This window comes from Desertimonas flava (assembly GCF_003426815.1).
Classification (GTDB): domain Bacteria; phylum Actinomycetota; class Acidimicrobiia; order Acidimicrobiales; family Ilumatobacteraceae; genus Desertimonas; species Desertimonas flava.
In genome coordinates this window covers 1-95,961 of sequence record NZ_QKYK01000022.1, presented here as the reverse complement: position 1 = coordinate 95,961, position 95,961 = coordinate 1, and the positions used below count along the sequence as shown (strand labels likewise).

At 70.2% G+C, this 95,961-nt stretch carries 87 protein-coding genes and 1 pseudogene; 39 read left to right on the top strand and 49 right to left on the bottom strand.

Annotated elements, in window-relative coordinates; all coding sequences use genetic code 11:
* Positions 1-65: 65 nt before the first annotated feature.
* The gene (locus DN771_RS21005; protein ID WP_116999516.1) at positions 66-860 is read right to left on the bottom strand and encodes an ATP-binding protein; all 795 of its coding nucleotides are present in this window, start codon (positions 858-860) and stop codon (positions 66-68) included.
* Positions 857-2,401 carry an IS21 family transposase gene (gene istA, locus DN771_RS21000; protein WP_205528692.1) on the bottom strand — a complete coding sequence of 515 codons (1,545 nt, stop codon included), beginning with the start codon at positions 2,399-2,401 and terminating at the stop codon, positions 857-859. The genes DN771_RS21005 and istA overlap by 4 nt, the downstream gene beginning before the upstream one ends.
* Positions 2,402-2,742: 341 nt before the next feature.
* Between istA and DN771_RS20995 the strand changes: the two genes are divergently transcribed.
* A complete protein-coding gene (locus DN771_RS20995) occupies positions 2,743-3,489 on the top strand; it encodes a DUF899 domain-containing protein (RefSeq protein ID WP_116999514.1) in 747 nt (248 codons plus the stop codon).
* A gap of 253 nt (positions 3,490-3,742) precedes the next feature.
* On the opposite strand, the gene DN771_RS20990 is transcribed toward DN771_RS20995, so the two are convergent.
* From DN771_RS20990 to DN771_RS20955, 8 genes are all read right to left on the bottom strand, one after another.
* Positions 3,743-4,249 carry a P-loop nucleotide/nucleoside kinase family protein gene (locus DN771_RS20990; protein ID WP_162942213.1) on the bottom strand — a complete coding sequence of 169 codons (507 nt, stop codon included), beginning with the start codon at positions 4,247-4,249 and terminating at the stop codon, positions 3,743-3,745.
* A gap of 207 nt (positions 4,250-4,456) precedes the next feature.
* Positions 4,457-5,077 (bottom strand): LysE family translocator, encoded by a 621-nt coding sequence (locus tag DN771_RS20985; RefSeq protein ID WP_116999512.1) that lies wholly within the window; start codon positions 5,075-5,077, stop codon positions 4,457-4,459.
* 218 nt (positions 5,078-5,295) lie between these two features.
* Entirely contained in the window at positions 5,296-7,008 is a 1,713-nt protein-coding gene (locus tag DN771_RS20980) for a DUF885 domain-containing protein (RefSeq protein WP_162942212.1), read from the bottom strand.
* A complete protein-coding gene (locus DN771_RS20975; protein WP_116999510.1) occupies positions 7,005-7,955 on the bottom strand; it encodes an oligopeptide/dipeptide ABC transporter ATP-binding protein in 951 nt (316 codons plus the stop codon). Before DN771_RS20975 ends, DN771_RS20980 begins: the two co-directional genes overlap by 4 nt.
* Positions 7,952-8,935, bottom strand: a complete 984-nt coding sequence (locus DN771_RS20970; RefSeq protein WP_116999528.1) for an ABC transporter ATP-binding protein — start codon at positions 8,933-8,935, stop codon at positions 7,952-7,954. The genes DN771_RS20975 and DN771_RS20970 overlap by 4 nt, the downstream gene beginning before the upstream one ends.
* Positions 8,932-9,822: a nickel transporter permease gene (gene nikC / locus DN771_RS20965; RefSeq protein WP_205528691.1), complete on the bottom strand. Its 891-nt coding sequence runs from the start codon at positions 9,820-9,822 to the stop codon at positions 8,932-8,934. Before nikC ends, DN771_RS20970 begins: the two co-directional genes overlap by 4 nt.
* Positions 9,819-10,826, bottom strand: coding sequence for an ABC transporter permease (locus tag DN771_RS20960; protein WP_205528690.1), 1,008 nt, complete (start codon positions 10,824-10,826; stop codon positions 9,819-9,821). Before DN771_RS20960 ends, nikC begins: the two co-directional genes overlap by 4 nt.
* A gap of 83 nt (positions 10,827-10,909) precedes the next feature.
* Positions 10,910-12,511, bottom strand: a complete 1,602-nt coding sequence (locus DN771_RS20955) for an ABC transporter substrate-binding protein (RefSeq protein ID WP_162942211.1) — start codon at positions 12,509-12,511, stop codon at positions 10,910-10,912.
* A 166-nt stretch (positions 12,512-12,677) separates the two neighbouring features.
* Between DN771_RS20955 and DN771_RS20950 the strand changes: the two genes are divergently transcribed.
* Positions 12,678-14,342, top strand: a complete 1,665-nt coding sequence (locus DN771_RS20950; protein ID WP_116999508.1) for a DUF885 family protein — start codon at positions 12,678-12,680, stop codon at positions 14,340-14,342.
* On the opposite strand, the gene DN771_RS20945 is transcribed toward DN771_RS20950, so the two are convergent.
* Positions 14,310-16,325 carry an alpha/beta hydrolase family protein gene (locus DN771_RS20945; protein WP_116999507.1) on the bottom strand — a complete coding sequence of 672 codons (2,016 nt, stop codon included), beginning with the start codon at positions 16,323-16,325 and terminating at the stop codon, positions 14,310-14,312. The two genes, DN771_RS20950 and DN771_RS20945, sit on opposite strands and share 33 nt — an antisense overlap.
* Before the next feature lie 154 nt (positions 16,326-16,479).
* Here DN771_RS20945 and DN771_RS20940 point away from each other — a divergent pair, with 154 nt between their 5' ends.
* Positions 16,480-16,899: a Rid family hydrolase gene (locus DN771_RS20940; RefSeq protein WP_116999506.1), complete on the top strand. Its 420-nt coding sequence runs from the start codon at positions 16,480-16,482 to the stop codon at positions 16,897-16,899.
* The gene (locus DN771_RS20935) at positions 16,896-17,879 is read left to right on the top strand and encodes an LLM class flavin-dependent oxidoreductase (RefSeq protein WP_205528689.1); all 984 of its coding nucleotides are present in this window, start codon (positions 16,896-16,898) and stop codon (positions 17,877-17,879) included. The genes DN771_RS20940 and DN771_RS20935 overlap by 4 nt, the downstream gene beginning before the upstream one ends.
* Positions 17,880-17,971: 92 nt before the next feature.
* Here the strand turns inward: DN771_RS20935 and DN771_RS20930 are convergent, their stop codons facing one another.
* Positions 17,972-19,483 (bottom strand): PucR family transcriptional regulator, encoded by a 1,512-nt coding sequence (locus tag DN771_RS20930; RefSeq protein ID WP_162942210.1) that lies wholly within the window; start codon positions 19,481-19,483, stop codon positions 17,972-17,974.
* A gap of 202 nt (positions 19,484-19,685) precedes the next feature.
* Here DN771_RS20930 and DN771_RS20925 point away from each other — a divergent pair, with 202 nt between their 5' ends.
* From DN771_RS20925 to DN771_RS20850, 16 genes are all read left to right on the top strand, one after another.
* Positions 19,686-20,609 carry an FAD binding domain-containing protein gene (locus DN771_RS20925; protein ID WP_162942209.1) on the top strand — a complete coding sequence of 308 codons (924 nt, stop codon included), beginning with the start codon at positions 19,686-19,688 and terminating at the stop codon, positions 20,607-20,609.
* Entirely contained in the window at positions 20,606-21,073 is a 468-nt protein-coding gene (locus DN771_RS20920; RefSeq protein ID WP_116999503.1) for a (2Fe-2S)-binding protein, read from the top strand. Before DN771_RS20925 ends, DN771_RS20920 begins: the two co-directional genes overlap by 4 nt.
* Positions 21,070-23,382, top strand: coding sequence for a xanthine dehydrogenase family protein molybdopterin-binding subunit (locus DN771_RS20915; protein WP_116999502.1), 2,313 nt, complete (start codon positions 21,070-21,072; stop codon positions 23,380-23,382). The genes DN771_RS20920 and DN771_RS20915 overlap by 4 nt, the downstream gene beginning before the upstream one ends.
* A gap of 76 nt (positions 23,383-23,458) precedes the next feature.
* Entirely contained in the window at positions 23,459-24,550 is a 1,092-nt protein-coding gene (locus DN771_RS20910) for a DUF917 domain-containing protein (protein ID WP_116999524.1), read from the top strand.
* Positions 24,534-26,093 (top strand): hydantoinase/oxoprolinase N-terminal domain-containing protein, encoded by a 1,560-nt coding sequence (locus DN771_RS20905; RefSeq protein ID WP_116999501.1) that lies wholly within the window; start codon positions 24,534-24,536, stop codon positions 26,091-26,093. The genes DN771_RS20910 and DN771_RS20905 overlap by 17 nt, the downstream gene beginning before the upstream one ends.
* 84 nt (positions 26,094-26,177) lie before the next feature.
* Complete coding sequence (locus DN771_RS20900) at positions 26,178-27,401, top strand: ABC transporter substrate-binding protein (protein WP_116999500.1); 1,224 nt, start codon at positions 26,178-26,180, stop codon at positions 27,399-27,401.
* Positions 27,402-27,446: 45 nt separating this feature from the next.
* Positions 27,447-28,220 carry an ABC transporter ATP-binding protein gene (locus DN771_RS20895; RefSeq protein WP_116999523.1) on the top strand — a complete coding sequence of 258 codons (774 nt, stop codon included), beginning with the start codon at positions 27,447-27,449 and terminating at the stop codon, positions 28,218-28,220.
* Positions 28,213-28,977, top strand: coding sequence for an ABC transporter ATP-binding protein (locus DN771_RS20890; protein ID WP_116999499.1), 765 nt, complete (start codon positions 28,213-28,215; stop codon positions 28,975-28,977). The genes DN771_RS20895 and DN771_RS20890 overlap by 8 nt, the downstream gene beginning before the upstream one ends.
* Positions 28,974-29,855 (top strand): branched-chain amino acid ABC transporter permease, encoded by an 882-nt coding sequence (locus DN771_RS20885; RefSeq protein WP_116999498.1) that lies wholly within the window; start codon positions 28,974-28,976, stop codon positions 29,853-29,855. Before DN771_RS20890 ends, DN771_RS20885 begins: the two co-directional genes overlap by 4 nt.
* Entirely contained in the window at positions 29,852-30,955 is a 1,104-nt protein-coding gene (locus DN771_RS20880) for a branched-chain amino acid ABC transporter permease (protein ID WP_116999497.1), read from the top strand. The genes DN771_RS20885 and DN771_RS20880 overlap by 4 nt, the downstream gene beginning before the upstream one ends.
* Positions 30,955-31,941: an LLM class flavin-dependent oxidoreductase gene (locus DN771_RS20875; RefSeq protein WP_116999496.1), complete on the top strand. Its 987-nt coding sequence runs from the start codon at positions 30,955-30,957 to the stop codon at positions 31,939-31,941. Before DN771_RS20880 ends, DN771_RS20875 begins: the two co-directional genes overlap by 1 nt.
* 27 nt (positions 31,942-31,968) lie before the next feature.
* On the top strand, positions 31,969-32,292 hold the full coding sequence (locus DN771_RS20870) for a hypothetical protein (RefSeq protein ID WP_116999495.1): 324 nt from the start codon (positions 31,969-31,971) through the stop codon (positions 32,290-32,292).
* Between the two features lie 25 nt (positions 32,293-32,317).
* Positions 32,318-33,145, top strand: coding sequence for an alpha/beta fold hydrolase (locus DN771_RS20865; protein WP_116999494.1), 828 nt, complete (start codon positions 32,318-32,320; stop codon positions 33,143-33,145).
* Positions 33,142-34,071, top strand: coding sequence for a DUF1028 domain-containing protein (locus DN771_RS20860; RefSeq protein ID WP_116999493.1), 930 nt, complete (start codon positions 33,142-33,144; stop codon positions 34,069-34,071). Before DN771_RS20865 ends, DN771_RS20860 begins: the two co-directional genes overlap by 4 nt.
* A gap of 54 nt (positions 34,072-34,125) precedes the next feature.
* Entirely contained in the window at positions 34,126-34,677 is a 552-nt protein-coding gene (locus DN771_RS20855; protein WP_116999492.1) for a YybH family protein, read from the top strand.
* Between the two features lie 139 nt (positions 34,678-34,816).
* A complete protein-coding gene (locus tag DN771_RS20850) occupies positions 34,817-36,310 on the top strand; it encodes a geranylgeranyl reductase family protein (RefSeq protein ID WP_116999491.1) in 1,494 nt (497 codons plus the stop codon).
* On the opposite strand, the gene DN771_RS20845 is transcribed toward DN771_RS20850, so the two are convergent.
* From DN771_RS20845 to DN771_RS20820, 7 genes are all read right to left on the bottom strand, one after another.
* The gene (locus tag DN771_RS20845) at positions 36,311-37,381 is read right to left on the bottom strand and encodes a polyprenyl synthetase family protein (protein ID WP_116999490.1); all 1,071 of its coding nucleotides are present in this window, start codon (positions 37,379-37,381) and stop codon (positions 36,311-36,313) included.
* The gene (locus DN771_RS20840; protein WP_116999489.1) at positions 37,378-38,115 is read right to left on the bottom strand and encodes a COG1470 family protein; all 738 of its coding nucleotides are present in this window, start codon (positions 38,113-38,115) and stop codon (positions 37,378-37,380) included. Before DN771_RS20840 ends, DN771_RS20845 begins: the two co-directional genes overlap by 4 nt.
* Before the next feature lie 31 nt (positions 38,116-38,146).
* The gene (locus DN771_RS20835) at positions 38,147-38,815 is read right to left on the bottom strand and encodes a hypothetical protein (protein ID WP_116999488.1); all 669 of its coding nucleotides are present in this window, start codon (positions 38,813-38,815) and stop codon (positions 38,147-38,149) included.
* 3 nt (positions 38,816-38,818) lie between these two features.
* Positions 38,819-42,442, bottom strand: a complete 3,624-nt coding sequence (locus tag DN771_RS20830; protein ID WP_116999487.1) for a PKD domain-containing protein — start codon at positions 42,440-42,442, stop codon at positions 38,819-38,821.
* The gene (locus DN771_RS20825) at positions 42,442-43,308 is read right to left on the bottom strand and encodes a hypothetical protein (protein WP_116999486.1); all 867 of its coding nucleotides are present in this window, start codon (positions 43,306-43,308) and stop codon (positions 42,442-42,444) included. Before DN771_RS20825 ends, DN771_RS20830 begins: the two co-directional genes overlap by 1 nt.
* Complete coding sequence (locus tag DN771_RS30730; protein WP_276113929.1) at positions 43,305-43,427, bottom strand: hypothetical protein; 123 nt, start codon at positions 43,425-43,427, stop codon at positions 43,305-43,307. The genes DN771_RS20825 and DN771_RS30730 overlap by 4 nt, the downstream gene beginning before the upstream one ends.
* A 177-nt stretch (positions 43,428-43,604) precedes the next feature.
* The gene (locus tag DN771_RS20820) at positions 43,605-45,023 is read right to left on the bottom strand and encodes an NAD(P)/FAD-dependent oxidoreductase (RefSeq protein ID WP_162942208.1); all 1,419 of its coding nucleotides are present in this window, start codon (positions 45,021-45,023) and stop codon (positions 43,605-43,607) included.
* A gap of 329 nt (positions 45,024-45,352) precedes the next feature.
* Between DN771_RS20820 and DN771_RS20815 the strand changes: the two genes are divergently transcribed.
* From DN771_RS20815 to DN771_RS20805, 3 genes are read left to right on the top strand one after another with little or no spacing between them, the layout of a single operon-like run.
* A complete protein-coding gene (locus DN771_RS20815; protein ID WP_162942207.1) occupies positions 45,353-46,420 on the top strand; it encodes an iron ABC transporter substrate-binding protein in 1,068 nt (355 codons plus the stop codon).
* A 41-nt stretch (positions 46,421-46,461) separates the two neighbouring features.
* A complete protein-coding gene (locus tag DN771_RS20810; protein ID WP_205528688.1) occupies positions 46,462-47,994 on the top strand; it encodes an ABC transporter permease in 1,533 nt (510 codons plus the stop codon).
* Positions 47,991-49,175: an ABC transporter ATP-binding protein gene (locus DN771_RS20805; protein ID WP_116999521.1), complete on the top strand. Its 1,185-nt coding sequence runs from the start codon at positions 47,991-47,993 to the stop codon at positions 49,173-49,175. The genes DN771_RS20810 and DN771_RS20805 overlap by 4 nt, the downstream gene beginning before the upstream one ends.
* Here DN771_RS20805 and DN771_RS20800 read toward each other — a convergent pair.
* Entirely contained in the window at positions 49,079-49,474 is a 396-nt protein-coding gene (locus DN771_RS20800; protein ID WP_116999483.1) for a VOC family protein, read from the bottom strand. The genes DN771_RS20805 and DN771_RS20800 overlap by 97 nt on opposite strands.
* Before the next feature lie 96 nt (positions 49,475-49,570).
* Positions 49,571-50,521 (bottom strand): alpha/beta hydrolase, encoded by a 951-nt coding sequence (locus DN771_RS20795; RefSeq protein WP_116999482.1) that lies wholly within the window; start codon positions 50,519-50,521, stop codon positions 49,571-49,573.
* A 106-nt stretch (positions 50,522-50,627) separates the two neighbouring features.
* On the opposite strand from DN771_RS20795, the gene DN771_RS20790 reads away from it, so the two are divergent.
* Positions 50,628-51,146: a GNAT family N-acetyltransferase gene (locus DN771_RS20790; protein ID WP_205528687.1), complete on the top strand. Its 519-nt coding sequence runs from the start codon at positions 50,628-50,630 to the stop codon at positions 51,144-51,146.
* On the opposite strand, the gene DN771_RS20785 is transcribed toward DN771_RS20790, so the two are convergent.
* Positions 51,121-51,471, bottom strand: a complete 351-nt coding sequence (locus DN771_RS20785; protein ID WP_116999520.1) for an HNH endonuclease — start codon at positions 51,469-51,471, stop codon at positions 51,121-51,123. The genes DN771_RS20790 and DN771_RS20785 overlap by 26 nt on opposite strands.
* A gap of 185 nt (positions 51,472-51,656) precedes the next feature.
* Between DN771_RS20785 and DN771_RS20780 the strand changes: the two genes are divergently transcribed.
* Positions 51,657-52,184: a hypothetical protein gene (locus tag DN771_RS20780; protein WP_116999480.1), complete on the top strand. Its 528-nt coding sequence runs from the start codon at positions 51,657-51,659 to the stop codon at positions 52,182-52,184.
* A gap of 52 nt (positions 52,185-52,236) precedes the next feature.
* Here the strand turns inward: DN771_RS20780 and DN771_RS20775 are convergent, their stop codons facing one another.
* On the bottom strand, positions 52,237-53,085 hold the full coding sequence (locus DN771_RS20775) for an alpha/beta fold hydrolase (protein WP_116999479.1): 849 nt from the start codon (positions 53,083-53,085) through the stop codon (positions 52,237-52,239).
* A gap of 206 nt (positions 53,086-53,291) precedes the next feature.
* Here DN771_RS20775 and DN771_RS20770 point away from each other — a divergent pair, with 206 nt between their 5' ends.
* Together DN771_RS20770 and DN771_RS20765 are read left to right on the top strand one after the other, a co-directional pair.
* Complete coding sequence (locus DN771_RS20770; RefSeq protein WP_205528686.1) at positions 53,292-54,569, top strand: FAD-binding protein; 1,278 nt, start codon at positions 53,292-53,294, stop codon at positions 54,567-54,569.
* 631 nt (positions 54,570-55,200) lie between these two features.
* Positions 55,201-55,713 (top strand): phage tail protein, encoded by a 513-nt coding sequence (locus DN771_RS20765; RefSeq protein ID WP_116999477.1) that lies wholly within the window; start codon positions 55,201-55,203, stop codon positions 55,711-55,713.
* 148 nt (positions 55,714-55,861) lie between these two features.
* Here DN771_RS20765 and DN771_RS20760 read toward each other — a convergent pair whose 3' ends face one another.
* The 12 genes and pseudogenes from DN771_RS20760 to DN771_RS20705 form a co-directional block, all read right to left on the bottom strand.
* Positions 55,862-57,061 (bottom strand): cytochrome P450, encoded by a 1,200-nt coding sequence (locus DN771_RS20760; RefSeq protein ID WP_205528685.1) that lies wholly within the window; start codon positions 57,059-57,061, stop codon positions 55,862-55,864.
* 297 nt (positions 57,062-57,358) lie between these two features.
* Positions 57,359-57,829 carry a group II truncated hemoglobin gene (locus DN771_RS20755; RefSeq protein WP_193615395.1) on the bottom strand — a complete coding sequence of 157 codons (471 nt, stop codon included), beginning with the start codon at positions 57,827-57,829 and terminating at the stop codon, positions 57,359-57,361.
* Positions 57,830-57,839: 10 nt separating this feature from the next.
* Positions 57,840-58,367 (bottom strand): hypothetical protein, encoded by a 528-nt coding sequence (locus DN771_RS20750; RefSeq protein ID WP_116999474.1) that lies wholly within the window; start codon positions 58,365-58,367, stop codon positions 57,840-57,842.
* A 92-nt stretch (positions 58,368-58,459) separates the two neighbouring features.
* A complete protein-coding gene (locus DN771_RS20745; RefSeq protein ID WP_116999473.1) occupies positions 58,460-59,410 on the bottom strand; it encodes a TIGR03619 family F420-dependent LLM class oxidoreductase in 951 nt (316 codons plus the stop codon).
* Positions 59,411-59,419: 9 nt separating this feature from the next.
* Positions 59,420-60,265, bottom strand: a complete 846-nt coding sequence (locus DN771_RS20740; RefSeq protein WP_116999472.1) for an oxygen-binding di-iron domain-containing protein — start codon at positions 60,263-60,265, stop codon at positions 59,420-59,422.
* Between the two features lie 150 nt (positions 60,266-60,415).
* Positions 60,416-62,695 (bottom strand): ATP-binding protein, encoded by a 2,280-nt coding sequence (locus DN771_RS20735; protein WP_162942205.1) that lies wholly within the window; start codon positions 62,693-62,695, stop codon positions 60,416-60,418.
* Positions 62,696-62,811: 116 nt separating this feature from the next.
* Positions 62,812-63,588, bottom strand: a complete 777-nt coding sequence (locus tag DN771_RS20730) for a MerR family transcriptional regulator (protein WP_116999519.1) — start codon at positions 63,586-63,588, stop codon at positions 62,812-62,814.
* 34 nt (positions 63,589-63,622) lie between these two features.
* Positions 63,623-64,384, bottom strand: a complete 762-nt coding sequence (locus DN771_RS20725; RefSeq protein ID WP_116999470.1) for an ABC transporter permease — start codon at positions 64,382-64,384, stop codon at positions 63,623-63,625.
* A pseudogene (locus tag DN771_RS20720) lies at positions 64,381-65,220 on the bottom strand (ABC transporter ATP-binding protein). Before DN771_RS20720 ends, DN771_RS20725 begins: the two are co-directional and overlap by 4 nt.
* Before the next feature lie 297 nt (positions 65,221-65,517).
* Positions 65,518-66,429, bottom strand: a complete 912-nt coding sequence (locus DN771_RS20715; RefSeq protein WP_116999469.1) for a universal stress protein — start codon at positions 66,427-66,429, stop codon at positions 65,518-65,520.
* Between the two features lie 128 nt (positions 66,430-66,557).
* A complete protein-coding gene (locus DN771_RS20710; protein WP_162942204.1) occupies positions 66,558-67,382 on the bottom strand; it encodes a universal stress protein in 825 nt (274 codons plus the stop codon).
* Between the two features lie 34 nt (positions 67,383-67,416).
* Positions 67,417-68,463 carry a zinc-dependent alcohol dehydrogenase family protein gene (locus DN771_RS20705; RefSeq protein ID WP_116999467.1) on the bottom strand — a complete coding sequence of 349 codons (1,047 nt, stop codon included), beginning with the start codon at positions 68,461-68,463 and terminating at the stop codon, positions 67,417-67,419.
* 156 nt (positions 68,464-68,619) lie between these two features.
* Here DN771_RS20705 and DN771_RS20700 point away from each other — a divergent pair, with 156 nt between their 5' ends.
* Positions 68,620-69,936 carry a hypothetical protein gene (locus tag DN771_RS20700; protein ID WP_116999466.1) on the top strand — a complete coding sequence of 439 codons (1,317 nt, stop codon included), beginning with the start codon at positions 68,620-68,622 and terminating at the stop codon, positions 69,934-69,936.
* On the top strand, positions 69,933-70,562 hold the full coding sequence (locus DN771_RS20695; protein ID WP_116999465.1) for a hypothetical protein: 630 nt from the start codon (positions 69,933-69,935) through the stop codon (positions 70,560-70,562). The genes DN771_RS20700 and DN771_RS20695 overlap by 4 nt, the downstream gene beginning before the upstream one ends.
* A gap of 37 nt (positions 70,563-70,599) precedes the next feature.
* On the opposite strand, the gene DN771_RS20690 is transcribed toward DN771_RS20695, so the two are convergent.
* A complete protein-coding gene (locus DN771_RS20690) occupies positions 70,600-71,313 on the bottom strand; it encodes a hypothetical protein (RefSeq protein ID WP_116999464.1) in 714 nt (237 codons plus the stop codon).
* Between the two features lie 77 nt (positions 71,314-71,390).
* Between DN771_RS20690 and DN771_RS20685 the strand changes: the two genes are divergently transcribed.
* The 3 genes from DN771_RS20685 (at position 71,391) to DN771_RS20675 (ending at position 74,959) form a co-directional block, all read left to right on the top strand.
* Positions 71,391-72,002, top strand: coding sequence for a TetR/AcrR family transcriptional regulator (locus tag DN771_RS20685; protein ID WP_162942203.1), 612 nt, complete (start codon positions 71,391-71,393; stop codon positions 72,000-72,002).
* Complete coding sequence (locus tag DN771_RS20680) at positions 71,999-73,618, top strand: PEP-utilizing enzyme (protein ID WP_116999462.1); 1,620 nt, start codon at positions 71,999-72,001, stop codon at positions 73,616-73,618. Before DN771_RS20685 ends, DN771_RS20680 begins: the two co-directional genes overlap by 4 nt.
* A gap of 66 nt (positions 73,619-73,684) precedes the next feature.
* Positions 73,685-74,959 (top strand): ArgE/DapE family deacylase, encoded by a 1,275-nt coding sequence (locus DN771_RS20675; RefSeq protein WP_116999461.1) that lies wholly within the window; start codon positions 73,685-73,687, stop codon positions 74,957-74,959.
* 48 nt (positions 74,960-75,007) lie between these two features.
* Here the strand turns inward: DN771_RS20675 and DN771_RS20670 are convergent, their stop codons facing one another.
* From DN771_RS20670 to ligD, 3 genes are read right to left on the bottom strand one after another with little or no spacing between them, the layout of a single operon-like run.
* Complete coding sequence (locus DN771_RS20670) at positions 75,008-75,550, bottom strand: SRPBCC family protein (RefSeq protein ID WP_116999460.1); 543 nt, start codon at positions 75,548-75,550, stop codon at positions 75,008-75,010.
* Positions 75,547-75,918, bottom strand: a complete 372-nt coding sequence (locus DN771_RS20665; RefSeq protein ID WP_116999459.1) for an ArsR/SmtB family transcription factor — start codon at positions 75,916-75,918, stop codon at positions 75,547-75,549. Before DN771_RS20665 ends, DN771_RS20670 begins: the two co-directional genes overlap by 4 nt.
* A gap of 48 nt (positions 75,919-75,966) precedes the next feature.
* Positions 75,967-76,935, bottom strand: coding sequence for a non-homologous end-joining DNA ligase (gene ligD / locus DN771_RS20660; protein ID WP_116999458.1), 969 nt, complete (start codon positions 76,933-76,935; stop codon positions 75,967-75,969).
* Between the two features lie 50 nt (positions 76,936-76,985).
* Between ligD and DN771_RS20655 the strand changes: the two genes are divergently transcribed.
* Positions 76,986-78,335, top strand: a complete 1,350-nt coding sequence (locus DN771_RS20655; protein ID WP_116999518.1) for a transaminase — start codon at positions 76,986-76,988, stop codon at positions 78,333-78,335.
* A 51-nt stretch (positions 78,336-78,386) separates the two neighbouring features.
* On the opposite strand, the gene DN771_RS20650 is transcribed toward DN771_RS20655, so the two are convergent.
* The gene (locus DN771_RS20650; protein WP_116999457.1) at positions 78,387-78,827 is read right to left on the bottom strand and encodes an anthrone oxygenase family protein; all 441 of its coding nucleotides are present in this window, start codon (positions 78,825-78,827) and stop codon (positions 78,387-78,389) included.
* Positions 78,828-78,905: 78 nt separating this feature from the next.
* Between DN771_RS20650 and DN771_RS20645 the strand changes: the two genes are divergently transcribed.
* Entirely contained in the window at positions 78,906-79,487 is a 582-nt protein-coding gene (locus DN771_RS20645; protein WP_116999456.1) for a TetR/AcrR family transcriptional regulator, read from the top strand.
* A 35-nt stretch (positions 79,488-79,522) separates the two neighbouring features.
* On the opposite strand, the gene DN771_RS20640 is transcribed toward DN771_RS20645, so the two are convergent.
* A complete protein-coding gene (locus DN771_RS20640; protein WP_116999455.1) occupies positions 79,523-80,179 on the bottom strand; it encodes an alpha-ketoglutarate-dependent dioxygenase AlkB in 657 nt (218 codons plus the stop codon).
* A 144-nt stretch (positions 80,180-80,323) separates the two neighbouring features.
* Between DN771_RS20640 and DN771_RS20635 the strand changes: the two genes are divergently transcribed.
* A complete protein-coding gene (locus DN771_RS20635; protein WP_205528684.1) occupies positions 80,324-81,256 on the top strand; it encodes an ABC transporter substrate-binding protein in 933 nt (310 codons plus the stop codon).
* A 71-nt stretch (positions 81,257-81,327) separates the two neighbouring features.
* On the opposite strand, the gene DN771_RS20630 is transcribed toward DN771_RS20635, so the two are convergent.
* Positions 81,328-82,182: an ABC transporter permease gene (locus tag DN771_RS20630; RefSeq protein WP_116999453.1), complete on the bottom strand. Its 855-nt coding sequence runs from the start codon at positions 82,180-82,182 to the stop codon at positions 81,328-81,330.
* Positions 82,179-83,126 carry an ATP-binding cassette domain-containing protein gene (locus DN771_RS20625; protein ID WP_116999452.1) on the bottom strand — a complete coding sequence of 316 codons (948 nt, stop codon included), beginning with the start codon at positions 83,124-83,126 and terminating at the stop codon, positions 82,179-82,181. The genes DN771_RS20630 and DN771_RS20625 overlap by 4 nt, the downstream gene beginning before the upstream one ends.
* Positions 83,127-83,347: 221 nt before the next feature.
* Here DN771_RS20625 and DN771_RS20620 point away from each other — a divergent pair, with 221 nt between their 5' ends.
* The 3 genes from DN771_RS20620 (at position 83,348) to DN771_RS20610 (ending at position 86,255) form a co-directional block, all read left to right on the top strand.
* On the top strand, positions 83,348-84,157 hold the full coding sequence (locus DN771_RS20620) for a TetR/AcrR family transcriptional regulator (RefSeq protein ID WP_162942201.1): 810 nt from the start codon (positions 83,348-83,350) through the stop codon (positions 84,155-84,157).
* Positions 84,157-84,444, top strand: a complete 288-nt coding sequence (locus tag DN771_RS20615) for a DUF1905 domain-containing protein (protein WP_116999450.1) — start codon at positions 84,157-84,159, stop codon at positions 84,442-84,444. The genes DN771_RS20620 and DN771_RS20615 overlap by 1 nt, the downstream gene beginning before the upstream one ends.
* Positions 84,445-84,551: 107 nt before the next feature.
* Positions 84,552-86,255, top strand: a complete 1,704-nt coding sequence (locus DN771_RS20610) for a LysM peptidoglycan-binding domain-containing protein (RefSeq protein WP_116999449.1) — start codon at positions 84,552-84,554, stop codon at positions 86,253-86,255.
* Here DN771_RS20610 and DN771_RS20605 read toward each other — a convergent pair whose 3' ends face one another.
* The 6 genes from DN771_RS20605 to DN771_RS20580 form a co-directional block, all read right to left on the bottom strand.
* Complete coding sequence (locus DN771_RS20605) at positions 86,256-87,134, bottom strand: LLM class F420-dependent oxidoreductase (RefSeq protein ID WP_116999448.1); 879 nt, start codon at positions 87,132-87,134, stop codon at positions 86,256-86,258. It lies immediately after the preceding gene.
* A gap of 82 nt (positions 87,135-87,216) precedes the next feature.
* Positions 87,217-88,095: a DNA-formamidopyrimidine glycosylase family protein gene (locus DN771_RS20600; protein ID WP_116999447.1), complete on the bottom strand. Its 879-nt coding sequence runs from the start codon at positions 88,093-88,095 to the stop codon at positions 87,217-87,219.
* 77 nt (positions 88,096-88,172) lie between these two features.
* Entirely contained in the window at positions 88,173-90,743 is a 2,571-nt protein-coding gene (locus DN771_RS20595; protein ID WP_116999446.1) for an ABC transporter permease, read from the bottom strand.
* A 1-nt stretch (position 90,744) separates the two neighbouring features.
* Positions 90,745-91,551: an ABC transporter ATP-binding protein gene (locus DN771_RS20590; protein WP_116999445.1), complete on the bottom strand. Its 807-nt coding sequence runs from the start codon at positions 91,549-91,551 to the stop codon at positions 90,745-90,747.
* Between the two features lie 73 nt (positions 91,552-91,624).
* Positions 91,625-92,302 carry a response regulator gene (locus DN771_RS20585; protein ID WP_227462422.1) on the bottom strand — a complete coding sequence of 226 codons (678 nt, stop codon included), beginning with the start codon at positions 92,300-92,302 and terminating at the stop codon, positions 91,625-91,627.
* Between the two features lie 31 nt (positions 92,303-92,333).
* Positions 92,334-93,632 carry a sensor histidine kinase gene (locus DN771_RS20580; RefSeq protein WP_116999444.1) on the bottom strand — a complete coding sequence of 433 codons (1,299 nt, stop codon included), beginning with the start codon at positions 93,630-93,632 and terminating at the stop codon, positions 92,334-92,336.
* A 118-nt stretch (positions 93,633-93,750) separates the two neighbouring features.
* On the opposite strand from DN771_RS20580, the gene DN771_RS20575 reads away from it, so the two are divergent.
* On the top strand, positions 93,751-95,811 hold the full coding sequence (locus DN771_RS20575; protein ID WP_162942200.1) for an acyltransferase family protein: 2,061 nt from the start codon (positions 93,751-93,753) through the stop codon (positions 95,809-95,811).
* The last annotated feature ends 150 nt before the right edge of the window (positions 95,812-95,961 follow it).

Genomic DNA, 95,961 nt, shown 5'->3' with positions numbered 1-95,961 from the left:
ACTGTCGCCCGCCAGCGGGATGGGACCACCCTTGCGCCAGTGTGATGGGACCGGGTCGGGGGTTGTCAGGCTCGGCGTGAGGATGATGCGTCGCCGGCGGGGTCTGGGTCAATGCCGGGGCGTTGGCGGCGTCGGTAGGACTCGCCGTCGATGACGAGTTCGTGGGCGTTGGAGTGGAGCCGGTCGATGGCTGATTGGGCGAGGAGTGGGTCGGCCATCTGGGCGAGCATCTCGCCGGGGTCCCGGTTCGAGGTGAGGATCGTCGATGCCCGCCGGTGGCGTTCGACGACGAGTTCGTAGACCTCGGCGGTGTCGATGGTGTCCATTGCCCGCAGGGCGAAGTCGTCGATGATCAACAGGTCGACGCGGAGCAGTCGGCGGACCTCAGTGTCGTGGCTGTTGTCGAGCCGGCTGGCCTTCAGGCGCTTCAGGAGGGTGTCGGCGCGTTCGAAGTGGACGCTGCGCCCGCGGCGGACGGCGATGTGCCCGAGGGCGGTGGCGAGGAACGTCTTGCCGACGCCGACGGGGCCCAAGATGACGGCGTCGTTGGCTGCGTCGACGAACCGCAGCGAGCACAACTCGTTCCACACGGCTCGGTCGTAGGTGACCTTGGCGGTGTCGTCCCAACGGTCCAACGTCATCGACGCGTCGAGGCCTGCCGTCTTGGCGCGCAGCTGCGCGGATTGGATGTCGCGGCGGGTGACCTCGTCGGCCAGCAGCAGCTCGAGGAACTCGTGATGGGTGAGTTGCTGCTGCTGGGCGAGCGTCAGCCGCTCGGGGAGCGTGTCGAGACAACGGCCGAGCTTGACCCGCCGCAGCAACGCCTTCAGCTCCGCGGTGACGGTCAACTGCGGGCTCATGCCGACCTGCGGTTCTTGGTCGTGAACTCGGCGGGGTCGCGGGCGAACCGGGCCGTTGTCGGCGGCGGCGCTGGTGGGTCGGGTTGGTCGGCTTCGGTGGCTCGGTCGAGCATCCGGCCGATCAACGCCACGCTGACGGCTTCGGCTTCGAGGGCCCGTTGGCAGGCGGTGTTGACCTTGTCGGGTCCCCACTTCTTGACGAGCCCCAACAGGGCGTAGACCTGGCGCATCTTGGTCCACGGCAACGGCGTGTCGAGCACCGCCGCCGCGTACTCGCCGATCGCTTCGCCGTGGCTGGCGGCGAGACGTTGGAGGTGGGCGATGTCACGCAACGCGTACGTGGTCCGCTCCGCGGGCAAGTCCGCCGGGTCGGTCGAGCGATGCCCTGGCTGTTGGCGGGGGTGGACCTTGATCAACTGGCCGCGATGCGTGATCCGCACCAGCTTGCGGTCGGCGCGGACCTGCACACGGGCGCCGAGCAGGTTCCCCGGCACCGAGTAGAGCGCCTTGGCGATCTCGATGTGATGATCCCGATGCACCCGACACGCCGCATAGACAGGCACGTCATAGACGTCCGTCGGCGCTGGCAACAACACCGACAGCTCGAGCGTCCGGAAGTGCTCGACCGGGCGGCACTGCGTCGTGCCATGCACTCGCATCCCGGCCCGGCCGGCGCACCACGCCTCCACCTTCGTCTGGGCGTCGGTGAGGTCGATGAACGTCTCACCAGCCCAGAACGACGACCGCACGAACTGCACCATCCGCTCCACGCGTGGCTTGTCCGTCGGGGTTCGCACGCGGGCCGGGTCGATGACGAACCCACGTGCCTGGGCGTACTCGACGAACGCCTCGTTGAACCTCGGCTCCAACCCGTCGGCCTTCGTGACGACCGGCGTCAAGTTGTCCGGGATCAGGACCTTGAACACGCCGCCGAAGAACCGCCACGCCGCCTCGCACCCGGCGATCACCGCGTCAGTGGTCTGCGTGAACGACAACCACACGAACATGTGCCGCGACACCACCGCCGTGAAGATCAACGCGTGACACACCCGCCGGCGACCGGACTCCGAGTCGTGGACCAGGCCGAGGCGGGCGAAGTCAACCTGCAACTCCTGGCCTGGTTCGCCATCAGCGACTCGCACCGTCGAGCCCTGCCCCCGGCGGGGACCGAACTCGGTCGCGACGAACCGCTGCACCGTGCGCTCCGGCACGATCACCCCGTCCCGAGCGAGCAACTCGCAGACCTTCACCCCCGGCACATCGGCCTTGACCCACTTGGCGATCTGCTCCCGGCGGGCGGCCAGCATCATCCACGCCTCACCGTGATGGCCGTCGGTCCGGTGCGGGCGAACGATCTCGACCACCTCGCCCAACACCTCATCAGTGAGCTGACCGACGCCGCCATCGACCATGACACCAGCAGCGATCGCAGCATCGACGTAGCGACGCACCGTCTTGCGGTCGACCCGGCTCAGCCGGGCCACCGCCCGCAGCGCCTCACCTCCCAGCCACAGCCGCAGCACTTCTCGAACCTCGAACATCGGAACCTCCCGGAACGCCATCGCCGCCTCTCGGACTGCCAACAGGAAGCGGCGATGATCACCCGCAGACAGCACCGAACTGACGGACCCCCCAGGTGGTCCCATCACTGGCGGATAGGTGGTCCCATCACACTGGCGGAACTCGCATCAAGTGGTCCCATGCCACTGGCGGGCGACAGAACAACGTCCCGTGCAGCGTCTCCAACGCTGGCTCCCGTCGCAGTGATCTGGTCGGCCGCTGGCGCGCCGATGTGCCTGCACGAGCGGCCGATGAGTCGACGTGTGCCGAGGAGTCTGAATGAGATGGAGGGGTATCGGCCCCGGACAACAAGGAGGTACTGATGAGTCTGCCGAAGATCGTCTCGACGGAGGAGTGGACGGTGGCCAGGCGTGAGCTACTCGACAAGGAGAAGGAGTTCACTCGGCAACGTGACCGACTCAACACCGAACGTCGTGAGCTGCCGATGGTCGAGGTGACGAAGCCCTACGGTTTCGAGGGCCCGGACGGCACGAGGTCGCTGCTCGACCTGTTCGAGGGTCGCCCGCAGTTGATCGTGTACCACTTCATGTTCCACCCAGACTGGGAGGACGGCTGCCCCAGTTGTAGCGCCGGCACCGACGAGTTGTCGCCGGGCTTCATCGAGCATCTCAACATCCGCGACACCACCTACGCCCTCGTGTCCCGGGCGCCCTTGGCCAAGCTCGATCGATGGAAGGCCAAGAAGGGTTGGACGATCCCGTGGTACTCCACCAACGACGGCGACTTCAGCTACGACTTCGGCGCCACCATCGACGCGTCGCGAGGCTACGACGAGTACAACTACCGCACGCTCGACGAGTACGCCGCCATGGGTCACGAGAGCATGAAGACGGCTGAGCAGCCCTACGACATGCCGGGCCGCACCTGCTTCCTCCAAGTCGACGGCACCGTGTTCCGCACCTACTCGGTGTACGCCCGCGGGCTGGAGAGCACTGGTGGCTCGTACTACTTCCTCGACCTCACCGCGCTGGGACGCCAAGAGGACTGGGAGCAGCCCGCCGGCCGCAGCATTAACGCTCGGGGCAACCAGCCCGACTTCGCCTCCTGACGCTTCGCACGAGCAATCGAGATCCCTTCAACGAACCCACAGCGCAACGAGACGTCGCCACAGCGTCGTCTCGCGACGGCAACACCCCGGCAACCGCACCGCACCTGTGGTTCGGCACCGTCCGAACAGCACGGTCGAATCTTCCGCACCGGCGCGTCCGAGATCGCCGGGCTGTGGCAGCTCGAAACGTCCCGCTGGTGCTCCTGCGGGTTCTCCACTCGCCGCCGGCGTCGCTGAGCGCCCAGCGATCGGACTACGGCACCAGGTACCTCAGTGCTCGCTCCACGTTGCGGTCGAGCGGGTCAATGCTGTCGAGCGTCAGGTGGTCGACCGTCCAAGGCTGCCACTCCTCACGACGCGCACTCACTTGGCCCCAGGTCGGTTCTGGGAATCCATCGATGCCGCGGATCCGACCCTCGAGTCGTCGCCGGTGCTCGTCGACGTCGCTGCAAACGACCTCGATGACCCGCATCGCCGCATCCGTACGCTCGCACACCCGCCGCCACATGTCGCGGGCTACCTCGAGGGCGTTCACTGCATCGGCGATCACCGACAAACCGATCCGGAGCTGATGCTCCGCGAGCGTCGCCGCGACCTCGTACGCGGCAACGCCGGTCTCGAACGACGCGGTGATTCCACAACGCCAGATCGCGGCCTCAACTGGGTCGACCGACAGCACGGGCCAGGTGCGCCGCCGACCCAGCTCATCGGCGATCGCGCTCTTGCCCGTTCCTGGCAACCCGCTCATGACGATCAACACCCCGAACACGCTGGCCCATTGGACCCTACGACGCAACCCGTCGCCGGACGTCCGAGAACAACGCCGAATCGCCGCAACCTGCGTCCGCAGGTTGCCGCCGCATCCGCTCGCGCGGCCGCACTGCACACGTGGGCAGTCGCAACGACGGTGGAGGCTGGGTGCAGATCGGCACTTCTGCTCGGGTCGATCGGCGGCGAGATGCCGCAGTCAGTGGCTTGGTTCGGTCGCCAAGCGGACGCCGAAGACCATGAGAAACGCTCCGGACAGACGGAGCAAGGCATCGCCGAGCCGGCTTCGCAGCCCTGCCAGTCCAATGCTGCTGAACACGAAGCCGTACACCATGAGCGTCATGAAGCCGATGATGGCGAAGGTGGCGCCGAGTAGAGCTGCTTGCATGGGGCTTCCCCCGTCGCTCGGCAGGAACTGTGGGATGACGCTCGTGAACACGAGCAACGTCTTCGGATTGGAGAGATCACACAGCGCGCCTTCGGAAAACGCCCCGAGGCGCAGCCGCCGTCGTGCCTCTGGAGCGTCCATCGCTCCCGCGATCTTGCGGCCACGTCGCAGGAGCGTCAGACCCAGCCAGCACAGGTATGCCGCGCCGACCAAACGAATCGCTTGGAACACTGGTTGTGACGCGACGACGATTGCCGTGAGTCCCAGGATCGATGCCAGCGCCCAGAAGCAGTCGGCCACGAGCACCCCAAGCGCCGTCTTCGTCGCCTCAGCGCGTCCGCTGACGAGCGAGCGTTTCATCACAAGTGTCACTGCCGGACCCGGAATCCAGACCAACACGAGCGTCAGCACGAAGAAGCCCCAGAAGTTCAAGTTCGCCTCCTCGCGTCGTCCAGTGCCACGAATCTATCGGCGCGATGGGTAGCGCCGAATGCCCCTCCGGAGCGGCGCGTCGAACCTCCGGCGAACCCCGGTCGGCACGGCGACGTGCGGGTGGGTTCGCCTCGGTGCGTGCAGCAGCAGGCCCCACTGCGGATACGGAGGTACCGATCTGGCATCCGACCACCACCAGACTCGTCGGGACACACTCGTCAGGTGCCTGGTTCCTCGGCGGGCGGCATGGCCTCCGATTTCCTCTTGACGCTGACCGCTCGGCGTCGGCGGATCTCGGGCGGGTCATCCATCGCTCGGCCGAGAAGGCGGAGGGTGAGGGGTCCGTTGGCGAGCAGGGACGTATGGAAGACGCGCTGCTGCGGGCGGCTCGAGAAGTCGCTGACTCGGGTGGCCTTGAGGCGTTCGATGGCGAGTCGACCGGTGAGGTAGCCGAGCGCCGAGCCAGGGTGGGCGATGTAGCGGTCGACTTCGTTGTCGATGTTGGCGGCCGTGAGCATCGTGTTGTCGCGGAGGTAGGAGACCGCCCGATCGCGAGACCATCCCTCGGCGTGCAGACCGGTGTCGACGACAAGTCGGCAGGCGCGCCAGAGGCCGAACGACAGCATGCCGAGACGGGCGATGTCGTCGGAGTACAGGCCGAGCTCGTCGGCGAGCACCTCGCAGTAGAGCGCCCAGCCCTCGGTGTAGGGGAGGATCTCGGCGATCTGGCGGAAGCTGCTCGGCGACGGGCGCTCCTGGCTGGTGGCGATCTCGATGTGGTGGCCCGGGACCGACTCGTGGAACGCCAGCGCCTCGGCCTCGTAGCGCAGCCTGCTCGTCGGGTCGTGGACGTTGACCCAGTATCGCGCCGGCCGGTGGCGGTCGAGCGGTGCCGTCTCGTAGTGGCCGAGCACGCCGTGGCGCGACTCGACGGGGTCCATCGGCAGCACTTCGCAGGTCGCCGCGGGCAGGTCGGTGATCCACTCCGGCACGACCGCAATCGCCCGCTGCATCGCCTCCGACGCATTGCTGAGGATCTCGTCGGCGTTGGTGAACCGCAGCGCAGGATCGTTCAGCATCCACGAGCGGACGGCGTCGAAGCCGCCGCTCACGCCGAGGCGCTGGCCGATCGTATCGACCTCGGCGCGCAGACGCTCGACCTCGGCCAGGCCGGTGTCGGCGCACTCGGCCGGCGTCAGCGGGAGTGTCGTGTAGCCGCGCACGGCGGCCGGGTAGATCTCGTCGCCGCCGGGCAGGTGGGCGAGCCCGGGGCGTTCGTCGGGACGAGCCGTCGCATGGACGACCTCGACCAGATCGTCCCGGTACCGGGCGAGGGCGGGACGCAGTCGCTCGCGCACGATGTCGTCGACGTCCGCAAACGTGGCGACGAAGCGGTCGTCGGCGATGGGTGTGGCGAGGTAGGCGTCGATCTGGGCGATCGATCGTTCGACCAGGCGGCGTACCGGCAGGCGGCCGGCGGCCCGACCCTTCCGCAGTTCGTCGGACGAGGCGTCGAGCGCGGCCGCCGCGGCGGCGCACGCTTCGACGTAGCGGGCTCGGTCATCGGCCGACGCGACGCCGGCATACGGGAGGAACGTGAGGATTGCCGAGGCGATGCCGGCCTCGGGGAGGGGCGACACCGTGAACTCGGGCCAGCCCGCCTGCAGTGAGTCGATCTCGTAGTCGGCGATCTCTTCGATGAGCGCCGCCGTCAGCCAGTCGTCATGTGAGTCGGACGCGGCAGTCGACCGGATCGCCTTGAACTCGTCGGCAAGGCTGCTGCGCTGCTCGCCGGTGATCGGTGGCATCGGAGCGCGGGCGGCGATGCCGAGCTGGCCGGCCTGGAACGGCCGTCGAGCGAGGTACGCGTCGACCATTCGCGAGTCGAGAGCGAGGTCGCGATCGAGGGCGGCGCCGTCGGCAGACGTCATCCGACGCGCTGCAGCCAGCACGCCTGCGTGCGACCGGGTTCGATGCTCACGAGCGGCGGTGCCTCCACCAGGCAGCGTTCGAAGGCGTGGGGGCAGCGCGTGTGGAACCGGCATCCCGGCGGGGGAGCAGCGGGATTGGGCACCTCGCCGGCGAGGACGACGGGCGTCGACTTGTTGCCGTCGGCGCGGGGGATCGACCCGATCAACGCCTCGGTGTAGGGATGGCGCGGTGACGACCACAGCTCGCGGGTCGGCGCCTGCTCGACGACGAGCCCGAGGTACATCACCGCCACCTCGTCGGCGATCTGGTTGACGAGGGCGAGGTCGTGGGAGATGAGCAGCATCCCGATGTCGAGCGTGCGGCACAACGTGACGAGGAGGTTGGCCACCTGCGCCTGCGCCGACGCGTCTAGCGCCGACAGCGGTTCGTCGAGCACGATCACCGACGGCTCGGCGGCCAGCGCCCGGGCGATGGCGATGCGCTGGCGCTGCCCGCCGCTCAGCTGGTGAGGGTGCCGCCCGGCCGTGCTGGCAGGCAGGCCGACCTGGCGGAGCAACTCCTCGACGCGGGCTTGCTGGTCCCGCTTCGACACCAGCTCGAGGTCACTGAGGGCGTCGGCGATCTGGGCGCCGACCTTGCGGCGAGGATTGAGCGACGACTGCGGATCCTGGAACACCATCTGCAGCCGGGCGAGCGGGCGGCTGCGAGCCCGCCGATCGAGGGGCGTCACCGGCGAGCCGTCGAACGTCACCGAGCCGCCGGTGGTCCGCACCAGCCCGACGGCCGCACGGGCGAGGGTGGACTTGCCGCAGCCGCTCTCACCCACGAGACCAACGATGCGCCCGCGCTCGACGGAAATGCTGGCGCCGACGACGGCCCGCACCGGCGACTGGTGACGGCGCTCGTAGGCGACCTCGACGTCGACCAACTCCAGGGCCGCGGTCATTGCCCCGCCTTCACGGCAGCCGGGGCGACGGCGACCGGGCAGGCGGCGCGGCCGTCGGAGAGGGTGACGAGCGCCGGACGCTCGACGCGGCACGAGTCGACGGCCAGACCGCACCGGGGATTGAACGCGCAGCCCGACGGCAGCTCGTGTGCCGCCGGAGGGCTGCCCGGGATCGGCACGAGCGGCTGGTCGGTGCGCTCGGGATGGGGCAGGGCGCCGAGGAGGCCGCTCGTGTACGGGTGGCGGGGCTCCTGCAGGACGCGCCGCGTCGTGCCCGACTCGACGATCCGGCCGGCGTACATCACGGTCAGCTCGTCGGCGGTCGACGACATCACGCCGAGGTCGTGGGTGATGAGGATGACCGACATCCCGGTGTCCTCGCGCAGCTGGTCGAGCAGAGCGATCACCCCGGCCTGCACCGTCACGTCGAGCGCCGTGGTCGGCTCGTCGGCGATCAGGAGCTCGGGGCCGCAGATCAGCGCGGCGGCGATGGCGATGCGCTGGCGCATGCCGCCGGAGAACTGATGCGGGAAGCTGTCGAGCGCGCTCTGCGGGTCGGGGATCCGCACGGCCTCGAGCATCTCGACGGCGCGCTGGCGGGCGTCACGCTTGCCGGCGCCGGAATGCGTGCGATACACGTCGGTGAGGATCCGCCCGATCGACAGCATGGGATGCAGCGACGTCATCGGGTCTTGGAAGACCATCGAGATCTGCTGTCCCCGGACCTCGCGCAGCGCGCCGCTGCCGAGCGGCACGAGGTCGCGACCCTTGAACACGATCCGGCCCGTCAGCTGGGCACGCGGCGGGAGCAGCCGCAGCAGGGCCAGCGCCGTCATCGTCTTGCCGCTGCCGCTCTCGCCGGCGATGCCGAACACCTGGCCTTCCTGCACGGCGAAGTCGACGTCCTCGACGATCGTCACCGGACCCTGCGGGCCGGGCAGCCGGATCGTCAGGCCCTCGACCTCGAGCAGTGCCGTCACGCCCGCTCCCCGCTGCCCCACGTGGTGCGGGGGTCGATGGCGTCGCGGAGGCTGTCGCCGAGGAAGTTGAAGGCGAGCACGAGCGAGAAGATCGCCAGGCCGGGGAACACGCCGAGCCACCACTGCTGGAAGTAGGTGGTGCCGATCGACACCATCGACCCCCACTCGGGGTCGGGCGGCTGGGCGCCGAGGCCGAGGAACGACAGGCCGGCGAGCAGCAGGACGGCGTTGCCGATGTCCAAGGTGGCGAGCACGAGCACGGGCCCGATCACGTTGGGCGTGATCTCGCGCGTCAGCGTGCGCCGCGTCGAGGCGCCGAGGAGGCGGGCCGACTGGACGTAGTCGGAGCGTCCGGCCGACAGCACGAGGCCGCGCACAACGCGGGCGTACGTGGGCCAGGTGACGAGGGCCAGGGCGAGCACGGCGTTCTGCAGGCCGGGGCCGAGCACGGCGGTGACGACCATCGCCAGGATGATCGCCGGGAAGGCGAAGACCATGTCGACGATGCGCATCAGCACGGCGTCGACGCGCCCGCCGAAGAACCCCGAGATCGCCCCGATCACCGCGCCGACGACCACGGCGATGACGACGAGGAGGAAGGCGAGCGGCAGCGACACCCTGCCGCCGTATATGACACGCGTGAACAGGTCGCGGCCGAGCTCGTCGGTGCCGAACCAGTGGTCGGCCGACGGCGACATCAGCGGCGCCATGCTCGGCACGTTCGGGTCGTGGCTGGTGAGCAACGGCGCGAACACGATGATGACGGCCCACGCCAGCACGATCAGCGCGCCGGTCACGGCGAGCGGTCGGCGCATCGACGCCGGGATGCTGTAGTTGCGCCGCAGCCGCAGCGGGATGCGAGTCGTCGTGGTGGTCGCCGCGGTCACGTGACGCGGATCCTCGGGTCGAGCACGCCGTAGAGCAGGTCGACGACGAAGTTGATCACGAGGTAGACGAGGGCGACGAACATGCTCACGCCCATGATCGCCGGCAGGTCGAGCGTGGTCGCCGAGCGGTAGCCGTAGCGGCCGATGCCAGGCCAGGCGAAGATGTTCTCCACCAGCACGGCGCCGGTGAGGATGTTGGCGAACAGCAGGCCGATGACGGTGATCACCGCCGGCATCGCGGCGCGCAGGACGTAGCCGAACATCACCCGGCGCGACGTCAGGCCGTGGGCTCGTGCCGCCCTGACGTAGTCCTGGTCGATCACGTCGAGCACGGCCGAGCGGGTGTAGCGGGTGAGCAGGCCGATGCTCGACGCGGCGAGCACAGAAGCCGGGAGGATGACGTGGCTGAGGGCGTTGCGGAACACATCCCACTGGCCGCGCAGCAAGGCGTCCACCGTGTACATCCCGGTGATCTTCTCCGGGGGCACCAACACCGAGTCGAGACGGTTGCCGCCGGGGAGGATCCCCCACTTGAAGAAGAACAGGTACAGCGCGATGAGGGCGAGCCAGAACACCGGCACCGAGATGCCCGACAGCGACACGATCCGCAGCACGAGGTCGGGCCAGCGGTCGCGGTACACGGCGGCGAGCACACCGAAGCCGATGCCGAGGACCCCGGCGATGACGATCGCCAGCAACGCCAACTCGGCGGTGGCCGGCACGAACGAGCCGAGATCGGTCATGACCGGGTTGTCGGTCTGCTGCGACACGCCGAGATCGCCGCGGAGCAGGTTGGACAGGTAGCGCCAGTACTGCACCCAGATCGGCTGGTCGAGCCCGTGGACACGATGGAACGTGTCGATCTGCTCCTGGGTGGCGTTGCGGCCGAGGTTGGCCAGCGCCGGGTCGCCCGGCACCGACTGGGTGAGGAGGAACGAGATGACGGTGATGCCGGCGAGGACGAGCAGGGCGCCGACGAGCCGGGAGAACGTGAAGCGGGCCAACGGGCGCCGGAACCACGGGGTCCGCGGTTCCGGCGCCTCCGGCGCGATCAGCGCCTCAGTGGTCGTGGTGGCGTTCGTGGCCCTCAGGCGGCCTCGACGGCCGCCACGTCGAGGGTCCAGCTCGGGTCGAGCACGACGTTGGTGAGGTCGTTCGTGCTGACGATCGCCTGGGCCGTCTGGAGCAGCGGCATGTACGGGCCCGCCTCGTTGAGCCGGCGCTGGATGTCCTGGGCCAGGCTGGCCCGCTCGGCGTCGTCGACCGTGGCCGACATCTCGGCGCCGAGCGCCTCGAGCTCGGGGTCGGCACCTTCCTGCCAGCCGGCCCGGACGGCGTCAGAGCCACCGGGCAGGTAGCCGGCGAAGCTCGTCGGGTCCATGAAGTCCGGGTAGCTGTAGGTGAGGGTCATCTCCATCAGACCGGTGCGCCACTCGTCGAGGTAGGTCGTCACGGGGAGGGCCTCGAGTTCGACGCTGATGCCCACCTCTTCGAGGTCGGCGGCCACGCGCTGGGCGAACGTGGCGAACTGGATGCCGTTGACGTTGATGTCGCTCGGGTACGACATCGTGAGCGACGGATCCTCGATGCCCGACGCCTCGACCGCGGCCTGGGCCCGCTCGACGTCCTGCTGGGTCGCCTCCTCGATCGGCAGGGAACCGGCGACCACCGTCGGCAGCAGACCGGCGGCCTGCACCGAGCCGACGCCGCCGAGCTGCACCATCGCCTCGTAGTTGATGGCGTAGCGCACGGCCTCCTGGATGTGTGGGTTCGACGAGGTGGCCGACGCCGCCTCGTCCATGTTCATCTGCACCCGGAACAGGTTGGGCGACTCGTTGGCCCGCACCGTGACGTCCGAGTTGCCCTCGAGCGACTGCGCCTGCGTGGCCGACAGGTCGATGGCGATCTCGAACTGGCCCCGCTGCACGTTCAACAGCTGCGTGGCCGCCGGCATGTTGCGGATGACGACACGGTCCCAGTCGGGCAGCGTCTCGCCCCACCAGTTCGGGTTGCGGGCGAGGATGACGGTGTCGTCGGTCTGGTACGACTCGAGCACGTACGGTCCCGACCCGGCCGAGTTCGAGTTGAACCATGTCTCGGAGGAGTCCGCCTCGGGGGCATCGCTGGCGTCGGTGCCGCCGTTCTCGGTGACCAGCGCCGAGTTCAAGATGGCGAACGCCGGCGTCGCCACGATCACCGGGATCGCCGGGTTCGGCGTCTCCGACGTGAGCACGACGGTGTGGTCGTCGGGGGCCGACGGCGTGATACCAGTGATCAGGTACGAGCCGCCGAGCTGGAGGTTGGCGAGACGGTTGAACGACCAGACGACGTCGGCGCTGGTGAGCGGCGTGCCGTCGGCGAACACCACGTCGTCGCGCAGGTGGAACGTGTACACCGTGGCGTCCTCGGACGCCTCGAACGACTCGGCGACCGACGGCTGCGGCGTCGTGTCCTCGCCGCTCGCCCGGAGCAGCGTGTCGTACATCGCCCGGGTGGCGATCGTCATCGTCGGCGTCACCGTGCGCGCCGGGTCGAGGCTCTGGAGGATGAAGCTGGTGTCGACCGTCAGCGTGCCACCGGCCGGTTCCGGCGCGCTGGCCGACACGCTGGTGGCGGCTACGGTCGCACCGAGCGTGAGTGCCGCCGCCACCGCGAGCACACCGCGGCGCGAGCGCCGCCACTGGCCCATGGGTCGATTCCCTTGCATCTGTCGCATGCCGATCCCTTCGCTGTAGGTCGTGTCTGTGGAGCGAATCCGCTGATGGGGGTCCACGGGCGCGAGCGCGGAGGCTAGTGGAAGTCAGGCGGTCGGGGCGAAGTCCCCGATCGGCGCGGAGCGGTGCGATGCTGGCCCGGTGTCCACATCGCTTGACGACCTGTGCGCCGACTTCTGGACGTGGAGGGCGGGCCAGCAGCCCCGCAGTCACGACGACATCCCCCGCCTCGAGCGCCCGGCGGGGTGGATCCCCGACTTCTCGGCGCCGGCCCGCGCCGACCACGCCGCGGCGTTGCTCGAGTTCGAGCAACGGCTCGAGATCCTCGATCCCGGCCCTGACGGCGCCGTCGCCGACCGCGTCGACCACCTGCTGCTGCGGTCGGCCATGGCCCGCGTCCGGTGGGAATCCGACGTGTTGCGGATGTGGGCGCGGCACCCGGGGTTCTACGTGCACCAGTCGCTGGGGTGCGTGTACGACCTGCTGACGCCGGTCGAGGTCGACGCCGGGCGGATTCGTGACATCACACGGCACCTGGCGTCGACACCGAAGATCCTCGACGACGGGCGGGCCAACGTCGCCGGCACGGCCGTCTCCGAGTTCGCCGCGCTCGCCGCCGGCGAGCTGGCCACCGTCGAGGACGACGTCGCCCGGATGGTCGACGCGCTGTGCCGGCTCGACACCCCGGGGCTCACGCCGGCCGACATCGACAGCCTGCGCGCGGCCGGCGCCGCGGCGGCGGTGGCCCTCGGCGGCTACCGCGACTGGATCACGGCGAGCGCCGAGGGCTTCGTGCGTTGGACCCCGGTCGGCGACGACGACTTCCAGTGGTTCCTCACCGACGTCGCGCTTTTGCCGTTCACCACCGACGAACTGCTGGCCATCGGGCGGCACGAGGCCGACCGGGCGGCGGCCTTCGAGCTGCTCGAACGGCGCCGCAACGGCACACCCGGACGGTCCAAGCCTCCGCCCGTGTTCTCCACCGGCGCCGAGCAGGCGGCCGCTCAGGCCGAGATGGAGCTCGGCATCCGGCGCTTCTACGAGGAGCGCGGCCTTCTGTCGCAGCCCGACTGGATGCGCCACTACAACACCCACCCGCTGCCCGACCACGTCGCGCCGATCACCTGGCTCGGCGTCGCCGACGACCTCACCGGTCCCAGCCGGCTGGACCAGAACGGCTCGGCATTCTTCCCGCCTCCCGGCCCCGACCTGCCCTACTTCTACGCCGCCAACGCCCACGACCCGCGCCTCGGGATCGTCCACGAAGGCGTCCACTACCAGCAGCTCGTGCTGTCGTGGGCCCACCCCCGCCCCGTTCGGCGTCACTACTACGACTCGACGGCCAACGAGGGGGTCGCCTTCTACAACGAGGAGATGATGCTCGCCTCGGGCCTGTTCGACGACAACCCCCGCAGCCGCGAGGTCATCTACAACTTCATGCGCCTGCGAGCACTTCGCGTGGTGGTCGACGTCCATCTCGCCCGCGGCTCGATGACGATCGCCGAGGCGGGTGCCTTCCTCGAACGCGAGGTGCCGATGGACGCCGCAACGGCCCGCGAAGAGGCGGCGTTCTTCGCCTCGACGCCCGGACTGGCGATGTCGTACCAGATCGGCAAGACCCAACTGCTGGGCCTGCTGAACGACGCCGCCCGGGCCGACGGGTTCGACCTCCAGGCGTTCCACGACCGCGTGTGGCTCGACGGCAACGTGCCGTTCTCGCTGCAGCGCTGGGAGCTGCTCGACGACCCGAGCGACCTCGAGCGGATCGGGGAGCTACGACGCAGCGGCGTCGCTCGTCACGGGTGACAGCCACCGCCCGAACCACTCGAGGAGCAGCTCGAGGCGCTGGGCCCGGTGCACCGGGCTGCCGTTGCGGGTGAGGCCGTGGCCTTCGCCGGGGAAGCGGATCATCTCCACGGTGCGGTCACGGAGCTTGAGCGCCATGAACAGCTCCTCGGCCTGGCCGATCGGGCAGCGGTAGTCCTGCTCGGAATGGACGATGGCCAGCGGCGCGGTGATCCCCTCGACGAGCCGCAGCGGTGACGCCAGCCAGTACGACTCGGGGTCGGTGAGGTGGTCGCCGCCGAGGTAGGCCTCGAAGAACCACGGCGACTCGTCCATCGTCCCGGCGTCGCTGTACAGGTTGTACGGGCCTCGCTCGGCCCATCCGGCGGCGAACAGGTCGGTCTGGGCGAGCAGGTGGGTGGTGACGAGGCCGCCGTACGAGCCGCCCATCACGCCGACGCGGGCCGCGTCGAGCTGGGGGTTGCGATCGAGGGTGGCGCGCACCACTGCGGCGACGTCGGCGATGTCGTCGACGCCCCAGCCCGACCCCGGCTGTTCGGCGCGCCGGCCCGACACCGCCCGCATCCACGCCGTGCCGTAGCCGGCCGAGCCGCGCGGGTTGAGGAACACCACGGCGTACCCGGCGCTGAGCAGCAGCTGCAGCTCGTGCGACCACTGCCCGCCGAACTGCGTGCCGCCGCCCTGCAGCCACACGACGAGCGGGTGCGGCCCGGCCCATCGGTCGCCATCGGGGAGGGCGAGCCACGAGTCGATCTCGACGCCGGGCGCCGTGGCGACCGCAGCATGCGTGGGCACCCGCAGATCGCGCGACTCGGCCAACCCGGCGTTGGGAGTCACGGCGTCGACCGCGCCGATGCCGGCGGGTTCGGCGTCACTCGTGAGCACGCGCAGCGCCGGCGGATCGGCGACGCCGGAGACGACGAAGGCGGTGGTCACTCCGGAGGCGCCGACGACGGTGTCGAAGGCGGTGATCCGGCGCTGGTCGACGGCGAGGACGTCTCGGTATTGGCCGGGTGCGGTGACGTCGAAGCGGACGATGCCGCTGAAGCCCTCGGAGTCGACGATCACGTCGATCGCCTCGTCGCCGCGCCAGACGGCGGTCTCGCCGTGGCAGTCGCGGTCGAGGACGTGCGACAGGTCGGTCACGGATCCGCTGGCCGGGTCGAGCACGGCGAGGTGCGTCGTGGCGGGGTAGTGGGCGATGTCGGTCACCGTGACGGCGATCAGGTTGCCCGAGGGTGACGGCAGCGGTTGGCCGTAGGCGACGGCTGCGTCGGTGACGGCCGTCGGTTCGCCGCCGTCGATGGCCTGCGTGTAGACCGCGTTGGTCGGCGCCCGGTGACGGCCCTCGTGCCGTCGCGACACGAAGTACACGCGGGTGCCGTCGGGGTGCCACGAGAACTCGGCGTCGTCGAAGCCGCCGATGCTCAGCTTCCGTGGCTCGGCGCCCGGCTCGACGAGGTAGGCCTGGCGGGGGCGGTCGACGAGCCAGCCGATCCCGTCCTCGCGGTAGCCCAGTTCGGTGAGGCGACGAGGGGGCCGGCGGTCCTCGGGGATCTCGTAGAACCCGCGGTCGACCGGCTCGCGCACGACGAAGAGCAGCCGCTGTCCGTCGGGAGACCACACGAGCTCCTCGATCGGGTCGGGCCATCCGGCGACGACCGTGATCGCGCTCGCGCTCGAATCGTCGGCATCCCAGACCCGGACCTCTCCACCGTTGGGGCTGTCGACCACCATCGCCAAGCGAGTTCCGACCGGCGACCAGCGCGGCGTCCGCGTGCGACCGGGTTCGGCCGGCGGCACGGCGACGGGGGAGTGATCACCGGTCGCCGGCACGACGACGAGGTCGCGGCGGTAGCGGTTGGTGATGCCGTCCGGGGTGGCCGTGACGGCGGCGACCAGCCGTCCGTCGGCGCTGATGGCGACCTCTGGGATCTCAGCGAATCGATCGAGGTCTGAGATCTCCACGGGGGTCTTGGCCATCGGCGCTCCGTTCGTCGCCGGCCTGACGGGTCGTGTGGTGCGGCCCGCGGACGGCTCGGCGATCCCGGTCCGGAGCGAGCGTGATGTTACCGTGACGCCCGTTTCCGACCCAGGGCTGCCGGTGGCTGTGCCCGTTGATGGAGGCGACCCGACGATGAGCTCCGAGCGATACCTCGACGCCACCGAGTGGCAGGCCCTGGCGGGATACGCCCGCGCCGCCCGCACCGGCTGTCACATCGCGGTGAGCGGCACGACGGCATCGGCCCCCGACGGTTCGCCGCTGCATCCCGGCGACGTCTACGGCCAGACCCGCGAGGCGTTGACCCGCTCGCTGGCGGCGGTCGAGGCGCTCGGCGGTGCCGTCGGCGACGTGATCCGGACGCGGGTGTACCTGGTGCCCGGAGCCGACTGGAAGGCCGCCGCGCGGGCGCATCAGGAGATGCTCGGCGACGTGCAGCCGGCGAACACCACGCTGTTCGTCGCCGCCCTCGTCGGTGTGGGCCTGCTCGTCGAGGTCGAGGTCGAGGCCGTGGTGGGGTCGGCCGACAACGACGAGACCGCAGGGCAGTCGTGACCGGGTCCGCCCGGCCGCTGCGCACCAGCCTTCGGCTCAACAACGACCTCACCGTCGCCGAGTTCGTCGCCCTGGCCCGCCGGGCCGAGGCGGCCGGCTTCGACCAGATCTGGGTGTCCAACGACCTGTACCTGCGATCGGCCCCGGTACTCCTGACCGCCGCGGCGTCGGCGACCGAGCGCATCGGGCTCGGCGTGGGGATCATGAACCCCTACTCCGTGCATCCCGTGGAGATCGCCATGATGGCGGCCACCCTCGACGAGGCATCCGCCGGCCGGTTCCTGCTCGGCCTGGGCGCCGGCGCCGAGGAGTTCCTCGGCTGGGCCGGCCTCGATCGTCCGCAGCCGGTCGCCCGCACCCGCGATGCGGTGACCCGCATCCGGGCGCTGCTCGCCGGCGAGCGGGAGGGCACGTCACTCGACTACCTGCGCTTCGACGCGTCTCCGGTGCCGATCTACCTGGGCGCGATGAGCCCGCGGATGCTCGCCGTCGCCGGCGAGGTCGCCGACGGCGCCTTGCCGCTGCTGTTCCCGCCGGAACACTTCCCCACGGCTCGTGCTCAGATCGTCGCCGGCGCCGAGGCCGCTGGGCGCGACCCGGCCGGCATCGACGTGGCCGCGTGTATCTGGGTCTCGGTCGACGACGATCGCGACGCCGCCCGCGCCGCCCTGGCCGAGAAGATCGCCTACTACGGCGCCTCGTTCGCGCCCTACCTCCTCGAACGCGCCGGACTGAGCCTGGACGACTTCGTGCCGATCCAGCTCGCCCTCCAGGAGCACGGCATCGACGCGGCGCGCCGTCTGGTCACGCCGCAGATGCTGCGACTCGGCATCGCCGGCACGCCCACCGACGTGATCGAGCGCTGCGAATCGCTGATGGCAACCGGTGTCGAGCACCTGTCGTTCGGGCCGCCGCTCGGCGCCGACCTCCTCGCCGCCGTCGACACCCTGGGCCGCTCCGTCCTCCCGGCGATCACCTGATCGAGTTCCTGTACTGATTCCTTCTCACAGACGAGCAATTTTCAGTACAGGAAGTCTGTGGCGGGCGCGGTGAGAGAATGCGGGGGACCATCTCACCGGCCGCGTTCGGCGCGGAGGGCGAGGTGGAGGAAGAGGCGTTGGTCGGGGTCGTCGGGGTCGACATCCAGCAGTTCGAACGCCTGGCGGACGCGATATCGGACGGCGTTGCGGTGCAGATGCAGGCGAGTGGCGGTGTTGGCCACCGATCCCTGCTCGTCGAGGTAGGTGCACAGGGTTTCGGTCAACGCCGCGCTCTTCTGTCCCGTGAGGTCGCGCAATGGAGCCAACAGTGAATCGGCGGATTCACGTACGGTCGGCGACCCGTACCACTCCACCAAGGTCTGTTGGAGGCCGAGAGCGTCGAAGCTGGTCGGGTAATTGACGCGACGGCGGCTGCGGGCCGCCGACGCCGCGAGGCGGGCCTCGGTCGCGCTCATCGCCAGGCCGGAGAGTTCGGCTCGCATCGTGCCGACGCCGGCGAAGTAGCGGAGACCGGGCACGGCGTCGGCCATGGCGCTCGACAGTTCGACCATCGAGCGATGCAGGGCGAGGCCGTCCTCTGCCGCGGGAGCGTGGTCGTCGGTCCACAGCACCACGAGCATCTTCGGGTCGTGGGCCACGTGGCACGACGAGACCCGGCCGAGCATGGTGTCGAGGGCCAGCGTCGCCAGCCGCTCACGCGTGCTGTACGACTCGGCCTCGTCGGCGACGAGGGTGTGGAGGTTGTCGAACTCGAAACGGGCGATGGCGTGCCATCCCTCGGGCTGGATGCCGACCCGCCGCGCCGGCGCGACGAGATCGACCCGTGTCGCCCGGTCGGCGTCGAGCAGCTGCAGCAGCACTTCCGCCGAGGACTGACGCTTGGCGCTCCGGCTGTGCCCGGCCTCGAACGTGACGCGGCTCACCTCAGCGGCGAGGCGCCACAGCACCAGCTCGAGCAGATCGGCGTCGTCCTGGCCGATCGGCATCACCGTGAGCCAGTCGCCACCGGCATCGGTCACGACGGCCGGAACGGCGATGGCCCCGATGTTGAGGGCCTCGCCGCGACGCCGGAGCTCGATCGATCGCCCGAGAAACACGGAGGTCAGCTCGATCAGGTCGTCGACCGTGCGGGCCTGTCGGTCGAGCTGGCCGATCGCCCGAGCTGCCTCCCTGGCTCGGTCGACGGTGAGATGGAGTTCATCGGTCGCGCGACGCGCCATCGCCTGCACGAGCGAGCTCACGTCGGTGCTGGCGTCGAGCCGGATCAGAGCCGTGTTCGTCTTACGGGCGATGGCGACTGCGGTCTGCGAGATCTTCGAGCGGTCCGAGACGAACACGACGACGCCCGCCACGTTTCGGCTGACGGCCCGTCGTACGGCGATGTCGAATCGATAGGTGCCGCAGATCTGGGAGAGATCGCGGTCGAACACGAGCAGCGACCGCGTTCGCGCCTCGTCGACGTCGGAGAACTGTGCGGCGAGTTGAACTTCCGCCACGTCGACGCCCGCGTGCCCCGCGAGAAACTCCGCCGTGGCCCGGTCGCCGTGGTTGGTGACGTCGAGGATGCGATCGAGGCCGGTCATGTGCAGAGCGGATACTACGGGGTCGGTATTTGTGCACTTCGACCCGGACGGCACACGTAACACCCAAGAAACAACTGTGCGTGACGCACCGCATTTCGGCCATTTTCGGCAGTTCGTCCATTGGCTGCCCAGTCGGCCTTCCGTACCTTCGGCGCATGCCGACCGGCCGACCGATGTTGCCCACCACCCCACAGCCGAGCGCATGACGTCTGCAACGGTGCTCAGGCCTGCCGCAGCGTTCGTCACCGCGACGTCGCTCGACGAAGCCCTTGCGGTCCTCACCGAGCACGGCGACGTGGCTCGGGCGATCGCCGGCGGGACGGATCTCATGCTCCAGCTGCGACGAGGCGAGCTGGCGCCCGGAGTCCTGGTGTCGCTGGGTCGGCTGGCCGAACTCGCCGGCATCGCCGAGCACGAGACCTCCACCGGGCCGTCGGTGCGGCTGGGCACCACGACGACCCATCGGATGATCACCGGGTCGGCGCGGCTGGCCGATGCCCTTCCGGCGCTCGTCCGGGCGGCCGGGCTCGTCGGCGGACGCCAGACCCAGACCGTCGGCACCATCGGCGGCAACATCGCCAACGCCTCGCCCGCCGCAGACCTCGTGCCGCCGCTGGCCGTCTACGACGCGCAGGTGGTCGTGAGGTCCGGTGACGCCGAGCGTTCGATGCCGGTCCTCGAGTTCATCACCGGGCGGCGAGCAACGGCGCTCCTGCCCGGTGAGCTCATCACGGCGGTCGACGTCCCGATCCCGGCCGGGCGCACCGCCAGCACGTTCCTGAAGGTGGGCCGCCGAGCGGCGATGGAGATCTCGATCGCGTCGATGGCTGTGCGGGTCGTGGTCGGTGACGACGACATCATCACCGACGCCCGCATCGCAATCGGTGCCTGCGGCCCGAAGCCGTTCCGCGCCGTCGACGCCGAAGTGGCGCTCGTGGGCAATGCCCCGACGCGGGAGGTGCTGAGCACCGCCGGACACGCCGCGGTGGCCGCGGCAAGTCCCATCGACGACCGCCGCGGCACCGCCCGGTACCGCACCCAACTGATCCCGCGCCTGCTCGCCCGCGCCGTCGCCGACGCCGTGGCGCAGGCCGCCACCGTGACCGACAAGGGGCAGACTCTGTGAACACCATCAGCCTGACCGTCAACGGCGTGGCGCAGGTGCTCGACGTCGAGCCCACCGAGACGCTGCTCGAGTCGATCCGCGAGCGACTCCTCCTCCGCGGCACGAAGGAAGGGTGTGCCGAAGGAGAGTGCGGGTCGTGCACCGTGCTCGTCGACGGCGAACCGGTCGACTCGTGCATCTATCCGGCGGCGGGCTGCGACGGCCGATCCATCACGACGATCGAGGGGCTTGCCGTCGACGGCGCCCTGGCCCCGATTCAGCAGGCCTTCGTCGAGGCCGGCGGCGTGCAGTGCGGGTTCTGCACACCCGGGTTCGTGCTCACGCTGCACGCCCTGTTGGAGGAGGCGCCGGCACCGACCGACGACGACATCAAGACCGCCCTCGCCGGCAACATCTGCCGCTGCACCGGCTACGCCCAAATCGTCGAAGCGGCCGTGCGAGTCCGTGACGGGAGGGCGTCATGACGATCGCTGCCGTGAGCCCGCCGCCGAGCCTGATCGGCCAGCCGCTGCACCGCTCGGATGCGGTGAGCAAGGTGGTGGGCGACGCCGTCTACGCCGTCGATCACCTCGAGACGGGAATGCTGCACGCCGTCGTGCGGCGCTCGCCGGTCCCCGCCGGCCGACTGCTGGGCGTCGACATCGATGCCGCGACGAAACTGCCCGGGGTTCGCGGCGTGTACACGGCCGCCGACCAGCCCGACACCCGAGCCGGGTGGGTGGTGCGCGATCAGCAGCTGTTCGCCGCCGAAGAGGTGCGCTTCGAAGGGGAGGCCATCGCCCTCGTGGTCGCCGACACGCTGGCGATCGCCCGAGCGGCCGCCGACCTGATCGAGATGGACATCGAGCCGCTCGAAGGGGTCGATCTCGCCGCGGCCGCCACCGGGACGGCTCGGGTCATCCACCCCGACTGGGCCGACTACGCGCCGACCGGCGGCACGGACTTCCCCCGCGGCGGCAACCTCGCCGCCGAGATGGTGGCCGACCCGCCCGGCGTGGACGAGGCCTTCGCCGGCGCCGCGCTCGTCGTGGAGGACTCCTTCAGCACCGACCGTCAGTACCAGGCCTACCTCGAGCCCAAGGCCGCCGTCGCGACGTACGCCGACGGCCGTTACACGATCCACACGTCCGTCCAGTTCCCGTTCAACGTGCGTGACCGTGTCGCGCAATACCTCGGCGTGCGCCCGTCCGACGTTCGCATCATCGGCCGCACGATCGGTGGCGGCTTCGGGGCCAAGCTCGATGCCGGCCCCGAACCCCTCGCAGCGTTCGCCGCCCGGCGTTGCGGCCGCCCCGTGAAGCTCGTGTACACCCGGGAGGAGGACCTCCTGCTGTGCCCCTGCCGCGAGAACGCGGTGGTGACGATGCGGACGGCTCTCGACGCCGACGGCCGGATGACCGCCCGTGAGATGCGCGTCGACATGGACAACGGCTCCTACAGCACGGAGATGCCGTGGCTCGCCTCGCTGCCGTTGCATCTCGCCGCGGCGTCTTACACCGTCGATGGCCCCGTTCGCGTCATCTCGCGCCTGTGGTACACGAACACCGCCCCGACCGGTGCGTTCCGCGGTGTCGGTGGCACCTACCTCTACCACGCGCTCGAACGGCACACGGACTCGATCGCCACGGCGCTCGGCGAGGATCGGCGTGAGTTCCGGCTGCAGCGACTGATCCGCAGCGGCGTGGCGAGTCGGTCGGGTCAGATCCTCGAAGAGGCCGACATCCTCGGCGAGGCCTACGCCAAGCTGGAGGAGGTCGCGCCGTGGGAACAGCTCGTCGGCGAGCTCGGCCCGTGGCAGGGCGTCGGCATCGCATCGGGCGTCTGGATGACGAACCCGATGCCGGGCCAGGCCACCGTCCGGTTGTGCGAGGACGGCACCGCGCAGGTGATCACCGGAGCGACGGAGAACGGGTCGGGCGCGATGGCGCTCGGCGTTCGTCAGATCGTCGCCGCCGAACTCGGCATCTCGCCCGATGACGTGACCACGAGCATGCCCGACACCGACATCAACGGGTTCGACGCCGGCTCGCAGGGCAGCCGCACCACACACATCGTGGGCCGCGCCGCACGCGACGCCGCCATCGAGGCCAAGCGGCAGCTGCTCGACGCCGCGGCCAACGCGATGGAGTCGAATCCGGCCGACCTCGAGATCGTCGACGGCGAGATCCGTGTCATCGGCACCCCGTCCCGGTCGATCTCGGTGGCCGATGCCGCGGCCTCGGCGTTGTGGACGGTGGGACAGATCACGGCGACCAGCTCGTACACCTCGCCGCCGATCGCCTACGACCCCGGTTGCGGGTCGGGCGTCATGTTCACCGCCATGGCCACACCGACGTACCACGTGCATCTCGCCGTGGTCGAGATCGACCCGGTCACCGGTGGCGTCCGGGTCCTGCGCTACATCGTCGTGCAGGAGGTCGGTCGGGTCATCAGCCCCAACGGCATCCGCGGCCAGGTGCAGGGCGGCGTCACCCAGGGCATCGGCCTGGCCCTCTACGAGAACCTCCGGATCGGCGATGACTGCCGCTACGTGGAGCGCACGCTCGAGAACTACCGCCTGCCGCTCGCCGTGGACATCCCCGAGGTCGAGTTCCACCTGCTCGAGCACCCCGCTGCCGAGGGCCCGTTCGGAGCCCGCGGCGCGGCCGAGCCGCCCGCCGTGTTCGTCGCCGCGGCCATCGCCAACGCCGTGACCGACGCCGTCGGCCACAAGTTCAACCACCTTCCCATCACCCCCGACCACGTCCTCGATGTCATCGACGGCCTGGCCTGACTCCCCAAGGACACATGAGATTCATCGATTTCCGGTTCTCCAGCCCCGGGCAGTGCCCGTGGACCGAGGTACCGACATGAGCCGACACCTGACGGAAATCGGTGAGCAGGAGCTCATCGACCTCGCCGTCGGCTGCACCGTGCTCGCCGGCGGCGGGGGCGGAGACCCACGCGTCGGCCTGCTGATGGCCCTCAACGCCATCCGCAACAACGGTCCGGTCCGGCTCATCGAGCTCGACGATCTCGACGACGAGGAGCTGATCGTTCCCGCCGGGATGATCGGCGCGCCGACCGTGATGATCGAGAAGATCCCGAGCGGGTTGGAGAGCGCGGTCATCTGCGACACGATCGCCACGCGCCTCGGCAAACCGGTCTCGGCGTTGATGCCGTTGGAGATGGGCGGGCTCAACGGCGTGCTCCCGGTGGCCTGGTCGGCGACGACGGGCCTGCCGATGGTGGACGGCGACCTGATGGGCCGGGCGTTCCCCGAGCTGCAGATGTGCACGCCGCACCTGTACGGCATCCCGGCGTGGCCGGGTGTGGTCGTCGACGAGCGGTCGCAGGCGATCCTCTTCGAGCCGGCCGACAACGTGTGGTTCGAACGGCTCGCCCGCACGGCGGTGTCGACGCTCGGTGGATGCGCCTGCTCGGGGATCTACCCGATGACGGCGGCCGTCGCCCGCACGCCACTCATCCCGCGCACCGTCTCGGACGCCATTCACATCGGTTCGGTCATCCGCAACGCCGGCGACGAGCCGCTGCGCGAGCTCGACCGGGCCGTGGCGCTGTACCCGCTGATGACCGGCAAGGTGGTCGACGTCGAGCGGCACACGGCCGGTGGCTTCGTCCGCGGCTCGGCGATCGTGGAAGGCATCGAGGGCGACCGCGGCCGGCTCGCTCGCATCGAGTTCCAGAACGAGAACCTCATCGTGCTCGAGGACGGCGAGGCGCTGGCCACCGTCCCCGACATCATCACGCTGCTCGACCGTTATACGGCGCACGGCATCGTGACCGAACAGATCCGCTACGGCCAGCGCGTGGTGATCGCGGCGTTCCGGGCACCGGAGCAGTGGCGCACGCCGGCCGGCCTCGACGTCGTCGGCCCTCGCGCCTTCGGCTACGACGTCGATTACATCCCCGTCGAGGTGGCTCATGCCCGCATCGGTTGACCTCAGGGTCGGGATCGACGTCGGCGGCACGAACACCGACGCCGCCGTGCTCGACAACGACAACCACCTGCTCGCCCGGTTCAAGACGCCGACCACCGCCGACCTCACGTCGGGCATCGCCACGGCGCTGGAAACGGTCATCGGCCAACTCGCCCAGCCGGCCAGCCGCATCACCCACGTGATGCTCGGCACGACGCACGCCACCAACGCCATCCTCGAGCGTCGCGACCTCTACCGCGTCGGCGTGATCCGTGTCGGGGCCCCGGCCACACGCTCGATCCCGCCGCTCAGCGACTGGCCCGCCGACCTCCGCAAGGTGGTGTCGGTCGGCGAGATCGTCATCCCCGGCGGCAGCGAGCTGACCGGCCAGCCCCTCGTCGCCCTCGACACGACGGACCTCGGGCCGTTCCTCGACAAGCTGGCGGGCTCCGTCGACGCCATCGCCGTCAGCGGCGTGTTCTCGCCGGTCGATCCCACGCACGAGCTCGAGGTCGCCGACTTCGTCCGCACGCGGCTCGGCGACGTGCCGATCTCGCTGTCGCACGAGATCGGTGCCCTCGGCCTCCTCGAACGGGAGAACGCGTGCGTGCTCAACGCCGCGCTCGTCGGCGTCGCCCGCAAGGTGGTCGGTGGTCTCAACCGGGCGCTGGAGCGCAACGGCCTCGACGCCGTGGCGTTCCTCACCCAGAACGACGGCACGTTGATGGGGCTCGACTACGTGCTGCGCCACCCGGTGCTCACCATCGGCAGCGGGCCTGCCAACAGCATGCGCGGCGCCGGCTACCTCACCGACGTGTCCGACGCGATCGTCGTCGACGTCGGTGGGACGTCGAGCGACGTCGGCGTGCTGATGAACGGGTTCCCCCGAGAGTCGACGACGCCCGTCGACATCGGCGGCGTGCGCACCAACTTCCGGATGCCCGACCTCGTGAGCATCGCGGTCGGCGGCGGAACCGTGGTGCACCGTGACCGCGACGACGTGCGGATCGGCCCCGACAGCGTGGGCTACCGCTTGACCCGCGAGGGGCTGTCGTTCGGTGGGACGACACCGACTCTGACCGACGCCGCGGTGGTGGCCGGGCGCCTGGAGCTCGAGAGCACGGCGGCCCACGCCGAGCGCGAGCTGCTCACCAAGGGTCTGGCGATCGCCGACGAACTGGTCGCCCTGGCGACCGATGCGATCAAGACGTCCCGCGGCGAAGTGCCCCTCATCGCCGTGGGAGGAGGCAGCATCCTGCTACCCGACCGCATCGCCGGTACTTCCGAGGTGGTGCGTCCCGACCACTACGACGTCGCCAACGCCATCGGTGCGGCCATCGCGTCGGTGTCGGGTCAGGTCGACAAGGTCTTCAAGCTCGCCGGCCGGACGCGGGCCGAGGTGGTGGACGAGGCGACGAAGGCGGCGTGCGACGAGGCGATCAGCGCCGGGGCCGACCCCGCCCGGGTCGAGATCGTCGAGCTCGACGAGGTGCCGATGGCCTACCTCACCGAGCCGGTCATCCGCATCCGGGCCAAGGCCGCCGGCCCCCTCGGCATGGTCTGAATCGGCATGGTCTGACTCGGCCCGTTCTGAATCCGTTCCACCCACCAACCGCCACCCAATCCATCACCACACAGGAGTAGCGCAGTGCTCAAAATCCCACACGTTCGCCGGCTTGCCGTAGCCGGCATCGCCCTGACGACGATCACGGCAGCAGCGACCACGGCGGCGGCCAGCACGGACGCCCCCGAGGAAGAAGCCGCGGCCCCCGAGGGTGAGCCGATCATCTTCGGCCACTCGGCGGGTTACACGGGCTTCATGTCGGTGTTCGACCTCGCCGTGCTGCAGGGCATGGAGATGGCGGTCGCCGACATCAACGCGAGCGGTGGTCTGCTCGGCCGCCCGGTCGAGATCGTCACGTCCAACAACGAGACCGACTTCGCCAAGATCCAGACGTCGGCCCTCGAGGTGCTCGAGGCCGGCGCCAATTTCCTCGTTCCGTCGTGCGACTTCGACGTCGGCGGTCCGGCCGCCCGGGTCGCCAACGAGAACAACATCATCGCCATCGGCTGCGCCGGGGGCCCGCTCTTCGGCTTCGAGGGCATCGGCCCGCTGACGTACAACACGTACCACAGCTCGCCCGTCGAGGGTTCGATCATCGCCGAGCTCGCGGCTGACCACGGCATCGAGGCGCCGTACGTGCTCATCGACCAGACGCTCGAGTACACCCAGTCGGTCGGCGAGACCTTCATCGCCCGCTGGGAAGAGCTCGGGTTCGAGCTCGCCGGTCAGGACGTGTTCTCCAGCGACGACGAGTCGATCGCCGCCCAGATCGCCGGCATCCAGTCGAGTGGCGCCGACGCCATCATCCTCGCCAGCCTCCCGCCCCAGGGCCCGACGGCACTGGTGCAGCTGCGCACCGCCGGCCTCGACGTCCCGATCTACGGCGCGCAGGCCTTCGACGGCGTGTACTGGGTGGAGGCCATCCCGGACGTCTCCGACTTCTTCATCCCGGCGACGGCGTCGATCTACGGCGACGACCCCGTGGAGGAGCGCAACGAGTTCTTCCGCCGGCTGGAGGAGCTGACCGGCGAGCCGGCCACCAACTCGAACTACCCGCTGTCGGGATACGCCAGCGTCGAGGCGATCGCCCTCGCCGTGGAGCGGGCCGGCACGATCGAGACCGAGGCCGTGGCCGCCGAGCTCGACCAGTTCACCGACGAGGAGCTGCTGATCGGGCCCACCACCTACACGGCGGAGTGCCACATCCCGAGCGGTCGCCCGCTGCTCATCCTCGAGTACGTCGACGGACAGCCCCAGGTGGCCGAGGAGCGCTCGGTCGAAGCTGTCGCCGGCGGCGATCCCTGCTGACCCCGGCCTGACCGTTCACCAAGTTCGACCGCACGGAGCCCCATGATGACCGACACCACTGACCGATCGACGCGCGAGCTGCGCGCGACCGCGCTCAGCGTCGCCTTCGCCGGGCTCCGTGCGGTCGACGACGTGGATCTCGTCGTACGCGACGACGAGATCCTCGGCCTGATCGGTCCCAACGGGGCCGGCAAGACCACGCTCGTCAACTCGCTCACCGGATTCCAGGCGTGCGGCGGCCGGCTCGAGTTCGACGGCGTCGACGCCACCGGTTGGATCCCCCGGCGACGGGCCCGCGCCGGGCTGCGCCGCACGTTCCAGAACGTCCGCCTCTTCAAGGACATGACGGTGGCCGAGAACGTGGAGGTGACGGGACTGGGGCTCGGCCTGCGCCGATCCGCCGCCCGGGCCGAAGCCCGCCACGTGCTCCAGTGCTTCGACCTGGCGGCCGAGGCCGACCGTCCGGCTGGCTCGCTGCCCTACGGGCTCGAGCGCCGGCTCGGCATCGCCCGCGTTCTCGTCGCGTCACCGCGCTACGTGCTGCTCGACGAGCCGGCCGCCGGCCTCGACGAGAACGAGAGCGACGAGCTGCTCGAACAGCTGAGGTCGATCCCGTCCGCGTTCGGTTGCGGGCTCATGGTGATCGAGCACGACATGCGCTTGATCATGCGTCTGTGCGACCGGCTGCACGTCATCAACTACGGAACGACCCTCGCCGTCGGTTCGGTCCACGACGTACGTACCGACCCGGCCGTGATCGAGGCCTATCTGGGCTCGGCGACGCACGAGTCGACCGCCTCACGAGTCGCCCATGGCTGACCTCGACCCCGCCCTCACCGTGCGCGGCCTCCGCGTCGCCTACGGACCGATCCACGCCGTGCGCGGCATCGACCTCGACGTCGCTTCCGGCGAACTCGTCGCCCTGGTCGGCCCGAACGGCGCCGGCAAGACGTCGACGCTGGCCGCCATTGCCGGGCTGACCCGGGCCCAGGGCGGCACGATCGAGTTCGGCGGCCGTTCGGTCGCCGGCGTCGCCCCTGAAGACATCATCCGCGCCGGTATCGCACTCGTCCCCGAGAGCCGCAACATCTTCGCCTCGCTGAGCGTCGAGGAGAACCTGCGGCTCGGCATCACGATCCGCCGCGATCGAGCCGCCGCGGCGAGCGACGTCGAGGCCCAGCTCGACCGCATGCCGATCCTCCGCCAGCGACTCCGCCAAGCGGCCGGGCTGCTCTCGGGCGGTGAGCAGCAGCAGCTCGCCATCGCCAGGGCCCTCGTGAGCCGGCCCAAGCTCCTGCTGCTCGACGAGCCGTCGCTCGGCCTGGCCCCCCGGATGGTCGACCTCGTCTTCGAGATCGTCGCCGAACTCCGCGAGCAGGGCACGACCGTGCTTCTCGTCGAGCAGAACGCATCACGCGCCGTCGCCCTGGCCGACCGGGCCTACGTGCTGCGCACGGGGCGCGTGGTCCGCAGCGGGTCCAGCGCCGACGTGTTGGCGAGCGGCGCGCTGACCGACGACTATCTCGGCGCCGACTCCGACGACCCCGCCTTCGCGACGGAAGCGAGTCGCCCGTGACCTCCATCGTGCAAGACCTCGTCAACGCACTGAACCTCGGCAGCATGTACGCCCTCTACGCGCTCGGCATCTCCGTCGTGTTCGGGATCATGCGGCTGATCAACTTCGCTCACTACAGCCTCATCCTCGCCGGCGGCTACACGATGGTGCTGACCGGATCATGGCCCCTCGTCCTGCGCGTGATCGCCACGGTCGCCGTGTGCGTGGCGCTCGCCGTGCTGCTCGAGCTCGTGGCGTTCCGCGGGGCCCGCGGGGCCAGCCCGACCACGCTGCTGATCACCTCGTTCGCCGTCAGCTTCGTGATCGCCGCCGTCGCCGAGTTCGCGTTCGGCTCGCTGCCCCGCTCCACCACGGTGTCGCCGTGGCTGCGCAACAGCCTCACGATCGGTGACGTCTACATCCCGCGCATCAACCTCGTCACGCTCGTCGTCACGCTGGTGCTGCTGACCGCCCTCTCCCTCTTGCTGGCGAAGACGACCATCGGCCTGCAGATGCGGGCGGCCGCCGAGGACTTCACCACTTCGCGGCTGCTCGGCGTGCGGGCGAACAAGGTGATCAGCCTGGCCTTCGCCATCAGCGGCGTCCTTGCCGCCGCCGTGGCCGTCCTGCTGCTCGGCACGAGTGGTCAGGTGACCCCGACGTTCGGTCTCAGCGCCGTGCTGTTCGGATTGATCGCAGCGGTGGCCGGTGGCCTCGACTCGCTCAAGGGGGCGGTCATCGGGGGATTCGCCCTCGGCATCGCCAGCCAGCTGCTGCAGCGGTTCCTGCCGTTGCCCCTCCGGCCCTATCGGGATGCCTTCTTGTTCCTGGCGGTGTTCGTCCTGCTGGTGGTGCGCCCTCAGGGCATCGTGAGCCGCGGATCGGGGGCCAGGGTATGAGCGACCATCCCGCCTCCAACCGGTGGGCACGCTTCACGTCGTGGGTGTCGGTGCCGACCGGCCTCGTCGCCATCGTGGTGGTCGTCGCCCTCCTGGCCTCGCTCGGCCCAGCGTCGACCGACCGCATCGTGATCGTCGGCCTGATCAACCTCGTGCTGGTCGTGGCCCTGTACATCTTCTCCGGCAACTCCGGCATCACGTCGTTCGGCCACCTCTGCTTCGCCGCCGTCGGTGGGTACGCGGCCGGACTGCTGGTCATGCCGCGGTCGCTCAAGGAACAGCTCGTTCCCGACGCTCCCGGCGTGATCCATGCCGTGTCGCTCGACGCCATCCCCGCGGTCATCGTCGCCGGCCTGATCGCCGCGGCCGTCGCCCTCGTCGTGGTCGTGCCGCTGTCCCGCATCAGCGGACTGGCGGCGGGCATCGCCACGGTGTCGCTGCTGATCAGCGCCCGTGTCGTGATGAGCAACTGGGAGGCGGTGACCCGCGGCAAGAAGAGCCTGTCGTCGATCCCGATCCACACCACCCTCGCCAGCGCGCTGGGGTGGGCCGCCGTCGTGATCGTGTGCGCCTGGGCCTACCAGTCATCGTCGTTCGGCAAGCGGCTCCGGGCCTCGAAGTCCGACGAGGTGGCGGCGGCGTCGATCGGTGTCAACACCCCGCTCCAGCGCGGTGCTGCCTTCGTGCTCAGCGCATTCTTCACCGGCATCGGCGGCGCCATGTTCGCCCTCTTCCTCGGCTCGATCGGCCCCGACGTCTTCTACCTCGACACGACGTTCCTCGTCATCACGATGCTCGTCGTCGGCGGCGTCGACTCGCTCACCGGAGCGGTCGTCGGCTCGCTGGTGGTGTCCGTGCTCGCCGAGATGCTGCGCCGGATCGAAGGCGGGGATCTCCTCGGCCTCGCCGACATCCCGGCCCGCCCCGGCCTGCAGCGGATGATCCTCGGGGCGATCCTCGTCGTCATCCTGTTGCGCCGGCCCACCGGCATCGTCGGGCCGGTCGAGATCGACCGCCTGTGGAAGCGCCGCCGCTCCACCCCGCCCGCGTCCTCACCGTCCTCATCCGAGACACCCGTTTCCACATCAGGAGATTCGTAATGAGCAACCCCATCGGCATGATGCTGCACGGCGAGACCGCGCCGGGCAACATCAGCAGGCTCGCCAAGCAGATCGAAGCGTCCGGCTTCGGCTCGGTGTGGCTGAGCGAGGACTACTTCTTCCTCGGCGGCATCGCCAGCGCGGCGATCGCCCTGGAGGCGACCGAGCAGATCCAGGTCGGCGTCGGGATCCTGTCGGCGGTCGTTCGCCATCCCGCCGTGACAGCCATGGAGGTCGCCACGCTCGCCGGCGCCTACCCCGGTCGGTTGCTCACCGGCATCGGCCACGGCCTGCCGCTGTGGACGCAGCAGATGGGCCTCTACCCGAAGTCTCCGCTCGGCGCCCTGCGCCAGACGGTGGAGTCGGTGCGCGGCCTGCTCGCCGGCGAGACCTTGTCGAGCGAGGGTGGCCTGTTCACGTTCCGTGACGTCGCCCTGGTGCACCCGGCGGCGTCCGACGTCCCGCTGTACACCGGAGTCATCGGCCCGAAGTCGGTGGAGCTCTCCGGCGAGATCGCCGACGGCACGATCATGTCCGTCATCGCGGCGCCGAAGTACCTCGAGCGGGTGAAGGAGCAGGTGGCCGTCGGCGCCGCCCGATCGGGTCGCGACCCCGACGCCCACGCGCTGCCGACGTTCGTCATCTACCACGTCGACACCGACGGCGCCGCGGCCCGGGCCGCTGCCCGCGTGGGTGTGGCGTTCTACCTCTTCGCCATCGGCCCGAGCGCGATGACCGAGCCCTACGGCATCAACGACCGGCTGAGCGAGCTGATCGAGTCTGGCGGCCTCGAGGCGGTCACCGAGCACATGCCCGACGAGTGGCTCGACATCTTCGCCATCGCCGGCACACCTGCCGACTGCGTCGCCCAGATCCGTCCCTTCCTCGACGCCGGGGCCACCTCGGTGGTGCTCGCGCCGTACCCGGCGTCGGCCGGCGAGTCGATGATCGCCCTCACCGCCGCCGAAGTCCTGCCGGCGTTCTGACGCCACCGCACCCGATTGGAGTCACCCATGTCCGAGCCGCAGATCCTCTTCTTCCTCACCAAGCTGGCCGACCCCAGCCGCCGCGACGAATACGAACAGTGGGTTCGTGACGTCGACATCCCGTCGGTGATGGCATGGCCGTGCACCACCGACTACCGCGTCGTGCGGCTGTCGCCCGAGACAGTGCTCGAGGGGGTCGGCCTCCCCGGCTACGACTACATCGAGATCATGGAGGTGTCGAGCCTCGCCGACTACCAGGCCGACGTCGCCGGCTCGCCGCCGGAGTTGTTCGAGGGGTTCGCCTCGCACATCGGCCCGTTCGAGGCCGCCGTCGGCTCCGTCGTGCGCTGACGGGTGTGACGAGCCGAGCCGCGCCATGAGCTATCTCCCCGCCAACTACCAGGAGAGCTTCGTCGACGGACCCGTCGGCCGCTTGCGGGTCTGGCGACGGCCGGGCACCCAGCCGGACGTCCCGCCGGTGTTCTTCATCCATCCGATCAACATGCAAGGGCTGATCTGGACCGACGTGGTCGACCGGCTGCCCGAGCGCGACTGCGTCATGCTCGACATGCGGTCGCACGGTGCCTCCGATTCCGTCGGTCCCTACGGGCTGGAGGAGTGGACCGACGACTGCCAGGCCGTGTTCGACGCCATCCTGCCCGACGCCGTCGCCCACGTGGTGGGCGGCAGCCTCGGCGGGCCGCTCAGTGCCAGCCTGGCCGCCCGCAACCCCGGAAGGGTGCGTTCGATCGGCCTCGTCGGTGCATCCCTGTGGTTCGAGGGCGCCGATGTCGAGGAGGTGCTGAGGGTCTTCGACGAGCACGGCGTGCGTGGCACGTTCGAGCAGGTGTTCCCGAACCTCACGTTCGCCCCCGGAACGCCGCAGTCGGTGATCGATCGTGGACTCGACCTGTCGAACCCCAACGACGTGGCGACGGTGAAGCAGGTGTGGTTGGCCACCATCACGTCCGATGCCCGCGAGTTGGCGGCGCGTGTCGAGTGTCCGTCGATCGTGATCACCGGTGAGCACGACGCCACGTGCACGCCGGCGCTTGGGCTGGAGGCCGCTCGCATCCTCGGCTCGGTCCAGACCCTGCTACCCGGCATCGGGCACCTGCCGATGCTCGAATCACCGGAGCTGCTCGCCGACGTGCTGCGGGCGTTCCTCGCGTCGGTCGACTCGTCGGTGGGGTCCGGCGGATGACGTACTCGATCGTCGCTCGGGACCCGTCGACGGGGGAGCTCGGTGTGGCCGTCCAGTCGCACTTCTTCGCGGCCGGTAGCGTCGTGCCGTTCGCCGAGGCGGGCGTCGGGGCCATCGCCACGCAGTCGATCGTCGACCTGAGCTACGGCGTCGCGGGCCTGCGGCGACTGGCGAGCGGCGACGGGCCTGCCGACGCGCTGGCGGCAGTCCAGGATGCCGACGACGGTCGCGAACGGCGCCAGGTGGCCATCGTCTCGGCTGCCGGTGAGGTGGCCGCCTACACGGGAACGGCCTGCATCGCCGCCGCCGGCCACGTTGCCGGAGACGGGTTCAGCGTGCAGGCCAACCTGGTGACGTCGCCCGCGGTGTGGGAGGCGATGGCGACGGCTTTTGCCGCCACATCGAGCGAACCGCTCGTCCGCCGATTGTTGGCGGCGCTGGACGCAGCGCAGGCCGCCGGCGGTGACCTCCGTGGCCAGCAGAGCGCCGCCGTCAAGATCGTCCGCGGCGCGACCGGCCTCCCGCTCGGCCAGCAGACGGTGCTCGACCTGCGCGTGGACGACCATCCGCAGCCGCTCGTCGAACTCCGCCGCCTCGTCGACACGCAGGCCGCGTTCGGCGGGCTCATCGACCTGCTCAATGCCGAGGGCCTGCTCGTCGGCGAGCCGACCGCCGACGCCGGGGCGGTGGCCGACGCCGTCCATGTGCTCTCGTCGGCGCAACGCTGGTTCGGGACCGCCAACGTCGAACCGTCGGTGTGGCTCGGCGTGCTGTACGCCCGCTTCGGCCACGACGATCTCGCCCGGTCCACGTTCGCCTTCGCCGGTGCCCACCTGCCGTCGCTGAACCAACTCGTGCGGGCACTCGGCGACGCCGGCAGCTGGCCGTTCGACGCCCTCGACCTCGCGCGCCTGCTCCCGGGTTGAGCTCCCGACGCCGTCTCGTCCGTTCCATTTACACCAACATCCAGGAGATCAACCATGACCGTCGAACAAGATCGTGAGGACATCCTCAAGCTGCACAAGGACTGGTGGGAGGCGAACCACCAGCTGGTCATCCCGCTGATGCAGAGCGTGTACCCCTCGGGCGACTCGTACCTCATGTTCAACGCCAACGGGCACCCGTACTTCGGCATCGAGGAGAAGACGAAGCTCTGGGAGTGGTACCAGAAGGAGCTCGACATCGTCGCCTTCCCCGACATCGAGATCATGCGGCTCACGATCTCCGGCGACATGGCGTGGATCGCCTGCGAGGGCGTGTTCCCCATGCGGGCGATCGGCGATTCCGGCACGGGCTCGGCCACGTGGGAGATGAAGGACACGATGGAGAACCGTCTCCGCGCGACCGAGATCTACCAGCGCGACGACGGTGACGGGAACCCGGTGTGGAAGATGTGGCACTTCCACTGCTCGCCGCTGCCCGACGCCGACGAGCCCCGGCCATGCTTCGGTGACACGGGCCGCGAGCGAGGGCTCGGCGGGGGGCCTGGCATCGAGCCGCTGCGCGTCACCAGCGAGGGCGTGCGGTCATGAGCTGACGGGGCCGCCCGCCCGCGACTTCCTGTACTGATTCTTGCTCGCAGACGGGCAATTTCCAGTACAGGAAGTCGGCGGCGGGGCCCGCGACGCCGTGGACTACCATCGGATCGTCCTTGAGGGGGGATGGGATCCGATGACGGTCTCGCTGCATCTGCCGGTGACGTACGACGCCGACGTGATCGTCGTCGGCGCCGGTCCGGCCGGCGCGTCGACGGCGTTCCATCTCGCTCGCGCCGGTTTCGACGTGCTCCTCGTCGACTCGTCGGCGTTCCCTCGCGACAAGGTGTGCGGCGACTTCGTCGGCCCCGTCGCCCTGCGGGAACTCGCCGACATGGGCGTGACGCCACGGCCGGACTTCCAGCGGACGAACCGGGTCATCGGGGCCACGCTGTTCCTCGACGGCCGACCCCTCGTGACGCGCAACCTGCCGGCAGCCGACGGTCTGCCGTCCTTCGGCCGCGTCATCCCCCGACTGGATCTCGACGACTGGATCCGCCAGGCCGCGATCGGTGCCGGCGCTCGCTTCCAGCCCGGCACGAAGGTCCTCGGTGTCGAGGTGACGGACCGGTGCGCGGTGGTCGAGGCGACCGTCGGCGGCCGCGACGGCGAAACGCCGGTCCGTCTCCGGTCGCGCATCGTCGTCGCCGCCGACGGCAGCAACTCGAAGATCGCCCGATCGCTGCGGACCGATCCGTCGCCGAACAAGAAGGACCGCATCGTCGCGGTCCGCGCCTACTACACGGGCGTGGCCGGGCCCGGCGACCGGTGCGACATGTACTTCAGCCAGGACAGCTTTCCCGGCTACGCCTGGCTGTTCCCGACGTCGGCGACCACCGCCAACGTCGGTCTCGGCATGGTGATGGAGACGACGCCGCCGACCGATGGTCATCTCCGCACGCAACTGCTGGAGCTCGTGGACAGCGACGCGGCGTTGCGTGAGCGGCTCGGCGGGGCGACGATCCAGGGCCGCGTGCTCGGCTGGCCGTTGTCCACCTACAACCACCGCACCCCGCTCGTACGGGACGGGCTGCTCCTGGTGGGTGACGCCGCCGGCCTCATCAACCCGCTCAACGGGGAGGGCATCCAGTACGCACTCTTGAGCGGGCGGTGGGCGGCCGAGACGATCGGCACCGCACTGCGAGCTGGCACCGGCCGTGTCGGCATCGGCGACCTCCTGCCCTACGAGCGACGCGTGGCCGCCGTGTTGCGACCGGAGATGGCCCTGGCCACGACGATCATCAGCCTGATCAGACGCCGCGACCTCAACGCCGTGTGGCTCCAGGCGCTGCGGGTGATCTGCGCCCGGGCGACGAACGACAAGGCCTACGCCGATCTGGCGGGAGGCATCCTCGCCGGGATCACGCCGGCCAGGACGGCCCTGTCGCGCCAGGTCGTCGGGGGCACGGCCAAGCAGGCGGCGAGGACGGCGATCGTGCAGGGTGCCCGCGTCGCCCTGCAGCCCCGCTCCCGGCTGCGCTCGCTCGTCGACGACGTGACCGACACCGTCGGCAGCGTCGCGTCCAACACGGCGCGCGACCCGGCGGCCTCGGCGTCGTGGGCGGCGGCCGTGGCGATGGCGCTGTTCGAGCTCGCCACGCAGACGGTCGTCGCGTCGCCGACGCGCTGATCAGACCTCGCGCTCGATCATGTAGGTCACGAGCGTCTGGAGCATCTCCAGGTCGTCGGTGCCGGTCGCGCCGGCATAGGCCACGTCGAACTCGGCGCGTGCCGCGGTGGCCAGTCCGTGCGCCACGGCGGCGGCGAAGTCGAAGCTCCCGTGCCGCTCCATCTGGTCACGGACCCACTCCACGTCCTCGCCATGACGCTCGCGGCGCGGCAGCCTCAGGAAGGTCACGAGGCGATCCCGATCGGCGCCGCGGAGCGCCTTCAACAGGTGGAGCAGCATCACCGTCCGCTTGCCCTCCCACAGGTCGCCGAGGATCTCCTTGCCGTAGACCTTCTCGACGCCGCGCAGATTGAGCAGGTCGTCTTGGATCTGGAACGCCGCGCCCATGAAGTAGGCGAAGCGGTCGAACCGGGCGGGATCGATGCGCCCCTTCGTCGCCACGATGGCGCCGATGCGGACGGGATGCATGCACGTGTACCAACACGTCTTCTTCAGCGTCATCCGCAGGTACTCCTCGATCTCGAGGTCGACGACGTTGTCCCGCACCCAGCCCAGCTCGATCGCCTGCCCCTCGACCGACTGGCGCACCATGTGCTCGATCTCGGCGAACACCAGCCACGTGAGGCGCGGGCCGATCGCCGCCAGGTTGTCCATGAGCGGCCGGATGCTCAACACGTTCAGCGCGTCGCCCACGTTGACGGCGATGGGGACCCCCTCGGCCGCGTGCATCGTCGGCCTGCCGCGACGGTGCTCGCTGCCGTCCTCGACGTCGTCGTGCACGAGGAACGCGTTGTGGAAGCACTCGATGGCGATCGCCGACAGCAGCACCTGCTCGACCCGCCCTCCGAACGCCCGGCACGTGGCGATGCACAGCGCCGGCCGCAATCCCTTGCCGGGTCGGGTGGGATAGTCCGGAACGAGGTCGTACAGGTGCGTCGCCGGCTCCCGCCGGGGCACGTACGACAGCAGCCCGGCGATCGTCACGTCCCGGTAGCGGCGCAGGCGGTCGTCGAACAGCGCCCGCGCCGTAGGGGCGACCACGGCGCCGACGGACTCGACCGGGACGGTCACGTCACCGTGATCGTCAACACTGCCCGCACATGCTCGAGGTTGGTCGCCTGGACCAGACCGGCGTAGCGGCCCGGGTCGATGCCGTCGGGCACGTGGACCTTGATCGTCACCCGTTCCGACGCCTTCGCGGCGAGGACGACGCTCGCCGGCTCGAACGACACGTGGGTCGCGGCGATGCGCTGGCCGGCGTCGGAGATCAGGTCGCTGGCCACGAGCGAGAACGGCTCGGTCATCGAGTCCGACGAGTTGGTGACCGCCATCGACAACGTCGCGTCGCCGCCGCGCGCGACCGTCTCGACGGCGTCGAGCACCGACACCGTGCCGGTCGAGCCGCCGTTGACCGGGTTGGGCGAACCGTTGCGCGCCGCCCGCGCCATCAGCTTGTCGATCGGCAGCCCGATCGAGATGCCCTGGTCGGCGACCCGGCCCAAGGCGTCGAACGACGTGCCGACCACGTCGATGAGCAGATCGACGATCTGGTGGGCGTCGGTCCGAAAGCGGTTGAGCAGCTCGTGGGTCTCGGGATCGCGGATCGCCTCGACGTCGACGAACCGGCTCTCCAGGCGGTCCATGGCCGCGATGCCGACCGACAGCTCCTCTTCGAGGATGGCGCCGGCCCGTTGCACGAGGCGGGCCGCGCTGGCCGCCGCGGCGGCGACGTCGGCTTCCGCCGCGCCCAAGATCTGCTTTGCCTGGTCGCCGAGTTCGCTGGGTTGAGAGGCCGGTTCGCTCACGATCGCTCCGTTGTTGGGGTGGGGGGTCGGATCAGAAGATGCGGTCGCGTTCGTCGGCGTGACGGGCGCACACCTCGGTGACGATGACGCCCTCGCCGTCGACCGAGATCGTCGTCAGGGACAGGCCGGGCACGTCGATCTGTTGGACGGACGAGGACGGGTCGACCTTCACCGTGGTGACGAGCGAGTCGCCGGAGCGGCCCTCGATGGCGGCCTCGGTCTTGGCCAGCAACCGGACCGAGGCGGCGGTGACGGCGGTGGGGAACGTGACGCGCAGGCCGCCCTGGGGGACGACCACGCCGTTCGCCCCGCCGGCGTCGGCCACCTGGGTGGGGCCGGCCACCTCGACGACGGCGCCGTCGTGCTCGAACTTCTCGGTCAGTTTCGTCCCCCGCTTCAGCGTCGTGAAGTCGACGCAGTCGGGCCGCCGTGGTGGCGTGTCGTGCCTGTCGCCGCACGGCGCGATGCGGGTCTCACCGACGAGCCGGATCCGCACCACTGGGTTGTCGAAGATCGACAGGCCGATCGAGTAGTCGCTGCGGGCGCAGATCGGCTCGCACAGGGTGAAGCACACCGGCACCGGCCGCTCGGCGCGCATCGTCATCGTCATGTCGACCTGCGGCGTGCGTTCGGGATCGGTGCGATGAGTGATGGCGAGCGGATCGGGCCAGGCGTTGATCGTGACGTCCTGTTGCGGCATGTCTCAGCTCCTTGCTGTCGTGGCGACCGGCTTGGTGTCCGGCTTGGTGTCCGGCTTCGTGTCCGGTTTGGCGTCCGGCTTCGTGTCGGGCCTCGTGCCTGGTTTGGCGTCGCCGGTCGTGGGCGTCCAACACAGCTCGACGAGTACGGCGTCGGCACCAGCGCGGGTGGCGACGGCGAGGAGCCGGGCTCCCCGGGCGTCGACGGTGATCGTGCGGCGCGGCCCGTCGGCATCGGTACTCGATGCAGACGCGACGACCTGCCGCTCGGCGTCGAGGGCCACGACTCGGATGTCAGCCGAGCCGATCACCACGACCGAGAGCGTGGCCTCGGCGACGGGGGAGGGGAAGTCGACGAACAGGCCCCGCGCCGGAAGGACGAGACCCACGAGGTCGTCGACGGCGGCCAGTTGCAGCGGCCCGGCCGCAGCACGGAACGTCACGCCGCCCCGCTCGGTCTGCTCGCCCAGCCGCTGCGGCGCCTTCTCACCCTTCCAGTCGATGCAACGGCGCAGATCCGGGGCCGGCCCCTTCGGGCGGCGGATCTTGGGCAGCGGGCAGGGCACCGCCACGAGCACCACCTCGTCGACGTACCCGACCGCGGCGCCGCGATCGATCACCGCCTCCGATGCCCCGGCTGGAATAGCCGCCGCGGCGTGACCGACCATCACGAACACCGTGATCCTCGGCGCCGTGGCGGTCGCCCGCACGGTGGTCGGGCGCCACGCGTCGGGCGCCGGTGACCGCATCCAGACGATCTCGTCGGCGGCCGGGTCGTTCCCCCCGTTGGGATCGATGCCCACCGCCATGGTCGTGAGCGGTGCCGGCGCATGACAGTGGGCGGTGACCTGATAGTCCCACCCCGGATTGGCGCCGATCGTCTGAGAGATGCCGACGGCCCGGCCGCGGCCGCGCATCGCCTGGGCCGCCCGGCCGTCGCGCAGGATCGAGTGATCCGCGGCGAACTCCCCGTCACCGACGGGCTGCCATTCGTTGGCCACCTCGCCCACGGGCAGGACCCGGAAGCCGCGCTCGAATGTGCGGTTGCGGACGTCGACGACCTCGACGATGGTCGTGTCGGTGCCCACCCCGCCGTCGTCGTCGGCGACGACCACGCGTGCCTCGAAGCGCCCGCAGTCCTGGTACGTGTGCGTGGCGGCGGCGTACCCGATCCCCTCCGGCGGTTCGTGGAGCTCGCGAATCGTCGCGTCGATCACGGGGCTGCAGTCGCCGAAGTCCCACGTGCCGGTGTGGGTGTCGCACCAGCCGGCGTCGGTGAACGGCGCGATCAGCGTCAGCGGGCTGCAGTGGTAGGCGTACATCCGCTCGGGCGCCGTCAGCACCGGGGCCACGTTCGTCACGTCGATGTCGTGTGTCGCCACCCCGATGCCGCCGTCATTGTCGATGACCTGCACCCGGATCGTGTACGTCCCGTCGTCGCAGTAGGCGTGCGACGCCGTGGCCCGACCGACCGCGGCCGGCTTCGTGTTGGTCTCGGTCACCGCAGGGACGACGGGCTGGCTGTCGTCGCCGAAGTCGACGACCACCTCGTGGTGGTCGAGCCACTCGGCGTCGGTGAAGTCGACGACCACCTCGAACTGCTGACCCTCCCGGACGGTCGCCGGCGCGTGCAGCGACACGACGGCCGGGACGTTGCGCACCTTGACGAGCGTGAGGTTGCCGAGGCTGACGCCGCCCGGCTGAGCGACGCTGCTACCCAGCCGGCTCACGTACACCGCGCTGTGGGTGTACTCGTGGACGGCGTCGATGGCGGCCAGCTGGAAGCCGTCGCCGAAGCGCCAATGGTACGCCGCCCCGGCGACGGCCACGCCGCCGCTGAGGTTGATCGGTTGGCGGGCGGTGGCGAAGTACGGCCCCTGGGCGTCCGGCGGCGCGCTCGCGGTGAGGGCGAACATGCTCGTCACCAGGATGCTGCCGGAGAACACGACGGCGCCGGGCTCGATCACGATCGGGTTCTCGAAGCGGCTCGTGACGTCACCGATGCCGTCGAGCGTCGTCGGCCACGCGCTGAGCGCTTTCACCTGGCCCGTCTCGTCCTCGATCACCTCGCCGCCGACCGAGTCGGCGATGCCCTCCACCACCAGGTACACGACGAGCAGGACGACGCCGATGATCAATCCGCCGAAGACGAATCCGAGGATGATCATCACGATCCACGCCCCGGCCGACAGGCTCACGTCGTCGTCGATCACGAACGGCTCGGCCCGCTGGCCGTCGGGCTCGTCCACCCAGCGCAGTCCGATGTCGGCCCAGAAGCCGGCGTCGATGTCGATGCTGCCGGCGACGGCATCGATCACGGTCAGGTCGCCGTCGCCGCGGATCGCACCGGTGCGCAGCGAGAAGTCGAGCCGGTGGATCCGCACCTCCTTGCCTTCGACCGTCCGGGTCTGGGGGATGCCGCCCAGGCCTTCGGGCTGAGGTTCGTCGACCCGGGCTTCGATCAGCTCGATCACCTTGGCGCCGAGGATCGCCACGGCGAAGCCGCGCCCGGCGGGGATGAAGTTGTCGATCTGGGCGAGGTTCGAGCCCGGGCGGGCGTTGATGGCGATCGCGATCGCGTCGGCGAGGACTTTCGGGGTGGCGTCGGTGACCGTCACGTCGGCGCCGCTGAAGTCCGGCGTCCACAGGCCGATGTTGGGTTGGGCGGCCACCTTGGCGTGGAGTTGCTCTGCGATGAAGGCCTCGATCTGGTCGACGGTCGGCACGTCGACCGAGATCAGCCCGACGGCCTGGGCCACGGCGGTGGCGCGCAGCTCCAGCTGCGTCTCGATCAGCGGGCCAACGAGCGCAGCGACCAGCGAGTAGTTCGTCCCGCCGACGCCCTCGCCCGGCGCGAGGTCCTCGACGGTGACGGTCGCCGTCGCCAGGTTGGCGCGGATCCGCCCCGGCTGGACGTCCAGCTCCGTGGCGAGTGCCAGCCGGGCCACCACGGCGAGCGGGCTCGGCGGTAGGGGAGCGGCGCCGGTGATGTTGGACAGCTGCAGCGCGCACGGGATGGAGATCGTGACGTCGGTGCCCACCGCCTCGACCGCGATCCGCTTGGCGGCGATGTTCTCGTCGTCGAACGTCTGGAAGTGCACGTCGAACGTGCGCCCGGCGAACGACGCCCCGGTCTGCTGGACGACGTGGGGGATGGTCTCGGCTTCCCAGCGGGCGTGGACGTACTCGGCGATCAGCGCTTCGGTGATCGGCGGGACCGGGTCGCCGCTGGTGAGCGTGGCGCCGACTTGGTTCAGCGCGATGTTCTGGGTGAGCACACCGATCTTCGGGGCCTCGCCGGGGATCGTTCCGAGCGGCGCGTCGACGCGCAGGTCGGCGGTCATGTTGAACAGCGAGGCCGACGGAACCGGCGGGTTCTGGATCTGCACGTCGATCTCGACCGGGATGTTGATCCGCACCGAGTTGCTGGCCGGCAGGAGTTCGGCCGACAGTCCGGCTTCCGGGACGATGACGTCGACCTGCTCGGTGAGGTACGGCCCGAAGGCGATCGGGTTGGGTTCCTCGAACCCCTGGGGAATGACGTTGCTCTTGCGCGCGGCGAGCAGGATCTGGTCGACCGTCGCCTTGGAGATCTCGGCGACGACTTCGAACCCGCCGGTGTCGGCCATCAGCGGTCCTCGTCCTCGGCGGTCGTGTTGAGCCGTACGCGCAGGGTGATGTTGATGCCGTCGGAGAGCTGACCGCCCTTGGTACGGGCCAGTCGTTGGTACACCTCGCCGGAGGCGAAGCGCGGTACCGACGCCGACAGCCGCCGGTACTCGAGGAGCGGGCCGAAGACTGGATGCTTGTCGGCGTGCCGTTCGAACGGGTCTGGTCCGCGGCTGGTCTGTCGCCACCGGTGCACCTGCGGCAGGGTCGCCGCGGCGGCGAGCACGGAGCGACGATTCGGATGGAGCTCGCGCGTGCGCCGTGACGGCGGCCGCTGCTCGCTCGGTGCCGCGCTCAGCGAGACGGCCGGCGTCGCCTCACCTTCCGCCTCGAGCTCGACGGGGATGTCCACCCGGCGCAGCGCCGCGGCCACGGCCCGGTCGTCGTCGAGGTCGACGTCGCCCAAGTACTCGCCCACCTGCGCGGCGAGCTGCTCGAGCCGGGTCGCTCGCTCCGGGTCGAACCGGCAGCGCAGGGCGACGTAGCGCTCGGCCTCGGGGCTGAGCTCGACGCCCGCATCACGCAGGGCGCGCACGGGATTGGCGCAGGCAGCGAGGAACAGGTCGGGTTGGGCATCGAACACCTTGATGATCTGCGCCGCGGCGCGCACCACGTCGGCCGCGTCGCGCATCGGCTCCGTCGTCGGACGCGTCGTAGGCGGTGCCTTGGCGGCTGACTTCGTGCTCGAGCCCTTGGCGGCGGCGGTCTTCTTGGACGCCGCCTTCGGCGGCGTTTTCTTGGTGGCGGCCTTCTTCGACGGCGTCTTCTTCGACGTCGCCTTCTTGCCGGCCTTCGGCGTGGCGCGTGGCTCGCCGGCGTCCGTCATCGCTCCACCTCGCGGAAGGGACGGGCCAAGCGACGCAGCGTCAGTCGGCGCCCGACGTGGTGGCGCTCGCGCCAGTCGAGGTGGGTCACCGCCCGCAGCGCGGGTCCGACAGGCGTCATCCGACGCACTCCGCACCTCCCCCTGGATCAGTCGGCCGCCCCGCCGAAATCCCCACCCGGGGAGGCGCAGCAACGATAGCACTGCGGCTGTGTCGGTCGCCCCCGAGTTCCTGTACTGATTCTTTCTCGCATACGAGAAGGAATCAGTACAGGAAGTCGAAGGTGGTGGGTCAGTGGTCAGGCTGCGGCGCGGGCGACGAGGTCGAGGAGGTGGCGGCGGTCTGGGCCGGGCACCTGGGGCAGGTCGGGACGCGTGCCGATCTCGATCACGCGGGCGAGCACGCCGGGCCGGCTGAACAGCTCGTCGGGAGTCGTCAGGCACGAGAGCAGCTCGGCGAACCAGCGGGCGGCGTCCTCGTCGACGGCCTTGGCGCGGGCGTGGGCGTAGGCGACAGCCGCCGGACCTTCGGGCTCGAAGCGCTCGCCCCGGGCCGCGGCGCCCATCTCGGCGAGCCGCAGCTGACCATTGGTGACGGTCGCCTCGTACCACGGACCGAGGCTCCGTTGTGTCGCCTCGTCGAAAGCGACGGCCAGGTCCGCCGGATCGTCTCCGTGGTTGCGCACGACGTCGCGGAGCAGCTCGCTGTGCAGCAGGGCCATGGTCATACCCCGTCCGAGCGACGGGTCGGTGCACATCTGGGCGTCGCCGATGGCGGCCAGGCCGGTGGCGACTGGCACGCCGTCGACGACGAAGCGGCGGATGCGATTGGACACGCCGCTCATCGAAGCGATCGGGCGGATCGGAACGCCGTCGATCCAATGGCGGTGGAGCGGGCACGACTGAAGGACCCGGTCGAACACCTCGGGCTGCCGGATGGCGCGCAGCGCCCGGTCGTCGGCGCGGGTGTACACGGTGACCGCCCACGTCCCGCGATCGGCGGGCAGGGTGAGCAACGAGATCGATCCCATCGGGGTGATCAGTGGCGCCCGCATCTCGGGCAGCTCGCCGGTACGGGAGCGGTAGTAGCGGCCGGTGTAGGCGAACCCACTGTCACGCTCGTTTTCCAGGGGCCGGCGGGCGCCGATGCCGGCGAGCAGGTCGACGATGGGTGACCCGCGGCCGGAGGCGTCGACGACCAGATCGGCACGCAGCTCGGTGCCGCCGGCGAAGCGCACGCCGGCCACGTGGGCGACGCCGGGCACCACGTCGGAGCCGCGCAACAGGCCTTCGACCGGGGCGCCACGACACACCGAGATCGCCGGTTCGTCGGCGAGCGCGGCCGCCCAGATCCAGTCGAACGTCGGCCGCCGCGCCGTCACCGTGACGAAGCGGTCGTCATCGGCCCGGTGCCCCGACCCGGGGACGAGATCGACGAGCGAGTGGGCCAGGTTGATCTCGAGCCCGCCATGCTCACGCAACCGGTCGACGACTCGGGGAAAGTGCTCGACCATGCGCTGATGGCCGAGCGGAAGCAGACCATGGGCCATGCGGTACTGGCGGATGCTCCGCCGGTCCCATTCCCATGCTTCGTCGGGGCCGGCCGGAACCGGCCCGGCGTCACGGTCGACGACGACCACTTCGTGGCCGGCGGCCGCCAACATCAATGCGGCACAGCTCCCGCTGAAACCGGCTCCGATGACGATCACTTTGGACATCGAACCTCCTCGGATCGACGCGATTGCCCACCGCCGGGCGTATCGGTCCAACGTGAACCTCGTCATCCCGAGCGCGCTTGGAGAACTTCTGACGATCTCGTGGAGATCTCACGAAGCCGCCGGCCGCGAAGTGTGAGCTGTCACCGCGGAAACCTGCGTCGCCAGCTCACCGATCTCGCCGGGCGGAGGCGGCAGGGCTGCGCCTCCAACCAACCCCGATGGCGAATGGCAACCTGCCGCACGCATTTGGTAGGTTGGATTAACACAACCTGCCCGGATCTGCTATGCATTGCGTCCGCCACGGTTGTCGAACATTCGAAGGAGTTCATATGAGGCTGACCACGCGGGCCGCGGTCGCGACAGGAATCGCTGCGCTCACCGCGCTCACGGGCGTCGCGGCCGCCTCGGCCGCCACCGAGCCGCCGGCGTCGGAAGCGTCGGAAACGGCGGGCGGAGAGCTCGACGGCCAGGAGCTGGTCCTCTACAGCGGTCGCAACGAGGAGCTCGTCCAGCCGATCATCGACGAGTTCGAGGCGGCGACGGGCGCCGTCGTGAAGGTGCGCTACGGCAGCTCGGCCGAGGTCGGCGCCGCCCTCCTCGAAGAGGGCGACCGCACGCCGGCCGAGGTGTTCTTCTCGCAGGAGGTCGGGGCCCTCGGCGCGCTGGCCAAGGAGGGCATGTTGTCGCCGCTGCCCGACGAGGTGGTGGGACTCGTCGACGAGCGGTTCCAGCCGGCCGAGGGCAACCTCTGGGTCGGCGTCACGGCCCGATCGCGCGTCATCGTCTACAACCCCGACCTGGTCGACAATCCGCCGGCGGGTGTGCTGGATCTCACCGATCCGCAGTACGAGGGGATGACCGCGTGGGTGCCGGGAAACGCCGGCTTCCAGGCGTTCATCACCGGCTTCCGCGTCACCCACGGCGACGAGGCCGTGCTCGAGTGGATCGAGGCGATGCAGGCCAACGGCGTGCAGACCTACGAGGGGAACGGCGACGTGCTCGAGGCGGTGAACAACGGTGACCTGCCGATGGGCCTCATCAACCACTACTACTGGGCGCAATTGGTCGCCGAGGTCGGCGTGGAGAACGTCAACGCACAGTTGATCTTCCCGGCCGGCGACGACCCGGGCGGCCTCGTGAACGCCACGGCGGTCGGCATCCTCAACAACGGCGCCGACAACCCGGCGGCCCTGGCCTTCGTGGAGTACCTGCTCTCGGAGGAGGGTCAGACCTACTTCGCCACCCAGACGCAGGAGTACCCCGTCGTCGACGGCGTCGCCGATCCCGAGGGCATCCCGCCGCTGGAGGAACTCGAGGGTCCACAGCTCGACCTCACCGACCTCGACTCGCTGGTCGCCACGCAGGAGCTGCTCACCGAGGCGGGCTTGCTCAGCTGACCGCGTCGACCTTCGACCCGCTGATCCCCGGGGCGCGTGCCGTGGCACGCGCCCCACGGGCGCGTCGCCCGCCGGTCATCCTCGGCGCCGCGTCGATCGTCGTCGCCCTCGCGGTTGTCGTCCCACTCGTCTACCTCGCCATCCGGGCCGGCGACGGCGGCTGGGAGGCGTTCCGCGCCACGCTGTGGCGCCGGCGCACGCTCGACCTGACCATCGGCTCGCTCACGCTCACCGCCTCGGTGACGGCGATCTGCGTGGTGGTCGGCGTGGCCGCGGCGTGGCTCGTCGCGCGCACAAACCTGGCCGGCCGCGGCGTGTGGCGGATCGTGTTCGCCCTTCCCCTCGCCGTGCCGTCGTACGTGGCGGCCTGGTCGTGGATCGTCTTCAAGCCCGATCTCGCCGGCCGCCCGGGGGCCACGCTCGTGCTCGCCTCGATCTCGTTCCCGTACGTCTACCTGCCGGTGCTCGCCGCCCTGCAGCGCACCGACGGCGCCCTCGACGAGGTGGCGGCCAGCCTCGGCCGCAGCCCGTTCGGGGTCTTCCGGTCGGTGACCCTCCGCGAGATCGGTGTCGCCGCCTCGGGCGGCGCTCTGCTCGTCGCCCTCTACACGATGAGCGAGTTCGGCGCGGTGTCGATCATGCGCTACGAGTCGCTGACCCAGACGATCTACCGCTCGTACCGGGCCTCGTTCGACCGTCGTCCTCCCGCCGTCCTCGGCTGCCTGCTGGTCGCCATCATGCTCGTTCCCGTGATCCTCGCCGCCCGCGTGGCCCGGCGGTCACCGGTCGCCAAGGTCGGCTCCGGTGTGGTCCGGACCCGGCGCCGCGTCGACCTCGGCAAGGCGCAGGTGCCGATCCAGCTCCTGCTCGTCGCCGTCATGGGCATCACGTTCGGCGTGCCGGCGTGGAACCTCCTGCGTTGGGTCGAGCGGGGCCGATCGGTGGTCGACTGGTCGGAGCTGGCCTCGGCGTTCGGGACCACGCTGTGGGTCGCCGGCCTGGCGGCCGCCGCCACCGTCGCCGTCGCCATCCCGCTCGGCATCCTCCTCGCCCGCCATCCCGGACCGCTGTCGACCTCGTTGTCCACTGCGGCCTACGTCAGTCACGCCCTGCCAGGCATCGTCGTCGCCCTCTCGCTCGTATTCTTCGGGATCCGTTTCGCCACGCCCCTCTACCAACGCACACCGATGCTGATCGCCGCCTACGTCGTGCTGTTCCTGTCACTCGCCATCGCCGCCATCCACAACTCGATCGCCCAGGCACCGCCCGGGCTCGAGGATGTCGCCTCGTCGCTCGGACGCAGTCAACTCGGCGTCTGGCGGACGGTGACGCTGCGACTGGCGGCACCAGGCGTCGCCGCCGGCGCGCTCTTGGTGTTCATCGCCGTGGCCAAGGAGCTCCCGGCCACCCTGCTGCTGCGGCCGATCGAGATGGACACGCTGGCCACGCGCCTGTGGACCCACACCGACGCCGCGTCGTACGCCGCCGCCGCGCCCTACGCGACGGCGATCGTCGCGGTGGCGACGGTGCCGACCGCCCTCCTCACGTGGTCGCGCCTTGGTGGTGGGCGATGAGCGTCGCCGTCGATCACGTGGTGCACGTCTACCCCGGCCGCCCGCCGGTGGTGGCGCTCGACGACGTCACCGTTTCGGTGCCCACCGGCCGAATACTCGCTGTACTCGGGCAGTCCGGGTCGGGCAAGACGAGCCTGCTGCGCGTCATCGCCGGCTTCGAACGACCGCAATCCGGACGGGTGGTGCTGGGCGATCAGCCGGTCTCCGACGGTCAGCGCTTCGTGCCGGCGAACAAGCGCCGGGTCGGCATCGTGCCGCAGGAGGGCGCGCTGTTCCCGCACCTCGACGTCGCCGGGAACGTGGGGTTCGGTCTGAATCACATGGACCGTCGGGCCCGTCGTGCTCGGGTGGGCGAACTGCTCGACCTCGTCGGGCTCACCGGCTACGAGCACCGGCGCCCGCGTGAGCTGTCGGGCGGCCAGCAGCAGCGCGTCGCCGTTGCCCGGGCCCTCGCGCCACGACCCGAGGTGGTGCTGCTCGACGAGCCGTTCAGCGCACTCGACGCCGCCCTCCGATCGAGCATCCGCGACGAGATCGCCGATCTGCTGCGCGACGCCGGGGCCACGGCGGTGATCGTCACGCACGACCGCGCCGAGGCGATGTCGATGGCCGACGAGATCGCCGTGATCAGCCATGGACGTCTGCTCCAGACGGGGACACCCGTCGACCTCTACCGGCGCCCGGTCGACCGGGAGACCGCCGAGCTGCTCGGCGACGCCAACGTCGTCTCGGGCATGGCCGACGGCTCGTCGGTGACCTGCCCGCTCGGTCGTCTCGGCCTGGGGCAACAGGGGAGGGGACCGGTCGAGGTGCTGGTGCGCCCGGAGATGATCGTCGTGGCCGGACGGCACCCCGTCGTCGACGCCTGCAGTTCCGTCGGCGCTGTCATCGTCGGCGTCCGGGTCAACGGCCCGGACCTCCACGTGCAACTCGAACTCGAGGATCACTCGAAGGTGTCGGCGCGGTGGTCGGCGAGCGACCTCCAGCCGGTCGGCTCGACCGTGCGCATCAGCGTGCTCGGCGATCCGTGGGTGCTCCAGGATCGAGCCCACCAGCCGTCGGTGGTGACGGCGGAGCCGGGTCCTCAGGAGTCGGGCAGCTCGGCCAGCGAACGCAGCACGCAGAACTGGTTGCCCTCAGGGTCGGCCAGCACGACCCAGCCGGTGCCCTCGCCTCGGTGACCGCGCAGGTCGGCGATCTGGGTGGCGCCCAGTGACAGGACCCGCTCCACCTCCTCGTCGCGAGTGACATCGCGTGGGCGCAGGTCGAAGTGGATCCGCTTGGCGGGGAGCTCGTCGTTCCCGACCTCGATGAACAGCAGTCGGTGGTCCGTGTCGGGATCGCGGATCATGCACTCCTCGTGGCCGGGCAAGTTGGGATCGTCCGGCATGTCCTCGTAGCCGAGGACGGCCTTCCACCACTCCGACAAGCGGTAGGCGTCGTGGCAGTCGATCGTCGTGTGCGAGATGAACGAGGACATCGCCCGAGCATCGCACGCCGCGTCACGGCCACATCATGCGCGTTCTTGCCCCCGGGGCCCCGGTCGTCGCCGTGACCCCGAGTGGAGCGGGCCAGCTCAGCCCGACTGCAGCGCCGTGCGCAGGACGTGCACGGCCTGCTCGAGGGCACCGCTCGTGGCCGCCGTCTGGCGTAGGGGGTTAAGCATCAGGAAGTCGTGGAACGTGCCGTTGTAGCGGACGCTCGTCGTGCGGACTCCCGCCTGGGTGAGCTTGCGGGCGTAGGCCTCACCCTCGTCGCGCAGCACGTCGTTCTCGTCGACGGCGACGAAGGCGTCGGGAAGACCGGCGAGGTCGTCGACGCTGGCCTGCAGTGGCGACGCGGTGATCTCCGTCCGATTGTCGACGTCGGGGAGGTAGGCGTCCCAGAACCAGGCCATCGCCTTGGCGGTGAGGAACGGCCCGTCGGCGAATTGCTGATAGCTGGCGGTGTCCTGCCCGGCGTCCGTGACGGGGTAGTACAACGACTGCTGGACGAACCGGATGTCACCGCGCTGCTTGGCCAGGATCGTCAGGGCGGCGGCCATGTTGCCGCCGACCGAATCGCCGGCGACCGCCAGCCGCATCGGGTCGAGCCCCATCGTGGGGCCGTCCCGGGTGATCCATTGCGCCGTCGCGTAGGCCTGCTCGATGGCGACGGGGTACCGCGCCTCCGGTGACCGCGTGTACTCGACGAACACGACGGCGGCGCCGACGCCGACCGCCAGCTCGCAGACCAGCCGGTCGTGGGTGCCGGCGTTGCCGAGGATCCAGCCGCCGCCGTGGACGTAGAGGATCACGGGGAGCGGGCCGGTGGCGCCGGCCGGCTTGACGATGCGGACCTCGACGTCGCCGACGTCGGCGGCGACGGTGATCCACACGTCGTCGACGGCGGGCTTGTGGATGGGTGCGGCCTGAAGGTCGTCGAGGACCTTCCTCGCGCCCTCGACGCCGAGCTCGTACAGCAGGGGTGGCTGGGAGGTCGCGTCGGCGAGCTCTTGGGCCGCTGGTTCGAGGACGGGCTGGTGCATGGGGGTGCTCCTTCTTGGGGGTGGTGTCGCTCAGTAGGACCGCGCTGCGCGGCGATCTGTGACGTTTCGCGTGTTGCCGCGTACACGAGGCGTCCACGCTGCGAGCGTGAGGCCGTTATCGGCCGTTGCTCGTGACGGCGTCGCAACGAAACTGTCGGTGGTGCTTCCCGCCAGCGACCGTGTCGTCCTCCTGAGACCGTTCGAGGTCGCCGACCGGCGCGTCATCATCCAGGGACGTGACGAGGAGAGCGATCGTTGGCTCGGCCCGGGCTCGCCTGAGCCGTCGCCGACGGCATGCATCGAGGTCGGCGGTCTCGTCGTCGGCTGGATCGACGCCGATCCCAGCCCCGCCTGGCTCCAGCCCGGAGAGGCCAACATCGGCTACTCGGTGTTCCCGGCCCACCGTGGCAACGGGTACGCCACTCGCGCCCTCCGTCTTCTGGCCGCCGAGTTGGACGTGCCCGGTGTGAACCGGGCGCTGCTCGTCATCGACGTCGACAACCACGCGTCCATTCGGGTCGCTCGAGCTGCCGGCGCTCGGGTGCTGACGAGCCGCCGTCTCAGCCCGTTCCCGACCTCGATCGTGTACAGCCTCGCGCTCACTCCCCGCGCAGGGCCCGACTGATCTCCACGTGGCGGAGCAGGAAGCGTTTCTCGTCGAGCCGGCGTCTGCGCAGCCAACCGGTGACCTCACTGTTGCACTTGCCGGCATTGCACGACCCGCAGGCCGGGACGACGTTGGACAGCGTGTAGCGGCCGCCGCGAGAGATCGGCAGGACACAGTCGCGCTGCATCACTCCGTCGCTGGTGCCGCAGTACGCGCAGCCGCCCCATGAGCCTTTCAGGGCCGTCCATTGCTCCATGGTGAGATCGTGTTCGACGCGCGCCAGCCGGCGACGCCGCCGTCGAGCGGCGCGAACGCTGCGCCCTCGACTCGCGGTCACGTTCATGACCGTACGGCGCGCGAGCGGACGCGATGCGGATCGACGGTTCATCGCCCGCGCCTCGACGATCGAGATCGGCGGCCACCCGACCGAGTCAACCGGACCGCTGACCTCGGCCCGCACCCGGCCGTTCCCCACGCGACGTACGATCGGGGGAACGAGTCCCTGCGATCACCTTGGGGGTACCGGCGATGTGGTCGTTCTTCGGTTCACTGACTGGCGCACTCGTCGCCGCGATCGTTGCTCTCGTCGCCTCTCGCAGGACCATGGCGGCGACGAGGGAGCAGCTTGCGCTCGCCACTCGGGAGCTCAACGACGCGGAACGCCGAGCAGAAGAGGTCACACGTCGATGGGAGGAGGAGCAGCGCCGTCATCGTCGCGAATGGCTGTATCAAAGCGCGATCAGCGGCATGGGATTCCTGACGGGTGGCACGCAGAAGCGGAGCAGCGGCATCGGGATTCTGGACGCGCTGATCGGCTCCGGTGACTTGGACCCCGCCCTGCGTGGGGCGGTGGACCGCGTGTTGTGGAACCAGCTCATGTATGTGTGCGACGAAGGCAACGCACTGACGACGACGCACGAGCAGCACAACGCGCAGCGCCTGGTCGCCCTGCTCCGGACAGCGCCGAGCACGAGGTCCATCGCCGAGGATTTCGAGCGACGGCTCGAGGGCTACGCAGCTGCCGTTCGCGCTTCCTGTACTGAATTCGACCCGTAGGCGGCACGAATTCAGTACAGGAAGTCGGTGGGGCGGGTCGACTGGTCCCGCGTCACGCCTCGGGGCCGGCGGCCGCTTCGACGATGACGTCGACGACGGCGTCGGGCTGCGACATCATCACGACGTGCGAGCCGTCGAGTTCGACCGTCGCCACGGCGTCGGCGCGCTCGGCCATGAAGCGATGCAACTCCGGCGGGATCGTGTTGTCCTTCGTCCCGATGACGAACCACGACGGGATCGTCTCCCAGGCCGGCGGCCCCGAGGGTTGCTCGAGCGTGGCCAGGTCGATGGGTCGTTGCGCCGCGGCCATGGCGGCGGTGGTCTCCGCGTCGAGGTCGGCGGCGAATGCCTCGTGGAAGACGTCGGCGTTGATGTACGCCTCCTGTCCGGCGGCGTCCGGCACGGTCGCCGGGTACGGGCGCACTGTCAGGTTCTCCGGAACGATCATGCTGCCGGGGAAGCGGTAGGCGAGGTCGGAGGCGGTCTCACCGTCTGCCGGTGCGAAGCCGTTGATGTAGACGAGCGCCTGGACGCCGGGGTGGCCGGTGGCCGCGTTGGTGACCACCATGCCGCCGTAGGAGTGGGCGACGACGACGATCGGGCCCTCCACGGTGTCGAGGACGCTGCGGATGTAGGCGGCGTCGCTGGCCAGCGTGCGCAGCGGGTTCGATGGTGCGAGCGTCGTGTAGCCGAGGGCCTGGAGTCGCTGGATCACCTCGTCGAAACCGGAGGCGTCGGCGAACGATCCGTGGACGAGCACGATCGTCGGTTTGGGGCCGGCGTCGTCGGGGCCGGTCGCCGAGGCGTGCGGGCCGATGCCGGCGAAGGCGAGCACGCCCATCGCGATGGCGGCCGGCAGCCGCAGCAACGACGTTCGACGGGTGGATGCTGGTGTGTTCATGGGAGTCGTTCCCTCCGGGCGAGAGCCGGACGGCGAGATCCGCCGGCGGTGTGAAGACCGGGGACGACCGAGGTTTGTGACTCCGCCCTGCACGTCGCTGGGAACCCGCGAGTTCCTGTACTGGTTTTGTGCCGTAGACGAGCGAGAACCAGTACAGGAACCGAGAGGTCGGGGAAGGCCGCGCGCTGCAGCGGTACGGTGGACCCGTGCGACGCCAGAGGGCTGACGGCCGAACCGTGGCCGGGTCGAACTGGGCCGGCAACTACGACTACGGCGCTCGGCGGATCCATCGCCCGACATCGGTCGAGCAGCTTCGGGACATCGTCGTCGCGGCGCGCCGCGTACGGGTGCTCGGGTCGAGACACTCGTTCAACGCGATCGCCGACTCGGACGAGCTCATCACGCTCGACGGCCTGCCGACGGACATCACGATCGACCGATCGGCCGGCACGGTCGATTGCTCGGCCAGGGTGAGCTACGGCGAGCTGGCCGAGGCGCTCGCCACGGACGGGCTGGCCCTGCACAACCTGGCGTCGCTGCCGCACATCAGCGTCGCCGGGGCCGTGGCGACGGGAACCCACGGCTCGGGAGACACCAACGGCAATCTGGCCACCGCGGTCGCGAGCCTCGAGATCGTCACCTCGAGCGGCGAACTGCTGACGGCAGAGCGCGGCACCGGGGATTTCGACGGACTGGTCGTCGGGCTCGGCGCGCTCGGCGCGGTCACGCGGGTGACGCTCGACGTGGAGCCTGCCTACGAGGTCCGCCAGCGCGTGTACGAAGGGCTCGCGTGGGAGGCGCTGTCCGCCCACTTCGACGCGATCATGGCGAGCGGCTACAGCGTGTCGATCTTCACGCGCTGGGGCGCCGATGTCGATCAGGTCTGGGTCAAGTCACGAGTCGGCGACGACCTCGACGCCGGGGGCGCCGACCTGTACGGCGCTCGCGCGGCGACCGTTGCCCGGCATCCGATCCTCGGCATCGACCCGGTCAACTGCACGTCGCAACTCGGTGTGCCCGGCCTGTGGTCGGACCGGCTGCCGCACTTCCGCATGGACTTCACGCCGAGCAGCGGCGACGAACTGCAGTCGGAGTTCTTCGTGCCGCGCCGGCATGCGATCGACGCAATCGAGGCGGTGCGCCGGCTCGCCGACACCATCAGGCCTGTGCTGCTCGTCTCCGAGATCCGCACGATCGCGGCCGACGTGTTGTGGATGAGTCCGCACTACCAGCGCGACTCGGTGGGCATCCACTTCACCTGGAAGCCCGATCAAGCGGCGGTCCTGCGAGCCCTCGCACTGATCGAGCCGGCATTGAGCACGTTCGACGCTCGCCCGCACTGGGGGAAGGTCTTCCTGGCCGAAGCAGCGACGATCGAACCGCTCTCTCCCCGCCTCGCCGACTTCGCCCGCCTCGTCGAGCGGCTCGACCCGCGCCACGCCTTCCGGAACGACTGGCTCGAACGGCACGTGCTGGGCGAATAGACGAAACCACGCGTCGCATCACCGCCCCGCCGCCACGTCGCGGGGATCGGGACTCTGGACGTCGGGCTGCGCTGCGCTGTCAGCGGGACTGGCCGGCGAAGAGCCCGCGCACCACCCACACCGCATCGTCTGCACCCACGCCCCTCGGGGTTTGATCCGGCCCTTGCCCACGCTCGCTGGCGGGCAGCTGCCCGCTAATGCGTGACTGCAACACTCAGTTCAAGCGGGAGATTCAGCGATTGTGAAGCCAACTGAGGGCATCAATCGAGCGCCCAACGTGGCGTAGACACTGCTGGCAGACATAGTGTACGCTGGATCCGTCCTGAAGTGGGAAGGGGATCGTGGTGGTCCGACATCTTTATGTCGGAGAATTAGCGACTGCTTGACAGTTGTCAGGATGCTGGGGTGGCTCCGCGCCCGAGGCGTTCCGGGTTAGTGCTACCCCGAGTCGCACCCAAGCGCCGCTGGGTGATCGAGTCGTCCTCGGCAAGAAGGCACATGTATCAACGCTGATACGCATTGAATAGGTGACACGCTTCAGCACGGTGAAATTGTCTCGTGCTGAGATCGGCGCGTCGTGAATGCGAGTGCCAAAGAGTTTTGAGAATGGTTGACGATCAAGGAGTAATTCATGGACCCGATCTTGGGCTCGATCATGCTGTTCGGATTCGACTGGGCACCGAAGGGCTGGATGCGCTGTGACGGCACGATCATCTCGATTGCCCAGAATCAGGCGCTGTTCTCGCTGCTGGGCACCACCTACGGCGGCGACGGGGTCACGAACTTCGCCCTGCCCGACCTGCGCGGGCGCGCTCCGATCCACGACAGCGGGCCAACCTCGTCGGGCTACGAAATCGGCCAGCAGGGAGGCTCCGCCAGTGTCACACTGACCGCCTCCAACTTGCCGGCCCACACCCACACGGTGGCGCCGGTCGCGTCGGCGACGGCGAGCTCGAAGAGCCCGTCGGGCAACGCTCCTGCGTTCACCGACGCCGGCGCGTCGTACGGGACGCCCGACGGCACGGTCATGGCCGCCGCCACGTCGTCCAGCACCGGCAACTCGACCCCGGTCGCGACGATGCCGCCCTACCTCGCGATGAACTACTGCATCTGCATCGCCGGCATCTACCCCAGCCGTCAGTGAGTAGACGAGGGCAATCCGAGGACCTCGCCGAGCCAGACATCGCCTGAGAAGTGTGAGCTGTAGACGCAGGAATCCGCGTCGACAGCTCACCGATCTCCGACGGCGTGGCGCCGGTGGCCACGGCGAGGGCTGTCCTCCGACGCCGGGCTCAAGGCCGACCCGGTCGCTCGAGGATGCGGACCGGCACGTGGCGCGGCCCGCGCACCTGGCCGCCGGTCCACGCGACAGCGGCTGGGTCGCTCAGCTCGAACTCGGGGATCGCGCCCAGGAACTCCTCGATCGCGACTTGCATCTCCATGCGAGCGAGGTTCGCGCCGAGGCAGCGGTGGATACCGGTGCCAAAGGCGATGTGCGGGTTCACCCCGCGGTCCACGATCACCTCGTCGGGGCGGTCGAACACGGCCGGATCGCGGTTCGCGGCCGGGAAGTTGAGCAGGATCCTCGCGCCGGCCTCGACGTGTGTCGTCCCGACGGTGGCGTCCGCGCGCGCGACGCGGGCCATCGTCACCGGCGAGTAGGCACGGAGGAACTCCTCCACGGCGACTGGGATCAGTTCGGGTTCGGCCACGAGACGCCGACGATCCTGCGAATGGCGCGCGAGGTGCCACAGTGCGGCTCCGATCGCGCTCCACGTGGTGTCGATGCCGGCCACGAGCATGAGCGACAGGGTGCTGCGGAGTACGTGCAGGGGCATGGATTGGCCGTGAATCTCGGCGGTGAGCAGGAACGAGATGAGGTCATCCCCCGGCTCCTCCCGACGACGTTCGATCTCTCTGTCGAGGAACGATTCGACCGCCTCCCGGCTCCGTCGGAGGATCTCGGAGTCCATGAGGCCGAGTTCGAGTGCGCCTCGCACCCACTCGGTGAACTCCTCTCCACGCTCCGGGTCGAGACCGAGAATGTCGGCGATGACCCGGGTCGGGATCTGCCTGGCGTAGTCCTGGGCGACGTCGACTGTTTCGTCGTCGACGAACTGCAGCAGAAGCCGGCGGCACATCTCACGTGTGGGCTCGCGGTAGCGCTCGGCCGCCAGCCGTGTGAAGAACGGCAGCATCAGACGCCGCTCTGGACCGTGTTCGGGTGGATCGGCATTGATGACCGGTCGTGACCGGTTGCCGTGCTCGTCGTAGGTGAACGGGACCGGCACGACCAGAACCGAGCTCGAGGAGAACCGGTCGACGTCGTGAGCCGTGCTCAGCACGTCGGCGTGGGTGGTGAGAAGGTACGAGCCGCCCCACCGCGCACTCTGCGCGACCGGGCACACCTGTCGCAGTTCGTCCCAGATCGCGAACGGATGCTGTACGTACTCCGGGTCGAAGATGTCGAAGTCGGTTGCCCAGTCGCCCACCGGTTCTCCTCTGGCCGGCGTCGTGCTGTCGCCGCGGGCCTGGCTCCGGTCGTGTTCGTCGGGATGCTGCGGCACTGGAGACCTCTCGATCAGGACGGGCGTTCGCCCCTGCTCTGCGTTCGTCGACGCGGTGAGCGCCGTCCCATGTTCGGAGGCGAGGGCGCCGCGGATCGGGTGGCGATCGTGTGGGGTCGGATCAGAGATCCTCGCGGCAGGAGTCGCGAGGGCGTGCGCGTGAAGCGTCACGCGTCCGATGTCGCAAGCGTCACGCGATCGGCGACGCCCCGCGGTCGTCGGTCAGCCGGTCCACGGTGGGGTCTGGTTCCATCCCCAATGCGGCATCGGAGCCTCGAGCACCGGCGGCGGGTTGGGGCCGGAGTAGATGAGGGCCATGCGGGTGCCCCACTCGACGTAGTAGGCGAACACGGCGCGGAACTCCGGGTCGGTGGGCAATCCCACCTCGTCGGCGGTCTGCATCAGTAGGGTGACCCATCGCTGGCGCTGCTCCTCGGTGATCCCGCGGCCGAGATGGCGGCTGGCCATGTGGGCGTGGCCGCCGTGGTGGGCCGAGTAGCCGGCCGGCCCTCCGAAGACCTCACCGAGCCAGACGGCGACGTGAGCGGGATGGTCGGCGTCCATCCCGGCGAAGACCGGCGCCAGGATGGCGTCGGCGTGGACGTGGGCGTAGAACGCCTCCGTGAGGCGGTGCAGTGCGTCGGCACCGCCCAGCCACTCGTAGATCGTCGGTGTGGGCTCCGAGGCCGTCATGGGCACAGTGTCACGCGGACTCGGGCCGCACGTCGGGCCCTTTCGACCGCACGTCGCGCACGTGGCTCAACGACGACTGCAGCTCCAGCAGCCATTCGTCGGTGTGGCGCTGCACGAGCCGAACGCACCACTGCAACGCATCGCTGCGGCTGCGTGCCACACCGCCGGCCACCAGCAGGTCGAGCACCTGGCGTTCCGGTTGGCGCAGCCGGGTCATCACCGGTGCCGACACGTTGGTGTAGATGATGCGCCGGCCGCCGCACTCGACGCCCCACGACACCTTCCGTTCGAAGCGATGCTCGGCCTCGCGGGCCACGGCCATGCGATCCTCGCGGGTCCGCTCGCGGAACTCGGATGCCTTGCCGTCGATCGCCGCCTCACGCTCGCTGGCGCTCGGGTCGTCGCCGAGGGTCGGTGCCGGGATGCGGCCTACGACGGTGATCTCTTCGCGGTCGACGGTCACGTCGACCAACTCCTCGAACAGGTCGCCGGGCAACCGCCCGACGAACCACGCCCGGATCTCCTCGCCTGTAATCATGTAATCAACATTACACGGCTCTGCCCGCGAAAGTGTGAGCTGTCGACGCAGGAATCCGCGTCGACAGCTCACCGATCCGGTGGCCGTGGCCGTCAGGCGGCACGACCGGCGTCAGCAGTTGTCACGGCTGCCGCGGCCCTGATCCTGTCGGCGACGTCGAGGTACTCCTCGACGCCGCTCGTGCACGACTGGAGATCGAGGATCAGATCTGCCGCACCGATCTCCATCGCACCGCGGACATCCTCAGCGATCTGGTCGACCGAGCCGTGGAACGTGGGGCGACCGTCGGCGAGTGGAACAAGAGTGTGGTGGGCGTTGGCCCGCACGACGAGGCGGAGCACATCGGGATCACGCCCGTGCTCGACGGCCGCCACCTTCACCTGCTCCCACATCGCCGCCGTGGTCGCCAGGTCGAGACCCGCAGGTGTCCACCCGTCGGCGAGTCGCCCGACCCGCGACAGGCTGGCCGGGGTGTAGGCGGCGAGGGTGATCGGCGGTCGCGGGCGTTGCACCGGTCCGGGCCGGAAGCTCGACGGCACGACGTGGAAGTCGCGGCCCTCGTGATGAACGAGCTCGGCGCCGGGCTGCCACAGCGCGTCGAGCGTGTGGATCAGGTCGTCGAGTCGTTCGCCGAGCTCGCGCTGGGGCACACCGACGGCGTCGTACTCGTCGCGCGACCAGCCGAGTCCGAGACCGATCTCGAGCCGCCCGCCGCTCAGCACGTCGAGCGACGCGAGCGACCGGGCGAGCAGCACCGGTTGGTACCACGGCGCAACGAGGATGTTGGTGCCGACCCGGATCGTGCTCGTCACCGAGGCAGCGGCCGCCAACGCCATCAACGGGTCGAGGCTGACGGCCATGCCGGCGGGCAGCAGGCCTTCGGGATTGCCGGGATAGGCCGACCGAGGCGAGACCGGGGCGAGCAGGCGGTCGAGGGCCCACAGCGAGGCATAGCCCCGCTGCTCGGCCCCGACCGCCATGGCCCGGAGCTGCTCGGCATCGGCGAAGTGCCCGATCTGGGCCAGAGCGAGTCCGATGCGCACGACGTCACCTCACGCCGCGTGGATGCCGGCGAGGAGCATCGCGTCGAGGTCGGCCTGCCCGGGTACCGGGATGATCGGCTGGCTGGTGAGCTCGCGCAGCATGCCGATCGACCGCAGGAGGCGACCACCTCGCAGGGCCGCGCCGTGTCCGCTGGCGACGGCGGTGATGTCCAGCCGGGCGACGCGGTCGACGCTGGCGGCGAACTTCGCCGTGTCCACCATCGTCGTCCAGGGGCTGACGAGCTGGGCGAAGAACGTGAAGCTGTCGCGCCACATGTCGGCCGGCACGTCGTCGGTGTCGGTCACGAAGCCCGGAAGCAGCGAGCCGAAGCTGTCGACCGCCCAGTAGATCCCGGTCTTGCTGTCGTAGAGACCGCGAGTGGTGGGGCCGTCGAAGATCGGCGGGCGCACGGCGACGAACGTGCGGTCGCCGGCGTCGAACGACTCGCCGTCGTTCACCCACCGCATGCGGTGAAGCGGGAGCTCCATCGCCCGTACCGTGCGCTCCACCGTGAACCAGTTGGTGACGAGGGTGGCGTTCGGGCAGGCGTCGAGGACGGCCGGCAGGTTGCCGATGTGGTCGTGGTCGTCGTGTGACAGGAACACCCAACGCACGTCGGCCGGATCGACGATCGAGAACGCCGCCTCCATCCAGTCGGCCCGGGACAGTTCGTTGCCGGTGTCGACGATGATCGGCTCGGCGCCGGTGATGACCATCGAGTTGAGCGGGATGAACGCGCCGTCGGGACCGGCGACGAGCTCGGGGATCACGTGAGTGTCGGGACCCACCCGGTACGGGGTGCCCACGCCGATCGGCGACGGGGCGACCTGGGGGTCGAGGGTTGACGTGGTCATGGGAGTGTCCTTTCGCGTTGGGCTGATGCCATCGGTGAGGACGACTCAAGACGACCGGCCGCCGCGGCACCACGAAGGTGACCCACAGATGACCCACAGATGACCCACAGTCCACTCACAGGTCTCGGCCGGCGGGATCGACCGTCGGGCTCAGCTGTCGAACCAGCCCCGCACGGTCTCCGCCGAGAGCTCGCTGCCTTCATCCCAGAGCTGGCGGAACCGTGTCTCGCCGATGCGTGCGACGAGCGCCGCCCGTCGCCGCTCGGTCTGCTCGACGAACATCGGGACCGGGATGGTGCCGAGCCGTTCGCGGTGGGCGGCGACGAAGCCGAGGGCGCGACCGGCCAGCATCATCTCGCCGCACCCGGTCCACGCCTCGGCCAGCGCCTCGAGCGACCACACGAAGCCGTTCTCGTCGCCGAGGTCGATTCGCCGCCTGATCGTTCGTTCATGGATCGCGACCGCCCATCGCGGATGCCCGGAGAGGGTGAGCACCGAGGCGAGGTTGTCCTCGACCCAGCTGAGACCGTGCAGGTTGCCCTGCGCCACGAGCGCCCGATGGCCGCGACGGCAGGTCCCGAACGCGGCGCGGAGGTCACCCGTACCGAGCGTCGCCAGGCCCAGATTGTTGAGCACGACGCCACCGAGCACGTCGTCTCCCAACGCCTCCAACATCGCCAACGACCGGCGCAGCAGCTCGCTCGCCCGCTCGTACTGGGCGCGGTCGAGCACGATCACCGCTCGGTTGTTGAGACACGAAGCGATCCCGCGTTCGTCGCCGGCGGCCGAGTACTCGTCGTGGGCCCGCTCGAGCTCGACCTCGGCGTCATCGAGCTTGCCGACGCAGCGCTGCATCACCGCCAAGGCCTTGCGGCCGGCACCGCGGGCGCCGGCGCTGCCGCCGGGCATCGCCAGGGCGTCGCGTAGCCAGGCGGCGCCCTCGTACCAGCGCGAGCGGATGTCCCAATAGCGCTGCAGCCCGGCGACCAGCCGCAGGTTGGTGTCGACGGCGTCGTCCCCGCCGTGCGCGGCGAGGCGGTTGCCGACCGCCCGGAGGTTCGGGAGCTCCCGGTCGAGCAGGTCGAGCCAGTCGAGCATGTCGGGACCGTACAGCTCGGGTTCGGCCCGGGCGACGAGGTCGGCCGCGTGCTGGGCCAGCCGCTCGTACACCAACTCGGCGTTGTCGGACTCCTCGAGCTTCTGGCGGGCGAACTGCCGGGCGATCTCGAACAGGTCGATGCGCAGTTCGCCGGGACTCGGAGCCGCCTCGACGTTCACGAGGTGCGCCTCGGCGAGCGTCTGGACGAGATCGAAGAACCGCGGGGCGGCCGTCGGGGCGATGCCCCAGACCGCCTTGGCGGCCTCGGCCGACGCGCTGGTGGCGAAGGCACCGAGTGCGGCGAAGGCGTCCTGGGCCGGGGGAGGGAGCAGCCGGTAGCTCCACTCGAGTGCGGCGCGCATGCTCCGGTGGTGCTCGGGCGCGTCGCCGCGGTCGGCGCTCAGCAGGTCGAGGATCTGGTCGAGGTGGTGGAGCATGTCGGCGGGGGCGACGACGCCGGACCGAGCGGCCGCCAGCTCGATGGCCAGCGGCAGTCCGTCGAGACGGCGGCACAGCTCGGCGACCGCGCCCTCGTCGCCTGCCGCAGGAGCTGCGTCGAACCCGGCGGCCGCGGCGCGATCGAGGAACAAGCGCGTGGCCCGACCCTCGTCGAGCGGGCGCACGGGGAAGCGCACCTCGCCGCCGATGTGGAGCGGCACGCGGCTGGTGGCCACGATCGTCACGCCGGGGCACGTCCGGATCACCGCAGCGAGATCGGTCGCCGCGTCGACGACCTGCTCGAGGTTGTCGAGAATCACGGTCATCGTCAGCGGCGCGAGGTGCTCGATGAGCGACTCGAGCGGGGTGCGCGCCGGGCCGGGCTCGGCGCCGAGAGCGTTGCCCACGGTGACGGCGAGGAAGGTGGGATCGTCCAACGGTGCCAGCGCCACGAACGCGACCGTCCCATCGAGCCGGTGGGCGAGCTCGATGGCCAACCGTGTCTTGCCCGCGCCCCCGGGTCCGATCAAGGTGACCAACCGGTTCGACCGATCGCCGACGAGGGCGAGCAGATCGTCCAGGCTCGGACTGTCGACGAAGGAGTCGACGGTGTGAGGCGGGCGGGCGCGCCCGGCGAGGGGCGGTGATCCGACCACGGGCTCGCTGTCGGGGCGGGCGTACCGTTCGAACGTCGCCCGTTCCTCCGCATCGAGGGCCAGTCCCTCGGCCAGAGCGACGGCAGTATGCAGGCGAGGGCGCGCGTTGACGCCCCGCTCGAGGTCGCTGACGGCACGCGTGCTCACCAACGCTCGGGCCGCCAACTCCTCCTGGCTGAGCCCGGAGCGTCGGCGGTACCGGCGCAAGAGCGCTCCGAAGTCTGCGTCGCCCGCCACGGCCGAAGTGTACGGCCGCCCGGTGAATCGGCAGAGCCGGAACCGTCGCTGTGCAGCTGTCGTGAGGTGGCTGTGCAGGTGTCGTGACGTGGCGTGAAGGTGTCGAGCGCAGCGTGCTATCCGGTGGTCCGGATGCGCTCGAGCCGGGTCCAACCCTTCCAACCTCGCTCCTCGAGGAGCCGCAGCAACCGCCGAGCGCAGGGCACGGCGTTCAGGAACACCCCATCGAGCAACTCGACCAGCTCGTCGTCCAACGGGAAGTCGGGCGGCTCGCCGTCGGTCCAACGCTCGGCGTCCCTCTCGAACATGTCGACGAGTCGGTCGGCGAAGGCAGGCAGGCGCGGGTCGCTGGCATCCCAGTCGGCAGCCTCGACGAGGTCGAGGTACATCGCCGAGACGGCGGGTTCCTCGATCTGCGCGCGCTTGAGCTCCATCAGGGCCGGCATCTGCTCGGGGATCTGCGCCGCCACGAGGATCCACGCGTCGCGCTCGGCTTCGATGGCCCGCGCAGGCACATCGAGCCGACGCAGCCGGTCGAGGTAGTCGACCGCCTCGGGCGGGAGCGCCAATCGGTCTCCCGCCGCCAGTTGGGCCACGCGTCGGCGATGGATCTGCCGCTCGCGGATCTCGGCGCGCAGCCGCCGGTCGATGTCGTCGATGGCCTCGGAGAACTCGTCGTCGCCGGCGGCGAGCAGTTCGTGCACCCGCGACAGTGGGACGCCGGCCTCGGCCAGTGTCCGGATCCGGATCAGCTCGACCACCGCGGCCGCGTCATAGCGGCGGTAGCCCGAGCGATCCCGCGCCGGCTCGGGCAGCAGGCCCTTGGCGTGATAGTGGCGCACCGCCCGTACCGTCACACCTGCGTAGGCCGCCAGTTGTCCGATCGTCAGCATTGCCCCAAGCCTGCCCTGCCCAACCTGCCCTGCCTCAGGTGATCTTCCGGCGGTAGATCGACGTCGCGATCACGAAGGCGAGGACCAGGATCGCGCCGCACCACGCGAGGGCGCCCCAGGCCTCGGAGCCGACCGGCTGCTGGGCGAGGAGGCCGCGGATCGTGTCGACGATCGACGTCACCGGTTGATGCTCGGCGAACCAACGCACGGCCGCCGGCATCGTGTCGGTCGGCACGAAGGCCGAGCTGACGAACGGTAGGAAGATGAGCGGGTACGAGAACACGCCCGCCCCTTCGGCCGATCCCGCCGACAGTCCGGCGATGACCGCGAGCCACGTCAGCGCCGCCGTGAACAGGAGCAGGATGCCGGCGACGGCGAGCCAGGCCGGGATGCCGGCGCCTGAGCGGAAGCCCATCAGCACGGCGACGCCCACCACGAGCACGAGGGAGATGACGTTGGCGACGAGCGATGTCAGCACGTGGGCCCACAGCACGCCCGAGCGGGCGATGGGCATCGACCGGAATCGCTCGAGCATCCCGCTCGACATGTCGGTGAACAGACGGAGTGCGGTGTAGGCGACGCCCGACGCGATCGTGATGAGCAGGATGCCAGGCAGCATGTAGTCGATGTCGTCCACGTCGCCGGTGTCGATGGCGCCTCCGAACACGTAGACGAACATCGACATCATGGCGACAGGCATGATCGCCGTCGTGACCACTGTGTCGAGACTGCGCGTGACGTGGCGCATGGTCCGGCCCGTCAGGGCGGCGGTGTCGGCGATGGGGTGGCCGGTCATGGTCTGCTCCTGACTGCGTTCGCTGCGGTTGCTGGTGATCTGTCGCGGCCGCCAGGGCGCGGCGTCTCGCTGGTGCCGCCGACCACGGCGAAGAACACGTCTTCGAGCGAGGGCTGCCTCTCGACGTACTGCACTTCGGCCGGCGGGAGGATCTGCTTGAGCTCGGCGAGCGTGCCGTCGACGATGATCCGGCCCTCGTGCAGGATCGCGATGCGGTCGGCGAGCTGCTCGGCCTCCTCGAGGTGCTGCGTGGTGAGCAGGACGGTGGCGCCGCCAGCGGCGAGGCCCCTCACGGTCGCCCAGACGTTGACGCGGGCCTCGGGGTCGAGCCCGGTGGTCGGCTCGTCGAGGAAGATCACCGGCGGGTTGCCGGTGAGGCTCATGGCGATGTCCAGGCGACGCCTCATCCCGCCCGAGTACGTCGCCACACTCCGCCCTCCCGCGTCGGTGAGCGAGAACCGCTCGAGGAGGTCGTCGGCGACGGTCCCCGGATTCTCCAGGTGGCGCAGCTTGGCGACGAGCACGAGGTTCTCGCGGCCAGTGAGGATCTCGTCGACGGCGGCGAACTGTCCGGTGAGGCTGATCGACCGTCTCACCCGATCGGGCTGGGCCGCGACGTCGATCCCGTGGACGGTGGCCGCCCCGGCGTCAGGTCGCAACAGCGTGGCGAGGATCTACACCGTCGTCGTCTTGCCCGATCCGTTCGGCCCGAGCAGGGCGAAGATGCTGCCCCGCTCGACGTCGAAGTCCACGCCACGGAGCACGGCGCGGTCGCCGTACGACTTCTCCAGTCCCGCGACGTGGATGGCCGGGCCGTCAGTCGATTGCCTTGTCATGCGGGGTCTCCTTCGAGCCCGGCCACGCACGTGGCGTCGGGCTCTGGAGACCAGCATGAAGGGTTGACCCCGCGTCAAGGTCAAGGCCTCAGCACTCGGCCGACCCCGCTGGTCGGGCAGGTGGGGGAGGCGGGCTCCTCGGGCGTGGCCAGCGGGTCGGTGACGGCCCCACGCGTGCCACCAGCTCGTCTTGCTGGGGCGGAACCGTCGCAGGAGGTCGCGCCGGCCGCCGATGCCGACGAGAGGCGTCCCGGTCGACGACGGGGGGCCACCTCACGGCCGGGGTACCGGCACGGCTCAACCCCCTGCGGCGGCGACCTCCTCGCGATCGGCCCGTTGCGGTTCGCCGGGCTTGGCGGGGCGGATGACGACGACGGGGCACGCGGCGTGCTCGACCACGGTGTGGGCCACCGAACCGAACAGCAGCGACCGGAAGCCACCGCGCCCGCGGGACCCGACGACGACCAGATCGGCACCGTCGGCATGGTCGAGGATCGCCTTGGAGGCCGGGCCCAGCACCAGTTCGCCGCGCACCGGCGAGCGGCCACGATCCCGGCAGCGGCGGACCGCATCGTCGAGCACGAGGGCGGCGTCGACGCGGATGAGGTCGTGCACGGTCGGCGAGCTGAGCTCGGTGCCGTAGGGATAGTCCCAGGCGTGCACGACGACGAGCTCGGCGTCCCGGCGGTCGGCTTCGTCGATCGCCCACACGAGCGCGTCGTTCGCCGCGTCGGAACCGTCCGTGGCGACGACGACGGTGTTGTGCTGGGCGGCCTGCTCCGTGTTGGGCACGATGACCACCGGGCACGGGCTGGTGCGGGCGGCCGCGTGGGCGACCGAACCCAGCAGCCACGACTCGACCGCCCCGGCACCCGTGCTGCCGACGACCAACAGCGTGCTGTCCGCCGCGGCCTCCACGAGTTGCGTGCGCGGCGAGCCGGCGATGACGCGAGGTGTGAACTCGACGGTCGGGTAGTGCTGCCGGGCCTGGTCGATGACCGCGTCGACGTGATCGGTGGTGGCGGCGCGAATGGCGGCGTCGTCGTAGGGAACGATGGGCATCCACGGGCTGGTGATCGTCGTCGGCAGCGTGTAGCAGCCGACGACCTCGACCGCGGCGCCGGACCGCTCGGCCTCGGCAGCCGCCCACATCACGGCCCGCCGAGCTTGGGGCGACCCGTCGTATCCCACGGTGTAGGTCTCGTTCATGCTCTCATCATCGGGACGCCACCGGGTGGCCGCTAGGGGCCTACGGCCCTTGCCGATGGTGCGATCGTCGCAATGAGCCGAGCCGGCTCGCACGAGGTCGGCACCTCCGAACGGCGCCGGGACCCCGGTCAGTTGGCAGCGAGCTCGTCGGCGCCGTCGACCCCGACCAGCAGGACAGGAGACGTCGCATGACGGACGACGTTCATCGCCACGCTGCCGAGTGTGAGCCGCGACCAGCCTGACCGGCCGCGGGTGGCCAGCACCAGCACGGCCGCCCGACCCCGTTCGCCGAACTCGACCAGCACCTCGGCGGCGTCGCTGCCGTGGAGCACGTCGGCACGCGCCGGCGAGTAACCGGCGGCTACGCCGCGGAGGTAGCGCTCGTCGTCCGCCGGGGGAACATCGTCGGGGATCACCTGCACCACCCACAACTCGGCGTTCGTGCCTGCGGCCCACCGGGCCGCAACGGGCAGCGTGCGCTCGGCGAGCGGTGACCCGTCGAGGCAGGCGACGACCGCGCCCCCGTCGATGGGCGCGTCGGGGCACGCCGGGCCGATCACCATGACGGGCCGCGGCGAGAGGCGGACCACCTGCTCGGTCACGCTGCCGATCAGGGTTGCCCCGAGCCCCGACCGGCCGTGGCTGGCCATCACGACGAGGGTGTCGTCGCCGGCCTCGCCCAAGATGCGCTCGGCGACGTAGCCCCGGACGTGAACGTCCGAACCCTCCTCGTGCACGCGCACGTCCACCCGAAGCCCCGGGGGCAGGGACGCGACCAGGGAGCGCAGGGTGCGGCTCACCGCATCATGCGCGGCGCTGGTGTCGATGTACGACACGACGGCGATCGGCAGACCGAGCCGCTGGGCGAGGCGAGCGGCCTGATGGAGGGCGATCTCGGAGAACGCCGATCCGTCGACCGGCACCAGGAGCCGGTCGACGGGTCGGGTTTCCATGAGGCGATGGTAGAGCGGAGGCGACCGTCCCGGATCAGGCGGTTGCGGTGAGGACGACCTTGAGGGCCCCCGTGTTGGCGGCGTCACCGAAGACGTCATAGGCCCGCTCGATGTCGTGGAGCGGGAAGTGGTGCGTCACCAGACCGGTCGGGTCGAGCTGTCCCGCCCCGATGAGGCGGAGCAGTGTGGGAGTCGAGTAGGCGTCGACGAGGCCCGTGGTGATGGTGACGTTGCGGATCCACAGATCCTCGAGGTGCAGCGTGGCCGGCTGGCCGTGGACGCCGACGTTGGCGACGTGGCCCCCGGGGCGGATCAGCGCAGCGGCGAGCTCGAACGTGGCGGGGACGCCGACCGCTTCGATGGCGACGTCGGCGCCGAGGCCGCCGGTCAGCTCGCGGACCACCGCCAGCGCGTCCTCACGAGAGTTGTTGACGGTGATGTCGGCGCCGAACGCCTTGGCGGCGGTCAGGCGGCTGTCGGCGAGATCGATGGCGATCACCGTCGACGGGTTGTAGAGCCGAGCGCCGATGATGGACGCCAGGCCGATCGGCCCGGCGCCGACGATGGCGACGACGTCCGCGGGTCGGACCTGGCCGTTGAGGACCCCGACCTCGAAGCCGGTGGGCAGGATGTCGGCGAGCATCAGCACGGCCTCGTCGGTCACGCCATCGGGGACCGGGTACGTGGACAGGTCGGCGAAGGGCACGCGGACATACTCGGCCTGGGTGCCGTCGATCTTGTGGCCGAGGATCCATCCGCCGCCACCGAGGCATTGGCCGGCGTGGCCGTCGCGGCAGTAGCGGCACGTCCCGCAGGACGTGATGCACGACACGAGGACACGATCGCCGACACGCACGCGTCGCACGGCGTCACCGGCGGAGATGACCGTGCCCACCGCCTCGTGGCCGAGGATGCGCCCGTCCGTCACGGCGGGGACGTCGCCCTTGAGGATGTGCAGGTCGGTCCCGCAGATGGTCGTGGCCTCGACGCGCACCACCACATCGGTCGGGTCGATCACCGCCGGCGTCGGCACCTCCTCCCATCCCTTGTGGCCGGGACCGTGGTAGACGAGTGCCTTCATCGTTGCCTCCTTCGTCGGCGGAGCGCGAGCTCCTCGAACCCAGCGTGGTCCGGGAGTGCGGCGCGACCTAGGGGCATTGGTCCCGGGCGTGGCGGCCCGACGGCCCGTCCGAAATGGTTCGACAGCGTCGTCCGCCGGAGGTACAAGGGAGGGGTGATGCGGGCCGCGCGGTTCGCTGCCGTGACGGTGCTGGCCCTGTCCACCGCAGGAACCGGTGCCGGCGCCGACGTGGCATCGGCAGCTCTCGGCCCCGCCGCCGAAGGTGCCGAGATCCCCGACATCGGGGGTGTCTACACGACGACCAACGGTGGGCGGTGGGCGATCGAGGTCGGGGTCGATGGCACGCTCGTCATGTACGCCGTGAGCGGTGGGCACTGCGTGGAGCCGGGGACGCTGGTATCGAGCGGCGTCTGGAACGGCAGCGCTTTCGACCTCCAGACGCCGCTCTACGACCTCGACCCAGAGACGGGGCGCTGCCTCGATGTCGCTCCCGAGTCGTCGGCCGATCGGATCGTCGTGATCGATCATCGGGCGCTCGACTACTGCTCGCCCACCAGCCCGTGCCTGCGCATGGTGCGCCCCGTGCGTTACCGGGTCCAGTTCAGCGCCTGGATTCCCCACGACACAGTGGCCGACCCGTACCTCCCGCGCCCGGTGGAGGGTCTCGATCCGGGCCTGCTCGATCTGGTCCCCGACACGCTCGACTGCCTCGCCGCCGACCAGGTGGAGTCACTGGTTCCCGGTCAGGGACACGTCGGCCTCGTCGAACCGCTGCTCGCCGTGCTGACCGTCGAGTTCACGCACACCACGCTCGATCGGCTCGCCGACATGACGTGGGAGGCGGCCCCGATGTCGGTCGCCCGCACCGTCGCCGGCAATTCGGCGTCCGGCGCAGCAACCGAGTGCACACAGGACGTCACGCTGCCGGGCGCGGCCGTCGGGAGGGCGTCCACGTTCGGCGAGACCATCGTCATGCAGCTGCACACGCCGCTCGGCATCGTCCCGGCGCGCAGAACGGACATCTCAGCGAGCGAGGCCGCTGTGCTGGAACGGTTGGGATGCGATGGAGCCGCCGTGTCGTGCGATCCGCACGAGCAGGCGCTGGGTATCGGCCAGATCGACGGTTGGGCCGTGCTCGGCGTCGACGAGAGCGGTGCGCTCGCGGTGACCACCTCAACCAACGCCTTCCCGAGCTTCGGCCTGACGGTGCGAGCGCTCGGCCGCGACCTGATGACGACGGTGCTCCAGGACAGCTCGTGCTATGACGCCCACGGACTCCCCGGCGTGCTCAACATGGTCGAGATGCTGCATCTCGTGGAGCCCAGGGGAGCGGGCCGCGTGGCGTCCTGGCCTGACGACCCGTGCGAGCCGCGCCGGCTGCAGGGGGACGACGTCTCGGCGAGCTTCGACGGAACCCGGTCCGAGCTGGTCGACTTCGTGCTCGCCGCCCGCTACGCGGACGGTCGACGATGATCGGTCGCGCCGTCGGCATCGGGGTCGCGGTCGTTGCCGGGGTGGTGGGCGCCACCCGCAATCCAGGAGGCGCTCCCGAGCCGCCGATCTGTGCGGTGGAGGACGCGGGACCGGCCGCCGTCTACGCGGTCGCCGAGCTCGCCCGATCGCTCGGTGACCTCGACGCGCTGTGCGGCGACGGGTTTACCGCCCGGCTGCGCGAGGCCGCCCGGGCCATGCCGGACGAGACGATCGACCCACTCGATCTTGTTCCACCGGATCAGATCGCCGCGTCGCCTTCCAGTGGACCACCGAGCGAGTCGACGCTCGCCCCGGAGATCGCCGCCCCCGCCCTGTCCGGTTCGGCCGAGCTCGTCGCCGCCGGCGCGGTATCCGCCGGCGCCGAGCTCGATCTCCTCGTCGCCGTCACGACGGCCTACTGCAGCGACCCGGCGACCGGTTTGGCCGACCTGGTCGCCGCCAGCCGGATGCTCGGCGGCCGCATTCCAGAGTGGTCGCCGAACCGCATCGCCGTCGCCATGGTCGGAGAGCGATGTGCCCCGCTCGTCGACGATCTCGTCGGCAGGCTCGACTTCGGTCTCGCTGAGGCGTCCTCACCCGGATCCACACCCACGTCGGCGTCCTGAGCGCGCCTCGCGCCGTGACCGCCCGGCGGGCAGGACGTCAGGCCGGTCGGCGCAACTGGCGCACGCCCGCCACGAGGAGCAGCAGCATCCAGCTGGCGAACGGGACGAGCCCGCCGACGAACCCGATCGGCGAGCCTTCCAGCCCGGCCACCGCGCAGGCTGCGGTGATGACCGCCACGACGGCGGCGATCGGCGACCAGCGAGCGAACCAGGCCGGCAGCAGGCCGGCGCGCGACCCGGCGATGCCGAAGCCGAGGATCGCCGCTGCCATCGGCAATGTGTTGACGAGGAACGCTGCCATCTCCAAACGCCACAAGAGGGTGACGAGCTCGGGGGAGCCGATGATCTCGTCGAGACCGACGAGCAGCACGATGCGTTGCACCGCGACGGCGGCGAATGTCGGCAGGATCAGCACGGCGCCGAACATCCCGAGCCGTGCCCACACGCGATCTTCGGGCTGGCCGGCTGATCTCAGCCGTCCGTAGAAGGCGCTGGCGAACGTCAGCAGAAACAGCGCGCCGCAGGCGAAGGCCGCCGTGGCGAACACGCTCGCCGCGCGGTGATCGGTCAGGTACTCGACGACGTCGGCGGAACTGGCGTCCATCGCCGGCGTGGCGCCTTGGAGGATGTTCGTCGTGATCACGATCGACGCGAATCCGATGGCGCCGATGCCGGCGAGGCGTCGCTCGTCGAGCCGGTTCGTCGCCCGTGCCGTGCCGGCACGAGGTGAGGTGTAGGTGGTGGTGGTCATTGCGGGTCCTCCCTGTCGCAACGAGAATATTTCGTTGCATGGTTGATACGTGAACGTATTTGTTGCATGATTCATACGTGAAGTCAAGAAGCTATGAGAGTCCGACGCGCAAGGCGCACGCCGAGGCGACCCGGCTCGGCATCCTGCGGGCGCTGATCGACCTGATCGTCGAGGAAGGTCCGGGCACCATCTCCATCCCCCAGGTCGCCACCCGGGCCGAGGTGTCGGTGCGGTCCGTGTACCACTACTTCCCGACGAAGGAAGCACTGTTCGACGGTCTGGCCGAGTCGATGCCGTCGTTGGTTGCGACACCGGACGGCGCCCCGCCTGAGATACCGACGTCGCCGAACGAGCTGGTGGCCCAGATGCCGCGCATCTTTCGGTTCCTCGAGGCCAATCGATCGGTGTTCCGGTCGCTGTCGGTGTCGGAGCTGGGAGGTCGCGTGGAAGCGGCGCGGCAGGACGACCGGCTGGAGCGTCTCGACACGATGCTGGAACCCTTGCGTGACCGTCTCGACGACGACGAGTTCCGCCGCCTGCGCGGCGTGATCGGCGTGCTCGTGTCGTTCTCCGGATTCGACGCCCTCACCCACGTGTGGGGCCTGACCACCGAGGAGGCCGCCGAAGCGGCCGGGTGGGCGGTCAAGTCGTTGTGCGACCGCGCCCGCAGGAGTGGGGTCGGCTCATGACGTCGTCCGCCGTCTCACTGCGCTGGGACAAGCCGGGGCCCGGCGCCTGGCGCCTCGACAGCGCCCACAACCTCGGTCCGCTCACGCGGATCATGCAGGACATCTTCCCGACGGCGATGGCCGACGGCTTCCGCAGCTGCACCGGTCGGTACGGTCTGCCGATCAGCCACATCGACGTGCGGTACGTCAACGGCTTCGCCTACGGCTCGGTGCGCATCGCCGGGATCCCGGCGTCGGACGCTCCTCCTCCGCCGGCCCGGGTTCTGCGCGTCCTCACCCGCCTTCACCCGGCGTTCCTGCGGCGCAACCGGCAGGCGCGTCGGGCGCTCGACCGCCACTTGTGGAACGAGGACCTGCGCACGTGGTTCGACCGCCTCCGCCCAGCGAGGCTGGCGGCCGTACGCGCGCTCCAGGACGTCGATCCCGCCGGCCTCAGTGATGCCGAGCTCGCCGACCATGTCGAACGGTGCGTCGCCACGTTGGCCGACGGGCTCCGCGAGCATCACTCGATGATCGGGGCCTCGGCGATCCCCATCGGTCTCCATCTCGTGCAGCAGGAGGAGATGGGGCGATCGGCGGAGGAGGCGATCAGCGACCTGGCCGGGGCCGCCGCAGCGTCGACCGGCGCGACGATCCCCGCCCTCGCCGCCGTGGCCGAAGCGGTGGCCGCGGCCGACGTCGTGCCGACCACGCTCGACGACGTGCGACGCGCATCGCCGGAGGCAGCCGCTGCGCTCGACGCCTACCTCGCCGACTACGGCCAGCGGGTGGTCGGCGCGCTCGACGTCACCGGGCGCCGCCTGGTGGAACTTCCGGACGTCGTGCTGAAGTCCATCCTGGCCGCTCGCAACCCCGGCGAGCGGCAGGCTCCGGTTCGCCACGCCGACCCGGTGCTCGCCGAAGCCCGGCTGGCGGCAGAGTCGCGCGACGACCATGCCGGCATCTCGTGCATGTGGCCGCTCGGGCTCACCCGGCGTGCCCTGCTCGAAGCGGGAGCTCGGCTGGTCGACGCGGGGCTGATCGACGATGCCGGCGACGTGCTCGACGCCTCTGTCGTGGAGGTGCGCGACCTGCTCAACCGATCGTCGACGGCGCCGACCGCCGCCGAGCTGGCCCGGCGCTCGGGCTCTCGTCGGGCCCTCGTCACGGCGCGCCCACCGGCGCTGCTCGGCGCTGATCACCCGCCACCCGACCCGTCCTCGTTCCCGCCGGCGATGGCCCGGATGACCGCGGCGATGGGTGCGTTCTTGCGCACGATGTCCTCACACGACGAGGAGGCGACGGGCGTGGGCATCGGCGGACGCGCGTACCGCGGACGCGCCGTCGTGGCGTCGAGTCCCGAGGACGCGATCCTTCGCGTCGAGCCCGACGACGTGTTGATCACCACGACGACGACGCCGGCGTTCAACAGCGTGCTGCCGATCGTGGGTGCGCTGGTCACCGCCCACGGTGGGTTGATGAGCCACGCCGGGATCGCTGCCCGGGAGCTGAACATCCCCGCCGTCGTGGGAGTCGCCGACGTGCTCGAGCGCATCCCCGATGGCGCCGAGGTCGAAGTAGATCCTGTCGCCGGCACCGTCCGCGTGATGTCCGAGCGGCGCGTCGGCGAGAGGTAGTGCATCGCCCCGTCGGGCGGACGGGCCCGCTCCCGGCGCTCGAGGGCGGGCCCTACACTCCGCGCCATGTCGATCGTCGAGCGGGTGCTGGCCGAGGTCGAGGCGATGACGGCCGAGCTCGTCGCCCGAACCAGCGAGCTCGTGCGCATCCCGAGCATCAGTGGCAGCGATGCCGAGAACGACGGGCAGGCGCATCTCGCCCGGCTGTTCGACGGCAGCGGCCTCGACGTCGACCACTGGCCGATCGACCTCGATGCCCTCACCGCCGATCCCGGGTTCCCTGGCATGGAGGTCGATCGCCGCGAGGCATGGGGACTGGTGGCCCGCCTCCGAGGCGCCGGTCATGGCGACGGACCCACCCTGATGCTCAACGGCCACGTCGACGTCGTCCCGGTCGGCGACCCTGGCGCGTGGTCGGTCGGGCCGTTCGACGCTCGCACCGCCAACGGATCGCTCTTCGGTCGCGGGTCGTGCGACATGAAGGCCGGACTGATCGCAGCGTGGGCGGCGGTCGAAGCGATCCGCCGGGCCGGCGTGACGCTGCGCGGCGACGTGCTCGTGGCATCGGTGCAGGGGGAGGAGGACGGAGGGCTCGGCACGTTCGCCACGCTGCGCCGCGGTTGGACGGCGGACGCGTGCGTCATCGCCGAGCCGACGAGCCTGGACCTCGTGCCGGCGAACGCCGGTGCCCTGACGTTCCGTCTCGTCGTCCGCGGGCACGCGACGCACGCCTCGCGCCGGACGTCCGGTGTGAGCGCTGTCGAGAAGTTCTGGTCGGTCTGGGCGGCGCTGGCCGACCTCGAGGCCCGGCGCCACGAGACGGTCGATCCGCTCGCCGCACGGTGGCCGCTCGCCCATCCGCTGTCCATCGGCACCATCCGGGCAGGAGACTGGGCCTCGTCGGTGCCCGACCTGCTGGAGGCCGAAGGCCGGCTCGGCGTGGCGCTCGGCGAACCGGTCCACGAGGCCAAGGCCGCGCTCGAAGCCGCCGTCGCCGACGCCAACGCGGCCGATCCCTGGCTGCGTGATCATCCGGTGGAGGTGCAGTGGTGGGGTGGGCAGTTCGAGTCGGGCCGGCTGCCGGCCGACAGCGACCTCGCCGACCGCGTCCGCGCCGCCCATCAGGTCGGCGCCGGAGGTCGTCCGATCGACACCTGGGCCGCCCCCTACGGCAGCGACCTGCGCCTGCTCACAAACGTCGGCCACATCCCGACGCTCCAGTACGGCCCGGGTGACGCCGCCCTCGCGCACGGCCCCGACGAGTCGGTGCCGATCGACGAGGTCCTCGCGTGCACGCGGACGCTCGCCGCCCTCGCCGTCGACATCTGCGGCACCGCCTGACATCGCGCGGTGACAGAGTGCCAGGCGCTCTCTCACCGCGCTGCTGGCTCAGGCGCCGGCCGTGTCTGCTGTCGGCGCGAAGCCGAGCTCGGCATAGGCGGCCTGGGCGACGGCGAAGCCGTCCCAATCCCAGGCGATCGGCTCGCCGGCGAGGCACGGCTCGAGCCGGGCGAGCGAGGCGTGCAAGCCGACGACGTAGCAACGCTCGACGGCGGTGTCGGCATCGGTGACGAAGTGGCTGAGGCGGAGCACGCAGCCCGCGTCGACCGCCTCGAGCTCCCAACGCATGAACGAGCCAGGATCGACGTGGGTGTGCTCGAGCAGCATCGGTGGCTCGACCCGCGTGATGGTGCAGGTGATCGTCATCGGCTCGTCGCCGGCCGCCGTCATCACCATCTCGCCGCCTTCGCGGAGGTCGACGGTGATCTCGGCGTCGAAGGGCAACCACCATTCGGCGAGACGGGCCGGGTTGGTGATCGCATCCCAGACGTCGCGGATCGGGTAGCCGAGGTGCCGCTCGAAGCGGATCACGCCGCCGTCGGCAGTGCGCTCGATCGAGCCGTCGTAGAGCGGGGTGGGGGTGTGGGTCATCGTGGATCCTTCGGGGATGGGGTCGTGCTGGGCCTGACGGGCGTGGACGTGCGGGCGAGGTGCCGTTCGAGGGCGTCGAGCCGACCGGCCCAGTGCGCCCGGTAGGGCTCGAGCCACTCGTCGAGCGCGCGGAGCGGCTCGGGCCGCAGCCGGTAGAGCCGCCGCTGGGCGTCGTTGCGCACCGTCACCAGGCCGGCGTCGCGCAGCACCTTGAGGTGGCGCGAGACGCCCGGCTGATGCATGCCGACCTCGTCGACGAGTTCGCTCACCGAGCGTTCGCCGTCACGCACGGCGTCGAGGATGCGACGCCGTGTCGGTTCGGCGATCACATCGAGGATGTCGAGCGTGGTGGGCACGACGAACAACATACGCTGGTGCGTATATACGTGTCAACAGATATATGCCATGCCTGTCGCTCAGTCGTCGTCTGAACCCGGATCCTCCGCGCCCGCCGCGTCGTCGCGGTCGGCCCACTCCAGCAGCGGAGCGATGTCGAACACGGCGTCGTCGATGCCGGCGTGAAGATCGCCGATCTCGGCGAAGCGTCGGGGCATGGTGGCGATGGTGAGATCGCCCGGCTCGACGTCGGCGACCTCGTCCCACGTGATCGGCGCCGACACGGGGGCGGTCGGCCGACCCCGCACCGAATAGGCCGCGGCCATGGTGTGGTCGCGGGCGTTCTGGTTGTAGTCGACGAACAGGGCGGCGGGGTCGCGGTCCTTGCGCCACCACGTCGTCGTCACGTCGCCGGGCATCCGGCGCTCGACCTCGCGGGCGAAGGCCAGGGCCGCCCGGCGGACGACCGGGAACTCGTGGTCGGGTCGGATGCGGACATAGACGTGCATGCCGTTGCCGCCCGAGGTCTTGGGCCACCCGGTCGCACCGAGCTCATCGAGCACCTCGTGGACGACGCGGGCGGCGCGGCGCACGGTGGAGAACGGGCAGTTGGGCATGGGGTCGAGATCGATGCGCCACTCGTCCGGTTGCTCGGTGTGGCCGCGCCTCGAGTTCCAGGGGTGGAACTCGACCGTCGACATCTGCATGGCCCAGATGACCTCGGCGAGCTCGGTCACGCACAGCTCGTCGGCGTGCAGCCCGTAGCGCGGGAAGTGAAGGCGAACCGTGTTCACCCACGGCGGCGCGCCGGCCGGCAGGCGCTTCTGGTGGACCTTCTTCTCGGCGACGCCCTTGGGGAACCGGTGCAGCATGCACGGCCGTTGCCGCAGCGCGTTGACGATGCCCGGCCCGACGGCCAGGTAGTAGTCGACGAGGTCGCGCTTGGTCGCCCCGATGGCCGGGAAGTAGATGCGATCGGGGTTGGTGACGCGAACCACCCGTGATCCGACCGGCACCTCGATCGCCGGCGACTTGGAGGACGCAGCCATCGCCCGACCGTACCCGCGTCCGGTCGCTACGTTGCGGGCCTGTGAGCACGATGATCGACCGGGCGCATCTCGCCGAACTCCTGTCGTCCGAGCAGGCGCGGTTCGCCGACCGGAACCCGCGGTCGCGCGCGGCCCACGAGCGGGTGAGCCACCTGTTCGGCGGTGTGCCGATGACGTGGATGGCCAAGACCGCCGCAGGATTCCCGCTCTACCTCGACCGGGCGTCGGCGGCGCGAGTGGTCGATCTCGACGGCCACGAGCTGATCGACTTCTGCCTCGGCGACACTGGTGCGATGGCCGGTCACTCACCGGCGGCGACGGTCGCTGCGGTCACCGAACGGTTCGCCACGGCGGGTGGCGCGACGACGATGATGCCGACCGAGGACGCCGAGGTGGTCGCCGCCGAGCTGGCCCGCCGCTTCGGCGTGTCGACGTGGAGCTTCTCGCTGACCGCGACCGACGCCAACCGTTGGGCGCTGCGCCTGGCCCGGGCGGTCACCGGGCGTCCGAAGATCCTCGTCAACAGCTACTGCTACCACGGCACCGTCGACGAGTCGCTCATCGTCGCCGGCGACGGCGCGGGGCTTCCGCGGCCCGGCAACGTCGGAGCGCCGGTCGACGTGACGGTGACGAGCCGTGTGGCCGAGTACAACGATCTCGACGGGCTCGAACGAGAGCTGGCTCACGGCGACGTGGCCGCCGTCCTGATGGAGCCGGCGCTGACCAACATGGGCATCGTCCTGCCCGAGCCGGGCTATCTGGACGGGGTCCGGGAACTGACCGAGGCCGCGGGCTCGCTGCTGATCATCGACGAGACGCACACGATCTCGGCCGGGCCCGGTGGTTGCACCCGGGCGTGGCGGCTGCGGCCCGACATCGTGACGCTCGGCAAGGCGATCGGCGGCGGCATCCCGATCGGCGCGTACGGCCTGAGCGACGCGATCGTCGAACGCGTCGACGCGAGGCGCGACCTCGACCTCGTCGACACCGGCGGGGTCGGCGGCACGCTCGCCGGCAACGCCCTGTCGCTGGCCGCGGCACGAGCGACGCTGACGGAGGTGCTGACCGACGCGGCGTTCGTCGGCATGATCGACCTGGCGACGACGTACCACGCCGGCGTCGGGGCGATCATCGAGCGCTACGCCGTGCCATGGTCGGCCGCCCAGCTCGGTGCTCGATCGGAGTACCGGTTCTCGTCACCCGCGCCGCGCAATGGCACCGAGTCGCACCGCTCGACCGACGTCGACCTCGAGAACTACCTCCACCTCTTCCTGCTCAACCGCGGAGTGCTGCTCACCCCGTTCCACAACATGGCCCTGATGTGCCCGGCCACCACGGCAGGCGACGTCGCCGCCCACCTCGACGTGCTCGACCAGGCGGTCGCGTCGCTCGTGTCGTGACGCGCTCGATGGCCTCCGGGCGTCGCACGGCCCGACGTTGACCGCGTCGATTCAGTCGACGGCCGCGGCGGTCAGCACCACGAACGCGGCGACGATCATCGCGACCCTGACGACGTGCAACCGGTCCCAACGACTTCGTTGTTCGCGCCAGTCGGCCGGGACTGACTCGGGGGTCCACGTCTTCGACCGGTCGTTGATGGGCACCAGCAGGGCGATCGACATGACGACGCTCGCGGTCAGGAGGCCGGCCGCAGCCCACGCAGCGTCGGCGGCGTCGGGTCGCAGCACGGCCATTGCGATGGAGAGCAGGAGCGGGCCGATGTACCAGACGGGCATCGTCCGGCCGAGCAACCGGGCACCGTCACTGCGCGCCAGCACGCCGGCGTCCTCGGGGAGGCGATCGAAGATCGGATTGACGACGAACGCAACCGACAATTCGACGCCGACCATCAATCCGACGGTCACCACTGCGCCGATCGCTAACCAGTCCATCTCAGTCCCCGTTCTTTCGTGGCTACTAGCACTGCTAGTGACTCTATCAGTGCTAGAGAGAGCTGCTACGATGTTGCCATGACAGCGTCAGTGGGTGCCCGTCGGGCTCGTGAGTTCGCAGAACGACAGGCGCTGATCGTCTCGACAGCCCGATCCCTCGCCGAGGAGCGCGGGTGGGACCACGTCACGACGCGGCGGCTCGCCGACGCCATCGAGTACAGCCAACCGGTGCTGTACGGGCACTTCCCGGACGGGCGGTCCGGGATCATCACCGCCGTGGCCCTCGTCGGGTTCGACGAGCTGGCGGCAGCGATGTCGGAACCGGGCGAGGGTGCGTCCGGCGCGGACCGCGTGCGTGCGGTCGTTACGGCCTACCTCGACTTCGCCGAACGCCATCCGGCGACGTACGAGGCGATGTTCCGACTGCCGATCGGGGCGCCGTTCGCCGCCGCCGAGACGCCCACCTCGATGCGGGCGGGATTCGAGGCGATCGTCGGGGCGTTGCGGGCCCTCGATCGGCCGCCGGCGGATCTGGAGACAGCAGCCGAGGTGCTCTGGGGAGCCATGCACGGTGTCGCCACGCTGCGGCGCTCGGGCCGTTTCGATCCGCGGCTCGACGAGCGCCGCGTCGACGAGCTGGTCCGCAGCTTCGCCGGCTAGCGGCGCGCTTCGCCAACGTCGATTTCGCGGGATGCTCAGCGCGGGCGGCTGTAGTGGAGCGGGGCGTCGTAGGAGGCGCCGACGAAGGGGCGGCCGGTGCGCCGGGCGAAGCGCCACTGCATCGAGATTCGGGTCCCCACGGCTTGGCGCGGCAGGTACGGCACCGAGTGCTCCCAGTCGGCCTGACAACGCCCACCCATCACGAGCAGGTCGCCGTGGCCCGGTTGCAGGTCGTGGGTGGCGCCCTTGCCGACGTCGAGGTTGTGCCGCTGGCTGCGCGGGCGCAACAGCCACGGCCGGCGGGCACCGAGGCTGAGCACGGCGATGATCGTGTCGTCGAGCCAGCGCATGTCGGTGTCGCGGTGGAATGCCTGGCCGTCGTTGCCGTCGCGGTACTGGATCAGGCTGAAGCCGCCGAACTGCACCTTGTACCGGTGCTGGAGGACGCGGTGCACCTCGGCGAGGGCGGGGTGGGGCAGGGGGCGACCCCGGTGCCACGACGCACCGAGGCGACGCTCCTCGACCCAGTGGTCGTACCGGTAGAGCTGGCTGGACTCCCACTGGACGCCGTCGCGCAGGGACTCGAAGAGCGCCGGCTCGTCGACGATCCAGTTGCGGGCGATGTCGACCCACGACGTGCCGTCGAGGGCGAGTCGCTCGAACTCGACGGACCGGTCGACGTGTGGCTCCACACGCCCGAACGTACCGCCGGCGCGCTACGAAGTCATCGCTCTCGAGTACGGCACTGTCGCACTGGTGGGGTCATGTGGTATGCATGCTTAATGCGCAATGTTAAGCACAGATGTTCAAGGCGTTCGGTCAGTGCTCTGTTGGCGATGGCTGCCGCAGTTGCACCGTCGGCGGTCGATGCGTCGTCCGGGAACACCCAGCCGTCGGACGGCGATGACATGCGAACGGTCACCCACGAACTCGGGACGTCGCAGGTGCCCGTCGATCCGCAGCGCATCGTCGTGGTCGACCGTCGCGGGACGCTGGCCTTCATGCTCGAGCTCGGCGTCGAGCCGGTGGGTGCGCTGGACGCGACCTGGTTGTTCGGTGAGCCGTTCCACCCGTTGATCGCCGACGCCGCCGAAGCGGCGGGGGTCGAGCCGATCGACTCGACCGACGGGCCGAACCTGGAACAGATCGCCTTGCTCGAGCCCGACCTGATCATCGGCAACGTGCGGGACATGGCCGAGACCGAGGACAAGCTCGCCGAACTCGCCCCGACGATCGGGCTGGCGTGGAACTTCGCCGACCCGCTGGCGAATGCCGTCACGATCGGCGAGGCGCTCGGCCTCGGCGAGGAGGCGCAGGCGCTGGTCGACGAGTTCGAGGCCTCGCTCGACGCCGCCGCTGCGACGACGGAGGCCCCGGGCACGGTCTCGATCATCGGCTTGTTCGCCCCGGACGACATCCGCATCTACCGCGAGCAGAATCTGTACGCGGCGTTCGCCGAGCGGCTCGGCGGGTCGGTGATTCCGATCGAGGACGAGTTGCCTCTCGATCCCGACGACAACGAGGTGAACTTCGTCAGCATGGAGCAGATCGGCCTGGCTTCAGGCGAGCACGTGATCTCGTTCGTCAACCTGTCCGGGGAAGCCGACGCCGGCTACCGCGCCTTGCAGTCCGATCCACTCGTCCAGGCGTTGCCCGGCTTCCAGAACGGCCAGGTGCTCGAAGCCGACCCGCAGCTCGCGTTCGGCGCCGCCGGCGTCACGGGCATGGTGGCAATGCTCGCGCAGCTGGTCGAGTTCTTCGACGCCTGACGAGGGCAGCTGCAAGGTGGACGGATGGCCATCCTCGAGCCCCCTGATCTGGCACCAACCGCGAGGTCGCTTCAGTCCGACGTGCGCTGGCCGAACCGGTGCAGCGCGGCCGGAACGGCCACGGCGAGGAGTAGCGCACAGTACATCCACGACGCCGCGACCGGATGCTGCATCGGCCAGACCTCCTTGGTCACCGGGGCGAGCGGGTTGCCGAACAGCTCGCGCACGCCGGCCACCAGAGCGCTGACCGGGTTCCACGACGCGACCCACTGCAACGCGTTCGGCATCGAGGCGATTGGCACGAACGCGCTGGACAGGAACGTGAGCGGGAAGACGCCGACGAACACGATGCCCTGGGCGCTGTCGGGGGAGCGGACGATCATGCCGATCCACGTGCCGATCCAGATCATCGCCGTGGCGAACACGAGCAGCAGGGCAACGGCCGAGGCGATCTCCAGCGGGCTCGTGTGGGCCCGCCATCCGACGGCAGCGCCAGCACCGATCAGGATGGCGATCGACAGCACGCTGCCGGCCATCTCGGCCAGGTAGTGGCCGGCGAGGTACGCCGCCCGGCTCGCCGGCAGCGACCGGAAGCGGTCGATGACCCCCTCGTCGAGATCGGTGGCGATGGACACCGCTGGTCCCATCAGGCCGAACGCCAGGCCCTGGATGAGGATCCCGCCGATGAGGTACTCGCGATAGTTGCCGCCCTCGACGTGGATGGCCCCGCCGAAGACGTAGGCGAAGAGCAGCACGAACATCAACGGCTGCAGCGTGACGTCCATCAGCTTCTCGGGGATCTGGCGGATGTGCTCGACGTTGCGCCGGGCGAAGACGAGCGAGTCCCGGGCGAAGGCGCCGATCGTGCTGCGCCGATCCGAGGTCGGCTCGGTGACGGGATCGAGGCTGAGGACTGCGGTGTTCATCGGTGCTCCGACTCGGTGAGACTCAAGAAGACGTCGTCGAGAGTGGACTGGCGCCGCGTGAGATCGGCGACGTAGACGCCGTTGGCGTCGAGTGCCCGCACCACCTCGACGAGGCTGGTGTCGGACGTGGTGGACGCGGTGACGGTGAGCGCCCGTGCGTCCATCGTGAGATCTCCGGTGGCGAACCGGCTCAGCACGGAGGCGGCGAGCGACAGCTCCTCGGCGAGGGCGACCGTGACGATGATGCGGTCGTCGCCGATCTGCCGCTTCAGTTGCTCGGGTGAGCCGTGGGCGACGGTGCGCCCATGGTCGAGGACGACGATGTCGTCGGCCAGGCGGTCGGCCTCCTCGAGGTACTGCGTGGTGAGGATCACCGTGGTGCCGTCGGCGACGAGCTCGCGCAGCATGTCCCACAGATCCTCCCGGCTGCGCGGGTCGAGCCCGGTGGTCGGCTCGTCGAGGAAGAGCACCTGCGGCGTGGCGACGAGGCAGGCGGCGAGATCGATGCGGCGGCGCATACCGCCCGAGAAGGTCTTCACCAGCCGATCGGCGGCGTCGGTGAGAGCGAAGCGCTCGATCAGCTCGTCGGCGCGTCGGCGGGCGTCGGTTCGCGAGAGCCGGTGCAGCCGGCCGATCAGTTCGAGGTTGAGACGCGCGTCGAGCAGGCCGTCGACCGTCGCCTGCTGCGAGGCCACACCGATGTTGCTGCGCACGAGGGCCGGGAACCGCTCGACGTCGTAGCCGGCGACGGTCGCACGGCCCTCGGTGGGGCGGGCAAGCGTGGTGAGCACGCGGATCGCCGTGGTCTTGCCGGCGCCATTGTGACCGAGGAGGCCGAGGACGGTCCCGGGAGCGGCGTCGATGTGGAGATCGCGAAGCGCCCAGAGGTCACCGAAGCGCTTGCCCAGGCCGCTGGCGTGGACGCCGGCATGCGCAGCAGCCATATCAGCCGAATCACCACCGGGCCTTGGAGAGTCGGTGACGTCGACGCTCGACGTACCGCGTACCAGTTGATCGTACATAGTACGAACAGTGTTAGTGGTACAGTGTACGCATGTCAAGACCCCGTCGCGACCAGCCGACGAACCGTCGGCCGTCGGGTCGGCAGAGTGCACCGCGTGCGCCGCACGCAGGACGTCCGTCGCGCCCCAACGTGGACGCCGCGATGGACAAGCTCGAACGCAAGGCGGCGGCCCTCGACCGGGCGGCCACCAAGGCCGAGCAGGTGGCCGCCAAGCTCGCCGCCAAGGCCTCGCGCCTCGACGACGTGTCGGCGAGGCTCGCCTCGCTCGACCTCTGGATGCGCGCCGAGCCGGGGTCCCGCAAACCCCGGTTCTCGCGCGACGACATCGCCGCCGCCGCCCTGCGCATCGCCGACACGGAAGGTTTCGAGGCGCTCTCGATGCGCCGGTTGGCCACCGAGCTCGGGTCGGGGACGATGACGCTGTATCACTACGTGCGCACCAAGGACGAGCTGCTGGCCCTGTTGCACGACGCCGTGATGGCCGAATTGCTGATCCCCGACCAGGAGTTGCCGTCGGACTGGCGACGGGCGATCATGCTGATCGCCGACCGGTCCCGCATCTCGTGGCAGCGGCATCCCTGGGCCCTCGACATCCACATCGACCCGGCGCCCGGTCCCAACGGCGCCAAGCACTTCGAGCAGTCGTTGCGCGCCGTCGAGTCGTACGGGGGCACGTTCGCCGAGCGCGTCGAGCTGATCACGGCCGTCGACGAGTACGTGTTCGGCTACTGCTTCTTCGCCCGCTCCAACGGACCGGCGGCCACCGAGTACGACAAGGACATGCTCGCTTACATGAACGGGCTGCTCGCCGGCGGCAACTACCCGACCCTGCGCGCCATCCGCGACCAGTTCGGGCTGCCCCGGGTGCTCAAGGAGCTCGGCGAGGTGATGGCCGACACCGGGCGCTTCCACCGCAACCTGGAGCGTCTCCTCGACGGGTTCGATCGCTGATGGACCTGCACTTCAGCGGGGAGATCATCCACTGGCGAGGGCCGGCGCCGTTCCACTTCGTGGAGGTTCCCGAAGAGCAGAGCGCGGCGATCGAGGCGGTGTCCTCGATGGTCACCTACGGCTGGGGCGCCATTCCGGTCCGGGCCCGCATCGGGCGGACCGAGTTCACCACCTCGCTGTTCCCGAAGGGTGACATGTACCTCGTCCCGATCAAGGTGGCCGTCCGGCGAGCCGAGGGGCTCGCCCTCGGCGACGAGGTCGCGATCCATCTCGAACTCGACACCTAGTCACTAGCACCGCCCGACGATGGGGGACGCGTCGGGGCCGGACGCACTTTTCAAGCCGCGTGGAAAGTTCGCGCTATAGATCCGACGCAATATGCCGATGAGGCTATGTGACCCGCCTCGGACGCCTGCTTGCCATCAGCCTGATCGCCACGACCGCCCTCACCGGGACGATCGCCGCCGTGAGCGGGAGCGCCTCGGCCGCCGACACCTACGTCGTGCGGTCCGGCGACTCGCTCGGTGTCATCGCCGCCCGGCTCGACGTCGCGCTCGACGACCTCCTGCGGCTCAACAACCTCACCGTCCGGAGCGTCATCCACCCGGGCCAGCGGCTGCTCGTTCCGGGAACGGGCGGCTCGAGTGGTGGCGGCTCGACCGGGGGTGGCTCGCGGGCGGGTACCACCTACGTGGTGAAGGCGGGTGACTCGTTGGGACGGATCGCTCAGCGTCACGGGGTGACCCTGACAGCGCTGTTGCAGGCCAACAATCTGCGAGCGACGAGCCTGATCGTGCCGGGACAGCAGCTGACCATCCCGGGCACAGGCACCGGCGGCGGCTCGACAGGGGGCGGCTCGACCGGGGGCGGCTCGACAGCGGGTGGCTCGACCGGTGGCGGCTCGCGGGCGGGTACCACCTACGTGGTCAAGGCGGGCGACTCGTTGGGACGGATCGCTCAGCGTCACGGGGTGACCCTGACAGCGCTGTTGCAGGCCAACAATCTGCGAGCGACGAGCCTGATCCTGCCGGGACAGCAGCTGACCATCCCCGGCACAGGCACCGGCGGCGGCTCGACCGGTGGCGGCTCGACCGGTGGCGGCTCGCGGCCGGGCAGCACCTACGTGGTGAAGGCGGGTGACTCGTTGGGACGGATCGCTCAGCGTCACGGCGTCACCCTCGCCGCGCTGTTGCAGGCCAACAATCTGCGAGCGACGAGCCTGATCGTGCCGGGACAGCAGCTGACCATCCCCGGCACAGGCACCGGCGGCGGCTCGACCGGCGGTGGTTCGACCGGCGGTGGCACGAGCGGCGGCGGCACCGGAGCGGCGACCACCTATGTGGTGCGGTCCGGCGACTTCTTCGCCCGCATCGCCGCCAACCACGGCGTCACGCTCGCCGCCCTGCTCGCCGCCAACCAGATGACCGCCAACAGCCTCATCGTCCCCGGCCAGGTGCTGAGGATCCCGGCTCGCGGGACCACACCGCCCCCGACGACGCGGCCGCCGACGACCACGACCCGGCCGCCGACGACGACCACCCGGCCGCCGACCACGGCGCCGGCATCGGGCGGAGGACCGCGGTACACCGTTCGGCCCGGAGACTCGCTGGGGCTGATCGCATCGCAGCACGGCATCGAGCTGCGCAGCCTGCTGGCGGCCAACGGGATGTCATCCAGCAGCCTGATCGTGGCCGGCCAGGTGATCAACCTGCCGGCCGGCGCCAAGCTCAACCCGATCGACAGGGTGCTCAACTACGCCATCGCCCAGGTGGGTAAGCCGTGGCGATTCTTCACCCGCGGCCCGGACTACTTCGACTGCTCGGGTCTCACCACTGCCGCCTTTGCGCAGATCGGCGTCGGCCTGATCCACCAGAGCGCCCACCAGGCGCAGCAGGGTCGAGCCGTGGACTTCCGAACCCAGCCGCTCCGAGCCGGCGACCTGATCTTCCAGGACACCGACGGCGACGGGATCATCAATCACGTGGGCATCGCGCTGAGCCCGACCACGTGGGTGCAGGCGAGGAGCATCCGCCAGGCGGTCTCGATCGGGCCGATCCCGTCGCTGAACAACATCGTCGCCGTCCGGCGGATCCTCTGACTACTCAGCCACGAGGGCCGGCGCCAGCTCCCGCCATTGAGCGATCGGGAACGCCGCCGGATCGGCCGTGAGCACCTGGATGCAGACGTGGTCGGCGCCGGCATCTCGGTGCTCCTGCACCCGCTTGGCGATGGCGGTGTCGTCACCCCAGACGACGAGGGCATCGACGAGACGGTCGCTGCCGCCATCGGCGATGTCGTCGCTGGTGAAGCCCTGGCGCTTCCAGTTGTTCGAGTAGTTGGGGAGGCCGAGGTAGCGCTCGAGGTGGAGGCGGGCGACGCGGCGCGCCGTCTCCGGATCTGTGTCCAGCACGACGCCCTGCTCGACGGCGACCAGGCCGTCGGGCCCGATGCCGTTGCGGGCGGCCTGGGTGAGCTCCGGGGTGACCAGATAGGGATGCGTGCCGGCCGTCCGGGTGCGAGCGAGCTCGAGCATCTTCGGGCCGAGGGCGGCGATCACGCGGTCCTCGGCGGCAAGGGGCGGGTTCGCCGCGTCGAGACCGTCGAGGTAGGCCGCCATCGTGGCCAGCGGTCGCTGGTAGGTGCCGGACTCCTTCACGTGGTCGATGAGCGGCTGGTGGCTGATGCCGACGCCGAACAGCAATCGTGGTCCGTGCTCAGCGGTCAGCCGGGCGTGCTCGGCGGCCGTCTCCTCGGCAGTGTGCATCCAGATGTTGAGGATGCCGGTGGCGATCGTGGTGGACGTGGTGGCGGCGAGCAATCCGCCGAGCGGCGTGAACAGGTCTCCGCCGACGTCGGGAATCCACAAGGTGGAGTACCCGAGCCCTTCGAGCTCGGCAGCGTGCGCTTTCGCCTCGGCGGCGTCGCCGTAGCGCAGCTGGCTGCTCCAGATTCCGGTCCCGGTGACTCGTGGTGTCATGGGACCAGCATGCCAGCAGCGGGTCTCGCCGGCCCCTGCCGGAGCACCATCGCCCCGTGGATGGGCGACGGTCGAACCGTCGTCAGATCGCCCGCTGGTGACGCAGCTCGTCGAGGAAGAGCCGCGCCGCGGGATGCTGGTCGGTGGGCGTGTCGTCGATGACCGGGGCCGGCTCGTGGCGGACCTGGCAGCCGGGGCACCAGTACAGCACCCGGTTCGACAGGCCCTGACGCCTGGAATGCACGGTGTCGGCACAGCGGAAGCAGCGCTGTCCCGTCCGGCCGTAGACGGCGAGGCCGCCGGGGACGCCGGCCGCCGTGATGCGTTCGGCGTGGGTGAGGTTGGCGCGCAGGAGGCGGGCGGCGACGTTGACGACCCGCCGGCCGAGGGTCTCGGGGAGGCTCGACACGGGGGCGAAGGGACTGAGCTCGCAGGCCCAGAGCACCTCGCAGCGGTACAGGTTGCCGACGCCGCAGAAGACCCGCTGATCGAGCAGCACCTCACCGATGGTGGCGCGGGGGTCGTCGTAGGCGAGCAGCGACTCGACGCATCGGTCGAGGTCGGCGTCGACGCGGCACAGGTCGGGGCCGATACGTCCGAGACCCGGATGCCGACTGAGGTTCGGCGAGCGGTAGGTCTCGACGAGCGGAGCGTTGAAGCACACGGCCGACCACGTGTCGTTCTCGATCACGGCTCGCATCTCGCGGTGGGGGCGCCGCCACGGATCGCCGTGGCGGTAGAGGTGCCAGGCGCCCGACAGCCGCATGTGGGTGTGGAGGATGACGCCGTCGTCCCACTCGATCTCGAGGTGCTTGCCGTGGGCCTCGACCCGCTCGACGGTGCGGCCCGCCCGGGGCACGACCCCGACGAGGCGGGGGGCGTCGAAGCGGACCATCTTGCGGTCGACGAGGGCCGTCCGCAGGGCGGCGGCGGTGCGGTGGATCGTGTCCCCCTCGGGCACGGGTCAATCGTAGGCTCGCGCCCGAGGGAGATTCGTGGATACCGCTCGACGGCCGCCGAGCCGGTGGCGACACCTGGCTATTCGGTGCTGATGGCCTCGAGCACGTCCATCCGGGACGCCTTGAACGACGGGTACAGCGCGGCGAGCAACCCGGCGAGGACGGCGCCGACGAGCACGATGACGATCACCGGCACGTTGAACACGACGCCGTCGACGAACTCGTCGGGCATGGCCATCGACAGCACCACGCCGAGGAAGGTGCCGAGCACGATGCCGACCACGGCGCCGAACGTCGACACGATGATCGCCTCCCAGCGGACCATCTTGCGGGTCTGGCGCTTGGTCATGCCGACCGCACGCATCAGGCCGATCTCCCGGGTCCGTTCGAACACGGCGAGGCCGAGCGTGATCGAGATGCCGAGCACGGCGATGATGATCGACAGGCCGAGCAGCACCGTGATGATGACGAGCAGCTGGTCGATCTGGGCGGCCTGCGAGTCGCGGAAGGCGTCGGCCGACTCGACGTTGGCCTGCGGGTAGTCGACCAACGCGGCATCGATCGCCGCCTCACCGTCCTCCTCCGACACACCGTCGGCGAGCTTGGCGCCGATCAGGAAGTCGAACTGCTCGCTCGTGTTGTTGGCGTCGATCAGCTCGGTGGACATCACCCAGTTGCCGAACAGCGCCTTGCCCTGCGAGTACACGGCGACGACGGGCACCTCGATCGTGGTGTCGTTGCTGAACGTCACCGACACCGTGTCGCCGACGGCCAGGTCGTTCTCGTCGGCGGCGTCCTCGTGGACGAGGATCCCGCCGGCGAAGTCGTCGAGGCTGCCGTCGACCACGCCGAAGTCGAACACGTCACCAGCCGATGACGCATCGGCGGCGGCGAACGTCTTCTGCTCGGTTTCCCGCCCCGGGATCGCCACCTCGGCGTTGAGGAAGCGGGCGCCGCTGACCGCTGACAGCTCGGGGAGCTCGCGCAACGTGTCGGCGACCTGCGTGGGCAGACCGGTGAAGTTGTCGCTGGACACCACCACGTCGGCCGTGACGCCCTGGTCGATCTGGTTCTTGAACGTCTCACGGATCGACGCGGCGAACACCGCCGAGGCGCTGACGAGGGCGACCCCGATCATCAGCGCGGAGGCCGTGGCCGACGTGCGCCGCGGGGCGCGACCGGCGTTGTCGCGGGCGAGGCGACCGGGGGTCCCGTAGACCTTGCCGACCGGCCACCCGAGCAGCCGGGTGACGGGTGTGGCGATCGTCGACGAGACGCTGGCCGTGCCGAGGAAGAGGAACAGCGCGCCGCCGCCCGCGAGGGCCACCATCCCCGGCGTGCCGCCGGGACGGACGAAGATGCCGAGGAGGAATGCCAGCCCGCCGACGACGACCATCGTCGTGCCGGCCACGAGGCGCTTGGCGCTCAGCGACTCGAAGCCGAGCTCCGGACGCATGGCGGCCACGGGAGGGATCTTGGCGGCCCGCCGCGACGGGACGACGACCGCCAGCAAGGTGATGCCGACGCCGACGACGAAGGCCATGACGATGGCGAGCGGCTTGAGCACGATCGGCATGTCCGGGAAGCCGGCACCGGCGGCATTGAAGATCCCGAGCATCAATCTGGCGACACCGAGACCTCCGGCGATGCCGAGGACCGTCGCCACCAGCGACATGATCAACGCCTCGCTGACGATCAGCCGGCGCACCTGTCGGCCGCCCCCACCGATCGCCCGCAGCAGCGCGAGCTCCCGCAGGCGCTGGCCGATGGTGATCGCGAACACGTTGTTGATCAGGAAGGCGCTGACGAACGCCGTGATGAAGGCGAAGATCAGCAAGCCCGTGGTGAACGGGGTGATGAACGATCCGACGAAGTCCTTTGCCTCGTCCCGGAGGGTGTCGCGGGTGACGACCTCGACGTTGCCGGGCAGGCTGTCGACGAGCGCCGCCTGCACCGTGTCGACGTCGACGCCGTCCTCGACCCGGAGGTCGATGGTGTCGAACGTGTCGGGCTGACCGAGCAGGGTCGCGGCCGTCTCCGTGTCCCAGAGCGCAGCGCTCGCGCCGGCGTAGCCATCGCTGGCCCCGAGACCGATGAGCCCCGTCACGGTGAACGTGCCACGTCCGCTCGACGTGACGATGTCGACGGGGTCGCCGATCACGAAGCCCTTGTCGTCGGCGGTCGCCTTGTCGAGGGCGACCTGGTCGGGGCCGGTGGGTGCCTCTCCCTCGAGCAGCCGGACGGGATTGAAGTCGTCGGGTCCGTCCCACGAGACCCCGAACGTGGGCGAGCCACCGACCATGACGGCGTCGCCGTCCTTGTCGATGATCGTCACGTTCTGCGTGATGGTGCCCTCGGCGACGTCGACACCTGGGGTGGCCTCGACGGTGGCGAGCAGATCGGCCGGGATCGGATCACGCTGAGCGCCGTCGAGGGTGTCGCCGAACGCCAGCTGGGCGCGGACCTCGAGGTCGAGATTCTCGGTGGACTCGTTGATCAGCGCGTTGAAGCCCGAGCGCATGCTGTCGGCGAGCACGAACGTTCCGACGACGAACGAGACGCCGAGCAGGATGGCGATGGAGATGGCGATGAGGCGCCCGAACCTCGCGCGGATGCTCCGCCGCGCCAGCAGCATCGTGGCATTGCTCATCTCAGTCCCCGAGCTGCTTGATGCGGTCGAGAACGCGTTCGGCGGTCGGTTCGAGCATCTCGTCGCGGATGCGGCCGTCGGCGAGGAAGACGACTCGGTCGGCGTACGACGCGGCGCCCGGGTCGTGGGTGACCATGACGATCGTCTGGCCGTATTCCCGTACGGCCCGTCGCATGAAGTCGAGGATCTCGGCACCCGAGCGGGAGTCGAGGTTGCCGGTCGGCTCGTCTGCGAAGATGATGTCGGGCCGGGCGTTGAGCGCGCGTGCGACGGCGACGCGCTGCTGCTGGCCGCCCGACAGCTCGCTCGGGCGGTGCTTGAGGCGCGTGCCGAGCCCGACGGTGTCGACGACCTCTTGGAACCAGGCCTTGTCGCCACTGTCGCCGCCGAGCATGAGCGGCAGCTTGATGTTCTCCTCGGCGGTCAGTGTGGGGATCAGGTTGAACGCCTGGAAGATGAACCCGACCGCCTTGCGGCGCAGCTCGGTGAGCTCCTTGTCGTTGAGCTTGGCGAGGTACGTGTTGCCGATGAACACCGAGCCACTCGTGAGCGAGTCGAGACCGGCGAGGCAGTGCATCAGCGTGCTCTTGCCCGAGCCGGACGGGCCCATGATGGCGGTGAACTTGCTGCGCTCGAACGTGACGCTCACGTTGTCGAGGGCGATCACCTCGCTCTCGCCGCGCCCGTAGCGCTTGGTGGCGTCGATCGCTCCGGCAGCGGCGACGGCGGTGCCGGTGGCGGCGGGGGGTGGAGGGGTTCCGGGTGCCGGTGGCGCGAAGTCGCCCGGCTGCACAGTCTCGTCGGTCATACCCAAGAGTCTGCGCCGAACAGGACGTGGCCGCATCCATCTGGCGGTTGATCGACCTCCGCCCGGCGACGGATCAGGTGGACCCGGGCTCGACGAGTCCGGATTCGTAGGCCATCACGACCGCCTGCACCCGGTCCCGGGCGCCGAGCTTCGAGAGCACGCGACCGACGTGCGTCTTCACCGTCGCCTCGCCGAGGATCAGGCTGTTGGCGATCTCTGTGTTCGACTGGCCGCGTGCCATCAGCCGCAGCACCTCGGTCTCGCGCTCGGTGAGCGTGCCGAGCCACTTGTGGCCGTCGCCGTTGATGTTGGGTCGCTTGGCGACCTCGGCGATGAGGAGGCGAGTCACCTGCGGGGCGAGGAGGGCGTCGCCGCGAGCGACGACATCGATGGCTTCGACGAGCTGATCGGCCGGCGCATCCTTCAGGAGGAAGCCGCTGGCGCCGGCGCGCAAGGCCGCATAGACGTAGTCCTCGAGATCGAACGTGGTGAGCATCAGCACGTGCGGCGGATCGGGTGCGGCACAGATCCGCTCGCACGCGGCGATGCCGTCGAGGCGCGGCATGCGCACGTCCATCAGGACGACGTGGGGACGCGCCCGGCGAACGAGCTCGATCGCCTCGGCCCCGTCGCCGGCCTCGCCGACGACCGAGATGTGCGCTTCGGCTTCGAGGATCATGCGCAGTCCCTGGCGCACCATCGCCTGGTCGTCGACGAGGACGACGCGGATCGTCTCGCGGCGTTCCGTCACAGGCGGCGGTCCTCACGATCGTCGGCGCCGCTCATCGGTGCCACCCTACAAGGGGGCTCATCGCGGCCTGCCCGCTGTTCTGGCGCCGACCGGAGTCGTCGCGCGCGTCGGTCGGCGGCGCCTGGCGGTCGGCCGCGGCGAGCGGGAAGTGAGCGCGAACCTCCCAGCCACCGTCACGTCGCGGTCCGGTGCGCAGCTGGCCGCCGAAGGCGGCGACCCGTTCGCTCATGCCGATCAGCCCGTACCCGGAGCCCTCAGCGGACGGCTGGGCGGATGCGCCGCGCCCGTCGTCGGCGACGCTGACGTTGACCCGTTCGGGGGTGCAGTCGACGATCACCTCGACGGTGACGTTGGGCCCGGCGTGACGCGTGACGTTGGTGAGCGCCTCCTGGACGACGCGGAACGCCGAGAGGGCGACACCCGTGGGGACGTCGTCGAACGAACCTGACCTGACCAGGCGGACGTCGAGCTCGGGGACCGACTGCACGAGGGCGTCGATGTCGGTGAGGACCGGCGTGCGGACCGGGGTGTCGCCGACGGCGGGATCGCGGAGAACGCCGAGGATCTGGCGGAGCTCTCCCATCGTCTGGCGTCCCGTCGACTCGATGTTGGCGAGCAGTTCGGCAGTGGCGGACGGGTTGCGTTCGAGATTGCGGCTGGCGGCCGTGGCCTGAATGACCATCACGCTCACCGAGTGGGCGACGACGTCGTGGAGGTCGCGGGCGATGCGGGTGCGTTCCTCGGCCAGTCGCTGGCCGACGACCAGTTCGCGTTCGTGCTCCGCCCGGTCGGCGCGGGCGGCGAGCTCGGCGATCTCGTTGCGGCGACGGCGCATCAGCTCGCCGACGAGGAAGCACACGGCCATCAGCGCGGCGACGCCGATGGCGTCGCCGACGGTGATGCCGTCGAGATCGAGCAGCAGGCTGAGCACGAGGATCGCCGTGATGGCCGCGGTGATGATCACCGTCGCCCGCACACGGGCGGCGCCCGACGCGTGGGATCCGAGGGCGTACAGGGACATCGCCACGCCCACCCACGCCGGGCCGCTGATGCCGGCGAAGTCGAGGACGATCTGGAGCCCGACGGTGAGCAGCGCCGACACGATGGTGTGCCGCCGCCGCCACGCCAGCGGCACGCATGCGACGACGACCAACGGAACCGTCCACCACGATGGATCGCGGAACTGTCGTCCGTCCGTCTCGTCCTGCAGGAAGTGCGAGACCAGGGCGATCGACGCGACACCGGCGGCGAGCGCGCCGTCGACGAGGAACGGGTGCTCGCGCATCCATCGCGCCAGCCGCCAATCGCGCCACGGGACGATGCTCGACATCGATCGCGACGCTACCGACGGGGCGCGGCAGCGTCGTCAGCCGCCGGGTGGACGGCGGTCCGACCTCCGGGGGACCCGCCGGTGAGCAGCGTCTCGGCGACGTCGTACTGTGGGCGCCGTGGACCTGTCGGTGGCGCCTGGCTCCCCGGTGCCGAGCCCGGAGCCGACCGCGGCGAGCGCGGCGGCCGGGATGATCGAGGCGGCCGTGGGCGACCACCCGGAGGCCCGCCGGAACTTCGGATACCAGCCGGCACTCGACGGTCTGCGCGGCGTCGCCGTGTCGCTCGTGCTGGTCTTTCACGCCGGGTTCTCGTGGATGACTGGCGGCTACGTGGGTGTCTCGGTCTTCTTCACGCTGTCGGGCTACCTGATCACGTCGCTGGCGCTCCACGAGTGGCAGCGCTCGGGGCGCGTCGACGTGGTCGCCTTCTACTCGCGGCGCGTGCGCCGCCTGCTGCCGGCGAGCCTCATCTGCATCGCCGGCGTGGTCGTGGCGGCGCATCTCGGGGCGTTCGACGGCATCACCAACGTCCGCCGGGACATGTGGGCCGCCGTCGCTCAGATGTACAACTGGGTCGCCCTGGCCGGCGGCGAGGACTACGCCACCCAGATGGCGCGCGTGGCCGGCCAACGGGCGCCCCTCGACCACTACTGGTCGCTGGCCATCGAGGAGCAGTTCTACTGGATCTGGCCGCTCGCCCTCCTGGTCGTCCTGCGGGCCCGACCCGCCCGTCGCATCGGCGTCGTGGCCGCTCTCGCCACCGCGTTCACGATCTCGACGATCATCATCGCCGCCGTGGCCGGTGACGGGGCGACGTACCTGGCGACTCCCGCCCGGCTGCCCGAGATCCTGTCCGGCGCCCTGCTCGCCGTCGTCCTGTTCCACCGCCGCCCCGGAGCGTCGGTCCGGTCCGGACGCGGCGCGCCGGGCCTGGCGCTGGCCGGGCTCGCCGTGATCGGATGGGCGGCGATCACCTGGCCGGCCCGGAGCGGTCCGGCCTACGACGGTTGGCTGCCGGCCTTCTCGTTGGCATCGGTGGCGGTGATCGCCGGCCTCCAGGTGCCCTCGCCGGTCCGCGCGGCGTTGTCGTGGGGACCCCTGGTGGCGCTCGGCCGCATCAGCTACGGCGTCTACCTCTTCCACTGGCCGGTGTTCACGCTCGTCGACGAGCGTCTGATCGACACCAGCCGGGTGGTCCTGTTCGGGGTCCGGCTGGCCGTCACGATCACGATCGCGGTGGTGTCCTTCCGCGTCCTCGAGATGCCGATCCGCCGCGGGCGGGGCATCGGGTACGGCCGCGGCGCGGCCGCCTGGCGTCGCACGTTCGACGTCGCCGGGGCGTCGTGCATCGCCGTCGCCATCGTCGTGGCGTCGGTGCCGGACCGCGACGGCTCGTACACGTACGTCGCGGACGAGACGGTGGCCGCCGTCGCCATCCCGCCGGTCGCGCCCGATGCCGTGCTGCCGCCCGTGTCCCGCCGGGCGGTGCGGGTGATGGTGGTGGGCGATTCGACTGCCTACGCCCTCGGCTCGGGAATGATCCAGTACGCCTTCGACCACCCGGGCCAGATGCAGGTGTCTTCGGCCGCCGCCGTCGGGTGCGGCCTGAACATGACCGGCGAGCTGCCGGACTCCCAGTTCCGCGACGCGTGCCTCGAGGTGAACCGGGGGCTCGTCGGTTCCGTCGAGCGACTGCGGCCGGACGTGGTGGTGGCGATGGTGACGATGAGCGACATCGAGGACCGGCGTTGGTCCGATGCCGAGGGCCTGCTGGCCATCACCGATCCCCGATTCGCCGACCGCCTGTTCGACGCGTACGCGCTGCTCACCGCCGCGTTCGTCGGGGCAGGCGCGGGCGACGTCGTGTGGGTGATGCCTCCGATCCCACGGTTCTACGCCGTCGGCGAGGGGGCATGGGCGGTCGATCCGGAGCGGTTCGCCGCGTACCGGCGCGTCCTCGATCGTCTCGCCGCATGGTCGGACCGGGCCGCGGTGGCCGACGTGCCGGCGTGGATCGATGAGCGAGGCGAACGGCCAGACACCGACGACGGCCTGCACTGGACGCTCGACGGGGCGATCGACGTGACCGAGGAGTTCCTCGGCCCGCTCATCCGGGAGGTCGCCGAGGCCCGCGAGGCCACGGAGTCACCAACGGCTCCGAGTCCCTCGTCGGGCTGAACGGTGGAAGTGCGTACGGAATGGGCCCTTGGCAGGCTGTTGCGGTTTGATTGTTGACTATCGCGCTCGGGTTTAGTGTGGTTGGGCATGATCGGGTGATGGCGTTCGGGTATCGGCGGGTGGATCGTGATCAGTTGTTTCTGTTGCCGC

Coding starts and splice junctions, on each gene's coding strand:
- DN771_RS20730 (WP_116999519.1), bottom strand. CDS start 63,588: ATGCTGACGATCGGACAACTGGCGGCCTACGCAGGTGTGACGGTACGG.
- DN771_RS20765 (WP_116999477.1), top strand. CDS start 55,201: ATGGACCCGATCTTGGGCTCGATCATGCTGTTCGGATTCGACTGGGCA.
- DN771_RS20860 (WP_116999493.1), top strand. CDS start 33,142: ATGACGTACTCGATCGTCGCTCGGGACCCGTCGACGGGGGAGCTCGGT.
- DN771_RS20580 (WP_116999444.1), bottom strand. CDS start 93,632: ATGTCGAGCATCGTCCCGTGGCGCGATTGGCGGCTGGCGCGATGGATG.
- DN771_RS20655 (WP_116999518.1), top strand. CDS start 76,986: ATGATCGACCGGGCGCATCTCGCCGAACTCCTGTCGTCCGAGCAGGCG.
- DN771_RS20940 (WP_116999506.1), top strand. CDS start 16,480: ATGAGCTCCGAGCGATACCTCGACGCCACCGAGTGGCAGGCCCTGGCG.
- DN771_RS20695 (WP_116999465.1), top strand. CDS start 69,933: ATGATCGGTCGCGCCGTCGGCATCGGGGTCGCGGTCGTTGCCGGGGTG.
- DN771_RS20875 (WP_116999496.1), top strand. CDS start 30,955: ATGAGCAACCCCATCGGCATGATGCTGCACGGCGAGACCGCGCCGGGC.
- DN771_RS20835 (WP_116999488.1), bottom strand. CDS start 38,815: ATGCCGCAACAGGACGTCACGATCAACGCCTGGCCCGATCCGCTCGCC.
- DN771_RS20800 (WP_116999483.1), bottom strand. CDS start 49,474: ATGTCCTCGTTCATCTCGCACACGACGATCGACTGCCACGACGCCTAC.
- istA (WP_205528692.1), bottom strand. CDS start 2,401: ATGTTCGAGGTTCGAGAAGTGCTGCGGCTGTGGCTGGGAGGTGAGGCG.
- DN771_RS20890 (WP_116999499.1), top strand. CDS start 28,213: ATGGCTGACCTCGACCCCGCCCTCACCGTGCGCGGCCTCCGCGTCGCC.
- DN771_RS20805 (WP_116999521.1), top strand. CDS start 47,991: ATGAGCGTCGCCGTCGATCACGTGGTGCACGTCTACCCCGGCCGCCCG.
- DN771_RS20995 (WP_116999514.1), top strand. CDS start 2,743: ATGAGTCTGCCGAAGATCGTCTCGACGGAGGAGTGGACGGTGGCCAGG.
- DN771_RS20925 (WP_162942209.1), top strand. CDS start 19,686: ATGACGTCTGCAACGGTGCTCAGGCCTGCCGCAGCGTTCGTCACCGCG.
- DN771_RS20595 (WP_116999446.1), bottom strand. CDS start 90,743: ATGAGCAATGCCACGATGCTGCTGGCGCGGCGGAGCATCCGCGCGAGG.
- DN771_RS20915 (WP_116999502.1), top strand. CDS start 21,070: ATGACGATCGCTGCCGTGAGCCCGCCGCCGAGCCTGATCGGCCAGCCG.
- DN771_RS20785 (WP_116999520.1), bottom strand. CDS start 51,471: ATGAACGTGACCGCGAGTCGAGGGCGCAGCGTTCGCGCCGCTCGACGG.
- DN771_RS20625 (WP_116999452.1), bottom strand. CDS start 83,126: ATGGCTGCTGCGCATGCCGGCGTCCACGCCAGCGGCCTGGGCAAGCGC.
- DN771_RS20680 (WP_116999462.1), top strand. CDS start 71,999: ATGACGTCGTCCGCCGTCTCACTGCGCTGGGACAAGCCGGGGCCCGGC.
- DN771_RS20675 (WP_116999461.1), top strand. CDS start 73,685: ATGTCGATCGTCGAGCGGGTGCTGGCCGAGGTCGAGGCGATGACGGCC.
- DN771_RS20750 (WP_116999474.1), bottom strand. CDS start 58,367: ATGATTACAGGCGAGGAGATCCGGGCGTGGTTCGTCGGGCGGTTGCCC.
- DN771_RS20930 (WP_162942210.1), bottom strand. CDS start 19,483: ATGACCGGCCTCGATCGCATCCTCGACGTCACCAACCACGGCGACCGG.
- DN771_RS20895 (WP_116999523.1), top strand. CDS start 27,447: ATGACCGACACCACTGACCGATCGACGCGCGAGCTGCGCGCGACCGCG.
- DN771_RS30730 (WP_276113929.1), bottom strand. CDS start 43,427: ATGACGCCTGTCGGACCCGCGCTGCGGGCGGTGACCCACCTCGACTGG.
- DN771_RS20725 (WP_116999470.1), bottom strand. CDS start 64,384: ATGACCGGCCACCCCATCGCCGACACCGCCGCCCTGACGGGCCGGACC.
- DN771_RS20880 (WP_116999497.1), top strand. CDS start 29,852: ATGAGCGACCATCCCGCCTCCAACCGGTGGGCACGCTTCACGTCGTGG.
- DN771_RS20665 (WP_116999459.1), bottom strand. CDS start 75,918: ATGTTGTTCGTCGTGCCCACCACGCTCGACATCCTCGATGTGATCGCC.
- DN771_RS20645 (WP_116999456.1), top strand. CDS start 78,906: ATGACAGCGTCAGTGGGTGCCCGTCGGGCTCGTGAGTTCGCAGAACGA.
- DN771_RS20905 (WP_116999501.1), top strand. CDS start 24,534: ATGCCCGCATCGGTTGACCTCAGGGTCGGGATCGACGTCGGCGGCACG.
- DN771_RS20780 (WP_116999480.1), top strand. CDS start 51,657: ATGTGGTCGTTCTTCGGTTCACTGACTGGCGCACTCGTCGCCGCGATC.
- DN771_RS20775 (WP_116999479.1), bottom strand. CDS start 53,085: ATGAACACACCAGCATCCACCCGTCGAACGTCGTTGCTGCGGCTGCCG.
- DN771_RS20870 (WP_116999495.1), top strand. CDS start 31,969: ATGTCCGAGCCGCAGATCCTCTTCTTCCTCACCAAGCTGGCCGACCCC.
- DN771_RS20865 (WP_116999494.1), top strand. CDS start 32,318: ATGAGCTATCTCCCCGCCAACTACCAGGAGAGCTTCGTCGACGGACCC.
- DN771_RS20850 (WP_116999491.1), top strand. CDS start 34,817: ATGACGGTCTCGCTGCATCTGCCGGTGACGTACGACGCCGACGTGATC.
- DN771_RS20740 (WP_116999472.1), bottom strand. CDS start 60,265: ATGACCACGTCAACCCTCGACCCCCAGGTCGCCCCGTCGCCGATCGGC.
- DN771_RS20690 (WP_116999464.1), bottom strand. CDS start 71,313: ATGACCACCACCACCTACACCTCACCTCGTGCCGGCACGGCACGGGCG.
- DN771_RS20615 (WP_116999450.1), top strand. CDS start 84,157: ATGGACCTGCACTTCAGCGGGGAGATCATCCACTGGCGAGGGCCGGCG.
- DN771_RS20980 (WP_162942212.1), bottom strand. CDS start 7,008: ATGACGTCTGCCGACGGCGCCGCCCTCGATCGCGACCTCGCTCTCGAC.
- DN771_RS20710 (WP_162942204.1), bottom strand. CDS start 67,382: ATGGAAACCCGACCCGTCGACCGGCTCCTGGTGCCGGTCGACGGATCG.
- DN771_RS20620 (WP_162942201.1), top strand. CDS start 83,348: ATGGACAAGCTCGAACGCAAGGCGGCGGCCCTCGACCGGGCGGCCACC.
- DN771_RS20650 (WP_116999457.1), bottom strand. CDS start 78,827: ATGGACTGGTTAGCGATCGGCGCAGTGGTGACCGTCGGATTGATGGTC.
- DN771_RS20635 (WP_205528684.1), top strand. CDS start 80,324: ATGGCTGCCGCAGTTGCACCGTCGGCGGTCGATGCGTCGTCCGGGAAC.
- DN771_RS20795 (WP_116999482.1), bottom strand. CDS start 50,521: ATGCACCAGCCCGTCCTCGAACCAGCGGCCCAAGAGCTCGCCGACGCG.
- DN771_RS20755 (WP_193615395.1), bottom strand. CDS start 57,829: ATGACGGCCTCGGAGCCCACACCGACGATCTACGAGTGGCTGGGCGGT.
- DN771_RS20670 (WP_116999460.1), bottom strand. CDS start 75,550: ATGACCCACACCCCCACCCCGCTCTACGACGGCTCGATCGAGCGCACT.
- DN771_RS20945 (WP_116999507.1), bottom strand. CDS start 16,325: ATGGCCAAGACCCCCGTGGAGATCTCAGACCTCGATCGATTCGCTGAG.
- DN771_RS20715 (WP_116999469.1), bottom strand. CDS start 66,429: ATGAACGAGACCTACACCGTGGGATACGACGGGTCGCCCCAAGCTCGG.
- DN771_RS20705 (WP_116999467.1), bottom strand. CDS start 68,463: ATGAAGGCACTCGTCTACCACGGTCCCGGCCACAAGGGATGGGAGGAG.
- DN771_RS20605 (WP_116999448.1), bottom strand. CDS start 87,134: ATGACACCACGAGTCACCGGGACCGGAATCTGGAGCAGCCAGCTGCGC.
- DN771_RS20910 (WP_116999524.1), top strand. CDS start 23,459: ATGAGCCGACACCTGACGGAAATCGGTGAGCAGGAGCTCATCGACCTC.
- DN771_RS20955 (WP_162942211.1), bottom strand. CDS start 12,511: ATGGGCCAGTGGCGGCGCTCGCGCCGCGGTGTGCTCGCGGTGGCGGCG.
- DN771_RS20830 (WP_116999487.1), bottom strand. CDS start 42,442: ATGGCCGACACCGGCGGGTTCGAAGTCGTCGCCGAGATCTCCAAGGCG.
- DN771_RS21005 (WP_116999516.1), bottom strand. CDS start 860: ATGAGCCCGCAGTTGACCGTCACCGCGGAGCTGAAGGCGTTGCTGCGG.
- DN771_RS20590 (WP_116999445.1), bottom strand. CDS start 91,551: ATGACCGACGAGACTGTGCAGCCGGGCGACTTCGCGCCACCGGCACCC.
- DN771_RS20630 (WP_116999453.1), bottom strand. CDS start 82,182: ATGAACACCGCAGTCCTCAGCCTCGATCCCGTCACCGAGCCGACCTCG.
- ligD (WP_116999458.1), bottom strand. CDS start 76,935: ATGGCTGCGTCCTCCAAGTCGCCGGCGATCGAGGTGCCGGTCGGATCA.
- DN771_RS20855 (WP_116999492.1), top strand. CDS start 34,126: ATGACCGTCGAACAAGATCGTGAGGACATCCTCAAGCTGCACAAGGAC.
- DN771_RS20825 (WP_116999486.1), bottom strand. CDS start 43,308: ATGACGGACGCCGGCGAGCCACGCGCCACGCCGAAGGCCGGCAAGAAG.
- DN771_RS20975 (WP_116999510.1), bottom strand. CDS start 7,955: ATGACCGCGGCCCTGGAGTTGGTCGACGTCGAGGTCGCCTACGAGCGC.
- DN771_RS20700 (WP_116999466.1), top strand. CDS start 68,620: ATGCGGGCCGCGCGGTTCGCTGCCGTGACGGTGCTGGCCCTGTCCACC.
- DN771_RS20815 (WP_162942207.1), top strand. CDS start 45,353: ATGAGGCTGACCACGCGGGCCGCGGTCGCGACAGGAATCGCTGCGCTC.
- DN771_RS20820 (WP_162942208.1), bottom strand. CDS start 45,023: ATGTCCAAAGTGATCGTCATCGGAGCCGGTTTCAGCGGGAGCTGTGCC.